The organism is Streptomyces sp. NPDC052114 (assembly GCF_040680155.1).
GTDB lineage: Bacteria > Actinomycetota > Actinomycetes > Streptomycetales > Streptomycetaceae > Streptomyces.
Window position 1 is genome coordinate 112,079 of the sequence record NZ_JBFAWC010000012.1, and the last position, 113,633, is coordinate 225,711.

At 71.9% G+C, this 113,633-nt stretch carries 104 protein-coding genes and 7 tRNA genes (2 of these 111 running past the window's edge); 85 read left to right on the top strand and 26 right to left on the bottom strand.

Translation table 11 applies throughout. The annotated features are described in order from the left end of the window. From AB0L89_RS26250 to AB0L89_RS26290, 9 genes are all read left to right on the top strand, one after another. Positions 1 to 120: the 3' portion of an ATP-binding cassette domain-containing protein gene (locus AB0L89_RS26250; RefSeq protein ID WP_365145514.1), read on the top strand. 963 nt of this gene lie to the left of the window's left edge; 120 of the gene's 1,083 nt are visible here — the last part of the coding sequence; its start codon lies off the left edge, out of view; it ends in the stop codon at positions 118 to 120. After that, positions 117 to 863 (top strand): methionine ABC transporter permease, encoded by a 747-nt coding sequence (locus tag AB0L89_RS26255; RefSeq protein ID WP_365145517.1) that lies wholly within the window; start codon positions 117 to 119, stop codon positions 861 to 863. Before AB0L89_RS26250 ends, AB0L89_RS26255 begins: the two co-directional genes overlap by 4 nt. 83 nt (positions 864 to 946) lie before the next feature. Continuing rightward, positions 947 to 1,786, top strand: coding sequence for a MetQ/NlpA family ABC transporter substrate-binding protein (locus AB0L89_RS26260; RefSeq protein ID WP_365145520.1), 840 nt, complete (start codon positions 947 to 949; stop codon positions 1,784 to 1,786). A 2-nt stretch (positions 1,787 to 1,788) separates the two neighbouring features. Next, positions 1,789 to 2,619 carry a MetQ/NlpA family ABC transporter substrate-binding protein gene (locus AB0L89_RS26265; protein WP_365145523.1) on the top strand — a complete coding sequence of 277 codons (831 nt, stop codon included), beginning with the start codon at positions 1,789 to 1,791 and terminating at the stop codon, positions 2,617 to 2,619. Between the two features lie 164 nt (positions 2,620 to 2,783). Then, positions 2,784 to 3,446, top strand: a complete 663-nt coding sequence (locus tag AB0L89_RS26270) for a GNAT family N-acetyltransferase (protein WP_365145526.1) — start codon at positions 2,784 to 2,786, stop codon at positions 3,444 to 3,446. A gap of 176 nt (positions 3,447 to 3,622) precedes the next feature. Continuing rightward, positions 3,623 to 4,837, top strand: coding sequence for a precorrin-6y C5,15-methyltransferase (decarboxylating) subunit CbiE (gene cbiE, locus AB0L89_RS26275; protein ID WP_365145529.1), 1,215 nt, complete (start codon positions 3,623 to 3,625; stop codon positions 4,835 to 4,837). Positions 4,838 to 5,194: 357 nt separating this feature from the next. After that, positions 5,195 to 9,187, top strand: coding sequence for a nicotinate-nucleotide--dimethylbenzimidazole phosphoribosyltransferase (gene cobT / locus AB0L89_RS26280; protein WP_365145532.1), 3,993 nt, complete (start codon positions 5,195 to 5,197; stop codon positions 9,185 to 9,187). A gap of 293 nt (positions 9,188 to 9,480) precedes the next feature. Beyond that, positions 9,481 to 10,713: a uroporphyrinogen-III C-methyltransferase gene (gene cobA, locus AB0L89_RS26285; RefSeq protein ID WP_365145912.1), complete on the top strand. Its 1,233-nt coding sequence runs from the start codon at positions 9,481 to 9,483 to the stop codon at positions 10,711 to 10,713. 94 nt (positions 10,714 to 10,807) lie between these two features. Continuing rightward, the gene (locus tag AB0L89_RS26290; protein WP_365145535.1) at positions 10,808 to 11,626 is read left to right on the top strand and encodes an RNA methyltransferase; all 819 of its coding nucleotides are present in this window, start codon (positions 10,808 to 10,810) and stop codon (positions 11,624 to 11,626) included. A gap of 42 nt (positions 11,627 to 11,668) precedes the next feature. Here the strand turns inward: AB0L89_RS26290 and AB0L89_RS26295 are convergent, their stop codons facing one another. Beyond that, complete coding sequence (locus tag AB0L89_RS26295) at positions 11,669 to 12,997, bottom strand: serine/threonine-protein kinase (protein WP_365145915.1); 1,329 nt, start codon at positions 12,995 to 12,997, stop codon at positions 11,669 to 11,671. Positions 12,998 to 13,193: 196 nt separating this feature from the next. On the opposite strand from AB0L89_RS26295, the gene AB0L89_RS26300 reads away from it, so the two are divergent. From AB0L89_RS26300 to AB0L89_RS26315, 4 genes are all read left to right on the top strand, one after another. Beyond that, a complete protein-coding gene (locus AB0L89_RS26300) occupies positions 13,194 to 13,460 on the top strand; it encodes a hypothetical protein (protein WP_365145538.1) in 267 nt (88 codons plus the stop codon). Positions 13,461 to 13,662: 202 nt separating this feature from the next. Further along, positions 13,663 to 13,866, top strand: coding sequence for a hypothetical protein (locus AB0L89_RS26305; protein ID WP_365145541.1), 204 nt, complete (start codon positions 13,663 to 13,665; stop codon positions 13,864 to 13,866). A gap of 172 nt (positions 13,867 to 14,038) precedes the next feature. Continuing rightward, positions 14,039 to 14,995 carry an aminoglycoside phosphotransferase family protein gene (locus AB0L89_RS26310; protein ID WP_365145544.1) on the top strand — a complete coding sequence of 319 codons (957 nt, stop codon included), beginning with the start codon at positions 14,039 to 14,041 and terminating at the stop codon, positions 14,993 to 14,995. Positions 14,996 to 15,064: 69 nt separating this feature from the next. Next, a complete protein-coding gene (locus AB0L89_RS26315; protein WP_365145547.1) occupies positions 15,065 to 15,379 on the top strand; it encodes a zf-TFIIB domain-containing protein in 315 nt (104 codons plus the stop codon). 81 nt (positions 15,380 to 15,460) lie between these two features. Here the strand turns inward: AB0L89_RS26315 and AB0L89_RS26320 are convergent. The 5 genes from AB0L89_RS26320 to AB0L89_RS26340 all read right to left on the bottom strand — a co-directional run bounded on the left by AB0L89_RS26320 (position 15,461) and on the right by AB0L89_RS26340 (position 15,925). Then, positions 15,461 to 15,535, bottom strand: a tRNA-Val gene (locus AB0L89_RS26320). A gap of 22 nt (positions 15,536 to 15,557) precedes the next feature. After that, a tRNA-Val gene (locus tag AB0L89_RS26325) sits at positions 15,558 to 15,629 on the bottom strand. A gap of 36 nt (positions 15,630 to 15,665) precedes the next feature. After that, positions 15,666 to 15,737, bottom strand: a tRNA-Val gene (locus tag AB0L89_RS26330). A gap of 1 nt (position 15,738) precedes the next feature. Further along, positions 15,739 to 15,812, bottom strand: a tRNA-Cys gene (locus AB0L89_RS26335). A 40-nt stretch (positions 15,813 to 15,852) separates the two neighbouring features. Continuing rightward, positions 15,853 to 15,925 (bottom strand) — tRNA-Gly (locus AB0L89_RS26340). A 144-nt stretch (positions 15,926 to 16,069) separates the two neighbouring features. Here AB0L89_RS26340 and AB0L89_RS26345 point away from each other — a divergent pair. The 3 genes from AB0L89_RS26345 to AB0L89_RS26355 are packed head-to-tail and all read left to right on the top strand — an operon-like array spanning position 16,070 to position 18,833. After that, positions 16,070 to 17,137, top strand: a complete 1,068-nt coding sequence (locus tag AB0L89_RS26345) for a chorismate-binding protein (RefSeq protein ID WP_365145550.1) — start codon at positions 16,070 to 16,072, stop codon at positions 17,135 to 17,137. After that, the gene (locus AB0L89_RS26350; protein WP_365145553.1) at positions 17,134 to 17,955 is read left to right on the top strand and encodes an aminodeoxychorismate lyase; all 822 of its coding nucleotides are present in this window, start codon (positions 17,134 to 17,136) and stop codon (positions 17,953 to 17,955) included. Before AB0L89_RS26345 ends, AB0L89_RS26350 begins: the two co-directional genes overlap by 4 nt. A 53-nt stretch (positions 17,956 to 18,008) precedes the next feature. After that, complete coding sequence (locus AB0L89_RS26355) at positions 18,009 to 18,833, top strand: GNAT family N-acetyltransferase (RefSeq protein ID WP_365145556.1); 825 nt, start codon at positions 18,009 to 18,011, stop codon at positions 18,831 to 18,833. A gap of 23 nt (positions 18,834 to 18,856) precedes the next feature. On the opposite strand, the gene AB0L89_RS26360 is transcribed toward AB0L89_RS26355, so the two are convergent. Continuing rightward, the gene (locus tag AB0L89_RS26360) at positions 18,857 to 19,384 is read right to left on the bottom strand and encodes a DsbA family protein (protein WP_365145559.1); all 528 of its coding nucleotides are present in this window, start codon (positions 19,382 to 19,384) and stop codon (positions 18,857 to 18,859) included. A gap of 185 nt (positions 19,385 to 19,569) precedes the next feature. Here AB0L89_RS26360 and AB0L89_RS26365 point away from each other — a divergent pair, with 185 nt between their 5' ends. Next, positions 19,570 to 20,013: a hypothetical protein gene (locus AB0L89_RS26365; RefSeq protein ID WP_365145562.1), complete on the top strand. Its 444-nt coding sequence runs from the start codon at positions 19,570 to 19,572 to the stop codon at positions 20,011 to 20,013. A gap of 25 nt (positions 20,014 to 20,038) precedes the next feature. On the opposite strand, the gene AB0L89_RS26370 is transcribed toward AB0L89_RS26365, so the two are convergent. Further along, positions 20,039 to 21,586: a DUF4874 domain-containing protein gene (locus AB0L89_RS26370; protein WP_365145565.1), complete on the bottom strand. Its 1,548-nt coding sequence runs from the start codon at positions 21,584 to 21,586 to the stop codon at positions 20,039 to 20,041. 182 nt (positions 21,587 to 21,768) lie between these two features. Between AB0L89_RS26370 and AB0L89_RS26375 the strand changes: the two genes are divergently transcribed. Beyond that, positions 21,769 to 22,023 carry a hypothetical protein gene (locus tag AB0L89_RS26375; RefSeq protein ID WP_365145931.1) on the top strand — a complete coding sequence of 85 codons (255 nt, stop codon included), beginning with the start codon at positions 21,769 to 21,771 and terminating at the stop codon, positions 22,021 to 22,023. A gap of 36 nt (positions 22,024 to 22,059) precedes the next feature. Here the strand turns inward: AB0L89_RS26375 and AB0L89_RS26380 are convergent, their stop codons facing one another. Together AB0L89_RS26380 and AB0L89_RS26385 are read right to left on the bottom strand one after the other, a co-directional pair. Next, positions 22,060 to 22,617 carry a CGNR zinc finger domain-containing protein gene (locus tag AB0L89_RS26380; protein WP_365145568.1) on the bottom strand — a complete coding sequence of 186 codons (558 nt, stop codon included), beginning with the start codon at positions 22,615 to 22,617 and terminating at the stop codon, positions 22,060 to 22,062. 215 nt (positions 22,618 to 22,832) lie between these two features. Beyond that, a complete protein-coding gene (locus tag AB0L89_RS26385) occupies positions 22,833 to 23,246 on the bottom strand; it encodes an SsgA family sporulation/cell division regulator (RefSeq protein ID WP_003959770.1) in 414 nt (137 codons plus the stop codon). 191 nt (positions 23,247 to 23,437) lie between these two features. On the opposite strand from AB0L89_RS26385, the gene AB0L89_RS26390 reads away from it, so the two are divergent. Both AB0L89_RS26390 and AB0L89_RS26395 read left to right on the top strand, forming a co-directional pair. Further along, on the top strand, positions 23,438 to 23,872 hold the full coding sequence (locus AB0L89_RS26390; RefSeq protein WP_365145571.1) for a TIGR02611 family protein: 435 nt from the start codon (positions 23,438 to 23,440) through the stop codon (positions 23,870 to 23,872). Between the two features lie 65 nt (positions 23,873 to 23,937). Next, positions 23,938 to 24,009: transfer RNA gene (locus tag AB0L89_RS26395), tRNA-Val, on the top strand. A 104-nt stretch (positions 24,010 to 24,113) separates the two neighbouring features. On the opposite strand, the gene AB0L89_RS26400 is transcribed toward AB0L89_RS26395, so the two are convergent. Continuing rightward, entirely contained in the window at positions 24,114 to 26,504 is a 2,391-nt protein-coding gene (locus AB0L89_RS26400; protein WP_365145574.1) for a hypothetical protein, read from the bottom strand. Between the two features lie 122 nt (positions 26,505 to 26,626). On the opposite strand from AB0L89_RS26400, the gene AB0L89_RS26405 reads away from it, so the two are divergent. Next, a complete protein-coding gene (locus AB0L89_RS26405) occupies positions 26,627 to 27,073 on the top strand; it encodes an SRPBCC family protein (RefSeq protein ID WP_365145577.1) in 447 nt (148 codons plus the stop codon). Positions 27,074 to 27,112: 39 nt separating this feature from the next. Next, positions 27,113 to 27,184, top strand: a tRNA-Val gene (locus tag AB0L89_RS26410). A gap of 144 nt (positions 27,185 to 27,328) precedes the next feature. On the opposite strand, the gene AB0L89_RS26415 is transcribed toward AB0L89_RS26410, so the two are convergent. Next, on the bottom strand, positions 27,329 to 28,054 hold the full coding sequence (locus AB0L89_RS26415) for a 3'-5' exonuclease (RefSeq protein WP_365145580.1): 726 nt from the start codon (positions 28,052 to 28,054) through the stop codon (positions 27,329 to 27,331). Positions 28,055 to 28,221: 167 nt separating this feature from the next. Here AB0L89_RS26415 and AB0L89_RS26420 point away from each other — a divergent pair, with 167 nt between their 5' ends. The 3 genes from AB0L89_RS26420 to thrS all read left to right on the top strand — a co-directional run bounded on the left by AB0L89_RS26420 (position 28,222) and on the right by thrS (position 32,135). Continuing rightward, a complete protein-coding gene (locus AB0L89_RS26420; RefSeq protein ID WP_365145583.1) occupies positions 28,222 to 28,788 on the top strand; it encodes a DUF4365 domain-containing protein in 567 nt (188 codons plus the stop codon). Beyond that, positions 28,785 to 30,008: a hypothetical protein gene (locus AB0L89_RS26425; RefSeq protein ID WP_365145918.1), complete on the top strand. Its 1,224-nt coding sequence runs from the start codon at positions 28,785 to 28,787 to the stop codon at positions 30,006 to 30,008. The genes AB0L89_RS26420 and AB0L89_RS26425 overlap by 4 nt, the downstream gene beginning before the upstream one ends. Before the next feature lie 147 nt (positions 30,009 to 30,155). After that, complete coding sequence (gene thrS, locus AB0L89_RS26430) at positions 30,156 to 32,135, top strand: threonine--tRNA ligase (RefSeq protein WP_365145586.1); 1,980 nt, start codon at positions 30,156 to 30,158, stop codon at positions 32,133 to 32,135. Between the two features lie 16 nt (positions 32,136 to 32,151). On the opposite strand, the gene AB0L89_RS26435 is transcribed toward thrS, so the two are convergent. Further along, positions 32,152 to 32,862 carry a potassium channel family protein gene (locus tag AB0L89_RS26435; RefSeq protein ID WP_365145589.1) on the bottom strand — a complete coding sequence of 237 codons (711 nt, stop codon included), beginning with the start codon at positions 32,860 to 32,862 and terminating at the stop codon, positions 32,152 to 32,154. A 67-nt stretch (positions 32,863 to 32,929) separates the two neighbouring features. Between AB0L89_RS26435 and AB0L89_RS26440 the strand changes: the two genes are divergently transcribed. Further along, the gene (locus AB0L89_RS26440) at positions 32,930 to 33,496 is read left to right on the top strand and encodes an HIT domain-containing protein (protein WP_365145592.1); all 567 of its coding nucleotides are present in this window, start codon (positions 32,930 to 32,932) and stop codon (positions 33,494 to 33,496) included. Between the two features lie 82 nt (positions 33,497 to 33,578). Here the strand turns inward: AB0L89_RS26440 and AB0L89_RS26445 are convergent, their stop codons facing one another. Then, positions 33,579 to 35,246, bottom strand: coding sequence for a hypothetical protein (locus tag AB0L89_RS26445; RefSeq protein ID WP_365145595.1), 1,668 nt, complete (start codon positions 35,244 to 35,246; stop codon positions 33,579 to 33,581). A 182-nt stretch (positions 35,247 to 35,428) separates the two neighbouring features. After that, a complete protein-coding gene (locus tag AB0L89_RS26450; RefSeq protein WP_365145598.1) occupies positions 35,429 to 37,627 on the bottom strand; it encodes an elongation factor G-like protein EF-G2 in 2,199 nt (732 codons plus the stop codon). A gap of 258 nt (positions 37,628 to 37,885) precedes the next feature. Here AB0L89_RS26450 and pgsA point away from each other — a divergent pair, with 258 nt between their 5' ends. The 18 genes from pgsA to AB0L89_RS26540 all read left to right on the top strand — a co-directional run bounded on the left by pgsA (position 37,886) and on the right by AB0L89_RS26540 (position 56,500). Then, positions 37,886 to 38,554, top strand: coding sequence for a phosphatidylinositol phosphate synthase (gene pgsA, locus AB0L89_RS26455; protein WP_365145601.1), 669 nt, complete (start codon positions 37,886 to 37,888; stop codon positions 38,552 to 38,554). Continuing rightward, positions 38,551 to 39,504 carry a phosphatidylinositol mannoside acyltransferase gene (locus tag AB0L89_RS26460; protein WP_365145604.1) on the top strand — a complete coding sequence of 318 codons (954 nt, stop codon included), beginning with the start codon at positions 38,551 to 38,553 and terminating at the stop codon, positions 39,502 to 39,504. The genes pgsA and AB0L89_RS26460 overlap by 4 nt, the downstream gene beginning before the upstream one ends. Next, positions 39,501 to 40,661: a glycosyltransferase family 4 protein gene (locus tag AB0L89_RS26465; protein WP_365145607.1), complete on the top strand. Its 1,161-nt coding sequence runs from the start codon at positions 39,501 to 39,503 to the stop codon at positions 40,659 to 40,661. Before AB0L89_RS26460 ends, AB0L89_RS26465 begins: the two co-directional genes overlap by 4 nt. 65 nt (positions 40,662 to 40,726) lie before the next feature. Further along, a complete protein-coding gene (locus AB0L89_RS26470) occupies positions 40,727 to 41,272 on the top strand; it encodes a hypothetical protein (RefSeq protein ID WP_365145610.1) in 546 nt (181 codons plus the stop codon). 323 nt (positions 41,273 to 41,595) lie between these two features. Further along, on the top strand, positions 41,596 to 42,510 hold the full coding sequence (pdxS, locus tag AB0L89_RS26475; RefSeq protein ID WP_365145613.1) for a pyridoxal 5'-phosphate synthase lyase subunit PdxS: 915 nt from the start codon (positions 41,596 to 41,598) through the stop codon (positions 42,508 to 42,510). Further along, positions 42,510 to 43,115, top strand: coding sequence for a pyridoxal 5'-phosphate synthase glutaminase subunit PdxT (gene pdxT / locus AB0L89_RS26480; protein ID WP_365145616.1), 606 nt, complete (start codon positions 42,510 to 42,512; stop codon positions 43,113 to 43,115). Before pdxS ends, pdxT begins: the two co-directional genes overlap by 1 nt. Positions 43,116 to 43,195: 80 nt before the next feature. Further along, the gene (locus AB0L89_RS26485; RefSeq protein ID WP_365145619.1) at positions 43,196 to 43,948 is read left to right on the top strand and encodes a YebC/PmpR family DNA-binding transcriptional regulator; all 753 of its coding nucleotides are present in this window, start codon (positions 43,196 to 43,198) and stop codon (positions 43,946 to 43,948) included. A 130-nt stretch (positions 43,949 to 44,078) separates the two neighbouring features. Next, positions 44,079 to 44,699 (top strand): crossover junction endodeoxyribonuclease RuvC, encoded by a 621-nt coding sequence (gene ruvC / locus AB0L89_RS26490; protein WP_365145622.1) that lies wholly within the window; start codon positions 44,079 to 44,081, stop codon positions 44,697 to 44,699. Continuing rightward, a complete protein-coding gene (ruvA, locus tag AB0L89_RS26495) occupies positions 44,696 to 45,307 on the top strand; it encodes a Holliday junction branch migration protein RuvA (protein ID WP_365145625.1) in 612 nt (203 codons plus the stop codon). Before ruvC ends, ruvA begins: the two co-directional genes overlap by 4 nt. Positions 45,308 to 45,363: 56 nt before the next feature. After that, entirely contained in the window at positions 45,364 to 46,446 is a 1,083-nt protein-coding gene (gene ruvB, locus AB0L89_RS26500; protein WP_365145628.1) for a Holliday junction branch migration DNA helicase RuvB, read from the top strand. 230 nt (positions 46,447 to 46,676) lie between these two features. Beyond that, positions 46,677 to 47,135 (top strand): preprotein translocase subunit YajC, encoded by a 459-nt coding sequence (gene yajC / locus AB0L89_RS26505; protein WP_365145631.1) that lies wholly within the window; start codon positions 46,677 to 46,679, stop codon positions 47,133 to 47,135. 165 nt (positions 47,136 to 47,300) lie between these two features. Next, a complete protein-coding gene (gene secD / locus AB0L89_RS26510; protein ID WP_365145634.1) occupies positions 47,301 to 49,064 on the top strand; it encodes a protein translocase subunit SecD in 1,764 nt (587 codons plus the stop codon). 1 nt (position 49,065) lies between these two features. Continuing rightward, positions 49,066 to 50,190, top strand: coding sequence for a protein translocase subunit SecF (gene secF / locus AB0L89_RS26515; RefSeq protein ID WP_365145637.1), 1,125 nt, complete (start codon positions 49,066 to 49,068; stop codon positions 50,188 to 50,190). Beyond that, positions 50,187 to 50,735: an adenine phosphoribosyltransferase gene (locus AB0L89_RS26520; protein ID WP_365145640.1), complete on the top strand. Its 549-nt coding sequence runs from the start codon at positions 50,187 to 50,189 to the stop codon at positions 50,733 to 50,735. The genes secF and AB0L89_RS26520 overlap by 4 nt, the downstream gene beginning before the upstream one ends. A 313-nt stretch (positions 50,736 to 51,048) precedes the next feature. After that, positions 51,049 to 53,589, top strand: a complete 2,541-nt coding sequence (locus AB0L89_RS26525) for a RelA/SpoT family protein (RefSeq protein WP_365145643.1) — start codon at positions 51,049 to 51,051, stop codon at positions 53,587 to 53,589. A 38-nt stretch (positions 53,590 to 53,627) separates the two neighbouring features. Next, entirely contained in the window at positions 53,628 to 54,968 is a 1,341-nt protein-coding gene (locus AB0L89_RS26530; protein ID WP_365145646.1) for a serine/threonine-protein kinase, read from the top strand. Continuing rightward, positions 54,961 to 55,377, top strand: a complete 417-nt coding sequence (locus AB0L89_RS26535; protein WP_365145648.1) for a hypothetical protein — start codon at positions 54,961 to 54,963, stop codon at positions 55,375 to 55,377. The genes AB0L89_RS26530 and AB0L89_RS26535 overlap by 8 nt, the downstream gene beginning before the upstream one ends. After that, positions 55,361 to 56,500, top strand: a complete 1,140-nt coding sequence (locus AB0L89_RS26540) for a caspase family protein (RefSeq protein WP_365145651.1) — start codon at positions 55,361 to 55,363, stop codon at positions 56,498 to 56,500. Before AB0L89_RS26535 ends, AB0L89_RS26540 begins: the two co-directional genes overlap by 17 nt. A 68-nt stretch (positions 56,501 to 56,568) precedes the next feature. On the opposite strand, the gene AB0L89_RS26545 is transcribed toward AB0L89_RS26540, so the two are convergent. Together AB0L89_RS26545 and AB0L89_RS26550 are read right to left on the bottom strand one after the other, a co-directional pair. Then, the gene (locus tag AB0L89_RS26545; protein WP_365145654.1) at positions 56,569 to 57,801 is read right to left on the bottom strand and encodes a DUF349 domain-containing protein; all 1,233 of its coding nucleotides are present in this window, start codon (positions 57,799 to 57,801) and stop codon (positions 56,569 to 56,571) included. A 134-nt stretch (positions 57,802 to 57,935) separates the two neighbouring features. Beyond that, positions 57,936 to 58,760: a peptidylprolyl isomerase gene (locus AB0L89_RS26550; protein ID WP_365145657.1), complete on the bottom strand. Its 825-nt coding sequence runs from the start codon at positions 58,758 to 58,760 to the stop codon at positions 57,936 to 57,938. Positions 58,761 to 58,935: 175 nt separating this feature from the next. Between AB0L89_RS26550 and AB0L89_RS26555 the strand changes: the two genes are divergently transcribed. From AB0L89_RS26555 to rpsD, 6 genes are all read left to right on the top strand, one after another. Continuing rightward, the gene (locus AB0L89_RS26555) at positions 58,936 to 59,649 is read left to right on the top strand and encodes an MBL fold metallo-hydrolase (protein ID WP_365145660.1); all 714 of its coding nucleotides are present in this window, start codon (positions 58,936 to 58,938) and stop codon (positions 59,647 to 59,649) included. Between the two features lie 13 nt (positions 59,650 to 59,662). Then, positions 59,663 to 60,925 carry a histidine--tRNA ligase gene (gene hisS, locus AB0L89_RS26560; RefSeq protein ID WP_365145663.1) on the top strand — a complete coding sequence of 421 codons (1,263 nt, stop codon included), beginning with the start codon at positions 59,663 to 59,665 and terminating at the stop codon, positions 60,923 to 60,925. A 293-nt stretch (positions 60,926 to 61,218) separates the two neighbouring features. Continuing rightward, a complete protein-coding gene (locus tag AB0L89_RS26565) occupies positions 61,219 to 61,848 on the top strand; it encodes a vitamin K epoxide reductase family protein (protein WP_365145666.1) in 630 nt (209 codons plus the stop codon). An 83-nt stretch (positions 61,849 to 61,931) separates the two neighbouring features. Continuing rightward, the gene (locus AB0L89_RS26570) at positions 61,932 to 63,293 is read left to right on the top strand and encodes a replication-associated recombination protein A (RefSeq protein WP_365145669.1); all 1,362 of its coding nucleotides are present in this window, start codon (positions 61,932 to 61,934) and stop codon (positions 63,291 to 63,293) included. 41 nt (positions 63,294 to 63,334) lie between these two features. Next, on the top strand, positions 63,335 to 64,120 hold the full coding sequence (locus AB0L89_RS26575; RefSeq protein WP_365145672.1) for an HNH endonuclease family protein: 786 nt from the start codon (positions 63,335 to 63,337) through the stop codon (positions 64,118 to 64,120). Between the two features lie 376 nt (positions 64,121 to 64,496). Further along, on the top strand, positions 64,497 to 65,111 hold the full coding sequence (rpsD, locus tag AB0L89_RS26580) for a 30S ribosomal protein S4 (protein WP_055698916.1): 615 nt from the start codon (positions 64,497 to 64,499) through the stop codon (positions 65,109 to 65,111). Here rpsD and AB0L89_RS26585 read toward each other — a convergent pair. Further along, positions 65,099 to 67,231 (bottom strand): AAA family ATPase, encoded by a 2,133-nt coding sequence (locus AB0L89_RS26585; protein WP_365145676.1) that lies wholly within the window; start codon positions 67,229 to 67,231, stop codon positions 65,099 to 65,101. The genes rpsD and AB0L89_RS26585 overlap by 13 nt on opposite strands. 172 nt (positions 67,232 to 67,403) lie before the next feature. Between AB0L89_RS26585 and AB0L89_RS26590 the strand changes: the two genes are divergently transcribed. The 14 genes from AB0L89_RS26590 to nusB all read left to right on the top strand — a co-directional run bounded on the left by AB0L89_RS26590 (position 67,404) and on the right by nusB (position 80,997). Beyond that, positions 67,404 to 67,850, top strand: a complete 447-nt coding sequence (locus AB0L89_RS26590) for a DUF948 domain-containing protein (RefSeq protein WP_365145679.1) — start codon at positions 67,404 to 67,406, stop codon at positions 67,848 to 67,850. A 7-nt stretch (positions 67,851 to 67,857) separates the two neighbouring features. After that, on the top strand, positions 67,858 to 68,214 hold the full coding sequence (locus AB0L89_RS26595; RefSeq protein ID WP_365145682.1) for a DUF6167 family protein: 357 nt from the start codon (positions 67,858 to 67,860) through the stop codon (positions 68,212 to 68,214). Next, positions 68,214 to 70,883, top strand: a complete 2,670-nt coding sequence (alaS, locus tag AB0L89_RS26600) for an alanine--tRNA ligase (RefSeq protein ID WP_365145685.1) — start codon at positions 68,214 to 68,216, stop codon at positions 70,881 to 70,883. The genes AB0L89_RS26595 and alaS overlap by 1 nt, the downstream gene beginning before the upstream one ends. Positions 70,884 to 70,903: 20 nt before the next feature. Continuing rightward, a complete protein-coding gene (gene ruvX, locus AB0L89_RS26605; RefSeq protein WP_365145920.1) occupies positions 70,904 to 71,368 on the top strand; it encodes a Holliday junction resolvase RuvX in 465 nt (154 codons plus the stop codon). Positions 71,369 to 71,492: 124 nt separating this feature from the next. Continuing rightward, positions 71,493 to 73,325, top strand: coding sequence for an endolytic transglycosylase MltG (gene mltG, locus AB0L89_RS26610; RefSeq protein WP_365145688.1), 1,833 nt, complete (start codon positions 71,493 to 71,495; stop codon positions 73,323 to 73,325). After that, entirely contained in the window at positions 73,315 to 74,154 is an 840-nt protein-coding gene (locus tag AB0L89_RS26615) for a shikimate dehydrogenase (RefSeq protein WP_365145691.1), read from the top strand. The genes mltG and AB0L89_RS26615 overlap by 11 nt, the downstream gene beginning before the upstream one ends. A 166-nt stretch (positions 74,155 to 74,320) precedes the next feature. Further along, a complete protein-coding gene (aroC, locus tag AB0L89_RS26620) occupies positions 74,321 to 75,505 on the top strand; it encodes a chorismate synthase (RefSeq protein ID WP_365145694.1) in 1,185 nt (394 codons plus the stop codon). After that, on the top strand, positions 75,502 to 76,017 hold the full coding sequence (locus AB0L89_RS26625; protein WP_365145697.1) for a shikimate kinase: 516 nt from the start codon (positions 75,502 to 75,504) through the stop codon (positions 76,015 to 76,017). The genes aroC and AB0L89_RS26625 overlap by 4 nt, the downstream gene beginning before the upstream one ends. Next, positions 76,014 to 77,111 carry a 3-dehydroquinate synthase gene (gene aroB / locus AB0L89_RS26630; RefSeq protein WP_055698925.1) on the top strand — a complete coding sequence of 366 codons (1,098 nt, stop codon included), beginning with the start codon at positions 76,014 to 76,016 and terminating at the stop codon, positions 77,109 to 77,111. The genes AB0L89_RS26625 and aroB overlap by 4 nt, the downstream gene beginning before the upstream one ends. A 151-nt stretch (positions 77,112 to 77,262) precedes the next feature. Next, the gene (locus AB0L89_RS26635) at positions 77,263 to 78,156 is read left to right on the top strand and encodes a Pro-rich N-terminal domain-containing protein (protein WP_365145701.1); all 894 of its coding nucleotides are present in this window, start codon (positions 77,263 to 77,265) and stop codon (positions 78,154 to 78,156) included. Positions 78,157 to 78,289: 133 nt separating this feature from the next. Next, the gene (locus tag AB0L89_RS26640; RefSeq protein ID WP_365145704.1) at positions 78,290 to 78,745 is read left to right on the top strand and encodes an excalibur calcium-binding domain-containing protein; all 456 of its coding nucleotides are present in this window, start codon (positions 78,290 to 78,292) and stop codon (positions 78,743 to 78,745) included. Between the two features lie 80 nt (positions 78,746 to 78,825). Further along, positions 78,826 to 79,932, top strand: coding sequence for an aminopeptidase P family protein (locus AB0L89_RS26645; protein ID WP_365145707.1), 1,107 nt, complete (start codon positions 78,826 to 78,828; stop codon positions 79,930 to 79,932). A gap of 61 nt (positions 79,933 to 79,993) precedes the next feature. After that, positions 79,994 to 80,560, top strand: coding sequence for an elongation factor P (efp, locus tag AB0L89_RS26650; protein ID WP_365145710.1), 567 nt, complete (start codon positions 79,994 to 79,996; stop codon positions 80,558 to 80,560). A 2-nt stretch (positions 80,561 to 80,562) separates the two neighbouring features. Next, entirely contained in the window at positions 80,563 to 80,997 is a 435-nt protein-coding gene (gene nusB, locus AB0L89_RS26655; protein WP_223773532.1) for a transcription antitermination factor NusB, read from the top strand. A gap of 345 nt (positions 80,998 to 81,342) precedes the next feature. On the opposite strand, the gene bldD is transcribed toward nusB, so the two are convergent. Further along, complete coding sequence (gene bldD, locus AB0L89_RS26660) at positions 81,343 to 81,843, bottom strand: transcriptional regulator BldD (protein ID WP_055698930.1); 501 nt, start codon at positions 81,841 to 81,843, stop codon at positions 81,343 to 81,345. Between the two features lie 224 nt (positions 81,844 to 82,067). Here bldD and pyrR point away from each other — a divergent pair, with 224 nt between their 5' ends. The 14 genes from pyrR (at position 82,068) to AB0L89_RS26730 (ending at position 98,760) form a co-directional block, all read left to right on the top strand. Beyond that, complete coding sequence (gene pyrR / locus AB0L89_RS26665) at positions 82,068 to 82,631, top strand: bifunctional pyr operon transcriptional regulator/uracil phosphoribosyltransferase PyrR (protein WP_365145714.1); 564 nt, start codon at positions 82,068 to 82,070, stop codon at positions 82,629 to 82,631. An 85-nt stretch (positions 82,632 to 82,716) separates the two neighbouring features. Beyond that, positions 82,717 to 83,694, top strand: coding sequence for an aspartate carbamoyltransferase catalytic subunit (locus AB0L89_RS26670; RefSeq protein WP_365145717.1), 978 nt, complete (start codon positions 82,717 to 82,719; stop codon positions 83,692 to 83,694). Between the two features lie 4 nt (positions 83,695 to 83,698). Then, positions 83,699 to 84,985, top strand: coding sequence for a dihydroorotase (locus AB0L89_RS26675; RefSeq protein WP_365145720.1), 1,287 nt, complete (start codon positions 83,699 to 83,701; stop codon positions 84,983 to 84,985). Next, on the top strand, positions 84,982 to 85,554 hold the full coding sequence (locus tag AB0L89_RS26680) for a hypothetical protein (protein ID WP_365145723.1): 573 nt from the start codon (positions 84,982 to 84,984) through the stop codon (positions 85,552 to 85,554). The genes AB0L89_RS26675 and AB0L89_RS26680 overlap by 4 nt, the downstream gene beginning before the upstream one ends. Continuing rightward, positions 85,551 to 86,693, top strand: a complete 1,143-nt coding sequence (carA, locus tag AB0L89_RS26685) for a glutamine-hydrolyzing carbamoyl-phosphate synthase small subunit (RefSeq protein ID WP_365145726.1) — start codon at positions 85,551 to 85,553, stop codon at positions 86,691 to 86,693. Before AB0L89_RS26680 ends, carA begins: the two co-directional genes overlap by 4 nt. Then, the gene (gene carB, locus AB0L89_RS26690) at positions 86,686 to 89,994 is read left to right on the top strand and encodes a carbamoyl-phosphate synthase large subunit (RefSeq protein WP_365145729.1); all 3,309 of its coding nucleotides are present in this window, start codon (positions 86,686 to 86,688) and stop codon (positions 89,992 to 89,994) included. Before carA ends, carB begins: the two co-directional genes overlap by 8 nt. Positions 89,995 to 90,102: 108 nt before the next feature. Further along, positions 90,103 to 91,209: a quinone-dependent dihydroorotate dehydrogenase gene (locus AB0L89_RS26695; RefSeq protein ID WP_365145732.1), complete on the top strand. Its 1,107-nt coding sequence runs from the start codon at positions 90,103 to 90,105 to the stop codon at positions 91,207 to 91,209. After that, positions 91,206 to 92,051, top strand: coding sequence for an orotidine-5'-phosphate decarboxylase (gene pyrF / locus AB0L89_RS26700; RefSeq protein ID WP_365145735.1), 846 nt, complete (start codon positions 91,206 to 91,208; stop codon positions 92,049 to 92,051). Before AB0L89_RS26695 ends, pyrF begins: the two co-directional genes overlap by 4 nt. 256 nt (positions 92,052 to 92,307) lie before the next feature. Further along, positions 92,308 to 92,634 carry an integration host factor gene (locus tag AB0L89_RS26705; protein WP_055698939.1) on the top strand — a complete coding sequence of 109 codons (327 nt, stop codon included), beginning with the start codon at positions 92,308 to 92,310 and terminating at the stop codon, positions 92,632 to 92,634. A 38-nt stretch (positions 92,635 to 92,672) separates the two neighbouring features. After that, positions 92,673 to 93,230 (top strand): guanylate kinase, encoded by a 558-nt coding sequence (gene gmk, locus AB0L89_RS26710; RefSeq protein ID WP_362327990.1) that lies wholly within the window; start codon positions 92,673 to 92,675, stop codon positions 93,228 to 93,230. A 51-nt stretch (positions 93,231 to 93,281) separates the two neighbouring features. Next, entirely contained in the window at positions 93,282 to 93,554 is a 273-nt protein-coding gene (gene rpoZ / locus AB0L89_RS26715; RefSeq protein ID WP_005319902.1) for a DNA-directed RNA polymerase subunit omega, read from the top strand. Positions 93,555 to 93,662: 108 nt separating this feature from the next. After that, complete coding sequence (gene coaBC, locus AB0L89_RS26720) at positions 93,663 to 94,868, top strand: bifunctional phosphopantothenoylcysteine decarboxylase/phosphopantothenate--cysteine ligase CoaBC (RefSeq protein ID WP_365145740.1); 1,206 nt, start codon at positions 93,663 to 93,665, stop codon at positions 94,866 to 94,868. Between the two features lie 430 nt (positions 94,869 to 95,298). Next, positions 95,299 to 96,507 carry a methionine adenosyltransferase gene (metK, locus tag AB0L89_RS26725; protein ID WP_365145743.1) on the top strand — a complete coding sequence of 403 codons (1,209 nt, stop codon included), beginning with the start codon at positions 95,299 to 95,301 and terminating at the stop codon, positions 96,505 to 96,507. Between the two features lie 108 nt (positions 96,508 to 96,615). Further along, on the top strand, positions 96,616 to 98,760 hold the full coding sequence (locus AB0L89_RS26730) for a primosomal protein N' (RefSeq protein WP_365145746.1): 2,145 nt from the start codon (positions 96,616 to 96,618) through the stop codon (positions 98,758 to 98,760). Positions 98,761 to 98,821: 61 nt separating this feature from the next. Here AB0L89_RS26730 and AB0L89_RS26735 read toward each other — a convergent pair whose 3' ends face one another. After that, positions 98,822 to 99,376: a hypothetical protein gene (locus AB0L89_RS26735; RefSeq protein ID WP_365145749.1), complete on the bottom strand. Its 555-nt coding sequence runs from the start codon at positions 99,374 to 99,376 to the stop codon at positions 98,822 to 98,824. 270 nt (positions 99,377 to 99,646) lie between these two features. Between AB0L89_RS26735 and fmt the strand changes: the two genes are divergently transcribed. Together fmt and AB0L89_RS26745 are read left to right on the top strand one after the other, a co-directional pair. Continuing rightward, a complete protein-coding gene (gene fmt / locus AB0L89_RS26740) occupies positions 99,647 to 100,591 on the top strand; it encodes a methionyl-tRNA formyltransferase (RefSeq protein ID WP_365145752.1) in 945 nt (314 codons plus the stop codon). Positions 100,592 to 100,652: 61 nt separating this feature from the next. Beyond that, positions 100,653 to 102,113: a transcription antitermination factor NusB gene (locus AB0L89_RS26745; protein ID WP_365145755.1), complete on the top strand. Its 1,461-nt coding sequence runs from the start codon at positions 100,653 to 100,655 to the stop codon at positions 102,111 to 102,113. 25 nt (positions 102,114 to 102,138) lie between these two features. On the opposite strand, the gene AB0L89_RS26750 is transcribed toward AB0L89_RS26745, so the two are convergent. Beyond that, positions 102,139 to 104,313, bottom strand: a complete 2,175-nt coding sequence (locus AB0L89_RS26750; protein ID WP_365145758.1) for an MMPL family transporter — start codon at positions 104,311 to 104,313, stop codon at positions 102,139 to 102,141. Positions 104,314 to 104,447: 134 nt separating this feature from the next. On the opposite strand from AB0L89_RS26750, the gene rpe reads away from it, so the two are divergent. From rpe to AB0L89_RS26770, 4 genes are all read left to right on the top strand, one after another. Beyond that, positions 104,448 to 105,134, top strand: a complete 687-nt coding sequence (rpe, locus tag AB0L89_RS26755; RefSeq protein WP_365145761.1) for a ribulose-phosphate 3-epimerase — start codon at positions 104,448 to 104,450, stop codon at positions 105,132 to 105,134. A gap of 78 nt (positions 105,135 to 105,212) precedes the next feature. Next, positions 105,213 to 106,265 (top strand): sugar-binding domain-containing protein, encoded by a 1,053-nt coding sequence (locus AB0L89_RS26760; protein ID WP_365145764.1) that lies wholly within the window; start codon positions 105,213 to 105,215, stop codon positions 106,263 to 106,265. A 111-nt stretch (positions 106,266 to 106,376) separates the two neighbouring features. Continuing rightward, complete coding sequence (locus AB0L89_RS26765; RefSeq protein ID WP_365145767.1) at positions 106,377 to 106,796, top strand: ribonuclease domain-containing protein; 420 nt, start codon at positions 106,377 to 106,379, stop codon at positions 106,794 to 106,796. Beyond that, positions 106,796 to 107,197 (top strand): barstar family protein, encoded by a 402-nt coding sequence (locus tag AB0L89_RS26770; protein ID WP_365145770.1) that lies wholly within the window; start codon positions 106,796 to 106,798, stop codon positions 107,195 to 107,197. Before AB0L89_RS26765 ends, AB0L89_RS26770 begins: the two co-directional genes overlap by 1 nt. A 31-nt stretch (positions 107,198 to 107,228) precedes the next feature. Here the strand turns inward: AB0L89_RS26770 and AB0L89_RS26775 are convergent, their stop codons facing one another. The 5 genes from AB0L89_RS26775 to AB0L89_RS26795 all read right to left on the bottom strand — a co-directional run bounded on the left by AB0L89_RS26775 (position 107,229) and on the right by AB0L89_RS26795 (position 112,697). Continuing rightward, positions 107,229 to 107,975, bottom strand: a complete 747-nt coding sequence (locus AB0L89_RS26775; RefSeq protein WP_365145773.1) for an alpha/beta fold hydrolase — start codon at positions 107,973 to 107,975, stop codon at positions 107,229 to 107,231. Positions 107,976 to 108,062: 87 nt separating this feature from the next. Continuing rightward, positions 108,063 to 109,316, bottom strand: coding sequence for a glycosyltransferase (locus AB0L89_RS26780; RefSeq protein WP_365145776.1), 1,254 nt, complete (start codon positions 109,314 to 109,316; stop codon positions 108,063 to 108,065). A gap of 113 nt (positions 109,317 to 109,429) precedes the next feature. Further along, positions 109,430 to 110,170: an NAD-dependent epimerase/dehydratase family protein gene (locus AB0L89_RS26785; RefSeq protein ID WP_365145779.1), complete on the bottom strand. Its 741-nt coding sequence runs from the start codon at positions 110,168 to 110,170 to the stop codon at positions 109,430 to 109,432. After that, positions 110,170 to 111,195: a Gfo/Idh/MocA family oxidoreductase gene (locus AB0L89_RS26790; protein ID WP_365145782.1), complete on the bottom strand. Its 1,026-nt coding sequence runs from the start codon at positions 111,193 to 111,195 to the stop codon at positions 110,170 to 110,172. The genes AB0L89_RS26785 and AB0L89_RS26790 overlap by 1 nt, the downstream gene beginning before the upstream one ends. Positions 111,196 to 111,197: 2 nt before the next feature. Next, entirely contained in the window at positions 111,198 to 112,697 is a 1,500-nt protein-coding gene (locus AB0L89_RS26795; protein WP_365145785.1) for an NDP-hexose 2,3-dehydratase family protein, read from the bottom strand. A gap of 531 nt (positions 112,698 to 113,228) precedes the next feature. On the opposite strand from AB0L89_RS26795, the gene AB0L89_RS26800 reads away from it, so the two are divergent. Further along, positions 113,229 to 113,633, top strand: partial view of a type I polyketide synthase gene (locus tag AB0L89_RS26800; RefSeq protein ID WP_365145788.1) — the 5' end (the start) only. It continues 10,575 nt past the right edge of the window; only the first 405 of its 10,980 coding nucleotides appear in the window; the start codon lies at positions 113,229 to 113,231; its stop codon lies off the right edge, out of view.

The window sequence follows — 113,633 nt, forward strand, 5'->3', positions numbered from 1 at the left end:
CTGCGCGAGCAGGGCCTGCAGGTCGACATCGCGGGTCAGGACGCCCCTGCCGCGCCGAAGGACGCCACGCTGCTGGCCGAGGACGACGCCACGCTGCTGGTGAAGGAAGGTGCCAAGTGACCTGGTCGGAGATGCAGCCCCTGCTGGAGCAGGCGTGTTGGGACACCCTCTACATGGTCGGCTGGTCGACGCTCATAGCCGTCGCCGCCGGTCTGCCGCTCGGCATCCTGCTCGTGCTCACCGAGCGCGGCGGGCTCCTGCAGAACGCCTTCCTCAACAAGGTGATCGGGCAGGTCGTGAACATCGCGCGCTCGATGCCCTTCATCATCCTGATGGTCGCCCTGATGGGCTTCACGCGCTGGGTCACCGGCACCACGATCGGCCGCGAGGCCGCCCTCGTGCCGCTCGCGGTCGGCGCCATCCCCTTCTTCGCGCGCCTGGTGGAGACCTCGATCCGCGAGGTCGACCACGGGCTCGTCGAGGCCGTGCAGTCGATGGGCGGCTCCACCTGGACCGTCGTGCGCAAGGTCCTCGTCCCGGAGTCGCTGCCCTCGCTGATCTCCGGCGCCACCACCACGATCGTCGCCCTCATCGGCTACTCCGCGATGGCGGGCACGGTCGGCGGCGGCGGCCTCGGCGACCTCGCGCTGCGCTACGGCTACCAGCGCTTCGAGACCCAGCTGATGTGGATCACCGTGGCGATCCTCGCCGTGGTCATCTCGATCATCCAGTTCGCGGGCGACTACGCGGCCCGCCGGCTGCACAAGCGCGGCGGCGGCACCGGCCCGCTGCTGCTGTTCCGCCCGCTGCGCGGCGTGCTGCCCGGCACCGTCGCCGCCGAGACGACCACCAAGACCGGCTGACCGGGGCCCGCCCCGGGCCCCACCCGCAGACTTCCCCGCGCACCTGAGCGGGGCTGCACCACCCATGGAGAAAGGCACTTTTCGTGCGTAACACCGCCAAGATCACCACCGCTGTCCTCGCCACCGGCGCCCTCACCCTCGGGCTCGCCGCCTGCGGTTCCGACAAGGACTCCGCGGGCGACAAGGACGGCAAGCTCGTCGTCGCCGCCACCCCGACGCCCCAGGGCCAGATCCTGGAGTACGTCCAGAAGAACCTGGCCAAGAAGGCCGGCCTCGACCTCGAGGTCAAGGAGTTCACCGACTACGTCACGCCGAACACGGCCGTTCAGCAGGGCGAGGTCTTCGCGAACTACTTCCAGCACAAGCCGTACCTCGACGACTTCAACAAGAAGAACGGCACGGACATCGTGCCCGTCCCCGGGGCCACGGTTCACCTGGAGCCGCTGGGCATCTACTCCAAGAAGATCAAGAAGCTCACGGACCTCAAGGACGGCGCCACGGTCGCCATCCCGAACGACACCACCAACGAGGCCCGCGCGCTCAAGCTCCTCGCGGACAACGGCGTCATCGAGCTCAAGAAGGGCGTCGGCTACGAGGCCACCCCGAAGGACATCGCCAAGAACCCCAAGAACATCACGTTCAAGGAGCTCGAGGCCCCGACGGTGCCCCGCAGCCTGGCCGACGTCGACGCCGCGGTGATCAACGGCAACTACGCCCTGGAGGCCAAGCCCGCGCTCAGCCCCGCCAAGGACGCCCTCGTCGCCGAGCCCGCCAAGGGCAACCCCTACGGCAACTTCCTCGCCGTGAAGAAGGGCGACGAGAACGACCCGCGCGTGAAGAAGCTCGCCAAGCTCCTCACCTCGCCCGAGGTCAAGAAGTTCATCGACGACAAGTACGACGGCGCCGTCGTCGCGGCGTTCTGATCATGCGTACGTCCGCTCTGGGCGCCGCCGCGGGGACCCTGGCCCTCGCGCTCGGCCTCACCGCGTGCGGCGCGGGCTCCGACGGCGGCTCGGCGGGCTCCGGCGACAAGCTCGTCGTCGGGGCCACCCCGACCCCGGCCGGCGAAGTCCTCGCCTACGTCCAGAAGAACCTCGCGAAGAAGGCGGGCCTGGACCTCCAGGTCACGGAGTTCACGGACTACGTCACTCCGAACACCGCGCTCCAGGAGGGCTCTCTCGACGCCAACCTGTACCAGCACACCCCGTACCTGAAGGACTTCAACGAGTCCAAGAAGACGGACCTGGTGCCGGTCACCGAGGTGTACCTGCCCCCGATGGGCGTGTACGCGAAGAAGACCAAGGACGTCGCCCGGCTTCCCGAGGGCGCGACCGTGGCCGTTCCGAACGACACGACCAACGAGGGCCGGGCGCTCCAACTGCTCGCCTCCAAGGGCGTCATCGGGCTCAAGAAGGGCGTCGGCGGCACCGCCACGCCCGAGGACATCACGTCCAACCCGAAGAAGCTCACCATCAAGCCGCTCGACCCGGCGCAGCTGCCGCGCTCGCTCGACGACCTCGACGCGGCGGTCATCAACAACAACTTCGCGCTCGACGCCGGGCTCAGCCCCAAGAAGGACGCCATCCTCCTGGAGTCCGCGAAGGGCAATCCCTACAACAACGTCCTCGCCGCCAAGAAGGGCGACGAGGACGACCCGCGGATCAAGAAGCTGGCGAAACTGCTGACTTCGCCCGAGGTGAAGAAGTTCATCGAGGACAAGTACGACGGATCCGTACTGCCCGTCGAGGCGGGCTGAACGGCCTCCCGCGCGCGGGACGCATACAAGACATCGACGGGGTCCGCTCCTGGCACGGGAGCGGACCCCGTGGTGCGTGTGCGGGCGGACATGTTGCATGCTGGTCACTTCAGAAGGCCCGAAGGTCAAGGTCCTTCAGGTCTATGAAGGTTATGGAGCGGCGCATGAACAGAGCCTCCTCGGGGTCCTCGGAGTTTCCCGACATCTCCATCAGCACGGAGCGGTTGGTGCTGCGCCCCCTCGAAGAGGCGGACGTCCCCGCGTACGCGGAGATGATGAACGACGAGCTCGTCACGGCCTGGACCTCCGTGCCCCAGCCCTACACCGAGGCCGACGCCCACGCGTGGATCACCCGCCTCGCGCCCGCCGAGCGCTCCGAGGGCCGCGGCATCGTCCTCGCCGTCACCGAGTTCCTCACCCAGCGCCTTGTCGGCATCATCCAACTCCGGGGCACCGACTGGCGGGTGCGCGCCACCGAACTCAACTACGTCGTCGCGCCCTGGGCCCGCGGCGAGGGCTACGCCTCCGAGGCCGCGCTCGCCACCGCCCAATGGCTCTTCAACGACCAGCAGTTCGAGCGCATCGAACTGCGCACCGCCGCCGACAACACCGCCGCCCAGCAGGTCGCCCAGAAGATCGGCTGCATCAGCGAGGGCGTCCTGCGCGGCGCCTGGATAGCGCGGACGAGGAACGGCGGCGACCCCTTCGGCGGCTGGCTTGAGCTGCGCACCGACCTGATCGTGTGGAGCCTGCTCCCCGAGGACCTCGAAGGCGTCTCCGAGACCCTCGCCGACAGCGGGTTCTCGGCCTACTCCGACTGGAACTGACCGCCTTCTCCGACGGGCACCGAGCCCTTCGACCCTGGCGCCCGCGGGCACATGCGCCCCTCGGGCGCTCCCGGGTCCCAGCAGGTACGCTCGCCCCTGGCCGCGTGCGCGGTTGCCCCCTTCCGCAGCTCCCGCCCCGCACGGACGACCCGCGAGAACCCAGGAGACAGACGACGATGGCCGACCGGGTCACGGTGATCGGCTGGGACGGTACGCCGCTGACCGCAGCGGCGCGCTCCGCGCTCAGCGCCGCGACGCTGGTGGCGGGCGCCGCCCACCACCTGGCGCTGGACGAGCTCCCCGCCCGCGCCGAGCGGATCCGCCTCGGCAGCGTGAGCCTGGCCGCCCGCCGCATCGCCGCCCACCGCGGCACCGCCGTCGTCCTCGCCGACGGCGACCCCGGCTTCTTCGGCGTCGTACGTACCCTGCGCGCCCCGGAGTACGGCCTGGAGGTCGAAGTGGTGCCCGCCGTCTCCTCCGTCGCCCAGGCCTTCGCCCGCGCGGGCATGCCCTGGGACGACGCCGAGGTCGTGGTCGCCCACCGCCGCACCCTGCGCCGCGCCGTGAACGTCTGCCGCGCCCACACCAAGGTCGCCGTCCTCACCTCGCCCGGCGCGGGCCCCGCCGAACTGGGCCTCCTGCTCCAGGGCGTCCACCGCACCTTCGTCATCTGCGAGGAACTCGGCACCGACCGCGAGCAGGTCTCCGTGGTCACCTCCGACAAGGCCGCCGACCACAGCTGGCGCGACCCGAACGTCGTCATCGTCATCGGCGGCACCGCGCCCGCCGCCGACACCGGCTGGATCGCCGGCCGGGAACCGGCCGCCGCGACGCGCGGCTGGGCGCTGCCCGCCGCCGAGTACGGCGGGGACATCTGGCTCGGCGAGGGGGAGACCGACCGGCTGCGGGCCGCCCAACTCGCCCGCCTCGGGCCGCGCGTGGGCGACCTCGTCTGGGACATCGGCTGCGGCAGCGGCGCCTTCACCGCGGAGGCCGCGCGCTTCGGTGCCGCCGTGATCGCCGTCGACCGCGACGCCGACGCCCTCGGCCGCACCACGGCCGCCGTGCGCCGCTTCGGCGTCCAGGCCCAGACCGTGCACGGCGTCGCCCCGCACATCCTCGAAGACCTTCCCGAGCCCGATGTCGTACGCGTCGGGGGCGGGGGAGCCGCCGTGGTCTCCGCGGTCGCCGACCGCCGTCCCGAGCGCATCGTGACGCACGCCGCGACACGCGACGCGGCCGAACTCATCGGCCGGGACCTGACCGAGCACGGCTACACCGTCGAGTGCGCGCTGCTCCAGTCCGTGGAGCTCGACACACGTGCCTGGCGCGAGGAAAAGCGGACGGTTGTGTTCCTGCTCTCGGGGCGGTTGCCGGACCGCTCCCCGTGACCCTGTGGGCGCACGGTGCGGGGTAGGCTGGCCGATCGTTGTACTGCACCCGGGTGCCCAGCAGTTCGTTGGTCAATGTCCGGAAAGCTCGCCCGTTTTGAGGGGTGTGTGTGGTACGGCAGGACCGGAGGACGCGCAACGTGGCGCAGTCCACAGCGGGCCGTGGCCGATCAAGCTGCCGCGGCGGCGGGCCGACCGGGACAATGCCTGTTGTCCGGTCTGCGGTTCGTGCCGCGTGGCGCCCACGCTCGTTGAGGATGACGGGCGGTTGGTGCGCCGCTCCGGGCAATGGGGCCACCCCGGCCGAAGGCTGAGGGGCGGTCGAAGAAGCACTAACCGATGGGCGAGGGGTTACGCATGACCGACACCGGCCAGGTCCCGGGCGAGGGACTGCCGGAGGGCGCAGGCAACGGTGTACCTACCGGGCCCGTGCAGGGCGTGGGGGCGCAGCAGCCGGGCGTTCCCGCACCGGGTGCGTACACCTTCGTGGACCCGGCCGACCCCTCCGAGAACACCGCCGACGAGGACGACCTGCTGCTGATGCCGGGCGCCCAGGGGGCGTGGAGCGAGACGCAGGGGGCGCTGGGGCTCCCGGGCCAGCTGCCGGGGCACGCCCAGGCGCCCGGCCATGGGCCGTTTCCGGCCCAGGGCCAGGGTCCCGCGGCCGGTCAGGGGCAGGCCGCGCCTGTCGCGCAGGCCACCCAGTCCGCCCACCAGCCGGGTCCGCACGAGACCTCCGGCCGGGACAGCGGCTCGGTCGACCTGACCGGCGTCCGGATGCCCGGCGCCGCGCCCGCGCCGGCGCCGTCCCACCCGTCTTCCCCCCGCCGCCCGCTGCACCGCGGTCCCTCGGGCCCCGTCGTGCCGGACGGCGCGGCCAGCCCCGTGCGTTCGCTCGCCGACCGGGGGCCCGCCGGGGCGACGCCCCCGCAGCAGCACCCCGCACCGGCGCGGCACGCGGGACCGCCCACCGGGCCCGAGTACCTCGACATCCCGCGCGACGAGGCGGGCCTGCCGGGGCCGCAGCTCGGTGAGATCCCGCAGGGGGCCGCGCCCTGGTCCCCGCAGGCACCCCAGGGACAGATGCCGCAGCCGCCCCAGGCACCGATGCCTCAGGGCCCGATGCCTCAGGGGCACGGTGGCCAGGAGGCCTATCCCGCATCAGCAGAAACGGTCGTCCCAGGAGACGCGGGGGCCGCAGGCGTCGCTGGCGGCCCTGCCGCCACGGACGCACCGGACGCTCCGGGTGCCCCGGACGTCACACAGGCCCCGCAGTTCACCGACGTACCTCAGGCCGCTGACGCACCGCAGACTCCTGATGCCGCCTTCCCCGGGCAGCCCGTCGAGCTGCCCGCCCAGGCCCAGGCCCAGTACGCCGCGCAGCAGGGCGGCGAGCAGTACGGCGAGCAGTACGGCGCCGGGCAGGTCCCGTCGGCGGAGCAGCAGTTCGCTCCCGCGGAGCAGCAGTTCGCGACGGGGGAGCAGCCGGCGTTCGCCCAGGCTGTGCCCGCCGCCGTGGGCCAGTCCCCGTTCGCCGTCGCCCCCGCGCAGCCGTGGGACGGCGCGCAGGTCCCGCACGCCGATGCCGGTCAGGCGGCCTTCGCCCCGGACGCCTTCCAGGGCGCGCCCGAGGGTCCCGTCGGTGTCGCGCACATGCCCGAACCGCAGACCCCGCAGGACGCCGCCCCCGCGGACGCGTCGTACCCCGGCGAGCCCGACGGCGGCCAAGGCGGCCAGCCCATCGGCCAGTTCGTGCCGGTCGAGGGCACCGTTCCGACCACGCCCCACCTGGCGCCGACGCCCCCGCGCCCGCTGGTCGTCCCGCCGGAGGTCCTGGCCGCCGAGGCCCAGGCCCAGGAGGCAGCCGCCCCGGACGCCCAGGCAGCGGTCGCTCCGGACGCCGAGCAGCTCGCGACCGCCGAGCCCCTGCCCGCCGACGCGCAGGCCGAGCCCGTCGATCCGGCAGGCGCCGCCCCCGTGCCCGTACCGCAGCCGGAGGCACCCGAGGCCGCGGTGCCCGGGGCCGTGACGCCCGAGGCCGCGCCCGCCGAGGGCCCGGTGGCCGTCGCCGAGGACCCGCACGCCGCGCCGCAGGGCGCCGCCGTGCCCGCCCCGCGCGACGCCGCCGAGCAGGCCCCCGCGCCGGACGCGTCCGTCCAGGAGGACGGCGCGGCAGAGGCGGCCGAGGCGACGGCCGACCCCGCGGAGGCCGGCCGGCCCGCCGTGTCTCCCGACACCCCGCAGACCCCGCAGGCGATGCCTGCGTCCTCGGTGGCCGACCGGGCCGAGTTCCCGGCCGCCCCCGAGACGGCCGACCCGGCCGAAGAGTTGGACGAGGCCGACGACGTCATCTCGTTCGAACCGATCGACGCGAACGAAGTGACCGAAGTGGCCGAAGCACCCGAGATGGCCGAAGCGCCTGAAGCACCCGAGACGACCGGGGCTCCCGAAGCCCTCGCCGCCGCACCGGAGGCCCCCGTGCCGACCGGAGCCCCCGAGGCGCAGGACGGCGCCGAGGTCCCCGAGCTCCTCGACGCCGAAGCGGCCGAGGTGGCCGAGGCGACGGACGCCGAGTACGCCGACGAATCCGCGTACCCCGAGCCCGTGCCGTCCCCCGGCACCGCCGCCCCGGGCTACGCCGACGCCGAGCGCGAGGCCGTGCTGCGCGTCATGCGCGAGCGCCGCGACATCCGCAACGGCTTCCGCAACGACGCCATCCCGCACGAGGTGCTGCTCCGCGTCCTGGAGGCCGCGCACACCGCCCCGTCGGTCGGCCACTCCCAGCCGTGGGACTTCGTCGTCATCAAGTCCGCCGAGACCCGCCGGACCATGCACGAACTGGCCATGCGCCAGCGCGACGCGTACGCCAAGTCCCTCCCCAAGGGCCGTGCGAAGCAGTTCAAGGAACTGAAGATCGAGGCCATCCTCGACACCCCGGTGAACATCGTCGTCACCGCCGACCCCACCCGCGGCGGCCGCCACACCCTCGGCCGGCACACCCAGCCGCAGATGGCCCCCTACTCCTCGGCGCTCGCCGTCGAGAACCTCTGGCTCGCCGCCCGCGCCGAAGGCCTCGGCGTCGGCTGGGTCAGCTTCTTCGACGAGCGCGAGATGGTCCGCGCCCTCGGCCTGCCCGAGCACCTCGAAGTCGTCGCCTACCTCTGCGTGGGCTACGTCGACGAGTTCCCGGACGAGCCCGAGCTGATGCAGGCCGGCTGGTCCAAGCGCCGCCCGCTGTCCTGGGTCGTCCACGAGGAGACGTACGGCCGGCGCGCCCTGCCCGGAGAGGACCCGCACGACCTGCTCGCCGAGACCGTGGCCAACATCCGCCCGCTGGACGCCAAGGCGCTCGGCGAGGCGTGGGAACGCCAGAAGCGCATGACCAAGCCGCCGGGCGCGCTCGGCATGCTGGAGATCATCTCCGCCCAGCTCTCGGGCCTGTCCCGGATGTGCCCGCCGCCGATCCCGGAGCCCGCGGCCGTCGCGATCTTCGCGGGCGACCACGGCGTGCACGCCCAGGGCGTCACCGCCTGGCCCCAGGAGGTGACCGCGCAGATGGTCGCCAACTTCCTCGGCGGCGGCGCGGTCTGCAACGCCTTCGCCAACCAGGTGGGCGCCGAGGTCTGCGTCATCGACGTCGGCGTGGCGAGCGAGCTGCCCGCGACCCCCGGCCTGCTGCCCCGCAAGGTCCGCGCGGGCACGGCCGACATGACGACCGGCCCCGCCCTGACCCGCGAAGAGGTCAAGGCGGCCGTCGAGGTCGGCATCGAGACGGCCCGCGACCTGGTGGCGGCGGGCAACAAGGCGCTGCTCACCGGCGAGATGGGCATCGCGAACACGACCGCGTCCGCGGCCCTGATCTCCGTCTACACCGACACCGACCCCGCCGAGGTCACCGGCCGCGGCACGGGCATCAACGACGAGATGCACACCCGCAAGATCGAGGTCGTGCGCCGCGCCCTGGACCTGCACAAGCCCGACCCGGCGGACCCGATCGGCGTCCTCGCGGCGATCGGCGGCCTGGAGCACGCGGCGATGGTGGGCCTCCTCCTCGGCGGCGCCTCCCTGCGCACCCCGGTGATCCTGGACGGCGTGAGCGCCGGCGCCGCCGCGCTGGTCGCCCGTGCCATCGCCCCCGAGGTCCTCGCGGCCTGCATCGCGGGCCACCGCAGCGCGGAGCCGGGCCACGTGGCGGCCCTGAACAAGCTGGGCCTGCGTCCCCTGGTCGACCTGGACCTCCGTCTCGGCGAGGGCACCGGCGCCCTGCTGGCCCTCCCGGTGGTCCAGAGCGCGGCCCGCGCGATGCACGAGGTGGCCACGTTCGACTCAGCAGGCGTCACCGAGAAGTAGGGGGGAGCGCCTGCCCGCGGACCTGGGCAGACGTTCCACAGGCGGTGCCCACCCTCTGCCGTCCCCGTTTGTGGGCAGGCGTTCCGCGCGGCGGAACGGGTGGGCACCAACGCCCACGGCCCGCACACGAAAGCGGGCCTGGGGCGAAGCCCCAGTTTTCGGGAAGGGGCGGGCTTGGGGAAGAGAACCCCACCCCGCCCCAGCCATACTGAACCCGCACGTCACCCCACCCGCCGCCCCACCGTCGCAGCGGCAGCCGCAACGCCCCGCACGAGGAGCCCCCAGCCATGGCCATGGCCGAAAACCCCGCCTACCCCGTAGGCCTCCGCCTCACCGGCCGCCGCGTCGTCGTCCTCGGCGGCGGCCAGGTGGCCCAGCGTCGCCTGCCCGCCCTCATCAAGGCGGGCGCGGACATCCTCCTCGTGTCCCCCTCGGCGACGCCTTCCGTGGAGGCGATGGCCGACGCGGGTGAGATCACCTGGACCAGGCGCCGCTACGAGAGCGGCGATCTGCACCACGCCTGGTACGCCCTGATCGCCACCAGCGACCACGAGGCGAACGTGCGGGCGTCGGCCGAGGCCGAGGAGCACCGCGTCTGGTGCGTCCGCTCCGACGACGCCGAGGCGGCCACCGCCTGGACCCCCGCCACCGGCCGCTCCGAGGGCGTCACGGTCGCCGTCCTCTCCTCCGACCTGCACGACCGCGACCCCCGCCGCACCGCCGCCATCCGCGACGCGGTCGTCGAGGGCCTGCGCGACGGCAGCCTGGTCGCCCCCCACCTGCGCACCCGTACGGCCGGTGTCGCCCTGGTCGGCGGCGGTCCCGGCGACCCGGACCTCATCACGGTCCGCGGCCGCCGCCTGCTCGCCGCCGCGGACGTCGTCATCGCCGACCGCCTCGGCCCCCGCGACCTCCTCGACGAGCTGCCTCCGCACGTCGAGGTCATCGACGCGGCGAAGATCCCGTACGGCCGCTTCATGGCCCAGGAGGCGATCAACAACGCCCTGATCGAGCACGCCAAGCAGGGCAAGGCCGTCGTGCGCCTCAAGGGCGGCGACCCCTACGTCTACGGCCGCGGCATGGAGGAGCTCCAGGCGCTCGCCGAGGCGGGCATCACCTGCACCGTCGTGCCGGGCATCTCCAGCTCGATCTCGGTCCCCTCGGCCGCCGGGATCCCCGTCACCCATCGCGGCGTCGCCCACGAGTTCACGGTGGTCAGCGGCCACGTGGCCCCGGACGACGAGCGCTCCCTGGTCGACTGGCAGTCGCTCGCCAAGCTGCGCGGCACCCTCGTGATCCTCATGGGCGTCGACAAGATCGGCAAGATCGCCGAGGCCCTGATCGCCCACGGCAAGGCGGCCGACACCCCGCTCGCCCTGATCCAGGAGGGCACGACGGCCGCCCAGCGCCGCGTGGACGCGACGCTCGGCACGGTCGCCGAAGCGGTCCGCACCCACGAGGTGAAGCCCCCGGCGGTCATCGTCATCGGCGAGGTCGTCAAGGTCGGCCCCCCGGCCCACGCCTGACCGCACCGGCCCCGGACCACCCGCACGTAACCAGCGGTAACGGAACCCGTTCCCAGCCGTTGGCACCACACCCAGGACAAGGCAGTATCACCCTGTGGCTGATCTCATCACCGTCGACGACCCCGACGACCCCCGCCTGCGCGACTACACGGGCCTGACCGACGTCGAACTGCGCCGCAAGCGCGAACCGGCCGAGGGCCTGTTCATCGCGGAGGGCGAGAAGGTCATCAGACGGGCCAAGGACGCCGGTTACGAGATGCGCTCGATGCTGCTCTCGGCCAAGTGGGTCGACGTCATGCGCGACGTCATCGACGAACTCCCGGCTCCCGTGTACGCGGTGAGCCCGGAGCTCGCCGAGCGGGTCACCGGCTACCACGTGCACCGCGGCGCCCTCGCCTCCATGCAGCGCAAGCCGCTGCCGACCGCCGACGAACTCCTCGCGACCACCCGCCGTGTGGTCGTCATGGAGGCGGTCAACGACCACACGAACATCGGTGCGATCTTCCGCTCCGCGGCCGCGCTCGGCATGGACGCGGTGCTGCTCTCCCCGGACTGCGCCGACCCGCTCTACCGCCGCTCGGTGAAGGTCTCGATGGGCGCGGTCTTCTCCGTTCCGTACGCCCGTCTGGAGTCCTGGCCCAAGGGTCTTGAGGGGGTGCGCGAGTCGGGCTTCAACCTGCTCGCCCTCACCCCCGACGAGAAGGCCACCTCCCTCGACGAGGCGGCCCCGCACCGCATGGACCGCGTCGCGCTGATGCTCGGCGCGGAGGGTGACGGCCTCTCCACCCAGGCGCTGGTCGCCGCCGACGAATGGGTCCGCATCCCGATGGCCCACGGCGTGGACTCGCTCAACGTGGGAGCGGCCGCGGCGGTCGCGTTCTACGCCGTGGCGACGGGCCGCCCGCAGTCCTGACCCGGCCGGGCGCGGGAAACCGCGCCCGACCCGCGGGAGCGCCTAGTCGTTCCGCTCCATCGTCGACTCGAAGTGCTCGGACATCACCTGTCCGTCCAGCGGCTGGTACGCCGCCCGGTCCCTCGGGTCCGGTCCACCGCCGCCGTCCATGCCCCGCGCGGGCCCCTGGCACCCCTGAGCTGCCGCGATCCCCAGGGCCACCAGCAGCGTCACGACCACGAACACGAAGAGCCGCTGCCGCAGCAGCCGTGGATTGGCGGGCCCGCGCCGTCCCGTACCGGTGGTGCGGGGGCCCTGCCGCCCGGTGCCGCTGCGCGGGGCGGGCCTGCTGCCGGAGCGCGTGGAGTTGCGGGACGGCGCGGGCCGGGAGCCGGACCGCGGACCGTTCGGCCGCGACGCGCCCGGCCGTGAGCCGCTGGGCCGCGGCGTGGGCGTGGGCCCCGGGCGCCGCTGGGTGCGCTGGTCGGCGTAGCTCTCGGCGAGCCGTCCCGTCGGCCGGTCGTGGTCCTGGCGCGGCGCGGGCGGGCGCACGTCACCGAGCCCCTGCGCCTCGCGGGCGGCGATCTCCTTGAGGCGCAGCGACAGCTGGAGCGTGCTGGGCCGCTCCTCCGGGTCCTTGGCGAGACAGGCCCTGATCAGCGGCGCGAGCGCGTCGGGCACGCCGTGCAGCTGGGCCTCCTCGTGGACCACGCGGTAGAGCATGACCTCGGAGCTGCCGTGCCCGAAGGGCGAGTCCGCCATGCCCGCGTACGCGAGCGTGGCACCCAGCGCGAAGACGTCGGTGGCGGGCGTGACCGCCGCGCCGCGCACCTGCTCGGGCGCGAGGAAGCCGGGCGAGCCGACGGCCGTGCCGACGTGCGTCAGGGTGGAGGCGCCGGTGGCCCAGGCGATGCCGAAGTCGATGATCCGCGGCCCCTTCGGGGACAGCAGGATGTTGGACGGCTTGAGGTCGCGGTGGACGACACCGGCCTCGTGCACGGCCACGAGCCCCTCGGCGAGCGCCGAGCCGACCACGGCCACCTCCGCGGCGGACAGCGGTCCCTCGGCGGCGACCTTGTCGTGCAGGGAGGGCCCGGGGACGTACTGCGTGGCGAACCACGGCCGGTCCGCGTCGAGATCGGCGGCCACGAGCCGGGCCGTGCAGCCGCCGCGGATGCGCCGGGCCGCCGACACCTCGCGGGCGAACCGCGAGCGGAACTCCTGGTCTTCCGCGAGGTCGGGCCGGATCACCTTCAGGGCGACGCGCTGCCCCCGCCGGTCCGACCCCAGATAGACGACCCCCATGCCGCCGGCGCCCAGGCGCCTGTGCAACCTGAACGAGCCGACGACACGCGGGTCCTCGCGCCGGAGCCGCATCATCGCCATGTCCATCCCCGCTACCCGGTCCGTCTGACGAGCCACAGCTTACGTTTCCACGGCCGGGCACGTGCAGAGGCCGCGCCCTCGCGGGCCGATCGATTGTCAGTGCCAGGTGGGAAACTTGAAGAGTGGTCAGGGCACGGGGGACGGGGGGCCGTTGACGCCCACCCGATCCCCAACCATCCATCGCTGAAGGGGGATTGATCCCGTGAAGGGTGATCGCGTGGAGATAGTCGTGGACGCCGGTGACACGACGCGTACGTACGAAGTGGTGGCGAGCCGGGCGGGCCGCCGGGTGGAGACGGCGGTCCGCAGGGGAGTGGTGGAAGTGAGCGAAGTCACCCGCAGCGGCTCCGTGGTGCGCACGGCCCGGTTCATGGCCACCCGCGTGCTGGCCCTGGTCGAGCAGCCGGTCCCCAGAGAGGACAGTTCCGAGGCCCCGGCGCGTCCCCTCCGGGAAGACCCCGAGTCCTAGGACCTCGTCTCCACCCACGGGAGTACACCGGCGCCGAGTGGTCATCCTCCGGGAGGCCAGGCAATCGGTACGAGGGCATGACGCCCGGCACCCTCCGCGCGCCTAGATTTGAGGTCAAGCGGCGGGTGCAGCACTCGTCCCCCGAGGTCAGACACCCGCCGCTGCCAGATCAACAGCACATCGAATCGTCAGGAGAGGAACCATGGCGGACACGGCACCGCGGACCATGTTCCGTACGCAGGGGCGCAGGTTCTCCGCGCTCGGCGTCCGCCCGTCCGGCACGCGCCATCCCTTGGTGGCGACGGCCATGGTCCTTCCCCTGGCAGCCCTGCTCGTGGTCGTCTTCGGCGGCTGGGACGCAGTGGTCACACAAGCGTCGTCCGTGGGCGTGATGCTGGGGCGCTGAGCGGCGCCCCAGGCCCGGAAGAGCGGTCCGGGCGGGGACATCCGGCCATGAAACCCCGTGGGGACGGGGGTGCGGCGGACGGCACAGATGCCCGCGCAGCTGGGGAGCTGCGCGGGCATTGCCGTGTCCGTACGCGGATCCGTGCCCCCACGACAGTGCGTACGCTCACCCCGTGCCCCCCGCTCTCCTCCCCGCCCTGACCGCAGAGGCCCGCGCCGCCGCCCACCCGTCGCCCGGCGCGACCTGCGCGTGCGCGGGCGGTGACGTGGTGCTCGCGGAGCGGGCGGACGCCACCGTCGTCCGGCACGGCGGCGTCGTCGTCAAGGCGCACGCTCCCGACACCGACCCCGACGAGCTCGCGGCACGCCTCGACGTCGCCGCGGGACTCCCCGCCGTCCTCCTGGCGCCCCTGCGCCCCGCCCCCGCGGACCTCCACGGCCGCCTCGTCACCCGCTGGCGCCACGGCACCCCCGTGGACCGCGACGACCCGGACGCCGCCCCCTGGGAGGCCGCGGCCTGCCTCCTCGCCCGGCTGCACGCCGTGCCCCCGGCCGCCCTGACCCCCGCGCTCCCGCCCATGCGCGGCCCCCGCAAGGCGGCCCGCGCCGTCGAGCGGCTGCGCGCGGCCGGACCGCACCCCGCCGCGCCCCCGGTCCTGCGGGCCTGGGCGGACCTGCCGCCCTGGGCGCGTGCCGAGGCCCCCGCGCCGGGCCCCCGCCGCCTGTGCCACGGCGACCTGCACCTCGGCCAGCTCGTGCGGGCCCCCGAGGGGAACTGGCTCCTCATCGACGTCGACGACCTCGGCACGGGCCCCGCCGCCTGGGACCTGGCCCGCCCCGCCGCCTGGTACGCCTGCGGTCTGCTCGCCCCCGGGGAGTGGACCCGCTTCCTGGACGCCTACCGGGCGGCCGGGGGCCCGGCCCTCCCGGCGGACGGCGCCGATCCCTGGCCCGCCCTGGACGTCCCCGCCCGCGCCCTCACCGTGCAGACCGCCGCCCTCGCGGTCACCAAGGCGGTCGCGGCCGGTCGACCCCTGGACGAGATCGAGCAGGCGCTGATCGATGCCTGCGACCGGATGACCGGAGTGCCCGCACCACCGCCCGAGTTGGCCCCCAGGTCGACGAAGTAGGGTGCGACGCACCGAAGCCGGGCAGAGATCCGGCGAAGCAGTCACCACCGGCGAGGAGTTGAGCCGTCCATGCAGTGCCCCAAGTGTCACGCACCGATGCACACGTACAACCGCAACGGCGTCCAGATCGAGCAGTGCAACGGCTGCCGCGGGATATTCCTGGACTACGGCGAGCTGGAGTCGCTGACCCGTCTGGAGGCCCAGTGGGGCGCCCAGCAGGCTCCGCCGCCGCCCGCTCCGCCGGCGGCTCCCCAGGGATACCCCCCGGCCCAGGCTCCCGCGTGGGGCGTCCCGCCCGGCGGTCACGGAGGCCATGGCGGCCACGGTGGTCACTACGGCCACCACCGTCACAAGAGCTTCGGGCACATGCTCTTCTCGTCCTGAACCATCGCGCCCCGAGGGACTCCGGTCCCGAGGGGACGACGAAGCCCCCGGTCCGTCGAAACGGCCCGGGGGCTTCGTGGGTGGTGCGCGATACTGGGATTGAACCAGTGACCTCTTCCGTGTCAGGGAAGCGCTCTCCCGCTGAGCTAATCGCGCAGGTCAACCTGCGTGTACTGCGTGCGCGATACTGGGATTGAACCAGTGACCTCTTCCGTGTCAGGGAAGCGCTCTCCCGCTGAGCTAATCGCGCGGGGTTCGGTCCGAGGACCAGGATCCGAAGATCCAGTGGACGATACTGGGATTGAACCAGTGACCTCTTCCGTGTCAGGGAAGCGCTCTCCCGCTGAGCTAATCGTCCTTGGAGGTGGAGACGGGATTTGAACCCGTGTAGACGGCTTTGCAGGCCGTTGCCTCGCCTCTCGGCCACTCCACCAGGAGTGTAGGGGTTCGGGAAGATCCCCCACTTTCCTGCGAGCGGACGACCAGGTTCGAACTGGCGACCTCAACCTTGGCAAGGTTGCGCTCTACCAACTGAGCTACGTCCGCTTGTCTTTCCGTTTCGCTTCCGCGTCCCGGCGACGTGTTGAACTCTAGCGGATTCCTGGGCCAGTACAAAAACGCGTTTGCGCAGCGTGCTGCGCTGTCACTGGTCAGGGGCGCCGCCGGGACGCCGGTCATAGACTCACAGCCGTGCACAGCCCCCCTCTGACGTCCTCTTCCGCGCTCCCTCCCCTGGCGCGCTTCGGCTCTCGCGTGGCCTCCGGTCTGCGGGACGTGACCAGCGATCCCGCGGCCCTGGACTCCACCGGCTTCTGGGCGGTGTCCGCGGACTTCGAGGGGGGTCTGGTCTGCGCCCGCTTCGACGACGTGCGCGAGGAGGCCGTGCCCGCCCCCGTCCCGGGCGGGTGGCACGGCCCCGCCGCCGGTGACTGGACGTCGTCCCTGGACCGCGCCGCGTACACGGACGGCGTGCGACGCGTACGTGAATACATCGCGGCCGGCGAGGTCTATCAGGCGAACCTCTGCCGCGTGCTCTCCGCGCCCGTGCCCGCCGACGCCGACGTGGACGCCCTCACCTCGCTCCTCGCGCGCGGGAACCCCGCTCCCTACGCCGGAACGATCCGTCTGCCCGGGCACGGCGTGGAGATAGCCACCGCGTCCCCCGAGCTCTATCTGCGCCGCGCGGGACGCACCGTGGAGTCCGGCCCCATCAAGGGCACCGGCCGGACCGAGGCGGACCTCCTGGAGAAGGACTACGCCGAGAACGTCATGATCGTGGACCTCGTCCGCAACGACCTCGGGCAGGTCTGCGCCACCGGCTCGGTGACCGTCCCCGACCTGTGCGTCGTCGAGAAGCACCCCGGGCTCGTCCACCTCGTCTCCACCGTGGGCGGGGAGCTGCGCCCCGGCGCGGGCTGGTCCGAGCTGTTCGGCGCGACCTTCCCGCCCGGCTCCGTCACCGGCGCCCCCAAGTCCAGCGCGCTGCGGATCATCGACGAGCTGGAGCCGGCGCCGCGCGGCCCCTACTGCGGCGGCATCGGCTGGGTCGACGCCGACCGGGGCACCGGCGAGCTCGCCGTCGGCATCCGCACCTTCTGGATCGACCGTGCCGCCGGCGTGCTCCGCTTCGGCACCGGAGCGGGCATCACCTGGGGCTCGGACCCCGAGGGGGAGTGGCGGGAGACCGAGCTGAAGGCCGCGCGACTGCTGGCGGTAGCGTCGGGGACGTACGAAGCGAGTGGAGGAACCCCAACGTGAAGATCTGGCTCAATGGCGGGCTGCAGGACCTCGACGACGCCCGGGTCTCGGTCCTCGACCACGGTCTGACGGTCGGCGACGGCATCTTCGAGACGGTGAAGACGGTCGAGGGCGCGCCCTTCGCCCTGACCCGCCACCTGGCCCGGCTGGCCCGGTCGGCGCGGGGCCTCGGGCTGCCCGAGCCGGACCTCGACGAGGTGCGCCGCGCCTGCGCCGCCGTCCTCGCCGCCAATCCGCTGCCGCTGGGCCGACTGCGGATCACCTACACCGGAGGGCTCTCGCCGCTCGGCTCGGACCGCGGCGACCAGGGCACCACGCTCGTCGTCGCCCTCGGCGAGGCCGCCCCGCGCCCGGATTCCACCGCGGTGATCACCGTGCCGTGGACCCGCAACGAACGCGGCGCGCTGACCGGCCTGAAGACCACCTCGTACGCGGAGAACGTCGTGGCCCTGGCCCGCGCCCACGAACAGGGCGCTTCGGAGGCCCTGTTCGCGAACACGGTCGGACAGCTCTGCGAGGGCACGGGCTCCAATGTCTTCGTCGTCCTGGACGGCGAGATCCACACCCCGCCGGTCGCCTCCGGCTGTCTCACCGGCATCACGCGCGAGCTGACCGTCCAGTGGACGGGCGCCCGCGAGAGCGACCTGCCGATGGACGTCCTGGACCGCGCCGACGAGGTCTTCCTGACGTCGACGCTGCGCGACGTCCAGGCCGTGCACCGCGTGGACGGGCGCCAACTGCCCGCCGCCCCCGGTCCGGTGACCGCCAAGGCGATGCGGCTCTTCGCCGAGCGTGCCGCCGGCGACCTGGATCCGTAAGTCCCGCGAAACCCTGGTGACGGGCCGGGGTCAGCGCGGGTAGAACACCTGTGATGACCACGACCCTGCGGCCGACCGGGCCGCTCCAGCAAGGCGCCGACGGCGCGAAGTCGCGCACGTACGACGTCTGTGTGAACAGCAGGCCCGTGGGCTCCATAGCCCTCGCCACCCACGACGTCTTCGGGCCCGAGGTCTGCCGGGTGACGGACCTGCGCATCGCGGAGCCGGACCGGGGGCGCGGCCGGGGGACCGTGGCCGCGCTGGCCGCCGAGGAGGTGGCGCGCGGCTGGGGCTGCGCGCGCATCGAGGCGACCGTCCCGGCCGACGCGACGGCGGCCCTGCGGCTCGCCACGGCCCTCGGCTACGTCGAGCGCAACCGCACGATGGCCAAGCCGCTGTCCGACGAGGTGCCCGCGCTGCCCGACGGCGTCGCGTGGCGGCCGATGACCGAGGACGAGTACGTGTCCTGGCTGGCGGAGAAGGTCGAGGCCTACACGCTCGACTGGGTCGAGCGCGGTGTCCCCGAGGCCGAGGCGCGCGCGAAGTCCGAGTCGGATCACGCGCGCTTGCTGCCGCAGGGCCTCGCGACGCCCGACACCTGGCTGAGCGTCCTCACGTCCGGGGGCACGCGGGTGGGCACCCTGTGGGTCGCCCTGCAAGGCGAGAGCGGCTTCGTCTACCGGGTCGAGGTGAGCGAGGAGCACCGCGGGCACGGCCACGGCCGCTCCCTGATGGGCCTCGCCGAGGAACTCACCCGGGCGGCAGGCCGCCACCGCATCGGCCTCAACGTCTTCGCGGGCAACGTCCCGGCCCATCGCCTGTACGAGTCCCTCGGCTACGAACCCGACGCGTACTACCTCTACAAGCCGCTGCTCTAGCGGCCAGGGAGCCTCCGGCCGGGTCAGGAGGCGTCGGCCGCGAGCAGCCGGTCGGTGATCTCCTCGACGCGCTCGCGCAGGCCCTCCTGGCTCTTGCCGCCGTCCAGACGCTCGCCGCCGACGACGTACGTGGGCGTGCCGGTGACGCCGAGCGCCTTGCCCTCGGCCTGGTCGGCGTCGACGATCAGGATGTGCCGTCCGTCGATGAGGGCGGTGTCGAACTCCTCGGCGTCCAGGCCCAGTTCGCGGGCCGTGTCCACCAGGACGGCCTCGCCCCGGGCGGACAGCTCCTCGACCTTGCCGAGCACCGCCTCGACGTAGGGCCACCCCTCGCCCTGCGCGAAGGCCTCCTCGGCGGCCTGGGCGGCGGCGAAGGAGTGCTTGTGCTTCTCGAGGGGGAAGTGCCGCAGGCGCAGTTCGACGCGGTCGCCGTAGCGGGCGCGCAGGGCGCGCACGTCGTCCAGGGCGGTGTGGCAGTCGGGGCACTGCAGCTCGCACCAGACGTCGAGGACGACGGGGCGGGCGGGGCGATCGGCGGGGGAATCGTTCATGGGCACAGTGTTCCAGCCGGTGGACACGCCTCCCAACCGGGACCTGGGGAGGAGGCGGACCCCGAGATGACCCGGAAATGTGCCCGAGGTCCGCACCGGGCGTGGCTCCACGGCACCCACCCGGTGCAGGATGGAAGGGACGACAGTGTCTTTTTCCTACGTACGCTGCATGCCTGGAGGACCGGATGATTGCCGAGACCGTCTGTTCCGCCGTATCCGCGGCCGGGCTGGGCATCGCCGCGATCACGGCCTATCGCAAGCGCTTCCTCGCCGCGGCCCGCCTCGCCGCGTACTCCCTGGTGCCGGTGGGCCTGGTGCTGACGGGAGTCGTGGGCTGGGCGGCCGACACCGCCTTCAGCCTCAAGGCGTGGGTCGGCTTCGGCCTGCTCGGCGCGGCCTGGCTCATGTTCCTGGGCACCCGCGCGGTGGAGCGCCGCACGGGCGGCACCCGCAAGGAGCGCAGGGCCGCGAAGGCCGCCCAGCGCGAGGCGGTGGCCCCCACGGCGTCGGCGCCCTCCCTCGGGCAGGGCTCCCGGCCGGCCGCCGCCCGGCCCGCGGCGCAGCCGAAGGCCGCGCCCGCGGAGGACTTCAGCGACATCGAGGCCATCCTGAAGAAGCACGGCATCTGACGCTCCGCGCCCGCCCCCGGCCGGGTCAGCGGCCCGGCCCCACCTCGGCCAGGACGTTCACGCCGTCCACCCAGGGCACCGAGGCGTTCGCGCACCGCACGGCGCGCCCCCGGCCGGGGAAGGCCGGATCGGGCAGCGCGAGCCCGATGCGGTGCGGGCCGCGCGCGCCCGCCGGCAGGTCCAGTGCGGCGCGCACGGTCGAGACCGCGGGTGCCGCATGGTCGTCGCCGGTCTCCGCGCGCCCCTGGGGCCGCCAGTCGCGCCAGTCCGCCCCCGTGTCGGCCGCGGCCACCGTCCGCCCGGCCGCGTCCAGCAGCACCAGGCGCACGGGCCGCGGATGCTTGGGCGCCGCGAAGCCGCGGTTGACCACGTCGACCTCCACGGGGAGCCGCCCGCCCCGCCGCGCCGCTGCCGGGTCGTAGCGCACCTCCCGCACCTCCACCCGGTAGCCGAGGTGATCGCGCAGGTACTCGAACTGGGTACGTTCCACCGAACGCCCCGCGCGGTCCCTGAAGTACCCGTCGGACACCGGAAGGCGTGCCTCCGTGGCCTGCCGCTCGGTGAGCCGCGCCGCCTTCCAGCCGGGGACGGTGACGGTGGCGTTGTGCACGAGCGAGAGGCTGTCGAAGCGGAGCGTCTGGAGCCGGCGCGCGGCGGCGATCCCGGGGATGACGGTGCTCCACGCGTACGGGTCGGAGCTCTGCCCCTTGTCCCAGGGCATCTCGCCGTCCATCATCCGCGTCGGCGACACGTCGAGGTAGGCCGGCCAGCCGGGGTTGCCGGGCACGTAGTAGTCCCACAGCCCCTCGCCCAGCGTCACGTAGTCGTTGTGGAACCCGACGCGGTCCAGGATCGCCCTGTTGGTGATCATGTCCCGCTTCTCCGCGTACCGGACCTGGGTGTGCAGCCCCGGCGGCAGTGCCTCGACGAGCGTCGTCATGATGGCGGTGACGGCGTCGGGGTACGTCTCGTGCGCGTAGTGGCTGCCGTGCCACTCGCCCCAGGTGCCGAGGAACCCGGCCTGCCAGACCGCCACGACATCGCTGTTGCGTGCCACGATCGGCGCCAACTGGCCGATGTGGCGCTGGATGTCCTGGACCGTGTAGCGACGGTTCTCCCGCACCCCGTCGTCGTACACGAAGCGCAGGACCGCCGCGTACCCCTTGCTCCGCAGGCCGCGGAAGACGCTCTCGATGTTGTCGAGCGCGCGCTGCGGGATCGTCGAGGTGGCGAAGTCCCAGAGGTAGAAGTAGAGCTGGGTGAGATTCGCGCCGCCGCCGTACTCGCGCTCCAGGAGGTCGAGGGTGCGCGCCGCGTCGGGGGAGTGGTCCTGTTCGTTCGGCCAAGGGCTCGTCAGGTCGACGGCGTTGTACGACATCTCGTAGCGGAAGCCGCGGCGCGGATTGGGCAGCGGGGCGCGGCCGTCCGGATCGTCCGGCCGGATGCCGCGGTGCGGGACCCGGCGCCACGCGCGCGCCCGCCCGGTGGCGGCCGACGCGGCGCCGGGCGACACCGTCGCCAGCGCCGCCGTGCCGAGCGCGGTCGTCAACAGCCGTCTGCGTGCCACCGACATGAGGGCTCCCTCGTTCGAGTGCGGGCGGTGCCGCAGAGTCTCGCGAGGGGCGCGGCCCCCGAGCCATGGACGGAACGTGCCGGACGCTGGACTTTTGCCGTTCACGGAATCCGGCGAACTCCCGTCCGATCCGGGCGTGTTGGTCAACGGAGGTCTCGTACCTGCGTCATCATCACCGCGAGATGCTTGACACCACCACACCGGGCGATGCCGCCCCGCCGGACGAGGGACGGCAGACGGCACCGGCCCATGAGCGACGACCTGCCGACGTGCGGCCCCCCGCCGCCGCCGAGGAAGAGGAGCGACCCGCCGCCTTCGACGACACGGAGAGGCAGGGCTGTCTCTTCGCTCTCTCCCAGCCGCCCCTGATGATCTTCCTGACGGTGATCGGCACGCTGATCCTGCTGGCCTCGCTGCACGACCTGCTGCTGCTCTAGTGCTCCGGTGCGCAGGCGCGCCGTCGCGGGGCCGCGCTAGCCCGCGGCTTCCTTGCGGCGGGCGCGGTAGGCGGCGACGTGCAGGCGGTTGCCGCAGGTGCGGCTGTCGCAGTAGCGCCGTGAGCGGTTGCGCGAGAGGTCGACGAAGGCGCGCCGGCAGTCCGGTGCCTCGCAGCGCCGCAGCCGGTCCTGCTCCCCGGCGACCACGAAGAAGGCCAGCGCCATCCCGCAGTCGGCCGCCAGGTGGTCCGCGATGGACGCCCCCGGCGCGAAGTAGTGGATGTGCCAGTCGTAGCCGTCGTGGTCGGTGAGCCGGGGCGTGGTGCCCGCCGCCGCGACGAGTTCGTTGATGATCACGGAGGCGGTCTGCGGCTCGGGGTGCGCGAAGACCTCCCCGAAGCGTCCGCGGACCCGGCGCACATCGGCGAGATCGCCCTCGGTGAGCTCTCCGACGTCACTGACTTCGTGGCTTCGTACGAAATCGGCGAGTGCCGCCAGATCCGCGAGCCCGTCGGTGCCGTCCTCCTCCGGCGCGGTGTTCACCAGATCGACCACGGCGTCGAGGGAACACCGGGTGTCGTGGGTGATCAGCACGATTAGCTCCCTGGCCTGGGGGTCGGGTCGGTGCCCGCCGATGCTGGCCGATGCTAGCGGCTTCCCCTCACGACGCACCGGCGCCGTCGCCGCGGGAAGCCCGCGGCGACGGCGCCGGTGTCTGCTCTGTTCGCCTTGTGTCGCTGTGTCGTCACTGCCTGTGCCGTCGCCCCGAGTCGGACGGCGTGAGTGGCTCTCGACGCGCCTCGTGGCCGTCAGCTCTCGGCCAAGATGTGTGAGAGCTCCGTGTCGAGATCGAAGTGACGGTGTTCCGTGCCGGGTGGCACGGCTGCGTCCGTCCGCTTCAGGAAGGATTCCAGGGCCCGCGCCGGGGCCTCGAGCAGGGCCTCGCCCTCCGGGGAGCTCAGGGCGATGCAGACGACGCCCTGACCGTGGCTGCGGGACGGCCAGACTCGGACGTCGCCGGTGCCGGTGGGCCGGTGGAGGCCCTCGGCGAGGAGGTCGCGGGCGAAGACCCACTCGACGGTCTCCTCGGCTCCGGTGTGGAAGGTGGCGTGCACGGCATAGGGATCGGCCGTGTCATACCGCAGTCCTGCGGGTACAGGCAGTGAGGACTCGCTCGACACAACGAGGCGCAGGTGCAGCTCGCAGCTGACCGTGGTGTTCATAAGCGCCAGGGCCTTTCGCTCAGTGTGCGCTCGGGGATTCGCACGTCGGCGAAATCGACATGCCACCTACGGTGCCGTTGTAAACCCCTCTGAGGGTTTTGCGTGTCTTTAGGTAGCTCGTATGGCGGGTTGTCTCATCCGTGCATGCGCCCATTCCGGTGACGGGTTTCCGTCCGGTAGGGTTTGGCCGCATGAATACGGGGAGTAACGAGCCGGCGGGGGTCGCGGAACCGACCGCCGGAGCCGCCGCCGAGCCGCCGCTCGGCTCTCGGGCGCCGGAGTTCGTCCAGTCGCGGAAGATGCTGCACCTCAGCTGGCAGGTGGGCGTCTTCGTCGTGGGTCTCGCGGTCGTCGTCGCGGGCATCATCATGCTGCCCCTGCCGGGGCCCGGCTGGCTGGTGATCTTCGGGGGAATGGCGATCTGGGCGACCGAGTTCGTCTGGGCCCAGCTGGTGCTGCGCTGGACGAAACGCAAGGTCACCGAGGCCGCGCAGCGGGCGCTCGACCCCAAGGTGCGGCGCAGGAACATCATTCTGACGACCATCGGCCTCGTGATCGTCGCGGTGCTGGTCGCCATCTACGTGTGGAAGTTCGGCATCACGATGCCGTGGAAGATCAAGGAGTGACCCGCGGGTGACTCCGGGGCGGTCGGGAGCACCCTCTGACATGGGGTAATGTTCTCTCTGCGCCCGGGCGATTAGCTCAGTGGGAGAGCGCTTCGTTCACACCGAAGAGGTCACTGGTTCGAACCCAGTATCGCCCACCCCGGATTGCGGCCCGGAGGCTTTAGAGCCTCCGGGCCGTTCTCGTATTTCCGTTCCTTTCAAAGGAATTGACGGTTCCACATGTTTCGGCGGTCCGCGTCAATCAGTGCATTCGGCTGAACGCATTCCGGAACTTGCGTGCGTCGCGCAGGCGTTGTTCGTACGTGGCGCCGACGGCCAGGAGCAGCAGGCCCGCGAGCGCGGGCGGCACCCAGCGGGGCAGCGCGTCGGCGACCTGCACGATGTAGGGGGCCAGTTCGTGCAGCGCGTCCAGGGTCAGGACCGTGCCGCCCAGGACGAGTGGGGCGCTCAGCCGGAGGTGGGCGCCCGCGAGGGTCAGGGCGAGGGCCGCGGTGCCGAGCAGCAGGGGGCGCTGCCAGTGCGCGTCGCTCCAGGCGGCCGCGAGGCTCGGCAGCAGCGTGGCCGCGAGCCCCGGGCCGTAGGCCGTCCAGGACGAGACCTCGGCGTCGCGGCGGCGCCGCAGCAGACCGATGAGGAGCGCGGGGACGGTGACCGGCAGGGTGTACGCCTCCGGGACCGTGACCTCCCAGGACGCCAGGCGGACCCAGCTCGCCAGGACGAACAGCACGGCGGCCGCGTAGCCGACGGAACGGCGGTCCGCGCGCAGGGCGGTGCCCGACGCGATGAGCCCGGCGAGGGCCAGGGCGAGCGCGAGCGTGGGCGCGTGGCCCGCCGTGAGGGCGACGGCGAGGACTCCGGACGCGGCCGCCGTGATCTCGACGGGCGGCGTCAGGGGGTGCCGGCCCAGCCGGGCGGCGGCCAGTGCGGCGAGGCTCGGGACCGTGAGCACGAGCAGACCGATGTGCTCCGGGCGCAGGCCCCACGCGGCGCCCGCGGCACAGATCAGCGCGGTGGCGTGGGCGACGGACGCGCAGGCCGCCAGGACGGCGGCGGCTCGTGCGGGCCCGGTGCGCCGTGCCGTGTACGCGCAGGACACCAGGAAGAGGGCCGTCAGCGCGCCGAGCGTGGTGAGGGTGGCCGTCGCGGTGGCCAGGGACAGGAACGCGACGCTCACCGAGGTCGCCGACGCCAGGACCGACGCCGTGAGCACCTGGGCGGCGGACGCGGCGCGTGCCGCGCGGGCGAGCAGGGCCGCGGTCAGCAGGATGGGGGCCGCGAGCGCGACGGCGTAGGGGAGTTGGAGCGCGGACGGCAGGGCGAGGGCCGCCGACCAGGCGAGCACCGGGGCGCCGTGGCGGGCCAGGTCCTGACCCGCGGCGCCCAGCCGGTCGCGCGCCACGAGCAGCACGGCGGCGACGGCCGCGAGGACCAGGGGAGCCAGGAGCGGATGAGCCAGGGGCAGGTCGAGCAGCAGGGCGTCCCCGGCGTCCGAGGGCGTGCCCGACCAGGCGCGAGTGGCCCAGCCGAGCGGTCCGCACAGGGCGAGGGCGGCGACGGGCAGTGCCCACAGCACCGCGAGGCCCTGCACCGCGGCCGACGCCCCGGCGACCCCGCGCCGCACGCACCGGGGCAGCCCCGTCCGTATGACCGCCAACAGCGCGATCCCGCACGCCAGATGCGCCGGCACCGTCCACACGGCGGGCAGCGCGGTCCGCAGCATCCCGCCGGACGCGGCCACCACGAGCAGGCCCGCGGCGCCCGCCGCACCGGTGGAGACCTCGGCGTTCTTCGACCACCACGCGGCGCCCAGCGCGATCAGGGCGGCGCACAGCAGCAGCGCGCCCGCGCGCGCCGCACCGGCCGGGTCCGTGGCCTGCGCCGACAGCCAGCCGGCGCTCGCCGCGCCCCACAGACCGAGGGCACCGGCACCGGCCCCGGCGACGACCCGCACGGACCGGACGCCCGCCCACAGCGCGAGCGCGGTGTCGAAGGCCGCCGTCACCAGCAGCGCGGCCGTCATGACGTGATCGCCCGCCTGCGCGGCGCCCGCCCAGAGGACCAGGGGGAGTTGCGCCGTCGCCACGGCCGTCGGCAGCGGCAGACGCAGCTCCCGCAGCAGCAGGCCGTAGCCCGCCCACAGCGTCGCGAGGGCCGCCGAAGCCGCCGCCGCGTACCCGAGCGCGTCCGTGCCGGACAGGGCGAGGTGGCGCAGCGCGTACGTGTCGAGGACGGTCAGCGCGAGGCCGAGGCCCGCCACCGCCTCCGCCGTCGAACGCAGCGAACGCCGCAGCAGGAACGCGGGAGCGCCGAGCGCCGCCAGCGTCACCGCGCCGAGGACGGCACTGCGGCCGCCGATGCCCAAGTGCCCCCAGCTCACCACCGTGAAGGCGATCGCCGCGATGGTCAGGAGCACGCCTCCCAGTGAGAGCAGCACGTTCTGCGCGCTCGGGGGAGTGTTCCCGGCGGCGGGCGGCCCGGCCGGACGAGGGGGCGGCCCGGCCGGGCCCGCCGCGCGCAGGACACCGAGCAGCCAGGCCCGGCGTTGCAGCAACTGCGTCCTGCGCGCCTCCAGTTGGCGCAGCTCCCAGTCGAGGAGCCGCAGCTCCTCGGCCGGTGGCGGAAGGTTCGTCATGTCCCGAGAGTGTGCTCCGCGCCACGTCGCCCGGCATCGGCGCGCGTACTCAGGACGTACTCAGATCCGGGCACGTACTCAGAAGCGGCGCCGCGGCCCGCGGGGCCCGGCAGACTCGGGCCATGGACTGGTGCCGCTACCGCTTCCGCAGCGTCTGGGACCTGCCCGGCGCGCCCGCCGACGTCTACGCCGTCCTGGAGCGGGTCGAGGACTATCCGCTGTGGTGGCCGCAGGTGCGCGAGGTGACGCCGGTCGACGACCGAAGCGGCGTCGCGCGCTTCCGGTCCTTCCTGCCGTACGAGCTGGTCGTCACGGCGCGGGAGCGGCGCCGCGACCCCGCGGCGGGGGTCCTGGAGGTCGCCATGACCGGGGACCTGGACGGCTGGGCGCGCTGGACCCTCGCGCCGGGACCCGTCGGGACGAGGGCCCGCTACGACCAGGAGGTCGAGGTGCGCAGACCCCTGATGCGGCGGCTCGCGGTCCCCGGGCGGCCGGTCTTCCGGCTCAACCACGCCCTGATGATGAGGGCGGGGCGGCGGGGCCTGACCGCTCACCTGGAAGCGGTTTGAAGGAAGGGCGCCGGGACCTGTATTGTTCAGTGCGTTCCCGGGCGATTAGCTCAGTGGGAGAGCGCTTCGTTCACACCGAAGAGGTCACTGGTTCGAACCCAGTATCGCCCACCCGGAGAATGCCGGTCCGTCAGCAGACGGACCGGTTTTTTCTTGCCCGCTCCGACCCGGTCCGGCCCGCCCTGCCGCGGTCCGGCCCGCTGCGGCCCGCTGCGGCTCGCGCCACCCTGCACCCGGTGCGCGCGCCGTCGACGCTCAGGCGGCCGCCGGGAGTTCGGGCCGCAGCGGCCACGCCGGGTCGACCTCCTCGGGCGAACCGCTGCGCGCGAACCACGCCTGCAGCCCGCGTGCCTGCGCCGCGTGCCAGACGGCCTGCAGCGTGTGCAGCTCGGCCGGCGAAAGACGCTCCAGACGCGAGGCGAAACGGCGCCCCACCGCACGGACGACGTCGAGGGCGGCCTGCGCGTCCGCCGCCGCGTCATGGGCGTCCGACAGCTCCACCTCGTAGTGCGCGCACAGATCGGTCAGTGTGCGCCGGCCCTTGCGGTAGCGGTCCAGGTGCTTGTCCAGGACCCGCGGATCGATCACGCACAGCGGCGAGCCCTCCATGTACCGGCCCAGCGACGAGGCACGGTGCCTGCGCAACTCCCGGTCCAGGATGGTCAGATCGAACGGCGCGTTCATCACCACGATCGGCCGGCCCGCCGCGCCCTGCTCGGCCAGATCGCGCGCTATCTCCTCCATCACCGGCGCCGGCCACCGGCCGTTGCGCTGCAGATGCTCCTCCGTCAGTCCGTGCACCGCGGTGGCCGCCTCGGGCACCGGGATGCCCGGATTCACCAGCCACCGGGTGATGCGCGGCCGGGTGCCCGCGCCCTGCTGGACGACGACGGCGGCCGAGACAATCCGGTCGGTCTCGACGTCGACGCCCGTGGTCTCCGTGTCGAATGCGGCCAAGGGGCCCTCGTACCAGCACGTCATAGGACGCAACTCCTCGTTCAGTTCCGGCAGATGACGTTCGGTCCCCTGCCCACGCTGGTGATACCCGGGCCGTTTGCGCTGTACGCGGCCCGGAGACAACAGAGGTACGGGGCCTTGACATCGACGGCCCCAGCGGGGAACTACCGGGTTCGGAAGGCACGTTGGACATGGCGCTCGCGCAGCCCGAACAGGGTGGGCTGCTGCCCGAGCGGATCGCACCGCCGCGCGGCACACTCGCCACCACCGCCTGTATGGAGACGCTTCAGGTGGGTTATCTGCACGCCGTCGCCGCGGCCGCGGGGTGCTCGCTCTCGCAGCCCTTCCCGGACAACGGCATCGACTGGCACGTCAGCCACAGCGCCCCCGGGCACACGGTCGACGACGAGGTCACCATCAAGGTCCAGCTCAAGTGCACGTACCAGATACCGCCGAACCCCCGCGGGCCGACGTTCTCCTTCACCCTCGACAACGCCCACCTGGTGAAGCTCGCCCGCACCCCGGTCTCGGTCCACAAGATCCTGGTCGTGATGCTCGTGCCCCGCTCCCAGGACGACTGGCTGCGCGCCGGACACGACCGGCTCGACCTGCGGCACTGCTGCTACTGGACCAACCTCGCCGGGCACCCGGTGACCGGCAGCCGGCGCACCACCGTGCGCGTCCCGACCTCGCGGATCTTCGACGACCGTGCGCTCTGCGAGATCATGACGCGCGTCGGGACGGGAGGGAGACCCTGATGCACCGCCCCTTCGACATCGACGGACCCGTACCCGCCGGCCGCCCGCACCCCGCCCCCGCCGGGTGGCCGCAGCCGCCCGAACCCGACCTCGTCGACCCCGCCGTGCTCGCCGCGCTGCTCGCCCGGCACGGCTGGCAGCGCCGCGGGGGAGCCCCCGGCCGCTACGCCCGGTGGACGCCACCGGGCCCCGGTGGCGCGGGCACCAGCCTCCTCGTCCCCGAGAGCCGCGCCTTCCCCGACTGCGAGGACCTGATCGGCGAGGCCCTCGTGGCCCTGTCCCGCAGCGCCTCGCCCGCCGCCCGCGACGTGCTCGTCGGGCTCGCCGTGCCCAGCGACGAGATCCGCTGGTGGCGCGATGTGCCGGTCGGTCCCGCGGGCTCCGCGCCTTGGCCGGTGGAGGAGCAACTGCGCTCCGCCGCACGGCAGATGCTGCTCGCCGGGGCGCTCGCCGCGCGCGGCCGTGCCGGGTACTACGGCGCGCGCCACCGTGGTCCCGCCGCCGCGTCCCTGGAGAACGTCCTGGTCGGGACCGCGCCCGGCGGGCGCGCACTGACCGCCTTCGTGCCCGTCCCGACCGGCCGGTCGCTCGCGGTCCGGCTGCACCAGGCGCTGTACGCGGCCCGGGAGGCCGTCGACTACCAGCGGGCCACCGGCGGCATGGACGCCTTCGACGGCGCCGTCGAGGCGGGGGTGAGCCACGAGCTGACCGAGGCGATCGTGGCGCTGGTGCGCGGCACGGAGGGGGCCCGCGTCGCGGTCGAGTGGGCGCCCGGCGCCGGGGTGCCCGAGGGGTGCGCGGCCGCCGCCGAGCCCGTGGAGTTCTCGCCCGGCGACCTGCCCGCGCTGCGCGAGGCGGGCGTCCGCTACCTGCGCGACGAGCCGTCGGTGCCGGTGCGGATCACCGGGGCCGTGGTGCGGATGCGGCGGGCCTCGCCGCGCGGGGACGGCACGGTGCGGATCCGGGTGCTCGCGGGCGCGGACGTCCCGCACGTGCGGATGACGCTGGACGAGGAGTCGTACCGCATCGCGGGCCACGCCCATCTGGTCGGGCTGCCGATCCGGGTGCACGGACGCCTGGAGAGCCGGGGCGGGTTCCGTAGACTCACCGGGGCGGGCGGGGTGGTGTCGGTGCAGGTGGACGAGGCCGAGCGGGACCGGCTCATGAAGTCGCTCCAGGAGAACCTCGACTTCTTCGAGGAGGCGTGCAGCACGGACTGAGCGCGGGCGGTGGGGGCGCCGGTCCGGAGGGTGGCCTTCCGGGGGCCGGGGGACAACCGTTTCGCGGCGGGCCCCCAGGGCTCGGTACGATCCCTAGTGCGTGCGTGAAAGGAAAGCGCCGCAGCCCCCTTCAGCAAGGAGAGACCGGTGTCAGACGTCCGTGTGATCATCCAACGCGATTCCGAGCGGGAAGAGCGCGTGGTGACGACGGGCACTACGGCCGCCGAGCTCTTCCCCGGTGAGCGCACCGTCGTCGCCGCCCGCGTGGCCGGCGAGCTGAAGGACCTCGCGTACACCGTGGCCGAGGGCGACGAGATCGAGCCCGTCGAGGTCTCCTCCGAGGACGGCCTGAACATCCTGCGCCACTCGACCGCGCACGTCATGGCGCAGGCCGTGCAGGAGCTCTTCCCCGAGGCCAAGCTGGGCATCGGCCCGCCCATCAAGGACGGCTTCTACTACGACTTCGACGTCAAGGAGCCGTTCACCCCCGAGGACCTCAAGCGCATCGAGAAGAAGATGCAGGAGATCCAGAAGAGGGGGCAGAAGTTCTCGCGCCGCGTCACCACCGACGACGACGCCCGCGTCGAGCTCGCCGACGAGCCCTACAAGCTGGAGCTCATCGGCCTCAAGGGCAACGCGGCGCAGGCCGCCGACGGCGCCGACGCCGAGGTGGGCGGCGGCGAGCTGACCATCTACGACAACCTCGACGCCAAGACCGGCGAGCTGTGCTGGAAGGACCTCTGCCGCGGTCCCCACCTGCCCACCACCCGCGTCATCCCCGCGTTCAAGCTGATGCGCTCGGCCGCCGCCTACTGGCGCGGCAGCGAGAAGAACCCCCAGCTGCAGCGCATCTACGGCACCGCCTGGCCCTCGAAGGACGAGCTGAAGGGCTACCTCGACTTCCTCGCCGAGGCCGAGAAGCGCGACCACCGCAAGCTGGGCGCCGAGCTCGACCTGTTCTCCTTCCCGGAGGAGCTGGGCCCGGGCCTCGCGGTCTTCCACCCCAAGGGCGGGGTGATCCGCAAGGTCATGGAGGACTACTCGCGGCGCCGCCACGAGACCTCCGGCTACGAGTTCGTGAACACCCCGCACCTCTCGAAGGAACACCTCTTCGAGACCTCGGGCCACCTGCCGCACTACGCCGACGGCATGTTCCCGCCCATCCAGTTCGACGAGCAGAACTACCGCCTCAAGGCGATGAACTGCCCGATGCACAACCTGATCTTCAAGTCGCGCGGGCGTTCCTACCGCGAGCTGCCGCTGCGCCTCTTCGAGTTCGGCACCGTGTACCGGTACGAGAAGTCGGGCGTCGTGCACGGCCTGACCCGCTCGCGGGGCTTCACGCAGGACGACTCGCACATCTACTGCACCAAGGAGCAGATGGCCGAGGAGCTCGACAACCTCCTCACCTTCGTGCTCGACCTGCTGCGCGACTACGGCCTGACCGAGTTCGAGCTGGAGCTGTCCACCCGCGACGACTCCGACAAGTTCATCGGCTCGGACGAGGACTGGGCGGAGGCCACCGAGGCCCTGCGCCTTGCCGCCGAGAAGCAGAACCTGCCGCTCGTGCCCGACCCGGGCGGCGCCGCGTACTACGGCCCGAAGATCTCCGTCCAGGTGAAGGACGCGATCGGCCGGTCCTGGCAGATGTCGACCCTCCAGGTCGACTTCAACCAGCCCAAGCGGTTCGGCCTGGAGTACACGGCCGCGGACGGCTCGCGCCAGCAGCCCGTCATGCTGCACCGCGCCCTGTTCGGCTCGATCGAGCGGTTCTTCGGTGTGCTCCTGGAGCACTACGCGGGCGCGTTCCCGGCGTGGCTGGCCCCGGTGCAGGCCGTCGGCATCCCGATCGGCGACGCGCACGTGCCGTACCTGGAGGAGTTCGCCGAGAAGGCCCGCGCCCAGGGGCTGCGCGTCGAGGTCGACTCGTCCTCGGACCGCATGCAGAAGAAGATCCGCAACCAGCAGAAGGCCAAGGTGCCCTTCATGGTCATCGCGGGCGACGAGGACATGAACGCCGGTTCGGTGTCCTTCCGCTACCGCGACGGCTCGCAGGAGAACGGCATCCCCGTCGACGAGGCCATCGCGAAGATCGCCAAGGTCGTCGAGGAGCGTGCGCAGGTCTGACCGGATGCCCGGCCGGTCACTCCGGCCCGGCGCCGTCGTCGTGGCGTGACGAGGCCCCCGGGGTGTTCCCCGGGGGCCTCGTGCCGTCCTCGCCCCCCTCGCGCGCGAAGACCTGGAGGAGCCACGAGGAGAACGACCCGGTGATCGCGCCGAGCAGTGCGAGACCGCAGCCCATCAGGCCGACGGCGACGAGCCGCCCGAGCGGGGTCACCGGGGTGACGTCCCCGTAGCCGACCGTGGCCAGGGTGGCGCAGGTCCACCACACCGAGTCCCCGAAGGTGTCGATCGTCGCGCCGGGTGCCCCGCGCTCCTGGTCGTACACGGCCAGGGCCCCGGCGAAGCCGATGAGCAGCGCGGCCAGGCCCGCGTACGCCATCACGCGCGCGTACAGGGCGAGCCGCGGACGGGCGCGCCGCCGCTGGACCGCCTCGTAGGCGTGCACGATCCGCAGCGGCCGCAGCAGCGGCAGCACGAGAACGACCGTATCCAGCCAGTGCGTACGGACGAAGCGGAACCGCTGCCCGCTCAGCCGCCACCGCACCCCGTAGTCCACGGCGAACACCGCCCACGCCCCGAGCGTCACCACCACGCACGCCGCACGCCAGGCCGGGGGAAGCCCGGTGGCGAGGACCCGCACCGCGTACGCCGCCAGGAACAGCAGCGATGCCGCCGCCAGCGGAACTTCCGCGCGGCTCTCCCAGCGTGCCTGCCGGCTGTCGTCGATCATCGGCCAAGCTTCACCGCGGACCCCCGGGGATCCGCCCCGCCGACACGCTCCGAACGGGCGAAGTCATATGCTTCGCCTCATGACGAGTGAGCCGGAGCAGCAGATCGGAGTGGGGACGCAGGACGCGTTCCAGCGCCTGTGGACGCCCCACCGGATGGCGTACATCCAGGGCGAGAACAAGCCCACGGGACCGGGGGCCGACGACGGCTGCCCCTTCTGCTCCATCCCGGCCAAGTCCGACGAGGACGGGCTCGTGATCGCGCGCGGCGAGCAGGTGTACGCGGTGCTGAACCTCTACCCGTACAACGGCGGGCACTTGATGGTCGTGCCCTACCGTCACGTCGCGGACTACACCGACCTGACCGACGCGGAGACCGTCGAGCTGGCCGCGCTGACCAAGCAGGCGATGACGGCGCTGCGCGCCGCGTCCGGGGCGCACGGCTTCAACATCGGCATGAACCAGGGGACCGTGGCGGGCGCCGGCATCGCCGCGCACCTGCACCAGCACATCGTCCCGCGCTGGGGCGGCGACACCAACTTCATGCCGGTGGTGGGGCACACGAAGGTGCTGCCGCAGCTGCTCGCCGACACCCGCAAGATGCTCGCGGACGCCTGGCCCGCGCCGACCGCCTAGCGGAGCGGTCCGCCCGGCCCGGCCCGCCGGGCGAGCCGCGCGGACCGGCGCACGACCCCGGGACCGCGCGGTCCCGGGGGCCTCACGCGTCGTAGACATCCGCCTTCTTCGGCATCGGGTCCTGGATGGCTCCGCTGAGGAAGCTGGAGCGGGCACCGAACTTGTCCGTGTTCACGCCGTTTTCCTCCAGGACCTTGATCGCCGCCGAGTGCACCACGCGCAGCACCGGAGTGGCGGCGCGCAGCGCGTCGTCGGCCATGAAGCGGTGCCGCCACGGCTTGTCCGCCCACGCGTGCCGCAGGCCGAAGGGCTCGGGCAGGACCAGCTTGCCGCCGAGGTAGTCCAGCAGCGGCGGGTACCAGGTGAAGGGGGCGCGGACCGCGAGGCGCACGACCTCGTCGGCGTCGACCAGCGGGAGATTGCGCGAGGTGGTCTCCCAGAACTTGATCGGCTTGGCGACCGTCTTCGTCTTCGGCGACGGCTTGCTGGTGAACAGCGAGTGCACGGGGCCCAGGGCGTGGCCGGTGACCTCGATGCGCAGCGTCTCGTGCAGCACAGTCACCGTGATCAGCATCGTGATGACCAACTGGCCGTCCCAGAGCGTGAACTGCACGCCCAGGTAGTGGCGGTTGCCGCTGCCGAACTGCTGCTCGTTGCAGATGCGCTGTATCTCGTGGCCGCGGATCTGGAAGGCCTCGACGTCCGTGCCGGAGGGGCGGGACACCGCCTTCGCGTTCTCCCCGATGGGGGAGACGATCCAGTGCTTTATGTCCGGGGTGGGGAAGCCGCCGGTGTGCAGGGGGCCGCGCTCCAGCATGCGGAGCTGGTCGTGCACCGCCCGGATGACGTCCCAGCTGCGGAAGGGGTTGATCTCCTTGCCCGCCTCGGCGGGGATCAGCTCCTCGGCCAGCTGCCAGCTGCCCCAGCGGGTGCCCATGCCCAATATGCCCTTGGGGCCCGCGTAGAAGACGGAGTTGCTCTGCTGCTCCGCGGAGAGCCGGGCCAGGCCCTGGCGCAGCCGCTCGGCGGCCGTCTCGCCCGGACTGCCGGGCACCGCCTCGGGGATCTTCGCGCCGATGCCGCCGCCCGCGAGCAGGCCGGACCAGCGCTCGCGCATGTCCCTCGCGGTGCGCTCGGCGATCTGCTTGGCCCAGTACCAGCCGACCACGGGCAGGACGATCGCCGCGCGCAGGTACCAGGCCCAGAAACCGCCGAACGGCAGCTTGATCAGGAACAGCACGGCCAGCACGCCCACGGCGACCAGCACGGCCGTGGCCAGCGCGCCCGCGCGCTTGTTGTCGCTCTTGGCGACCTGGCGCCTGATGGTGAAGACGGCCAGCCACACGATCAGCCCCGGCAGGAAGAGCAGACCGCACAGCACCATCACGGCGGTCAGCCAGCTGTCGCGCTCCTTGCGGATGCGGTTCGCCGCCAGACAGTGCTCGACGACCGCCTGCGGCTCGATGCCGAAGGACTGGATGAGCGGGCTGCGCCCGCCGCCGAGCATCCGCACCTGCACGGTCCGCGCGAACGCCTCGCCGAGGTTCGGCTTGAACAGCGACCAGAGGCCGTCCTTCACCTCGGACTTGTGCCATTCGTTGTTGGCCTTGAGGAGGCCGTCGACATCGCCGTCGCGATACGCGGCCGAGGCCAGGGCGTGCGTCGCCGCGGTCTGTCCCGCGGCACCCGAGAGCGGAACCTGGGCCCCGGGCCTGAAGTCGAATACATCGTCCGCCACTGCCGCCCCCATCGCCGCGACGCCTTCGCTGCTGCGGCTCTTCCCGACTTCCCTGCCCGGCACACCTGTTGCCGGACGGCACATCCGTTGATCAGGTCATCAGCGTATCCGGGCGCACCGCCATCCGGCAGGGGACCTCGGAATGCCGCCCGCCCGCCGCGCGGCGGGCGGGCGGCCCGCACCGGACGGTCCAACTAGGCCGTGTCCTGCGCCTGTTCACGGATCTTCTCGGAGAGTTGCGGCGGCATCGGCTCGTGGCGCGCGTAGGAACGGCTGAAACGCGCGGTGCCCTGCGAGAGGGACCGCAGATCCACCGCGTACCGGCCGATCTCTATCTCGGGGACCTCGGCCCGCACGAGCGTGCGTCCGCCGGGTGCCTGCTCGGTGCCGACCACCCGGCCGCGCCGGCCGGACAGATCGCTGAGGACCGCCCCGACATGGTCGTCACCGACCAACACCTGTACCTCGGCGACCGGTTCGAGCAGATGGATCCTCGCCCCGGCCGCCGCCTCGCGCAGCGCGAGCGCGCCCGCCGTCTGGAACGCGGCGTCGGAGGAGTCCACCGAGTGCGCCTTGCCGTCCAGGAGCGTGACGCGTACGTCGATGAGCGCGTACCCGGCGGCGACCCCCTTCGTCGCCTGCGCGCGCACGCCCTTCTCCACGGACGGGATGAACTGCCGCGGCACCGCGCCGCCCACGACCTTGTCGACGAACTCGATGCCGCTGCCGCCGGGCAGCGGCTCGACCTCGATCTCGCAGATCGCGTACTGGCCGTGCCCGCCCGACTGCTTCACATGGCGGCCCCGGCCCGCGGCCCTGCCCGCGAACGTCTCCCGCAGGGAGACCTTGTGCGCCACCACGTCGACCTGCACGCCGTACCGGCTGCGCAGCCGCTCCAGCGCGACGTCGGCGTGCGCCTCGCCCAGGCACCACAGGACCACCTGATGGGTGTCCTGGTTCTGTTCCAGCCGCATCGTCGGGTCCTCGGCGACCAGCCGCGAGAGCCCCTGCGAGAGCTTGTCCTCGTCGGCCTTGCTGTGCGCCTGGATGGCCAGGGGCAGCAGTGGGTCGGGCATGTCCCAGGGCGCCATCAGGAGCGGGTCGTCCTTGCCGGAGAGGGTGTCGCCGGTCTCGGCGCGGCTCAGCTTGGCCACGCACGCCAGATCGCCCGCGACGCACCGGGTGAGCGTGCGCTGCTGCTTGCCGAAGGGGGACGAGAGCGCGCCGACGCGCTCGTCGACGTCGTGGTCCTCGTGGCCCCGGTCGGCCAGACCGTGCCCGGAGACGTGGACGGTCTCGTCGGGGCGCAGGGTGCCGGAGAAGACCCGTACCAGCGAGATCCGGCCCACGTACGGGTCGGACGCCGTCTTGACCACCTCGGCGGCCAGCGGGCCCTCCGGGTCGCAGGACAGCGCGGGCCGCGCGGCGCCGCCCGGCGTGGTCACGGCGGGGGCGGGGTGCTCCAGCGGAGTCGGGAAACCGCCCGTGATCAGCTCCAGGAGCTCGACCGTGCCGATGCCCTGGCGGGCCCCCTCCGCGGCGGGCGCGGCGGCGAGCACGGGATGGAAGATGCCGCGCGCCACGGCGCGCTCCAGGTCCTCCACGAGCGTCTTGAAGTCGATGTCCTCGCCGCCGAGATAGCGGTCCATGAGGGACTCGTCCTCGCTCTCGGCGATGATCCCCTCGATCAGCTGGTTGCGCGCCCGCTCGATCAGCGGCAGCTGGTCGGGGCCCGGCTCGGACTCCTTGCGCTCACCGGAGGCGTAGTCGAATATCCGCTGCGAGAGCAGCCCGATCAGGCCGGTCACCGGGGCGTGTCCGTCGGGCCCCTGTTCGCCGTGGAGCGGCAGGTAGAGCGGGAGCACGGCGTCGGGGTCGTCGGCGCCGAACGCCTGCGCGCAGGTGCGGGTCATCTCGGTGAAGTCGGCGCGGGCCGACTCCAGGTGCGTGACCACGATGGCGCGCGGCATGCCGACCGCCGCGCACTCCTCCCACACCATGCGGGTCGCGCCGTCCACGCCGTCCGCCGCCGAGACGACGAAAAGGGCCGCGTCCGCGGCGCGCAGACCGGCCCTGAGCTCCCCGACGAAATCGGCATAGCCGGGGGTGTCGAGTAGATTGATCTTGAAGCCGCCCCATTCGACGGGGACCAGGGACAGCTGCACCGAGCGCTGCTGCCGGTGCTCGATGTCGTCGTAGTCGGAGACGGCCGTGCCGTCCTCCACCCGGCCGGCGCGGTTCACCGCTCCCGCGGTCAGCGCGAGGGCCTCCACCAGGGTCGTCTTGCCCGATCCGCTGTGGCCGACCAGCACCACATTCCGTACGGACGCGGGGTGGTCGGCCGATGTCGCCCTGCCGGCGGCTCCGGGGTGTGCGTTCGCCTTGTCGCCCATGCCTTGGCCTCCCGGTTACGTGCACGGTGAGGAGGCTCAGCCCCCTCGGGGATGCTGGCTGCTCGCGGACACGCGGGGCCGGGTGCGGGGCGGCTCCGGCGGCGCCCGTGGTGGTTCCGAGCTTTCCACTCGGGTCACTCTGCGTCCATACGTCGTACGCGAACGTGAGGGCGCGAGCCGGTGCGTCAAGGGCGTGACTACGATGGGCCAGCCGGTGGCCAACGGGGCCGCGCGGCGCACCGACCCCTCGGGAAGGCCATGCTGAACAAGTACGCGCGTGCATTCTTCACGCGTGTCCTCACACCGTTCGCCGCGTTTCTCATCCGCCGCGGGGTCAGCCCCGACGCGGTCACCTTCATCGGCACGGCCGGTGTGGTGGCGGGAGCGCTGGTCTTCTTTCCCCGGGGCGAGTTCTTCTGGGGCACGATCGTCATCACGCTGTTCGTCTTCTCGGACCTCGTCGACGGCAACATGGCCCGTCAGCTGGGCCGCTCCAGCCGCTGGGGCGCCTTCCTGGACTCCACGCTCGACCGGGTGGCGGACGGCGCGATCTTCGGCGGTTTCGCCCTCTGGTACGCCGGCTCCGGCGACGACAACATCCTGTGCGCCGTCTCCATCTTCTGCCTGGCCAGCGGCCAGGTGGTCTCGTACACCAAGGCGCGCGGCGAGGCGATCGGCCTGCCCGTCGCGGTCAACGGCCTGGTGGAGCGCGCCGAGCGGCTGGTGATCTCGCTGGTCGCCGCCGGACTCGCCGGGCTCCACGCGTTCGGCGTACCGGGCATCGACATCCTGCTGCCCGTCGCCCTGTGGATCGTCGCGGTCGGCAGCCTGGTCACCCTCGTCCAGCGGGTCGTGACGGTGCGCCGCGAGTCCGCGGAGGCGGACGCCGCGGCCGCCGGGGCGCCGGAGAGCGAGACGGCGAAGTGAAGGACCGACTCACCGACGCGCTGTACGGGCTCGGCTGGAGCACCGTCAAGAAGCTCCCCGAGCCGGTCGCCGAGCGGCTCGGCAGGACCATCGCCGACACCGCCTGGAAGAAGCGCGGCAAGGGCGTGCTGCGCCTGGAGTCCAACCTCGCGCGCGTGGTGCCCGACGCGAGCCCGCAGCGGCTCGCCGAGCTCTCCCGGGCGGGCATGCGCTCCTACCTGCGCTACTGGATGGAGTCCTTCCGGCTGCCGTCCTGGAGCAGGGAACGGGTCAGGGACGGCTTCGACGTCAAGGACGTCCACCACCTCACCGACGGGCTCGCCGCCGGAAAGGGCGTGATCCTCGCCCTGCCGCACCTGGGCAACTGGGACCTCGCGGGCGCCTGGGTCACCACCAAGCTGGAGACCCCGTTCACCACGGTGGCCGAGCGCCTCAAGCCCGAATCGCTGTACGACCGCTTCGTCGCCTACCGCGAGAGCCTCGGCATGGAGGTCCTGCCGCACACCGGCGGTTCCGCCTTCGGCACGCTGGCGCGGCGCCTGCGCGCGGGCGGCCTCGTCTGTCTCGTCGCGGACCGCGACCTGTCCGCCTCCGGGGTCGAGGTCAAGTTCTTCGGGGACACCGCGCGGATGCCCGCGGGGCCCGCGATCCTCGCCCAGCAGACCGGCGCGTTGCTGCTCCCCGTGACCCTCTGGTACGACGACTCTCCCGTCATGAAGGGCCGCGTCCACCCGCCTGTCGACGTCCCCGAGACAGGTACCAGGGCGGAGAAGACGTCTGTCATGACGCAGGCGCTGGCCGACGCCTTCGCCACCGGTATCGCCGACCACCCGGAGGACTGGCACATGCTGCAGCGTCTGTGGCTCGCCGACCTGGAGCCCCGCTCCGAGGACCCGCCCGCCGAGCCCGCCGCTCCCGAGGGCCGTCCGGCCGCCGAGGGGCAGTCGTGAGGATCGGCATCGTCTGCCCGTACTCGTGGGACGTGCCGGGCGGCGTCCAGTTCCACATCCGCGATCTGGCGGAGCACCTCATCCGCCTGGGGCACGAGGTCTCCGTCCTCGCCCCGGCCGACGACGAGACCCCCCTGCCGCCGTACGTCGTGTCGGCGGGACGCGCCGTTCCCGTGCCGTACAACGGCTCCGTGGCCCGGCTCAACTTCGGGTTCCTCTCGGCCGCGCGGGTGCGCCGCTGGCTGCACGACGGCACCTTCGACGTCATCCACATCCACGAACCGGCCTCGCCCTCGCTGGGCCTGCTCAGCTGCTGGGCCGCGCAGGGCCCGATCGTGGCGACGTTCCACACGTCCAACCCGCGCTCCCGGGCGATGATCGCCGCGTATCCGATCCTCCAGCCCGCCCTGGAGAAGATCAGCGCGCGCATCGCCGTCAGCGAGTACGCGCGCCGCACCCTCGTCGAGCACCTCGGCGGCGACGCGGTCGTCATCCCGAACGGCGTCGACGTCGACTTCTTCGCCAAGGCCGAGCCCCGGCCCGAGTGGCAGGGCGAGACGATCGGCTTCATCGGGCGCATCGACGAGCCCCGCAAGGGCCTCCCGGTGCTCATGAAGGCGCTGCCGCGGATCTTCGCCGAGCGGCCCAACGCCCGGCTGCTGGTCGCGGGCCGCGGCGACGAGGAGGAGGCGGTCGCCTCGCTCCCCGCCGCACTGCGCTCCCGCGTGGAGTTCCTCGGCATGGTCAGCGACGAGGACAAGGCACGGCTGCTGCGCAGCGTCGATCTGTACGTCGCGCCGAACACCGGCGGCGAGAGCTTCGGCATCATCCTCGTCGAGGCGATGTCCGCGGGCGCGCCCGTGCTCGCCAGCGATCTGGACGCCTTCGCCCAAGTGCTCGACCAGGGGGCGGCGGGCGACCTGTTCGGCAACGAGGACGCCGAGTCGCTCGCCAAGGCGGCGGTGCGCCTGCTGGCCGACCCCGAGCGCCGCGAGGGCCTGCGCGAGCGCGGCAGCCTGCACGTGCGGCGCTTCGACTGGGCGACGGTCGGCGCGGACATCCTCGCGGTGTACGAGACGGTCACGGACGGCGCGGCCTCGGTCGCGGCCGACGAACGGAGCGGGCTGCGGGCGCGGTTCGGGCTCGCCAGGGACTGACGCCCTGACCGCTCCCGGCGCCCGGCGGTGATCGGGGCCCCGCGAGGGGACTAGCCTGTGGGCCCGTGACCTCCACTTTGATCTGGATCGCGGTGGCCCTCTTCGCGATCGGCCTCTACCTGAGCTGGACCGCCGGACGCCTCGACCGGCTCCACGCCCGCATCGACGCCGCCCGCGCCGCCCTCGACGCGCAGTTGCTGCGCCGCGCCTCGGTCGCCCAGGAGCTGGCCACCTCAGGAGTGCTCGACCCCGCCGCCTCGATCGTGCTCTACGAAGCGGCGCACGCGGCCCGGCAGGCGGAGGAGGAACAGCGCGAGGTCGCCGAGAGCGAGCTCAGCCAGGCACTGCGGGCCATCTTCGGCGAGGCCCAGCAGGTCGAGGCGGTCCGGGAGGCCCCGGGCGGCGACGAGGCGGCGAGCGAGCTGGCCGCGGCCGTGCGCCGGGTGCCGATGGCCCGGCGCTTCCACAACGACGCCGTGCGCGCCGCCCGCGCGCTGCGCCGCCACCGCAAGGTCCGCTGGTTCCGGCTCGCCGGACACGCGCCCTTCCCGATGGCCTTCGAGATGGACGACGAACCGCCGGTGGCGCTGGCGGACCGGGCTACGGCCTAGGGGTCGGGGGAGGGGCCGGGCGGGGGTGTCCGGCCTACGGGCCGTGCGGGGGGCTGTTCGGCGGACGGCGGGCGGCCTGCCGCGCGGAGGGACCGTCCGGTGTTCGGCCGCCCGCAATGCGGCCCTCGATCCGCCTGGAATACGGCCCTCCACCTGCCCGGAGCCCCGTCGTCGGCCCGCCCCGTCGGCAGCCGGCACCGCGCTGACCTGGGACGCCCCGGAAAAATGAGCCACCGGTCGTCCATTGGCCCTTGCTGTGGCCTGGTCGCCGGGAGTTTCCTCGGAGTTGCCGACAACGTCTTTCACCGAGTGAGGTCACCTCCGTGTCCAGCACCCCCTCCAGCAGCAACCCGACGCCCGAGACCGGCACCGCGCGCGTGAAGCGCGGCATGGCCGAGCAGCTCAAGGGCGGCGTGATCATGGACGTCGTCAACGCCGAGCAGGCGAAGATAGCCGAGGACGCCGGCGCCGTCGCCGTCATGGCGCTGGAGCGCGTGCCCGCCGACATCCGCAAGGACGGCGGCGTGGCCCGGATGTCCGACCCGAACATGATCGAGGAGATCATCGGGGCCGTCTCGATCCCGGTCATGGCCAAGTCCCGCATCGGTCACTTCGTCGAGGCCCAGGTCCTGCAGTCGCTCGGCGTCGACTACATCGACGAGTCCGAGGTCCTCACCCCGGCCGACGAGGTCAACCACAGCGACAAGTTCGCCTTCACGACCCCCTTCGTCTGTGGCGCCACCAACCTGGGCGAGGCCCTGCGCCGCATCGCCGAGGGCGCGGCCATGATCCGTTCCAAGGGCGAGGCCGGCACCGGCAACGTCGTCGAGGCCGTCCGCCACCTGCGCCAGATCAAGAACGAGATCGCCAAGCTGCGCGGCTTCGACAACAACGAGCTGTACGCCGCCGCCAAGGAGCTGCGCGCCCCCTACGAGCTGGTCAAGGAGACCGCCGAGCTCGGCAAGCTGCCGGTGGTCCTCTTCTCCGCGGGCGGCGTCGCCACCCCCGCCGACGCCGCGCTCATGCGCCAGCTCGGCGCCGAGGGCGTCTTCGTCGGCTCCGGCATCTTCAAGTCCGGCGACCCGGCCAAGCGCGCCGCCGCCATCGTGAAGGCCACCACCTTCTACGACGACCCGAAGATCATCGCGGACGCCTCCCGCAACCTCGGCGAGGCCATGGTCGGCATCAACTGCGACACCCTGCCCGAGACCGAGCGCTACGCGAACCGGGGCTGGTGATGACCACTCCCGTCGTGGGCGTCCTCGCCCTCCAGGGGGACGTACGGGAGCACCTCATCGCCCTGGCCGCGGCGGACGCCGTGGCCAGGCCGGTGCGGCGCCCCGAGGAACTCGCCGAGGTGGACGGCCTGGTCATCCCCGGCGGCGAGTCCACCACCATCTCCAAGCTGGCCGCCCTCTTCGGCCTCCTGGAGCCCCTGCGCACCCGCGTGCGCGAGGGTCTGCCGGTCTACGGCACCTGCGCGGGCATGATCATGCTCGCCGACAAGATCCTCGACCCGCGCTCGGGCCAGGAGACGGTGGGCGGCATCGACATGATCGTGCGGCGCAACGCCTTCGGGCGACAGAACGAGTCCTTCGAGGCGGCCGTCGGCGTCAAGGGCGTGGCGGGCGACCCCGTGGAGGGCGTCTTCATCCGGGCACCCTGGGTGGAGTCGATCGGCGCCGAGGTCGACGTGCTCGCCGAGCACGAGGGCCACATCGTCGCCGTACGCCAGGGCAACGCGCTCGCCACGTCGTTCCACCCGGAACTGACGGGCGACCACCGCATCCACGCGCTGTTCGTGGACATGGTGCGGGGGAACGGGCGCGCGGGATCCTTGTAGGATCTCGTGGGATCCCCCCGGGGCCTTAAGGTCTGGGAGAGTTCGTACTGGTTGTTGGGTAACGCGAAGGAGACAGGCAGATGTCCGGCCACTCTAAATGGGCTACGACGAAGCACAAGAAGGCCGTGATCGACGCCAAGCGCGGCAAGCTCTTCGCGAAGATGATCAAGAACATCGAGGTCGCGGCCCGCACGGGCGGCGCCGACGTGTCCGGCAACCCGACGCTCTTCGACGCCATCCAGAAGGCGAAGAAGAGCTCGGTCCCGAACAAGAACATCGACTCGGCGGTCAAGCGCGGTGCCGGTCTCGAGGCGGGCGGCGCCGACTACGAGACGATCATGTACGAGGGCTACGGACCGAACGGTGTCGCGGTGCTCATCGAGTGCCTCACCGACAACCGCAACCGTGCCGCCTCCGACGTCCGCGTCGCCATGACGCGCAACGGCGGCTCGATGGCCGACCCGGGCTCCGTGTCGTACCTGTTCAACCGCAAGGGCGTCGTGATCGTCCCCAAGGGCGAGCTGGGCGAGGACGACGTCCTCGGCGCGGTCCTGGACGCCGGTGCCGAAGAGGTCAACGACCTCGGCGAGACCTTCGAGGTGCTCAGCGAGGCCACCGACCTGGTCGCGGTCCGCTCCGCGCTCCAGGAGGCCGGCATCGACTACGACTCGGCCGAGGCCAACTTCGTCCCGACCATGCAGGTCGAGCTGGACGAAGAGGGCGCCCGCAAGATCTTCAAGCTGATCGACGCGCTGGAGGACAGCGACGACGTGCAGAACGTCTTCGCCAACTTCGACGTCTCCGACGAGGTCATGGCCAAGGTCGACGCGTAGGCGCACGGCCGGGCCGAGCAGACCCGCGCCCCTCGGGGCACGCACGGGCCGACGGGACACACCCCCGTCGGCCCGTCGCGTTGTCAGAGGGACCCGATAGCCTGCACAGACAGGCGATTGGAGGGGCCACGTGCGCGTGTTGGGGGTCGACCCGGGACTCACCCGGTGCGGTGTCGGTGTCGTCGAGGGTGTCGCGGGGCGGCCGTTGACGATGCACGGCGTCGGCGTCGTGCGCACCCCGCCCGACGCGGAGCTCGGCCACCGTCTGGTCGCCATCGAGCAGGGCATCGAGCAGTGGCTCGACGAGCACGACCCCGAAGTCCTCGCGGTCGAGCGCGTGTTCAGCCAGCACAACGTGCGCACGGTGATGGGCACCGCCCAGGCCAGCGCCGTCGCCATGCTCTGCGCCTCGCGCCGGGGCATCCCCGTCGCCCTGCACACGCCCAGCGAGGTCAAGGCCGCCGTCACCGGCGCGGGCCGCGCCGACAAGGCCCAGGTCGGCGCGATGGTCACCCGCATCCTGCGGCTCGACGCGCCGCCCAAGCCCGCCGACGCGGCGGACGCCCTGGCCCTCGCCATCTGCCACATCTGGCGCGCCCCCGCGCAGAACCGCCTCCAGCAGGCCGTCGCCCAGAACCGCCTCCAGCAGGCCGTGGCGCGGCACGCCGCGAAGACCGCGGCCCGCCCGGCAGCCCACAGAGCCCAGGCAGCCCAGACAGCACCGACAGCCCAGAAAGGCCGTACCCCATGATCGCCTTCGTCAGCGGCCCCGTCGCCGCCCTCGCCCCCGATCTCGCGGTGGTCGAGGTGGGCGGTGTCGGCATGGCCGTCCAGTGCACGCCCAACACCCTCTCCACGCTCCGCGTCGGCCAGCAGGCCAAGCTCGCCACCTCCCTGGTCGTACGGGAGGACTCCCTGACCCTGTACGGCTTCGCGGACGACGACGAGCGCCAGACCTTCGAGCTGCTGCAGACCGCGAGCGGCGTCGGCCCGCGCCTGGCCCAGGCCATGCTCGCCGTGCACAGCCCCGACGCCCTGCGCCGCGCGGTCTCCACCGGCGACGAGAAGGCGCTCACCGCCGTGCCCGGCATCGGCAAGAAGGGCGCCCAGAAGCTCCTCCTGGAGTACAAGGACCGCCTCGGCGAGCCCCTCGGCACCGGAGGCCCCGCCATCGGCACCGCCGTCACCGCCGGCTGGCGCGACCAGCTGCACGCCGCGCTCATCGGCCTCGGGTACGCCACGCGCGAGGCCGACGAGGCCGTCGCCGCCGTCACCCCGCAGGCCGAGGCCGCCGAGGGCACGCCGCAGGTGGGCCAGCTCCTCAAGGCCGCGCTCCAGACCCTGAACCGCACCCGCTGACCCTCCCCGCCACCTCCGCTGCCCACCCCCGCACCGATCACCGCGAGGCACACCTCATGAACTGGGACGACACCACCGACGACGCGACCGCCGCACCCGGCGCGGCCGAGCGGCTCGTCGGTGCGTCCGCCGACGGCGAGGACCAGGCGGTCGAGGCCGCCCTGCGCCCCAAGGACCTGGACGAGTTCATCGGCCAGGAGAAGGTCCGCGAGCAGCTCGACCTCGTCCTGAAGGCGGCACGCGCGCGAGGGGCCACCGCCGACCACGTCCTGCTCTCCGGCGCCCCCGGCCTCGGCAAGACCACCCTCTCGATGATCATCGCCGCCGAGATGGGCGCCCCGATCCGCATCACCAGCGGCCCGGCCATCCAGCACGCGGGCGACCTCGCCGCGATCCTCTCCTCCCTCCAGGAGGGCGAGGTCCTCTTCCTCGACGAGATCCACCGGATGTCGCGGCCCGCCGAGGAGATGCTCTACATGGCGATGGAGGACTTCCGCGTCGACGTCATCGTCGGCAAGGGCCCCGGCGCCACCGCCATCCCCCTCGAACTGCCGCCCTTCACCCTGGTCGGCGCCACCACGCGCGCGGGACTGCTGCCCCCGCCGCTGCGCGACCGCTTCGGCTTCACCGCGCACATGGAGTTCTACGAGCCCGCGGAGCTGGAGCGGGTCGTCCACCGCTCCGCGGCGCTGCTCGACGTGGGCATCGACCCGCAGGGCGCCGCCGAGATCGCCGGCCGCTCGCGCGGCACGCCCCGCATCGCCAACCGCCTGCTCCGCCGCGTCCGGGACTACGCCCAGGTCAAGGCCGACGGCGCGATCACCCGTGACATCGCGGGCGCGGCCCTCGCGGTCTACGAGGTGGACGAGCGCGGCCTCGACCGCCTCGACCGGGCCGTCCTGGAGGCCCTGCTCAAGCTCTTCGGCGGCGGTCCCGTCGGCCTGTCCACCCTCGCGGTCGCCGTGGGGGAGGAGCGCGAGACGGTCGAGGAGGTCGCCGAGCCCTTCCTCGTACGCGAGGGGCTGCTCGCCCGCACCCCGCGCGGCCGCGTCGCCACCCCGGCGGCCTGGGCGCACCTGGGGCTCGTGCCCCCGCAAGCCGGGGGCGGAAAGGGACAACAGGACCTGTTCGGGGCGTGACGCGGGCCCATCGGTGGCGCGGGGACGGCGTGATGTCGACGAGAGGGCGGTCGAACAGGTCGGGAACGGCGCGGAGAGTCGCACCGTCAGGAACTGCGGTGCCATGCTGAGCGTTGTTCGTTAGGCGCGGACTCGCTTAGACTCCGCCGATGCCGCCTTTGCGGGCGGCGTGCCCACCCCCATCCACCAGGCCGCTTACCTGCGCGGTCGTGCGAAGGAAACTCCGTCCCGTGAATATCGTGACCCTCCTCCCGTTCATCGTGCTCATCGGGGCCATGTTCCTGATGACCCGGTCTGCCAAGAAGAAGCAGCAGGCCGCCGCGCAGATGCGCAACGAGATGACGCCCGGCACCGGCATCCGCACGATCGGGGGCATGTACGCCACCGTCAAGGAGGTCCACGACGACGCGGTCCTTCTTGAGGTGGCCCCCGGTGTCCACGCGGTTTACGCGAAGAACGCGATCGGCGCCGTCCTCAGCGACGACGAGTACAACCGCATCGTGCACGGCACCGAGGACGACCTGAAGGAAGACACCCCCGTCGTTCCGGACGACGCCTCCTCCCTGACCGAGACCGACGAGCCCGCCGCCGCTTCCGACGACTCGCCCATCGACCTCGGCAAGAAGGACACGGCCGGGGCCGACGACGCGGAGCCGAAGAAGACCGACGGCGAGTCCGACGCGAAGTAGTCACGCCCGGGGCCCGTGGAGCGCGCCGCTCGCGCACCACGGGCGCCGGATCACGTGCATTTCGCGCCGAATCTCGACACCACTTCATGGCCGCCCGCCCGGGTCCACCCGCACCGCAACGGGGACGGACCGGACGCCGGGCGGTTGGACAGGGAGAACGAGAAGGTGGCAGCACCGAAGAAGGGCCGAAGGCAGGGCGCCCAGGCGAAGCCGGGGCGCGCACTGGCCTTCATCCTCATCGCCCTCGTGGCGCTGACCGGGGGAATGTTCCTCTCCGGGCACACCACGCCCCGCTTGGGCATCGACCTCGCCGGCGGCACGAGCATCACGCTCGAGGCGAAGAACGAACCGGGCCAGAAGAACGCGATCAACCCGACCAACATGAACACCGCGGTTGACATCATCAACAACCGCGTCAACGGTCTGGGTGTCTCCGAGGCCGAGGTCCAGACCCAGGGCGACCGCAACATCATCGTGAACATCCCCAAGGGGACGAACGAGAAGCAGGCGCGGGACCAGGTCGGCACGACCGCTCAGCTCTACTTCCGTCCGGTGATCACGCAGACCAGCGGCGCCCCCATGCCCGAGCCGTCCGCCAGCTCGTCCGGCAAGGACAAGGACAAGGACGACAAGGACAAGGCCGGCGACAAGGCCACGGACAAGGCGACCTCCCCTACCGCCACTCCGACCTCCCAGGGCCGTGCCGCCTCCGACGCGCTGAAGGCCGACCCCACGCCGTCCGCGTCGGACAAGGCCAAGGACGACAAGAAGAAGGACGACCCCTCGGCCACCCCGTCCGCCGACCCGGCCACCGCCAAGCTGCAGGAGCAGTTCGCCAAGCTCGACTGCACGGACAAGCAGGCGCGCGCCAAGGCCGGCAAGGGCATCAAGGCGTCCGAGCCCACCATCGCCTGTGGCAAGAGCCCCGACGGCAAGTCGTGGGACAAGTTCATCCTCGGCCCGGCCGAGATCAACGGCAAGGACGTCGACGACGCCCAGGCCGTGATCCAGCAGCAGACCGCCGCCTGGGTCGTCAACATGGAGTTCACGAAGGACGGCTCGAGCAAGTTCTCGAAGATCACGAGCAAGCTCTCGCAGCAGCAGCCTCCGCAGAACCAGTTCGCGATCGTCCTCGACGGTGAGGTGGCCTCGGCCCCCAGCGTCAACACGACCCTGAGCAAGAACGCCGAGATCTCCGGCAGCTTCACGCAGGAGTCGGCCAAGGACCTGGCGAACATCCTGTCCTATGGCGCCCTGCCGCTGACCTTCCACGAGCAGAGCGTCACCACGGTCAGCCCGGCCCTCGGTGGCGAGCAGCTGAAGGCGGGCCTCATCGCGGGCGCCATCGGCCTCGCGCTGGTCGTCATCTACCTGGTGGTCTACTACCGCGGCCTGTCGCTCATCGCCATCGCGAGCCTCCTGGTCTCCGCGGCGCTGACGTACGCGATCATGACGCTGCTCGGCCCGACCATCAAGTTCGCGCTGAACCTCCCTGCGGTGTGCGGTGCGATCGTCGCCATCGGCATCACGGCGGACTCGTTCATCGTGTTCTTCGAACGCGTACGGGACGAGGTCCGCGAGGGACGCACGCTGCGGCCCGCCGTCGAGCGGGGCTGGCCCCGTGCCCGGCGCACCATCCTGGTCTCCGACTTCGTGTCGTTCCTGGCCGCCGCCGTGCTCTTCGTGGTCACGGTCGGCAAGGTGCAGGGCTTCGCGTTCACGCTCGGCCTGACCACGCTCCTCGACGTCGTCGTGGTGTTCTTCTTCACCAAGCCGCTGATGACGATCCTGGCCCGCAAGAAGTTCTTCGCGAACGGCCACAAGTGGTCCGGTCTCGACCCGAAGCGACTGGGCGCCAAGCCTCCGTTGCGCAGGTCCCGCCGCGTCACCGCTCCCACCGCCGGCCCTGTCGACCCGAAGGAGGCGTGAGATGTCGAAGCTCGGCAATCTCGGCGCCAGGCTCTACCGCGGTGAGGTCGGCTACGACTTCGTCGGCAAGCGCAAGATCTGGTACGGCATCTCGATCCTGATCACCATCACGGCCATCGTCGGCCTGGCGGTGCGCGGCCTGAACATGGGCATCGAGTTCGAGGGCGGCGCCGTCTTCAACACGCCGAAGACCAGCGCCTCGGTCTCGAAGGCCGAGGAGGCCGCGGAGAAGGCGTCCGGCCACGACGCGATCGTCCAGAAGCTCGGTGACGACAAGCTCCGCATCCAGATCGCGGGCGTCGACATCAACAAGTCCGACCAGATCAAGAAGGACCTGGCCAAGGACCTGGACGTCAAGGCCGCGGACATCGACGCCGACCTGGTCGGTCCCAGCTGGGGCGAGCAGATCGCCAACAAGGCCTGGCAGGGCCTGGCGATCTTCATGGTCCTCGTGGTGATCTATCTGGCCATCGCCTTCGAATGGCGCATGGCGCTCGCGGCACTGATCGCGCTCATCCACGACATCACCATCACCGTGGGTGTGTACGCGCTCGTCGGCTTCGAGGTCACGCCCGGCACGGTGATCGGTCTGCTGACCATCCTCGGTTACTCGCTCTACGACACCGTGGTGGTCTTCGACAGCTTGAAGGAGCAGTCGAAGGACATCACCAAGCAGACCGCGTACACCTACAGCGAGCTCGCCAACCGCAGCATCAACGGCACCCTGGTGCGCTCCATCAACACCACGGTCGTCGCGCTGCTCCCGGTGGCGGGCCTGCTGTTCATCGGCGGCGGTGTCCTGGGCGCGGGCATGCTCAACGACATCTCGCTGTCGCTGTTCGTCGGCCTCGCGGCCGGTGCGTACTCCTCGATCTTCATCGCCACGCCGCTCGTCGCCGACTTCAAGGAGCGCGAGCCGCAGATGAAGGCCCTCAAGAAGCGGGTGCTCGCCAAGCGCGCGGCGGCCGCGGCGAAGGGCGAGTCGGCGGAGGGGCCCCGGACCGCGGCGGACGACGAGCCGGAGGACACCGTGACCGGTGACGCCGCTCCGGCCGTCGTCGGCCCCCGCTCGCAGCCCGCGTCGCGCAACCGCGGCAAGGGCCGTCCCTCGGGGAAGCGCCGATGACCGAGCTCGCCGGCGTCACGGACCTGCTGCTCAGCCGCATCCGCGACGTCCCGGACTACCCGAAGCCGGGCGTGATGTTCAAGGACATCACCCCGCTGCTCGCGGACCCGGTCGCCTTCAAGGCGCTCACGGAGACGCTGGCCGACCTCAGTGTGCGCCACGGCGCCACGAAGGTCGTCGGTCTGGAGGCCCGCGGATTCATCCTCGGCGCCCCCGTCGCGCTCCACGCCGGGCTCGGCTTCATCCCCGTACGCAAGGCGGGCAAGCTCCCCGGAGCGACGCTGCGCCAGGCCTACGACCTGGAGTACGGCAGCGCCGAGATCGAGGTGCACGCCGAGGACCTGGCCGCGGGCGACCGCGTCATGGTCATCGACGACGTCCTCGCCACCGGCGGCACCGCGGCGGCCTCGCTGGAGCTGATCCGGCGCTCGGGTGCCCAGGTGGCCGGTGTCGCGGTCCTCATGGAGCTCGGCTTCCTCGACGGCCGCAGCAAGCTGGAGCGGGCCCTCGACGGGGCGCCCCTGGAGGCGCTGATCACCGTCTGAGGCCCGTGCGCCGCTCGAAGCGGCGCGCAGGACGGCGCGAGGGGCGTCCCGGTGACCACCGGGACGCCCCTCGTCGTTTCGGCCGGTTCCCGCTCTGGACGCTCTCCGACGGGTGCGCCGGCAGGGGCGCGAGCGGCGTGGGGAGGCCGTCGGGGCGCGCGAGGCGGAGCCGGCGGGAATCGGGCGCACGCCCCTCGCGTTTCTCCAGTACAGAGGCGTCTCACCGGCCGAAGGCGAGCGATGGGCCCAGGATCGATACCATGGGCTCTTCGGGGCCTGACCGGGGGACCCCGATCGCGCACAGGGAGCGCTCTTGCCAGACGAGTCCCAGCCACTCACCGCCGCCAAGGCCGCCCAGCAGGGCAAGGAGCCCTCGGCGGGCTCCGCCGCGCCCGCGAAGAAGGCAGAGGGCCCGCAGGCCGGCACGTCCGCGCAGCGCGCCCAGGGAGAGGTCTCCCGGGGCGACAAACCGGCCGAGCGGCCCCGCCCGGTGCCGCCCGCCGACCACCATCCGACGGCCCCCGCGATCCGGCCCGCCACGGGCCAGCCCGCGCGGTCCGGCTCCTCCAACCGCGTACGGGCCCGTCTCGCCCGGCTCGGCGTGCAGCGCTCCAACCCGTACAACCCGGTCCTGGAGCCGCTCCTTCGCATAGTGCGGAGCAACGACCCCAAGATCGAGACGGCCACGCTCCGCCAGATCGAGCGCGCCTACCAGGTCGCCGAGCGCTGGCACCGCGGCCAGAAGCGCAAGAGCGGCGACCCGTACATCACGCACCCGCTCGCCGTGACGACCATCCTCGCCGAGCTGGGCATGGATCCGGCCACCCTGATGGCCGGCCTGCTCCACGACACGGTCGAGGACACCGAGTACGGCCTGGACACCCTCAAGCGCGACTTCGGCGACCAGGTCGCCCTGCTCGTCGACGGCGTCACCAAGCTGGACAAGGTGAAGTTCGGCGAGGCCGCGCAGGCCGAGACCGTCCGCAAGATGGTCGTCGCCATGGCCAAGGACCCCCGCGTCCTGGTCATCAAGCTCGCCGACCGCCTGCACAACATGCGCACGATGCGCTACCTCAAGCGCGAGAAGCAGGAGAAGAAGGCCCGCGAGACGCTGGAGATCTACGCTCCGCTGGCGCACCGCCTGGGCATGAACACCATCAAGTGGGAGCTGGAGGACCTCGCCTTCGCGATCCTCTACCCCAAGATGTACGACGAGATCGTGCGTCTGGTCGCCGAGCGCGCCCCCAAGCGCGACGAGTACCTCGCCATAGTGACCGACGAGGTCCAGGCCGACCTGCGCGCCGCCCGCATCAAGGCCACCGTCACCGGCCGCCCGAAGCACTACTACAGCGTCTACCAGAAGATGATCGTCCGCGGCCGTGACTTCGCGGAGATCTACGACCTGGTGGGCATCCGCGTCCTCGTCGACACGGTCCGCGACTGCTACGCGGCGCTCGGCACGGTGCACGCGCGATGGAATCCGGTCCCCGGCCGGTTCAAGGACTACATCGCGATGCCCAAGTTCAACATGTACCAGTCGCTGCACACGACGGTGATCGGCCCCAACGGCAAGCCCGTCGAGCTGCAGATCCGCACGTTCGACATGCACCGCCGCGCCGAGTACGGCATCGCCGCGCACTGGAAGTACAAGCAGGAGGCCGTCGCCGGCGCCTCCAAGGTCCGCACCGACGTGCCCAAGAAGGGCGGCGGCAAGGACGACCACCTCAACGACATGGCGTGGCTGCGCCAGCTGCTCGACTGGCAGAAGGAGACCGAGGACCCCAGCGAGTTCCTCGAATCGCTGCGCTTCGACCTGTCGCGCAACGAGGTCTTCGTGTTCACGCCGAAGGGCGACGTCATAGCGCTCCCCGCGGGCGCCACCCCCGTCGACTTCTCGTACGCGGTGCACACCGAGGTCGGCCACCGCACCATAGGGGCGCGGGTCAACGGCCGGCTCGTACCGCTCGAATCGACCCTGGACAACGGCGACCTGGTCGAGGTCTTCACCTCGAAGGCCGCAGGCGCGGGACCGTCCCGCGACTGGCTCGGCTTCGTCAAGTCGCCGCGGGCGCGCAACAAGATCCGTGCCTGGTTCTCCAAGGAGCGCCGCGACGAGGCCATCGAGCAGGGCAAGGACGCCATCGCGCGCGCCATGCGCAAGCAGAACCTGCCGATCCAGCGCATCCTCACCGGCGACTCCCTGGTCACCCTCGCGCACGAGATGCGCTACCCCGACATCTCCTCGCTCTACGCGGCGATCGGCGAGGGCCACGTCACCGCGCAGTCCGTCGTGCAGAAGCTCGTCCAGGCGCTCGGCGGCGAGGAGGCCGCCAACGAGGACATCGCCGAGAGCGCCCCGCCCGCCCGCGGCCGCAGCAAGCGCCGTGCCAAGGCCGACCCGGGCGTCGTGGTCAAGGGCGTCGAGGACGTGTGGGTCAAGCTGGCCCGCTGCTGCACGCCCGTCCCCGGCGACCCCATCATCGGCTTCGTCACGCGCGGCAGCGGAGTATCGGTTCACCGCAACGACTGCGTGAACGTGGACTCGCTCTCGCGCGAGCCCGAGCGGATCCTGGAGGTCGAGTGGGCCCCCACCCAGTCCTCCGTCTTCCTGGTCGCCATCCAGGTCGAGGCGCTGGACCGCTCCCGTCTCCTGTCGGACGTCACGCGCATCCTCTCGGACCAGCACGTGAACATCCTGTCGGCGGCCGTGCAGACCTCCCGCGACCGCGTCGCCACCTCCCGCTTCACCTTCGAGATGGGTGACCCCAAGCACCTGGGACACGTGCTGAAGGCCGTCCGGGGCGTCGAGGGCGTCTATGACGTGTATCGCGTGACCTCGGCGCGCCGCCCGTGAACTAGCCTGACCCCAGGGCGAGTTCACGGGGGGACGGCATGGCGCGGGGCGAACTGGTCGACGGACGCTACCGCTTGGTGGGGCTGCTGGGCCGTGGCGGCATGGGCGAGGTCCACGAGGCCGAGGACACCCAGCTGGGCCGCCGGGTCGCGGTGAAGCTCCTGACCGCCGTCGGCGGCATGGAACCCGGCGGCGAGGAGGTCGACCGGTTCCGGCGCGAGGCCCGCGCGATGGCGCGGATCGAACACCCCGGGGTGGTCACGCTGTACGACAGCGGGCTGCACCGGGGCGTCGCCTATCTGGCGATGCAGATCCTCGACGGCCGCAACCTCGCCCACCTCGTGGGGGCCACCGGCCAGTTGCCGGTGCGGGCCGTCTGCTGGATCGCCCTCGGCATGGCCGAGGCGCTCTCCGCCGCGCACAAGGCCGGGGTGATGCACCGGGACATCAAGCCCTCGAACGTCAGCCTCACCCGCGACGGCCGGATCGTCCTCCACGACTTCGGCCTCGCCCGCCTCGCCGGCGAACGGGCCATCACGGCCACCGGAGTGGTGCTCGGCTCCCCGCAGTTCATGGCGCCCGAGGCCATGAAGGGCGGCCTCGCGGACGCGGCGGCCGACCTGTACGGGCTCGGGGCCTGCATGTACTTCATGCTCACGGGGGAGAGCCCGCTCGGCCCCGCCGTCGACGTCGGGGCCGTCGTCGAGCGGGCGCTCGGCCCCGGCATCCCGCCCCTCGCCGGTCGTACGCCCGGCGCTCCGCCCGAACTGATCGCCCTGGTCGACCGGTTGTGCGCACAGGACCCGGCCCGGCGGCCGCGCGGCGCGTCCGAGGCCGTGGAGGCGCTCGGGTCGCTGTGCGGCGGCGGCCAGGACGTCGTGGCCGAGCGGCTCGCCACGCTCCTGCGCGACCAGGCCGTACGGACGGCCCGTGGCGTACGGCTGCGGAAGGGGCCCGAGTACGCGTGGGACGAGGTCTCGGTGCCGCTCCCGCGCGGCGGCGACTCCCCGCGGCCGGCGCTGCTCGACACCTCGCAGGACCCCGGCTCCGCCCTCGCCCGCGGCGGCGGGCCCCCGACCCTCAGCGACAACACCCGGCGCATGGTGATCGGCAGCATGTCCCGGGAGACCGCCCTGTCCCGGCAGCGCGAGGCGGTCAACCTCGTCCAGCGCGGTGAACTCGAGGCCGCCGCACGGATGCTGGCCGCCGTCGTGCCGGTGTGTGTCGCCCGTCTCGGCCCCGAACATCCGACCACGCTGACGAGCCAGTACTGGCAAGCTGTATGCCTGGCCCGGCTGGACGCCGGACGCGAGGCCCTGGAGCTGCTCGCCCGGGTGAACACCTACGTCGACCGGCGCAAAGGAGCGCGAAGTGACTGACGTCTTTGTGGAGCTGACGGCGGCGGACGGGGACGCGGACACCGAGGACGCCCTGCGGTCCCTGCTGCACTGGCTGCACCGGGACGAGACACTCGACGGCGCCGTGCGCGGCGAGATCGCCGCCGCGGCAGCGCCGGCCGCCGGACACATGGGCACGAGCGGCTTCGACATCCTCCAACTCGCCCTCGGCACCGGCCTGTCCACCGCGTCGCTCGCCGTCTCCCTGCTCCAGTGGCAGCTCGCCCGCAGGCGCGCGCCGGCCCTCGTCCTCAGCAAGGGTGAGCTGCGCGTGGAGGTGACCCCGGAAGGCGCCCGCGACGCCGAGACGCTGCGCCGCGTCGTGGACCTCCTGGACCGGCGGACGGCCGTCACGGCCGGGGACGGGGACCGCGATGGCGGCGCTGCCTGATCCGACGCTGTCGCGGGCCGTGCTCATCGGCACGGCCTCCTACCGCCACCTGCCCCAGCTCTCCGCCGTCGAGACGAACCTGGTGGACCTGGCCGGCGAGCTGTGCGACGCGACCGTCTGGGGCCTGCCCGTGCAGCACTGCGCCGTCGTCGCGGACCCGTCGAGCCCCTCCGCCATGCTCGACCCCGTCCACCGGGCCGCCGACGAGGCCACGGACACCCTGCTCGTGTACTACGCCGGGCACGGCATGCGCGACGCCGACTCCGCCGACCTGTACCTGGCCCTCGGGGAGTCCCGGGAGAACATGGGCTACACCGCCGTCGCCTACCAGCACCTGCGCGCGGGCCTGCGGGCCTCCCGGGCCCGCCGCAAGATCGTCATCCTGGACTGCTGCTTCAGCGGCCGGGCCGCACGGGCCCTCGGCGGCGACGACGTGCTGGCCGCCCAGGCCGCCGTCGACGGCGCGTACGTCCTGACGGCCTCGCCGCGCGACCGGGTGGCCCTCGCCCCCGACGGCGAGCGCTACACCGCCTTCACCGGGGAACTCCTCGGCATCCTGCGCGAGGGCGTGCCCGACGCCCCCGAACTCATCGACCTGGAGACGCTGTACCGCGCCCTGGACGAGCGGCTGCGCGCCAAGAACCGCCCCCTGCCGCAGCGTTCCCAGGAGAACGGCGTCGGCCGGCTGCCCCTGGCCCGCAACCGCGCCCGCTCCGCGCCGAGCACCCCGGCCGGACCCGTCCTGCACGCCGACGTGCGCGCCGCGATGGTCGCCACCGGCCTCAACCTCGCCCGGCTGCTGCGCGCCGAGGGCACCGTCAAGGACGCGCTGCCGGTGCTGCGCCTGGCCCTGGAGGAACAGAGCGTCGAGGGATCCGGTGAACTCCTCGCCGTACAGCTGGAGCTCTCCGAACTGCTCGCCGAGACCGGGCAGAACAAGGAGGCCATCGAGATCCTGGAGTCCGCCTTCCAGCGCGTCCACGACCTGTACGGGCCCGAGGCCGTGCTCGTCTGCCGCCGCCTCGCCGAACTGCTCCAGGAGTCCGGCAACCACATCGAGGCGTGCGAGGTCCTCAAGCACGCCCTGGACATCGCCGAGCACGACCGCGCCGCCGCCCGGTAGCGGGCCGCCGAACGCACGGCGGCCCGGACCGCACGGATGCGGTCCGGGCCGTCAGGCGGGAGAGGGGCTCAGCCGCCGAACTCGTGCAGCCCCTTCAGCGCCTGGTCGAGCAGCGCCTGGCGGCCGTCCAGCTCCTTCTGGAGCTTGTCGGCCTTGGAGGTGTTGCCCGCGGCACGGGCGGTCTCGATCTGGCCCTGGAGCTTGTCCACGGCCGCCTGCAGCTGACCGGTGAGACCCTCGGCACGCGCGCGCGCCTCCGGGTTCGTCCGGCGCCACTCCGCCTCCTCGGACTCCTGAAGCGCCCGCTCCACGGCGTGCATCCGGCCCTCGACCTTCGGACGGGCGTCCCGCGGGACGTGACCGATGGCCTCCCAGCGCTCGTTGATGCCACGGAACGCGGCACGGGCGGCCTTCAGGTCCGTCACCGGGACGAGCTTCTCGGCCTCGGCCGCCAGCTCCTCCTTGAGCTTGAGGTTCTCGCCCTGCTCCGCGTCGCGCTCCGCGAACACCGCGCTGCGCGCCGCGAAGAAGACGTCCTGGGCGCCGCGGAAGCGGTTCCACAGGTCGTCCTCGTGCTCGCGCTGGGCGCGGCCCGCGGCCTTCCAGTCGGCCATCAGCTCGCGGTACCGCGCGGCCGTCGGGCCCCAGTCCGTCGAGTTGGACAGCGCCTCGGCCTCCGAGACCAGCTTCTCCTTGGCCTTGCGGGCCTCCTCGCGCTGGGCGTCCAGCGAGGCGAAGTGCGCCTTGCGGCGCTTGGAGAACGCCGAGCGGGCGTGCGAGAAGCGGTGCCACAGCTCGTCGTCCGACTTGCGGTCGAGCCGCGGCAGGCCCTTCCAGGTGTCCACCAGGGCCCGCAGCCGCTCGCCGGCCGCCCGCCACTGCTCGCTCTGGGCCAGCTCCTCGGCCTCGGTGACCAGGGCCTCCTTGGCGTGCCGCGCCTCGTCGGACTGCTTGGCCTTCTGGACCTTGCGCTCCTCGCGGCGCGCCTCGACGCTCTCCACGAGCTTGTCGAGCCGCTTGCCCAGGGCGTCCAGATCGCCGACGGCGTGCGCCTCGTCCACCTGCTGGCGCAGGTGGTCGATGGCCGTCGTGGCGTCCTTGGCCGACAGGTCGGTCGTCTTCACCCGGCGCTCGAGAAGTCCGATCTCGACGACCAGACCGTCGTACTTGCGCTCGAAGTAAGCGAGGGCCTCAGCGGGAGATCCTGCCTGCCACGAACCGACCACTCGCTCGCCGCCGTCGGCCGTACGCACGTACACGGTCCCCGTCTCGTCGACGCGGCCCCACGGGTCGCTGCTCACAGCGCCTCCTCCACATGATGCCTGCGCAGGGCCTCGGGGCCCCCGGCATCGTCCACAGTTTCGTCACCGCCAACATAGGCGACCGGCGGGGCGGCTGTCCGCATCCCGCGCGACCGAAGTTTGCCCGCCGGCGGTCAGGATTTCGTGACGGTCGCCTTGTCGATGACGACCGTCGCGTTCGGGGCGCCGTCGCCCTGCCCGCTGTTCTCCCCGGCGGCGGCGATCTTCTTGAGTACCTTCATGCCGGATTCGGAAATGGTCCCGAACGGTGTGTAGTCGGGAGGCAGCTGACTGTCCTGGTAGACGAGGAAGAACTGGCTGCCGCCGGTGTCACGGCCCGTCTTCTTCTGGGCGTTGTACTGGTTCGCCATCGCCACCGTGCCCGCCGGGTACACGTTCCCCTTCAGGCGCTTGTCCTTCAGGTTCTCGTCCGGGATCGAGTAGCCGGGGCTGCCCTCGCCGGTGCCCTTGGGGTCACCGCACTGCAGGACGTAGATGCCGCCGGTGGTCAGCCGGTGGCACGTGGTGTGGTCCAGGTAGCCCTTGTTCACCAGGAAGTCGAAGGAGTTGACCGTGTGCGGGGCCTTCGCCGCGTCCAGGTCGAGACCGATGTCGCCGCACGTCGTCTTCAGGTTCATCGTGTAGTCGGCGGACTTGTCGATGCTCAGCGCCGGTTCCTTCTTGAAGCTCAGCGGCTTCACCTTGCCGGGCGCCGCCTTCTCGCACGGGTCCTTCGGCGGAGTGCTGCTGGGCCGCGCGCTCGCGTCGTCCTTGGTGTCGTCCCCGTCGAAGGCCCCCGCCGCGTACGACACCGCGCCGCCCGCCACGACCACCGCGAGTGCGCCCGCGAGCACCGCGTTGCGCATCCGCGCGCGGCGCCGCGCGGCCTCGCGCCGCTGCTGCTGGCGCGCGATCTTCTCCCGGGCGAGCTGCTTGCGCCGCTGTTCCTGGCTGACCACCGGCTCTTCTCCCCTTCTCCCGCGTATGTCTCGGCTGTCCCGTCATACGCTCCGTAGTGCCCCGTACCGTATATGGGTTACCTGTGGATTCGGCAGCGCCGGTAGGCTCTGATCTGCCGCAATCTCCCGCAGGGGACTGCGACGACCGCCACCGGACGACGAACGAAGGACGATCGTGCTCATTGCCGGGTTCCCCGCCGGGGCCTGGGGGACCAACTGCTACCTGGTCGCCCCCGCCGCCGGCGAGGAGTGCGTGATCATCGACCCGGGCCACCAGGCCGCCCAGGGAGTCGAGGACGCACTCAAGAAGCATCGGCTCAAGCCCGTCGCGGTCATCCTCACCCACGGACACATCGACCATGTCGCCTCGGTCGTCCCGGTGTGCGGAGCCCACGACGTGCCCGCATGGATCCACCCCTCCGACCGGTACATGATGAGCGACCCCGAGAAGGCGCTCGGCCGCTCCATCGGCATGCCGCTCATGGGGGAGCTCACGGTGGGGGAGCCCGACGACATGCGCGAGCTGTCCGACGGCACCGACCTGAAGCTGGCGGGCCTCGACTTCTCCGTCGCGCACGCGCCGGGCCATACGAAGGGGTCGGTGACCTTCCGGATGCCCGAGACCCAGGAGATCCCCTCGGTCTTCTTCTCGGGCGATCTGCTCTTCGCCGGCTCCATCGGACGCACCGACCTGCCCGGCGGCAGCCACGCCGAGATCCTCCAGTCGCTGGCCCGTGTGTGCCTGCCGCTCGACGACTCGACCGTGGTGCTGTCCGGCCACGGCCCCCAGACATCCATCGGCCAGGAGCGCGCCACCAACCCGTATCTGCGGCAGGTGGCCGCCGGCCTGGGCGCGGACGAGACGTCCGCCCCGCGACGAGGAATGTGACGAGAGAAATTCCGTGAGCACCTTCAAGGCCCCCAAGGGCACCTACGACCTGCTTCCGCCCGACTCCGCGAAGTACCTGGCGGTGCGCGAGGCGATCGCCGCGCCGCTGCGCAACTCCGGGTACGGCTACATCGAGACGCCCGGTTTCGAGAACGTCGAGCTGTTCGCGCGCGGTGTCGGTGAGTCCACCGACATCGTGACCAAGGAGATGTACGCCTTCACGACCAAGGGCGGCGACGAGCTCGCGCTGCGTCCCGAGGGCACCGCGTCCGTGCTGCGTGCGGCGCTTGAGGGCAACCTCCACAAGGCCGGCAACCTGCCCGTCAAGCTCTGGTACTCGGGCTCCTACTACCGCTACGAGCGCCCGCAGAAGGGCCGGTACAGGCACTTCTCCCAGGTCGGTGCCGAGGCGATCGGTGCCGAGGACCCGGCGCTCGACGCCGAGCTGATCATCCTGGCCGACCAGGCGTACCGCGCCCTCGGCCTGCGGAACTTCCGCATCCTGCTCAACTCCCTCGGCGACAAGGAGTGCCGCCCCGTCTACCGCGCCGCGCTGCAGGACTTCCTGCGCGGGCTCGACCTGGACGAGGAGACGCGTCGACGCATCGACATCAACCCGCTGCGGGTCCTCGACGACAAGCGCGCGGACGTCCAGAAGCAGCTGGTGGGCGCCCCCTCGCTGCGCGACTACCTCTGCGACGCCTGCAAGGCGTACCACGAGCAGGTCCGCGAGCTGGTCACGGCGGCGGGCGTCGCCTTCGAGGACGACGAGAAGCTGGTCCGCGGGCTCGACTACTACACCCGCACCACCTTCGAGTTCGTGCACGACGGCCTCGGCTCGCAGTCCGCGGTGGGCGGCGGCGGCCGCTACGACGGCCTGTCCGAGATGATCGGCGGCCCCTCGCTGCCCTCGGTCGGCTGGGCGCTCGGCGTGGACCGCACGGTCCTCGCGCTGGAGGCGGAGGGCGTCGAGCTCGCGCTGCCCGCGGCCACCAGCGTCTTCGCCGTCCCGCTCGGCGAGGAGGCCCGTCGCGTCCTGTTCGCCAAGGTGACGGAGCTGCGCAAGGCCGGGATCGCGGCGGACTTCTCGTACGGCGGGAAGGGCCTGAAGGGCGCGATGAAGAACGCCAACCGCTCCGGCGCCCGCTTCACCGTCGTCGCCGGCGAGCGCGATCTCGCCGAGGGCGTCGTCCAGCTCAAGGACATGGAGTCCGGCGAGCAGGCGGCCGTCTCCGTGGACGAGATCGTGGCGGAGCTGACGGCGAAGCTGGGCTGACGCGTCGCGAGCGAACACCGGAGGGGCTGGTGAATCCAGCCCCTCCGGTGTTTGAGGAGCGGAGCCCCGGGTGGCGGGGCGGGGAAAGCGAGCCCCTCGCTCGCGCAGCCCCTCGACCGCGAGTTCGGATCCGTGTGCTGTCACGCCGTCGAACCTCGCGCCGGAGCGGGCGCGTCGGGACCACCGTGCGGATCCGCTTATGTCCATCGAACGGTGGGCACACAGGCGCGTGCGGCACAATGTGCGTGCCCGCTGGCCACCACAAGCGACGGAACGGCGTGATGAGCAAAACGATGTCAGCGAAGGACGACGCCTTGGACGAGCACGAGCGGGAGGACGCGCCCCGCGCCGTCGGCGGCAGTCGCGCGCTCGCCCTGCTCCTGGTGATCACGGGTGCGGCCGGTCTGCTCGCCGCCTGGGTGATCACCCTCGACAAGTTCGAGCTCCTGAAGGACCCGAACTTCCAGCCGGGGTGCAGCATCAACCCCATCGTCGCCTGCGGCAGCATCATGAAGAGCGAGCAGGCCGAGGCGTTCGGGTTCCCCAACCCGATGCTGGGCCTGGTCACCTACGGCATCGTGATCTGCGTCGGCATGAGCCTGCTCGCCGGCGCCCGCTTCCCGCGCTGGTACTGGCTCACCTTCAACGCGGGCACGCTCTTCGGCGTCGGATTCTGCACGTGGCTGATGATCCAGTCGCTCTACCACATCAACGCGCTCTGCCTGTGGTGCTGCCTGGCCTGGGTCGCCACGCTCCTGATGTTCTGGTACGTCACGTCCTTCAACATCCGCAAGGGCTTCCTGCCCGCGCCGAACTGGGCCAAGAGCTTCCTCGAGGACTTCACCTGGGCCCTTCCGGTCATGCACATCGGCGTCATCGCGATGCTGATCCTCACGCGGTGGGGCGCGGACCTCTGGGCCTGAGGGCCGGGACCCTCCGACGGGGTCCGAGGGTGCCGGTCCGCCTCCCGGCGGGATTGTCAGTGGGGTGACATAGGGTTCTGGACGTGGAGCCCGACCTGTTCACCGCCGCAGCCGAAGACCGCCAGGAGAAGGACCCGTCCAGCAGCCCCCTGGCCGTCCGGATGCGCCCGCGCACCCTCGACGAAGTCGTCGGCCAGCAGCATCTGCTGAAGCCGGGCTCGCCCCTGCGCCGCCTGGTCGGCGAGGGCGGCGGCGGCCCGGCGGGACCGTCCTCGGTGTTCCTGTGGGGCCCGCCCGGCATCGGCAAGACGACCCTCGCGTACGTCGTCTCGAAGGCCACGAACAAGCGCTTCGTCGAGCTCTCCGCGATCACCGCGGGCGTCAAGGAAGTGCGCGCGGTCATCGACGGCGCCCGCAGGGCCATGGGCGGTCACGGCAAGGAGACCGTCCTCTTCCTCGACGAGATCCACCGCTTCAGCAAGGCCCAGCAGGACTCCCTGCTCCCGGCGGTCGAGAACCGCTGGGTCACCCTGATCGCGGCGACCACAGAGAATCCGTACTTCTCGATCATCTCCCCGCTGCTCTCGCGCTCCCTGCTGCTCACCCTCGAACCGCTCACGGACGACGACCTGCGCGGCCTGCTGCGCCGGGCGCTCACCGACGAGCGGGGCCTCGGCGGAGCCGTCGAGCTGCCGGCGGAGGCCGAGGAGCATCTGCTGCGCATCGCGGGCGGGGACGCACGGCGCGCCCTGACGGCCTTGGAAGCGGGCGCGGGATCGGCCCTCGCCAAGAGCGAGAAGGAGATCACCCTCCAGACCCTGGAGGAGTCGGTCGACCGGGCCGCCGTGAAGTACGACAGGGACGGCGACCAGCACTACGACGTCGCGAGCGCCCTGATCAAGTCCATCCGCGGTTCGGACGTGGACGCGGCCCTGCACTATCTGGCCCGCATGATCGAGGCCGGCGAGGACCCCCGCTTCATCGCCCGCCGCCTGATGATCTCCGCGAGCGAGGACATCGGCCTCGCCGACCCGACGGCGCTGCCCACCGCGGTCGCCGCCGCCCAGGCCGTCGCCATGATCGGCTTCCCGGAGGCGGCGCTCACCCTCAGCCACGCCACGATCGCCCTCGCCCTGGCCCCGAAGTCGAACGCGGCGACGATCGCCATCCAGCAGGCCCAGGCCGACGTCCGGGCGGGCCTCGCGGGCCCCGTCCCGCCCCACCTGCGCGACGGCCACTACAAGGGCGCGGCCAAGCTCGGCCACGCCCAGGGGTATGTGTACCCCCACGACGTCCCGGGCGGCATCGCCACCCAGCAGTACGCACCGGACGCCATCGAGGGCAAGCGCTACTACCAGCCCACGAGGTACGGCGCCGAGGCGCGGTACGCGGACGTGGTCGAGCGGGTCCGCGCCCGGCTCAAGGGCGAGCAGCCCGAGAGCTAGCCGACGGGCGGGTTCCCCCGCGCCCGCCTACGCTCGGCGCCATGGGCAGAGCAGCCGGGCCGGTCGTCGGGGCGGTGCTTGTCCTTGCCGCCGTGGCCACGGCGTGCACACCGCCGCAGCTGGACCGCGCGGACTCCCGGTACGCGACGGCTCCGGCGGCACCGTCCGGCAGGACCCCGCCGCCCCCGAAGCCCGAGCCGACCCGGACGACACCCGCGCCGTCCTCGAAGGCGCCCCTCGCCGGTACCGGCTTCCCGCCCACCCCGGCGCAGGCCCGCGACCAGCTCGCCCGCCTCACCGTCGCCTGGGGCAAGAACTGGCAGACGTACCAGCGCTCCGCATTCGGCGAGGGCTGGTCCGACGCCGTCGACGCCCCCGGCGGGCGCAACGGCTGCGACACCCGCGACGACGTGCTGCGCCGCGACCTGAGGAACCTGCGCGAAGGCGACCGCAACCCCTGCGTCGTGCTCTCCGGCACCCTGCTCGACCCGTACACCGGCAAGGAACTGCCCTACTCCTACCGCCGCGCCTCCCAGATCCAGACCGACCACGTCGTCGCCCTCGGCGCCGCCTGGCGGGCCGGTGCCTGGGCCTGGACCCCCGAGCGGCGCCTGACCTACGCCAACGACCTGGACGTCCTGCTCGCCGCCGACAAGGCGACCAATTACGAGAAGAGCAGCCGGACCCCCGACCAGTGGAAGCCGCCGCGCAAGGAATACTGGTGCGAGTACGCGCGGCGCTGGACCGGCATCAAGGCCAAGTACGGCCTGACGGTCACCGCCCCCGAGAAGCTGGCCCTCCAGGACCTCCTCGCCACCTGCCGCTGAGGAGACCGGGACAGGGCCCGAGGCTGAGGCACCTCGCCGCACCCGGTACACTTGCCCGAAGTGCTGCGTCCCGCGTCCGGTCTCGTACCGGCACCACCAGAGCGGGACATCCAGCCGGAACCCCCGTCGCAAGACGAGGGGATCCAGGAGCGTCGCGCACCGTCGAAGGTGTCGCGGGCAGCCCACCACCACCCCGGAGCCCCGGGAATCGGTCGGTGGGCCACTCGCGTGCTGCACATAGTGCCCAGACCAGGGAGCGGCTGCCTCGCGGCCCAGGGCTTTCGAGCCCACGGACCACGAGGTTTCCCCGGCTGCGGATGCGACCTCCCCTAACCACTGGTGAAGCCGAATTCACTGAGAACAGAGAGGTTGGTTCATGCCGAACCAGTCCCGCCCCAAGGTCAAGAAGTCGCGTGCCCTCGGCATCGCGCTGACCCCGAAGGCCGTCAAGTACTTCGAGGCCCGTCCCTACCCGCCGGGCGAGCACGGCCGTGGGCGCAAGCAGAACTCGGACTACAAGGTCCGTCTGCTCGAGAAGCAGCGTCTGCGCGCGCAGTACGACGTGTCCGAGCGCCAGCTCGTCCGCGCCTACGAGCGTGCCGCCAAGACGCAGGGCAAGACCGGTGAGGCCCTGGTCATCGAGCTGGAGCGTCGTCTCGACGCCCTGGTTCTGCGTTCGGGCATCGCCCGTACGATCTACCAGGCCCGCCAGATGGTCGTGCACGGCCACATCGAGGTCAACGGCCAGAAGGTCGACAAGCCGTCCTTCCGCGTCAAGCCGGACGACGTCGTCATGGTCCGTGAGCGCAGCCGCGAGAAGCCGCTGTTCCAGGTCGCGCGCGAGGGTGGCTTCGCCCCCGACGGCGAGACCCCGCGCTACCTCCAGGTGAACCTGAAGGCCCTGGCCTTCCGCCTGGACCGCGACCCGAACCGCAAGGAGATCCCCGTGATCTGCGACGAGCAGCTCGTCGTCGAGTACTACGCCCGCTGACCCGGACGTAGCTCACCCTGCTTCAGCCCGTCGCCTCCCCGCCCTTCCTGGCGGGGCGGGCGGCGGGTTCGCTCGTTCACGGGCTCGGTGCGCAGCGCACGCGACACCGCCGCCTCCAGACCGAGCCGCGCCCCCTCCCGCACGCACTCCTCGTACCGCTCGTCGCCCAGCGCCTCGCGGGCCTGCTCCTCGCACAGCGCGTGCGGTCCGCCGAAGTTCCCCGAGCCGAACAGCGGCAGCCCCACCGAGGGCCAGATGCCCGACGCGGCACCCTGCAGCACCGCCGCCTCCGCCGCATCGCCCTCCGCCGCCGTGAACAGGGCGAGCAGCTCGATCGACAGGACCGTGCCGAGCAGGTCGTGGAAGCGGTGGTCGAGGTCGAGCGACTCACAGAGCAGCTCCCTGGCCGTGCCCGCCTCGCCGCGGGTCCAGGCCGCGAAGCCCAGGACGTACAGGGCGTACGCGAGGGCCCAGCGCTCGCCGTGGTCCTCGCAGACCCGGCGGACGTCCTCGCACAGCTCCACCGCGTCGGCCAGCTCCCCGCGGAAGGCCAGCGCCATGGCCAGCTCGACCTGTCCCATCAGGACGTTGCTGTTGAGCTCGCCGATCTCCCGGTAGCGCTCCAGCGCCGAGCGCAGCAGCGTTTCTGCTCGCGGGACGTCGTCCGTCACCAGCGCCAGACAGCCGATGCGGTGCTCCGCGTACGCGGCCGCGAGCGTGCTGCCCGTGCGCTCCGCCTCGTCACGGCACTCGTGCAGCGCGCCGAGCGCGGTGACCGTGTCGCCCTGGAGCACCGCCACGTACCCGAGCACCCACAGCGCCTTGAGCCGCGAGTCCTCGTGGCCGCCGTCCAGGTCGAGGGCCCGGTCCAGCCAGTGCCTGCCCTCCGCGAGCCGCCCGCAGCCGACCCAGTAGAACCACAGCGTCCCGGCGAGGTACTGGCCGAGGTGCGCCTCGTCCCGCTCGGTCAGACAGAACTCCAGGGCGGCGCGCAGATTGGGCAGTTCGGCATCGACCAGGGCCGCGACCTCCGGCTGGCGCGGCGAGAACCAGTCCAGCTCGCACCAGGTGGCGAGGCCCATGTACCAGTCGCGGTGCCTGCGCCGCATCCGCGCGCCCTCGCCCGCAGCCTCCAGCCAGTCGGCGCCGTACGCCCTGACCGTGTCGAGCATGCGGTAGCGGACCCCCGAGAGGTTCTCCTCGCGGATCACGACGGACTGCGCGAGCAGTTCGTCGAGGACGTCGAGCACGTCGTCGGCGTGCAGCCCGTCCCCGGTGCAGATGTACTCGACCGCCTCCAGGTCGAACTGCCCGGCGAACACCGAGAGCCGCGACCACAGGAGCCGCTCCCGAGGGGCGCACAGCTCATGGCTCCAGCCGATGGCCGTCCGCAGCGTCCGATGGCGGGGCGGCCCGTCGCGCCGGGAGCCGGTGAGCAGCCGGAACCGGTCGTCGAGCCGGGCCAGGAGCTGCGCGGGGGAGAGCGCCCGCAGCCGTCCCGCGGCCAGTTCCACGGCGAGCGGGATGCCGTCCAGGCGCCGGCACAGCTCCAGGACGTCCTCGCGGTTGCCGTCGTCCAGGGCGAAGCCGGGCAGTCCCGCCGCCGCCCGGTCGGTGAACAGCGCCGCCGCGTCCGGCGCGGGCATCGGCGCGAGCGGGAAGAGCCGCTCGCCCTCGGTCTCCAGCGGCCTGCGCCCCACGGCGAGGACCCGCAGGCCGGGGGAGTGGACGAGCAGCTCGCGCACCAGGCGGGCGCAGGCGTCGACGAGGTGCTCGAACCCGTCGACGACCAGCAGCAGTTCCCGCTCGGCGAGGTGCCCGAGCAGTACCTGGCGCGGCGGCCTGCTCGTGTGGTCCGTCAGCTCCAGGGCCTCGGCGAAGGCGTGCTCCAGCAGGTCCGGGTCGCGCAGCGGCGTGAGATCCACCAGCCGGACGCCGTCGCGCGGCGCGGCGCCGGCCGCCGCCCGTACGGCAAGACGCGACTTCCCGACCCCGCCCGCCCCGGTCACCGTGACGAGCCGGCCGTCCGCCAACGCCGAGCCCAGCGCGGCCAGTTCGTCGGCGCGTCCGACGAATGCGTTGAGTTCCAGCGGGAGGTTGCCGGGCTGAGGGGGTCGCATGGGGTACGGAGCGTACTCATCCGTATGCGGTACGTACAATCACTCGGGGCAACTCCTGTTGCGGCGAGGGGGAATGCGGTACGGACCGGCGGCCCCGGCGCGATAGGGTCGGGGGACGACTTTTCGATGTTCAGAGACGATGTCTCGACGATGTCTCAGGGAGCGGTGCCAAGTGTCCGGTGGAGAGGTTGCCGGGATCCTGGTGGCCGTCTTCTGGGCGATCCTGGTCTCCTTCCTCGCGGTGGCACTGGCGAGGCTGGCCCAGACGCTCAGGGCGACCACCAAGCTCGTCGCGGATGTGACCGAGCAGGCGGTCCCCCTCCTGGCGGACGCCTCGACCGCGGTGCGCTCCGCGCAGACGCAGATCGACCGCGTCGACGCCATCGCCTCCGACGTCCAGGAGGTCACGTCGAACGCGTCGGCGCTGTCCACGACGGTCGCCTCCACCTTCGGCGGCCCGCTCGTGAAGGTGGCCGCGTTCGGCTACGGCGTGCGCCGGGCCATCAGCCGCAAGGCCGGTCCCGAGGCGAAGGAAATGCCCGCCAAGCCGTCCCGGCGTACGGTGATCGTGGGCCGCGCCGTGCCGGCCGCGCGGCGGGGTAAGCGGAAGAAGGACTGACGCAGCGATGTTCCGCCGTACGTTCTGGTTCACCGCGGGCGCAGCCGCCGGTGTGTGGGCCACCACCAAGGTCAACCGCAAGCTCAAGCAGCTGACCCCCGAGAGTCTTGCCGCGCAGGCCGCGAACAAGGCGATCGAGACGGGGCACCGCCTCAAGGACTTCGCGCTCGACATCCGCGACGGCATGGCCGAGCGCGAGGCCGAACTGGGTGAGGCCCTGGGGCTGAACGACCACCCCGACGCCGAACTTCCCGCGCAGCGCCGCTTCGCCGTCATCGAGAACCACCACAGCAGCACGATCGACAAGAAGACGAAGTACATCGAGAACACGACGTACTCGTACAACCGGAATGAGGACCACTGATGGAGTCGGCTGAAATCCGCCGCCGCTGGCTGAGCTTCTTCGAGGAGCGCGGGCACACCGTCGTCCCTTCGGCGTCGCTCATCGCGGACGACCCGACTCTGCTCCTCGTCCCCGCGGGCATGGTGCCCTTCAAGCCCTACTTCCTGGGTGAGGTCAAGCCGCCCGCCCCGCGCGTCACCAGCGTGCAGAAGTGCGTGCGCACGCCCGACATCGAAGAGGTCGGCAAGACCACGCGCCACGGCACGTTCTTCCAGATGTGCGGCAACTTCTCCTTCGGCGACTACTTCAAGGAAGGCGCCATCAAGCTGGCCTGGGAGCTGCTCACCGGCTCCGTGGCCGACGGCGGCTTCGGCCTCGACCCGGAGAAGCTCTGGATCACCGTCTACCTCGACGACGACGAGGCCGAGCGGATCTGGCACGAGGTCGTCGGCGTGCCCAAGGAGCGCATCCAGCGCCTGGGCAAGAAGGACAACTTCTGGTCCATGGGCGTCCCCGGCCCCTGCGGCCCGTGCTCGGAGATCAACTACGACCGCGGCCCGGAGTTCGGCGAGGAGGGCGGCCCGGCCGTCAACGACGAGCGCTACGTGGAGATCTGGAACCTGGTCTTCATGCAGTACGAGCGCGGCGCCGGCGACGGCAAGGAGGACTTCCCGATCCTCGGCGACCTGCCGTCGAAGAACATCGACACGGGTCTGGGTCTCGAGCGTCTCGCCATGATCCTGCAGGGCGTGCAGAACATGTACGAGACCGACACCCTGCGCGTCGTCATGGACAAGGCCACCGAGCTGACCGGGGTGCGCTACGGCGCCGAGCACGGCTCGGACGTCTCCCTGCGCGTGGTCGCCGACCACATCCGTACGTCGACGATGCTCATCGGCGACGGCGTCACCCCCGGCAACGAGGGCCGTGGTTACGTCCTGCGCCGCATCATGCGCCGCGCCATCCGCAACATGCGCCTGCTCGGTGCCACGGGCCCGGTCGTCAAGGACCTCATCGGCGTCGTGATCGACACGATGGGCCTGCAGTACCCGGAGCTCATCGCCGAGAGCAAGCGCATCGAGACCGTCGCGCTCGCCGAGGAGGCCGCCTTCCTCAAGGCGCTCAAGGGCGGCACGAACATCCTCGACACCGCCGTCACCGAGACCAAGGCCGCCGGCGGCAAGGTCCTCTCCGGCGACAAGGCGTTCCTGCTCCACGACACCTGGGGCTTCCCGATCGACCTCACCCTGGAGATGGCCGCCGAGCAGGGCCTCTCCGTGGACGAGGACGGCTTCCGCCGCCTGATGAAGGAGCAGCGGGACCGCGCGAAGGCCGACGCCAAGGCCAAGAAGACCGGCCACGCCGACCTCCACGCCTACCGTGAGATCGCCGACGCCTCGGGCGCCACCGACTTCACCGGCTACTCCCTCACCGAGAACGAGGGCGTGATCGTCGGCCTGCTGGTCAACGGCGTCTCCTCGCCCGCCGCCACCGAGGGCGACGAGGTCGAGGTCGTCCTCGACCGCACCCCCTTCTACGCCGAGGGCGGCGGGCAGATCGGTGACACCGGCCGCATCCGCCTGGACAGCGGCGCCGTCATCGAGGTCCGCGACGTGCAGAAGCCGGTGCCCGGCGTGCACGTGCACAAGGGTGTCGTCCAGGTCGGCGAGGTCACCGTCGGTGCCCCCGTCTGGGCCTCGATCGACTCGCACCGCCGCCGGGCCATCGCCCGCGCCCACTCCGCCACGCACCTCACGCACCAGGCGCTGCGCGACGCGCTCGGCCCGACGGCCGCCCAGGCCGGTTCCGAGAACCAGCCCGGCCGCTTCCGCTTCGACTTCGGTTCGCCGAACGCCGTCCCCGGCTCGGTCATGACCGACGTCGAGCAGCGCATCAACGACGTGCTCTCGCGCGAGCTGGACGTCCAGGCCGAGGTCATGTCGATCGACGAGGCCAAGAAGTCCGGCGCCATCGCCGAGTTCGGCGAGAAGTACGGCGAGCGGGTGCGCGTCGTGACCATCGGCGACTTCTCCAAGGAGCTGTGCGGCGGCACGCACGTGCACAACACCGCCCAGCTCGGCCTGGTGAAGCTGCTCGGCGAGTCCTCCATCGGCTCCGGCGTGCGCCGCATCGAGGCCCTGGTCGGCGTCGACGCGTACAACTTCCTCGCCAAGGAGCACACGGTCGTCGCCCAGCTCCAGGAGCTGGTCAAGGGCCGTCCCGAGGAGCTGCCCGAGAAGATCTCCGGCATGCTCGCCAAGCTCAAGGACGCCGAGAAGGAGATCGAGAAGTTCCGCGCGGAGAAGGTCCTCCAGGCCGCCGCGGGTCTCGTCGAGGGCGCCAAGGACGTCCGCGGTGTCGCCCTGGTCACCGGTCAGGTGCCGGACGGCACGACCGCCGACGACCTGCGCAAGCTGGTCCTCGACGTGCGCGGCCGCATCCAGGGCGACCGCCCGGCCGTCGTCGCGCTGTTCACCACGGCCAACGGCCGCCCGCTCACCGTCATCGCCACCAACGAAGCCGCGCGCGAGCGCGGCCTCAAGGCCGGTGACCTGGTGCGCGCCGCGGCCAAGACCCTCGGCGGCGGTGGCGGCGGCAAGCCGGACGTCGCCCAGGGCGGCGGCCAGAACCCGGCCGCCATCGGCGACGCCATCGCCGCGGTCGAGCGCCTCGTCACCGAGACGGCCTGATGTCCGAGCCTGCCCAGGGCATGCGCAGGGGCCGGCGTCTGGCCATCGACGTCGGTGACGCCCGGATCGGGGTCGCCTCGTGCGACCCCGACGGGATCCTCGCCACGCCGGTCGAGACGGTGCCGGGGCGCGACGTCCCGGCCGCCCAGCGCCGGTTGAAGCAGCTCGCCGACGAGTACGAGCCGATCGAGATCGTCGTCGGACTCCCTCGCTCCCTCAACGGGGGCGAGGGCCCGGCGGCCGCCAAGATCCGTGCCTTCACCCAGGTGCTCGCCCGCATGGTCGCCCCCATTTCGGTGAGGCTGGTGGACGAGAGGATGACCACAGTGACGGCCAGTCAGGGCCTGCGCGCCTCCGGCGTGAAGTCCAAAAAGGGCAGGTCTGTCATCGATCAGGCCGCCGCGGTGATCATCCTCCAGCAGGCCCTGGAGTCCGAACGGGCGTCAGGTAAAGCTCCCGGCGAGGGCGTCGAAGTGGTCATCTGATCGCGATACGGTAACGTTCCGCGCGATGCGGCGGTGTTCGAACAGCTGCCGCACAGCATCAAGAGGCGGAACGGTTGCCCGACTGCTCGGACGGCGGCCCCGCCTCGCGGCATGTAGGGGATCGATGACTGAGTATGGCCGGGGCCCAGGCTCCGAACCGTGGCATCCGGAGGACCCGTTGTACGGGGACAGCGGATGGGGAGGACAGTCGCCCGCGGGCGGTCCGTCCACCTACGGCGGCCAGGGGCAGTACCACCCTCAGCAGCCGCACCAGCATCAGAACCAGCACCAGCCTCCGCACCAGGCGCAGTACGGCGGCGACTGGAGCACCGGGCAGCAGCAGGGCTACGGCCAGCAGTACGACACGGGTCAGCACCAGTACGACACCGGCCAACATCAGTACCACGCTGATCCCGCCCAGGCCTACAACGGCGGCCCGGGCCAGGGATACGGGAACGGCCCTGATCAGGGCTACGACGGCGGATCCGGGCAGGGCTACGACGGGGGTCCGGGGCAGGGCTACAACGGCGGCCCCGACTCCTACAACGCGAGCTGGGACACCGGTGGCCAGGGTCAGGTTCCCTATGGCGGCGACCCGATGGACCCGTACGGCGGCCAGCAGAACGGTTATGGCGCCGAGGCCGCCGACTACTACGCGACCCCCGATGCCTACGCGCCGCCGGAGCCGCCGGGCCGCCGCCGTTCCCCCGAGCCCGAGCCCGCCGCGGAACCCGACTGGGACCCGGGCCCCGACCAGGGCGAGCACGCCTTCTTCGCGGGCGGCGCGGACGACGACGCGTACGACGATGACGACGAGCCGGGCCGCCGGGGCGGCCGCGGGGACCGGCGCGGCGGGCGTGGCGGGAAGAAACCCAAGAAACGCCGCAGCGGCTGCGCCTGTCTGGTCGTCACGCTGGTCTTCGCGGGCGGCCTCGGCGGCGTCGGCTATTTCGGCTACCAGTTCTACCAGGACCGTTTCGGCACCGCCCCGGACTACGCGGGCGAGGGCACGGGCCAGGCGACGGTCGAGATTCCCAAGGATTCCAGCGGCTACGCGATCGGCCAGAAACTCAAGGACGCCGGAGTCGTCAAGAGCGTCGACGCCTTCGTCTCCGCGCAGGGCCAGAACCCGCAGGGCAAGACCATTCAGGCGGGCGTCTATGTCCTGAAGAAGGAGATGTCCGCCAAGAGTGCCGTCGCATTGATGCTCAACCCCAAGAGCCGCAGCAACCTCATCATTCCCGAGGGCAGGCGGAACGCGTGGGTCTACGAGCAGATCGACACGCGCCTGGAATTGGACAAGGGCACCACGGCGAAGGTCGCCAAGAAGGAATGGAAGTCGCTCGGACTTCCCTCCTGGGCGAACACGAACAAGGACATCAAGGACCCGCTGGAAGGATTCCTCTACCCGTCCAGCTATCCGGTTGCCAAGGGGCAGAAGCCGGAGGACGTCCTCAAGAGGATGATCGCCCAGGCGAACGAGAAGTACGACGAGTTCGGCCTGAAGTCGAAGGCCGACGAGCTGAATCTGAAGGACCCGTTGCAGGTCCTCACCGTGGCCAGCCTCGTGCAGGCCGAGGGCATGACGCACGACGACTTCAAGAAGATGGCGGCCGTCGTCTACAACCGCCTCAAGGCGACGAACACGGCGACCAACCAGAAACTCGAGTTCGACTCGGCGTACAACTACCTCAAGGGTCAGAGCAAGATCAAGATCCCGATCTCGGAGATCAGGAATGACCCCGATCCGTACAACACCTATTACCACAAGGGTCTGCCGCCCGGCCCGATCGGAAACCCGGGCGACGACGCGCTGAAGGCCACGCTGGAGCCGGACGGCGGCGGCTGGATCTACTTCGTCTCCGTCGACGGAAAGAAGACGGAGTTCACCAAGACGCTGGCCGACCACAACAAGCTGGTCGACAAACTGAATGAGCGGCAGAACAATGGCGAATGAGCATGGAAATGGCCGCCGGGCCGCCGTCCTCGGCTCTCCCATCGCCCACTCCCTCTCCCCGGTCCTGCACCGCGCCGCCTACGCGGAATTGGGCCTGAGCGACTGGACGTACGACCGTTTCGAGATCGACGAGGCGGCGCTGCCCGGATTCGTCGAGGGGCTCGGTTCCGATTGGGCCGGGCTCTCGCTGACCATGCCGTTGAAGCGGGCGATCATTCCGCTGCTCGACGAGGTCAGCGAGACGGCCGCCTCCGTCGAGGCCGTGAACACGGTGGTGTTCGGCGAGGACGGCCGGCGCCGGGGCGACAACACCGACATTCCCGGCATGGTCGCCGCGCTGCGCGAGCGCGGCATCGAACAGGTCGAGTCCGCGGCCATCCTCGGCGCGGGCGCCACCGCGTCCTCCGCGCTGGCCGCGCTCGCGCGGATCTGCACGGGCGAGGTCGTCGCGTACGTCCGCAGCGACGCCCGCGCCGCGGAAATGCGGCAGTGGGGCGAGCGCCTCGACGTCGAGGTCAGGACCGAGGCCTGGGACGACGCCAAGGAGGCGCTGAGCGCGCCCCTGGTGATCGCCACGACGCCCGCGGGCACCACGGATGCCCTGTCGTCCGCCGTGCCCGAGCGCCCCGCCACCCTCTTCGACGTGCTGTACGACCCGTGGCCCACCGCCCTCGCGGCCCGCTGGTCGGCGTACGGCGGGGCGGTCGTCAGCGGTCTCGACCTGCTCGTGCACCAGGCCGTGCTGCAGGTCGAGCAGATGACCGGCCGCGCTCCCGCGCCGCTCGACGCCATGCGCAAGGCGGGGGAACACGCGCTCGCCGCACGCTAGCTCCCCGGCCGCGCCGCACCGACAGGTGCGCGCGGCCGTCCGGCAGATGGACCGCAGGCCGGAGCGGCCCCCGGGTCGTGGGAGGATCGGGGGTGGCGGGCCAGGGCCGCGCACCCGGCCGCGCCGTCGAAGACAGCAGTTCGAGGCGCGAGCATGAGGAGCACCGTTGAGCAGGTTGCGTTGGCTGACCGCGGGGGAGTCGCACGGACCCGCACTTGTGGCGACGTTGGAGGGGCTTCCCGCCGGCGTGCCGATCACGACGGACATGGTGGCGGACCACCTGGCCCGGCGGCGGCTCGGTTATGGGCGCGGCGCACGGATGAAGTTCGAGCGTGACGAGGTCACGTTCCTGGGCGGTGTCCGGCACGGCCTGACCATGGGTTCGCCGGTGGCGATCATGGTCGGCAACACCGAGTGGCCCAAGTGGGAACAGGTCATGGCGGCCGACCCGGTCGACCCCGCCGAGCTCGCCGAGCTGGCGCGCAACGCGCCGCTGACCCGGCCCCGCCCCGGCCACGCCGACCTCGCCGGCATGCAGAAGTACGGCTTCGACGAGGCCCGGCCGATCCTGGAGCGCGCCTCCGCGCGCGAGACCGCCGCCCGCGTCGCGCTCGGCGCGGTCGCCCGCTCCTACCTCAAGGAGACGGCCGGGATCGAGATCGTCAGCCACGTCACCGAGCTGGCCGCGGCCAAGGCCCCCTACGGCGTCTACCCGACCCCCGCCGACGTCGAGAAGCTCGACGCCGACCCCGTGCGCTGCCTGGACGCCGACGCGTCGAAGGCGATGGTCGCGGAGATCGACCAGGCCCACAAGGACGGCGACACGCTCGGCGGCGTCGTCGAGGTGCTCGCCTACGACGTCCCGGTCGGCCTCGGCTCGCACGTGCATTGGGACCGCCGGCTCGACGCGCGCCTCGCCGCCGCGCTCATGGGCATCCAGGCCATCAAGGGCGTCGAGGTCGGCGACGGCTTCGAGCTGGCGCGGGTGCCGGGCTCCCAGGCGCACGACGAGATCGTCACCACCGACGACGGCATCAAGCGCACCTCCGGTCGCTCCGGCGGGACCGAGGGCGGTCTGACCACGGGCGAGCTGCTGCGCGTGCGCGCCGCGATGAAGCCCATCGCGACCGTGCCGCGCGCGCTCGCCACCATCGACGTCGCCACCGGCGAGGCCGCCAAGGCCCACCACCAGCGCTCCGACGTGTGCGCGGTTCCGGCCGCCGGCATCGTCGCCGAGGCGATGGTCGCGCTCGTCCTGGCCGACGCCGTCGCCGAGAAGTTCGGCGGCGACAGCGTGCCGGAGACCCGGCGCAACGTGCGGTCGTACCTCGACAACCTGCAGATCCGGTGACCGGCCCGCAGGTCGTTCTCGTCGGTCCGATGGGTGTCGGCAAGTCGACGGTCGGTGAGCTGCTGGCCGCGCGCCTCGGCACCGGGTTCCGGGACACCGACGCCGACATCGTCGCCGCGCAGGGCCGGGAGATCTCGGACATCTTCCTCGACGAGGGCGAGCCGTACTTCCGCGACCTGGAGCGGCAGGCCGTGCGCACCGCGCTCGCCGGGCACGACGGTGTCCTCGCGCTCGGCGGGGGCGCGGTCATGGACGAGTCGACGCGCGCGCTGCTGTCGGCGCACCCCGTCGTCTACCTCTCGATGGAGGTGGAGGAGGCCGTCAAGCGCACCGGGCTCGCCCAGGCGCGCCCGCTGCTCGCGGTCAACCCGCGCAAGCAGTGGCGCGAGCTGATGGACGCCCGCCGTCCGTTGTACGCGGAAGTCGCCCGCTCGGTCGTCGCCACCGACGGCCGTACCCCCGAAGAGGTCGCCCAGGCGGTCCTCGACGCACTGGAGTTGAAGGAAGCATGACGACGGAGCAGACCCCCACCCGCATCCACGTCGGCGGCACGGCCGGCTCGGATCCGTACGAGGTCCTGGTCGGTCGGCAGCTCCTCGGCGAGCTGCCCGGCCTCATCGGCGAGCAGGTCAAGCGGGTCGCCGTGATCCACCCCGAGGCGCTCGCCGAGACCGGCGAGGCGCTGCGCCAGGACCTCGCCGACCAGGGGTACGAGGCCGTCGCCATCCAGGTGCCGAACGCCGAGGAGGCCAAGACGGCCGAGGTCGCGGCGTACTGCTGGAAGGCCCTCGGGCAGTCCGGCTTCACGCGCAGCGACGTCATCGTCGGCGTCGGCGGCGGTGCCACCACCGACCTCGCCGGGTTCGTGGCGGCGACCTGGCTGCGCGGCGTGCGGTGGGTGGCCGTGCCGACCACCGTGCTCGGCATGGTGGACGCGGCGGTCGGCGGCAAGACCGGCATCAACACCGCCGAGGGCAAGAACCTCGTGGGGTCCTTCCACCCGCCGACGGGTGTGCTGTGCGACCTGGCGGCGCTGGACTCGCTCCCCGTGAACGACTACGTGTCCGGGCTCGCGGAGATCATCAAGGCCGGCTTCATCGCCGACCCGGTGATCCTGGAGCTCGTCGAGCAGGACCCGGAGGCGGCCCGTACGCCCGCCGGTCCGCACACCGCCGAGCTCATCGAGCGCTCCATCAGGGTCAAGGCGGAGGTCGTCTCGGGCGACCTCAAGGAGGCGGGCCTGCGGGAGATCCTGAACTACGGCCACACCCTCGCGCACGCCATCGAGAAGAACGAGCGCTACAAGTGGCGGCACGGCGCGGCGGTCTCCGTCGGCATGCACTTCGCGGCCGAACTCGGCCGTCTCGCGGGACGGCTCGACGACGCGACGGCCGACCGGCACCGCACGGTCCTGGAGTCGGTCGGGCTGCCGCTGCACTACCGCTACGACCAGTGGCCCAAGCTTCTGGAGACCATGAAGGTCGACAAGAAGTCCCGCGGTGACCTGCTGCGCTTCATCGTCCTGGACGGCCTCGGCAAGCCGACCGTCCTGGAGGGTCCCGACCCGGCGGTGCTGCTCGCCGCCTACGGAGAAGTGGGCCAGTAACCACGCGCGCGTGGCCGGGCGTTCCGGCCACGGGCACCTTGTGGCCTCCCCGGCCGTTCACACAACGGCGGCCGGGGACGGTACCGTTCGGTAACGGGCGGCTCGGGCGCCGCCCGACCAGCGTCAGTCGTACGAGACGGAGTGGCACCGGATGCAGCACGCAGTGGGATCTCCGCTGCCGCCGCCCCACCAGCCGGGGCACGGACCGGCCACCGGCTGGCCGCAGGCCGCACACCACCCGAGCGCCCCGGGACCGGGCGCCGTACCGCAGGGCGCGCCGCCGCCTCCCGCGCCGGGCTTCGTGGGCTCCGCGCCGCAGGCTCCGGGCCAGGCGCCGCCCGCCCCCGGGCAGACGCCCGCCACCCTTCAGCTCGGCCGCGGCCCCGTGCCGCCGAACCCGGACACCACGGGCCACGTCCAGTTGCCGCCGGGCGGCCCCGTCGCGATGCCGAGCCCGCCGCAGGGCACGGCACAGGCCGACACCGGCGCCACGACGCTCGCCGTGCTCCTGATCGGTCCCGCGGGCGCGGGCAAGACCAGCGTCGCCAAGTACTGGGCCGAGCACCGCCGGGTGCCGACGGCCCACATCAGCCTCGACGACGTGCGCGAGTGGGTGCGCTCGGGCTTCGCCGACCCGCAGTCGGGGTGGAACGACCACTCCGAGGCGCAGTATCGCCTGGCCCGCCGCACCTGCGGCTTCGCCGCGCGGAACTTCCTGGCCAACGGCATCTCCTGCATCCTCGACGACGCGGTCTTCCCCGACCGTCCCGTCGTCGGCCTCGGCGGCTGGAAGCGCCACGTGGGCCCCGGCCTGCTGCCGGTCGTCCTCCTCCCGGGCCTGGAGATCGTCCTGGAGCGCAACGCCGAGCGCAGCGGCAACCGGCGCCTCACGGACGAAGAAGTCGCCCGCATCCACGGCCGGATGGCGGGCTGGTACGGCTCGGGCCTGCCCATCATCGACAACTCCCAGCTGGACGTCCCCGCCACGGCCCAGATCCTGGACGACGTCCTCGCCCGAGCGATCGCGAGCCCGCCGAAGTGGTAGCGGTTCCCCATGGGTGGGACGGGAGCGGGCCGCGCCGTTCACGCGCCGGGGACCACAAGTGCCCCGAGGGGCTTCACGAGTTCTGAGTCCGGCACTACGGTCATGCCACCGACATGAGCTCCAGGGGCATGACATGAGCAATCCGTACGGCACACCACCAGCTGTCACCCGCCCTGCCCCGAAGTGGGCCCGCAAGAGGTACGTGCTTCCCGTCATGGCCTGCGCCCTGTTCCTGGGCGTCGGGCTGGGAGCCGCAGGGGGCGGTGGCCCGGCCGACGAAGCGAAGGCCACGGCGACCGTCACGGCGACAGCGACCGCCACCGCGACACGGACCGCCGAACCCGAACCGGCTGCCACGGTCACGGTGCGGGTGACGAAGACCGTCAAGTCGACCGTCACGGCCACGGCGCCCCCGGCGGACGAGGGTTCGGGCGACAGCGGATCGGACGGCTCCGGTGGTGGCGGATCCGTGTACTACGAGAACTGTTCCGAGGCCCGTGCCGCCGGCGCCGCTCCGGTGCACCGTGGCGACCCGGGGTACGGGAGGCACCTCGACCGCGACGGTGACGGGGTCGGCTGCGACACCTGACGCGGTAGCACTGACGTGCGTGACGCCCGGTCGGACGCGCTGATCGGGCCGGGTGGGGGCGGGGCTCTTAGGCTCGTGGCATGTCAGAGGTGTACGCGGTCCGCAGGGAGCGGGTGAGGGAGCGGTGTGCCGGTGGTGGGGGAGCGGCGGCGCTGGTCTCCCGGCCCGCCAACGTCCGCTATCTCGCGGGTGCGGCGCCCCACGGCGCCGTGCTCCTGGTCGGCGGGGACGAGGACGTCCTGCTGTGCGGGCGCCCGCCCGGTGAGCAGCCGGGGGACGGGCGGCCCGACGAGGCGCTGAGGGTGCAGCTGCTGCCCGTGCCCGGCGCCGACCCGGCCGTGGCGGGCGCGGGCCTCGCGGCCGCGCAGGGCGCCGACGCGCTGGCCGTCGAGGAGCACCATCTGACCGTGGCCCGGCACCGGGCGCTCGGTTCGGTCGCGCCCGGGCTGCGGCTGACGGACCTCGGCACGGCCGTCGAGCAGCTGCGGTTCGTCAAGGACGAGGAGGAGATCTCCTGCCTGCGGATCGGCGCCGAGATCGTCGACCAGGCCCTGGGCGAGCTGCTCGAATCGATCCTCGTGGGGCGCACCGAGCGGCATCTCGCCCTCGAACTGGAGCGACGCCTCGTCGACCACGGGGCGGACGGCCCAGCCTTCGCCACCTCGGTCGGCACCGGGCCCAACTCCGGCAAGGGCGGGCACCGTCCCTCGGACCGCCGGGTGGAGGAGGGCGACTTCCTCTCCGTCTGTCTGGGCGCGAGCTACCGCGGCTACCGCTGCGAGATCGGGCGTACGTTCGTCATCGGTACGACCCCCGCGGACTGGCAGATCGAGCTGTACGACCTCGTCTTCGCCGCCCAGCGGGCCGGCCGCGAGGCCCTCGTACCCGGTGCGGCCTGCCGCGACGTGGATCACGCGGCACGCCACGTACTCGACTCCGCGGGCTATGCGGATGGGCTCCCTCCGCTGACCGGACACGGCGTCGGCCTCGAAATCGACGAGGACCCGCAGTTGGCGCCCGCGGCCATGGGTAAACTGGACGCTTGCGTGCCGGTCACCGTCGAACCGGGGGTTCACCTCCCGGGCAGGGGCGGCGTCCGGATCGATGACACGCTCGTCGTGCGCCCCGAGGCGGACGGCGGACCCGAGCTACTCACCATTACGACCAAGGAGCTGCTCGCGCTGTAGCGGCATCCGCCGCGGCGCCTGCCCCCGCGTCGTCCACGTCAGTCCAGGAGATTCCGCAACCGTGGCTTCCACGAACGACCTCAAGAACGGCCTGGTGCTCAAGCTCGAAGGCGGCCAGCTCTGGTCCGTCGTCGAGTTCCAGCACGTCAAGCCCGGCAAGGGCCCGGCCTTCGTGCGCACCAAGCTCAAGAACGTGCTCTCCGGCAAGGTCGTCGACAAGACGTTCAACGCCGGCGTCAAGGTCGAAACGGCCACGATCGACAAGCGCGACATGCAGTTCTCCTACATGGACGGCGAGTACTTCGTCTTCATGGACATGGAGACGTATGACCAGCTCCACGTCGACAAGAAGGCCGTCGGCGACGCCGCCAACTTCCTGATCGAGGGCTTCACCGCCTCCGTCGCGCAGCACGAGGGCTCGGTCCTCTACGTCGAGCTGCCCGCCGCCGTCGAGCTCGTCATCCAGGAGACCGAGCCGGGCGTCCAGGGCGACCGCTCCACCGGTGGCACCAAGCCCGCCACGCTGGAGACCGGCCACCAGATCCAGGTCCCGCTCTTCATCACCACGGGCGAGAAGATCAAGGTCGACACCCGTGACAGCGGCTACCTCGGCCGGGTGAACAGCTAACCGTGGCTGCTCGTAACACGGCCCGCAAGCGTGCCTTCCAGATCCTCTTCGAGGCCGACCAGCGCGGCACCGACGTCCTGACGGTCCTCGCGGACTGGGTGCGCCACTCGCGGTCCGACACCCGGCAGCCGCCGGTGAGCGAGTACACGATGGAGCTCGTCGAGGGCTATGCCCAGCACGAGCGCCGCATCGACGAGCTCATCTCGCAGTACGCCGTCGGGTGGACCCTGGACCGCATGCCGGTGGTCGACCGGAACATCCTGCGGCTGGGTGCCTATGAGCTCGTCTGGGTGGACGGTACGCCGGACGCCGTGGTGCTCGACGAGGCGGTCCAGCTCGCCAAGGAGTTCTCCACGGACGAGTCGCCGTCGTTCGTCAACGGCCTGCTCGGGCGCTTCAAGGACCTGAAGCCGTCCCTGCGCCGGGACGAGGCGTAGGCCTTCCCGTACGACACCCGGAGGGCCCGCAGCGCATCGCTGCGGGCCCTCCGGGTTTTCTCGGCATTGGCCATGGATTCCCGACGGTCCCGGAGGCGAGGGGAAGCTCTGGGGAAGGCCCGGGGAAGGCTTGGGGAAGGCTCGGGGAAGCTCTGGGCAAGACCTGGGGAAGGCCGGGGGAAGGTCCTGGGAAGGTCCGAGGAAGACCTCGGGAAGTCCCCGTCTTTCGGGGAGAGCGCGCCGAGAGAAATGGGCGGGAAATAGCAGAAAGCCGCCGGGGTGGCCGCGGCCTTTCGGCTGCGGCCACCCCGGCGGCACGTTTCTGCTGACGTCTTGCGGGGGTGCTCAGACCTCTTCGTGGGCGACGGCGCGGCGCGCGTCCGCGTCCAGGACGCCCCAGCTGATCAGCTGCTCGGTGAGCACCGAGGGGGACTGGTCGTAGATGACGGCGAGGGTGCGCAGGTCGTCCTGGCGGATCGAGAGCACCTTGCCGTTGTAGTCACCGCGCTGCGACTGGATCGTGGCGGCATAGCGCTGAAGAGGGCCCGCCTTCTCGGCCGGCACGTGGGCCAGCCGCTCCAGGTCGAGGACGAGCTTCGGCGGCGGCTCGGCGGCGCCGCCGGGGGCCGTGCCAGGAAGGAGCTCCTGCACCGGGACGCCGTAGAAGTCCGCCAGCTCGGCGAGGCGCTGCACGGTCACGGCACGGTCGCCGCGCTCGTACGACCCCACGACGACCGCCTTCCAGCGTCCCTGGGACTTCTCCTCGACGCCGTGGAGGGAAAGGCCCTGCTGGGTACGGATCGCGCGGAGCTTGGCCCCGAGCTGCTTGGCGTATTCGCTGGACATATAGCTCCCCGGACGCTGCGACAATCATGCGGCTCCGCCGCGTGGCTGGTAACTCACTGTGAGGTTACGCAGCGTTACTTGCCTCCGTCAAGCCGAATGGTCCGTACCGCCCCTTCGGTGGAGGGTGATGACGTGCTCCGTCATCAGTGCTGGTAGTGTGGATGGCGCAATTTCGACGTCCTTTAAAGTCCGTCCCGTGAGGCGGAGAAGGAGGTCCGTTTCTCATGGACACGAATGACCCCGGTGTCGCGCGGCCCGTACTCGAAGGCCCGGACATCGCGCGGGTGTTGACCCGCATCGCCCACGAGATCGTCGAGCGCGCCAAGGGCGCCGACGACGTGGTCCTGCTCGGCATTCCCACCCGCGGCGTCTTCCTCGGCCGCCGGCTCGCCGAGAAGCTCGAAGAGATCACCGGTCGCAAGATCCCGGTCGGCTCCCTCGACATCACCATGTACCGCGACGACCTGCGCATGCACCCGCCGCGTGCGCTGGCCCGCACCGAGATTCCCGGTGACGGCATCGACGGCCGCCTGGTCGTCCTCGTCGACGACGTGCTCTTCTCCGGCCGCACCATCCGTGCCGCCCTCGACGCGCTGAACGACATCGGCAGGCCGCGCGCGGTCCAGCTCGCCGTGCTCGTCGACCGCGGCCACCGCGAACTGCCCATCCGCGCCGACTACGTCGGCAAGAACCTCCCCACGTCGCTGCGGGAGACGGTCAAGGTGCAGCTCGCCGAGGAGGACGGCCGCGACGCCGTGCTGCTCGGCGCCAAGCCCGACTCCGCATAGGACCGGCTTCCTCCTCACGGGCCCGGGGCACACCCCTGCGCGCCCGCGTGCCCGCAAGACCTCCATCACACCGGAGTACACCCAGATGATGCGACACCTCATCTCGGCCGCCGACCTCTCCCGCGACGACGCCGTCCTGATCCTCGACACGGCCGAGGAGATGGCGCGGGTCGCCGACCGGCCGATCAAGAAGCTGCCCGCGCTGCGCGGGCGCACCGTGGTCAACCTCTTCTTCGAGGACTCGACCCGCACCCGGATCTCCTTCGAGGCCGCCGAGAAGCGCCTCTCCGCCGACGTCATCAACTTCGCGGCCAAGGGGTCCTCGGTCTCCAAGGGCGAGTCCCTCAAGGACACCGCCCAGACCCTGGAGGCGATGGGCGTCGACGCCGTCGTCATCCGCCACGGTGCCTCCGGCGCGCCCTACCGCCTGGCGACCTCCGGCTGGATCGACGCCGCCGTGATCAACGCCGGCGACGGCACCCACCAGCACCCCACCCAGGCCCTGCTCGACGCCTTCACCATGCGGCGCCGCCTCGTCGGCCCCGACGAGGGCCTCGGCCAGGACCTGGCGGGCAAGCACATCACCCTGGTCGGCGACGTCCTGCACAGCCGCGTGGCCCGCTCCAACGTGGACCTGCTGCACACCCTCGGCGCCGAGGTCACCCTCGTCGCCCCGCCCACCCTGGTACCGGTCGGCGTCGAGAGCTGGCCCTGCGAGGTCTCGTACGACCTGGACCGGGTGCTGCCGAAGTCCGACGCCGTGATGATGCTGCGGGTGCAGCGCGAGCGCATGAACGCCGCGTTCTTCCCCACCGAGCGCGAGTACTCGCGGCGCTACGGCCTGGACGGCGAGCGCATGGCGAAGATGCCCGAGCACGCCATCGTGATGCACCCCGGCCCGATGGTCCGCGGCATGGAGATCACCGCCGAGGTCGCCGACTCCGACCGCTGCACGGTCGTCGAGCAGGTCGCCAACGGCGTCTCCATCCGCATGGCCGTCCTCTATCTGCTGCTGGGCGGCAACGAGCCCGCCACGACCCACCCCCGTACCGAGGAGAAGTAAGACGATGAGCAAGATCCTGATCCGTGGTGCGAAGGTGCTCGGCGGCGAGGCGCAGGACGTCCTGATCGACGGCGAGACCATCGAGGCCGTGGGCGCCGGGCTCTCCGCCGAGGGCGCAGAGGTCGTCGAGGCCGAGGGCAAGGTCCTCCTGCCGGGCCTGGTCGACCTGCACACCCACCTGCGCGAGCCGGGCCGCGAGGACTCCGAGACCGTCCTGACCGGCACGCGCGCCGCCGCCTCCGGCGGTTACACCGCCGTGTTCGCCATGGCCAACACCTTCCCCGTCGCCGACACCGCCGGCGTCGTCGAGCAGGTCTACCGCCTCGGCAAGGAGTCCGGCTACTGCGACGTGCAGCCCATCGGCGCCGTCACCGTGGGCCTGGAGGGCAAGAAGCTCGCCGAGCTGGGCGCCATGCACGAGTCCGCCGCCGGGGTCACCGTCTTCTCCGACGACGGCAAGTGCGTCGACGACGCCGTGATCATGCGCCGCGCCCTGGAGTACGTGAAGGCCTTCGGCGGCGTCGTCGCGCAGCACGCGCAGGAGCCGCGGCTCACCGAGGGCGCCCAGATGAACGAGGGCGTCGTCTCGGCGGAGCTCGGCCTCGGCGGCTGGCCCGCCGTCGCCGAGGAGTCGATCATCGCGCGAGACGTGCTCCTCGCCGAGCACGTCGGCTCGCGGGTGCACATCTGCCACCTGTCGACCGCCGGGTCCGTGGAGATCGTGCGCTGGGCCAAGTCCCGCGGCATCGACGTCACCGCCGAGGTCACCCCGCACCACCTGCTCCTCACCGACGAGATGGTGCGTACGTACAACCCGGTCTACAAGGTCAACCCGCCGCTGCGCACCGAGCGCGACGTCATGGCGCTGCGCGAGGCCCTCGCCGACGGCACGATCGACATCGTCGCCACCGACCACGCCCCGCACCCGCACGAGGACAAGGACTGCGAGTGGGCCGCGGCCGCCATGGGCATGGTCGGCCTGGAGACCGCGCTCTCGGTCGTCCAGCGGACGATGGTCGAGACGGGCCTGCTGACCTGGGAGGCCGTCGCCGACCGGATGTCGTTCAAGCCCGCGGCCATCGGCGGGGCCACCGGACATGGACGTCCCGTCTCGGCAGGTGAGCCCGCCAACCTGGTTCTCGTCGATGCCGATTACCGTGGAGCAGTGGACCCCGCGGGCTTCGCCTCGCGCAGCCGCAACACTCCCTACGAGGGCCGTGAGCTGCCGGGCCGCGTCACGCACACGTGGCTCCGGGGTCGGGCCACGCTCGTCGACGGGAAGCTCGCGTGACATCTCTTCTTCAACTGGCCGCCGAGAAGGAATCGGCGGACGTGACCGACTGGGCCGCACGGATCGGCTGGGTCGTCGGACTGCTCCTCTTCATCGCGCTCGTCTACTGGCTGATGCGCGAGGGCTGGAAGTGGCGCGGCACGCTCCAGGGCGACCTGCCGCCGCTCCCCGCCGCGCCGGATGACCCGGGCCCGGCGAAACTTGAGCTGAGCGGCCGCTACCACGGCTCCACGACGGCCGGGCAGTGGCTCGACCGCATCGTGGCGCACGGCCTCGGCACCCGCAGCCGTGTCGAGCTGACGCTCACCGACGCGGGCCTGGACGTCGTACGCCCCGGGGCCACCGACTTCTTCGTCCCGGCCGACCGGCTGCGCGAGGCCCGCCTCGACAAGGGCATCGCCGGCAAGGTCCTCGCGGAGGGCGGTCTGCTGATCGTCACCTGGGAGCACGGCGAGAAGCTGATCGACTCCGGATTCCGCTCGGACCACGCGGCCGAGCAGGCGGAGTGGGTCGAGGCAGTCAACAACATGATCAACACCACCAGCACGACGGAAGGCACCGCACGATGACGACCTCCACCAGGGGAGCCAGCAAGGCTCCCGCCGTACTCGTCCTGGAGGACGGCCGCATCTTCCGCGGCCGCGCCTACGGGGCCGTGGGGGAGACCTTCGGCGAAGCGGTGTTCTCCACCGGCATGACCGGCTACCAGGAGACCCTCACCGACCCCTCGTACGACCGCCAGATCGTGGTCGCCACCGCCCCGCAGATCGGCAACACGGGCTGGAACGACGAGGACGACGAGTCGAGCCGCATCTGGGTCTCCGGGTACGTGGTCCGCGACCCCGCCCGCATCCCCTCGAACTGGCGCGCAAAGCGCTCGCTCGACGACGAGCTCGTCGAGCAGGGCATCGTCGGCATCTCCGGCATCGACACCCGCGCCCTCACCCGCCACCTGCGCGAGCGCGGCTCCATGCGCTCCGGCATCTTCTCCGGCGACGCCCTCGCCAAGGACGCCGAGCTGGTCGCCCGCGTCCAGGCACAGCCCCAGATGAAGGGCGCGAGCCTGTACGAGGAGGTCGCCACCAAGGAGGCCTACGTCGTCCCGGCGATCGGCGAGAAGAAGTTCACCGTCGCCGCGATCGACCTCGGCATCAAGGGCATGACCCCGCACCGCATGGCCGAACGCGGCATCGAGGTGCACGTGCTGCCCGCCACCGCCACCGAGGAGGACGTGTACGCGGTCGCCCCCGACGGCGTGTTCTTCTCCAACGGCCCGGGCGACCCGGCCACCGCCGAGGGCCCGGTCGCGCTCATGACCGCCGTCCTCGCCCGCAGGACCCCGCTCTTCGGTATCTGCTTCGGCAACCAGATCCTCGGCCGCGCCCTGGGCTTCGGCACGTACAAGCTGAAGTACGGCCACCGCGGCATCAACCAGCCGGTGCAGGACCGCACCACCGGCAAGGTCGAGGTCACCGCGCACAACCACGGCTTCGCGGTGGACGCGCCCCTCGACAAGGTCAGCGAGACGCCCTTCGGCCGCGCCGAGGTCTCGCACGTCTGCCTCAACGACGACGTCGTCGAGGGCCTCCAGCTGCTCGACCAGCCGGCCTTCTCCGTGCAGTACCACCCGGAGGCCGCCGCGGGCCCGCACGACGCCGCCTACCTCTTCGACCGCTTCGTAACCCTGATGGAGGGCCAGCGTGCCTAAGCGCACCGATATCCAGTCCGTCCTGGTCATCGGGTCCGGCCCGATCGTCATCGGTCAGGCAGCCGAGTTCGACTACTCCGGCACCCAGGCGTGCCGCATCCTCAAGTCCGAGGGTCTGCGCGTCATCCTCGTCAACTCCAACCCGGCGACGATCATGACCGACCCGGAGATCGCCGACGCCACGTACGTCGAGCCGATCACCCCGGAGTTCGTCGAGAAGATCATCGCCAAGGAGCGCCCCGACGCGCTCCTGCCCACGCTGGGCGGCCAGACGGCCCTCAACACGGCGATCTCCATGCACGAGCAGGGCGTCCTGGAGAAGTACGGCGTCGAGCTCATCGGCGCCAACGTCGAGGCGATCAACAAGGGCGAGGACCGCGACCTCTTCAAGGGCGTCGTCGAGGAGGTCCGCAAGAAGATCGGCCACGGCGAGTCCGCCCGCTCCTACATCTGCCACTCCATGGACGACGTCCTCAAGGGCGTCGAGGAGCTCGGCGGCTACCCCGTCGTCGTCCGCCCCTCCTTCACCATGGGCGGCGCCGGCTCCGGCTTCGCGCACGACGAGGAGGAGCTGCGCCGCATCGCGGGCCAGGGTCTCACGCTCTCGCCGACCACCGAGGTGCTCCTTGAGGAGTCCATCCTCGGCTGGAAGGAGTACGAGCTGGAGCTGATGCGCGACAAGAACGACAACGTCGTGGTCGTCTGCTCCATCGAGAACTTCGACCCGATGGGCGTGCACACCGGCGACTCGATCACCGTCGCGCCCTCGATGACGCTGACCGACCGCGAGTACCAGATCCTGCGGGACGTCGGCATCGCGATCATCCGCGAGGTCGGCGTCGACACCGGCGGCTGCAACATCCAGTTCGCGGTGAACCCCGAGGACGGCCGGGTCATCGTCATCGAGATGAACCCGCGCGTCTCGCGGTCCTCCGCGCTCGCCTCCAAGGCCACGGGCTTCCCGATCGCGAAGATCGCCGCGAAGCTGGCCGTCGGCTACACGCTCGACGAGATCCCCAACGACATCACCGAGCAGACCCCGGCGTCCTTCGAGCCGACCCTCGACTACGTCGTCGTCAAGGCCCCGCGCTTCGCCTTCGAGAAGTTCCCGTCGGCGGACTCGACCCTGACGACCACCATGAAGTCGGTCGGCGAGGCCATGGCGATCGGCCGCAACTTCACCGAGGCGCTCCAGAAGGCGCTGCGCTCGCTGGAGAAGAAGGGCTCGCAGTTCACGTTCGTGGGCGAGCCCGGCGACAAGGCCGAGCTCCTGGAGGCCGCCGTCCGCCCGACCGACGGCCGCGTCAACACCGTCATGCAGGCCATCCGCGCCGGCGCCACCGCGGCCGAGGTCTTCGACGCCACGAAGATCGACCCGTGGTTCGTCGACCAGCTCTTCCTGATCAAGGAGGTCGCGGACGAGCTGGCCGCCGCCGAGCGCCTGGACGCCGACCTGCTCGCCGACGCCAAGCGCCACGGCTTCTCCGACGTCCAGATCGCCGAGATCCGCGGCCTGCGCGAGGACGTCGTCCGCGAGGTCCGGCACGCCCTCGGCGTCCGCCCGGTCTACAAGACGGTCGACACCTGCGCCGCCGAGTTCGCCGCGAAGACGCCGTACTTCTACTCCGCGTACGACGAGGAGAGCGAGGTCGCGCGCCGCGAGAAGCCCGCGGTGATCATCCTGGGCTCCGGCCCGAACCGCATCGGCCAGGGCATCGAGTTCGACTACTCCTGCGTCCACGCCTCCTTCGCGCTGAGCGACGCGGGCTACGAGACCGTGATGGTCAACTGCAACCCGGAGACGGTCTCCACGGACTACGACACCTCCGACCGCCTCTACTTCGAGCCGCTGACCCTCGAGGACGTCCTGGAGATCGTCCACGCGGAGACGCTGGCGGGCCCCGTCGCGGGCGTCGTCGTGCAGCTCGGCGGCCAGACCCCGCTGGGTCTCTCGCAGGCGCTCAAGGACAACGGCGTGCCGATCGTGGGCACCTCGCCCGAGGCCATCCACGCCGCCGAGGATCGCGGCGCGTTCGGCCGCGTGCTCGCGGAGGCCGGGCTTCCGGCGCCGAAGCACGGCACCGCGACGACGTTCACCGAGGCGAAGGCCATCGCCGACGAGATCGGCTACCCCGTGCTCGTGCGCCCGTCGTACGTGCTCGGCGGCCGCGGCATGGAGATCGTGTACGACGAGACCCGGCTCGCCGCGTACATCGAGGAGTCGACCGAGATCAGCCCCTCGCGGCCGGTCCTCGTCGACCGCTTCCTCGACGACGCCATCGAGATCGACGTCGACGCCCTCTACGACGGCGAGGAGCTCTACCTCGGCGGCGTCATGGAGCACATCGAGGAGGCCGGCATCCACTCCGGCGACTCGGCGTGCGCCCTGCCCCCGATCACCCTCGGCGGCTTCGACATAAAGCGCCTGCGCGCCTCCACGGAGGGCATCGCCAAGGGCGTCGGCGTCCGCGGCCTGATCAACATCCAGTTCGCGATGGCCGGGGACATCCTCTACGTCCTGGAGGCCAACCCGCGCGCCTCGCGCACCGTCCCCTTCACCTCGAAGGCGACCGCGGTGCCGCTGGCCAAGGCCGCCGCGCGCATCTCGCTCGGCGCGACCATCGCCGAGCTGCGCGCCGAGGGCATGCTCCCGGCGACCGGCGACGGCGGCACGCTGCCGATGGACGCCCCGATCTCGGTCAAGGAGGCCGTCATGCCGTGGTCGCGCTTCCGCGACATCCACGGCCGCGGCGTCGACACCGTGCTCGGCCCGGAGATGCGCTCCACCGGTGAAGTCATGGGCATCGACTCGGTGTTCGGGACGGCGTACGCCAAGTCGCAGGCGGGCGCGTACGGTCCGCTGCCGACCAAGGGCCGCGCCTTCATCTCCGTCGCCAACCGCGACAAGCGCTCGATGATCTTCCCGGCGCGCGAACTGGTCGCGCACGGCTTCGAGTTGTTCGCCACGTCCGGCACGGCCGAGGTGCTCAAGCGCAACGGCATCAACGCCACCGTGGTGCGCAAGCAGTCCGAGGGCGAGGGCCCGAACGGCGAGAAGACCATCGTCCAGCTCATCCACGACGGCGGCGTCGACCTCATCGTCAACACCCCCTACGGCACCGGCGGCCGCCTCGACGGCTACGAGATCCGTACGGCGGCCGTGGCGCGCTCCGTGCCGTGCCTGACGACCGTCCAGGCGCTCGCCGCGGCGGTCCAGGGCATCGACGCGCTGGGCCGGGGGGACGTCGGCGTCCGTTCGCTCCAGGAACACGCGGAACGCCTGACCGAGGCCCGCGACTAGCAGCCCACAAGGGGGACACCGAGCACACGGTGTCCCCCTTCTGGTGAGCACACCTGTCGCCCGGCGGGCACCCCCGCCGGGCGGCTGAGCACCCCGAGGACACCTCTCATGTACAAGCTCTTCTTCCGCCTCGTCTTCCGGCGCATGGACCCCGAGAAGGCCCACTACCTGGCCTTCCGCTGGATCCGCCTCGCGGCCCGCGTCCCCGTGCTGCGCACGTTCGTCGCGGCCGTCCTCGCGCCGCGCCACAAGGAACTGCGCACCGAGGCCTTCGGGCTGCGGATGCACGGGCCCTTCGGGCTCGCCGCGGGCTTCGACAAGAACGCCGTCGCGATCGACGGCATGTCGATGCTCGGCTTCGACCACATCGAGATCGGCACGGTCACCGGCGAGGCGCAGCCCGGCAACCCCAAGAAGCGGCTGTTCCGCCTGGTCCCCGACCGCGCGCTGATCAACCGCATGGGCTTCAACAACGAGGGCTCGGCGGCCGTCGCCGAGCGCCTGGCCGCGCGTACGCCCGTCTTCAGGACGATCGTCGGCGTGAACATCGGCAAGACGAAGGTCGTGCCCGAGGAGGAGGCCGCCGCCGACTACGTGAAGTCGACCGAGCGCCTGGCGCGCCACGCCGACTACCTCGTGGTCAACGTCTCCTCGCCGAACACCCCGGGCCTGCGCAACCTCCAGGCCACCGAGTCGCTGCGGCCCCTGCTGAGCGCCGTGCGCGAGGCCGCCGACCGCAGCGTCGAGGGCCGCCGCGTCCCGCTGCTCGTCAAGATCGCGCCCGACCTCGCGGACGAGGACGTCGACGCGGTCGCCGACCTCGCCGTCGAGCTCGGCCTGGACGGCATCATCGCCACGAACACCACCATCGCGCGCGAGGGACTCGGCCTGACGTCCGACCCCTCCCTCTACGGAGAGACCGGCGGGCTGTCCGGCGCGCCCCTGAAGGAGCGCTCCCTGGAGGTCCTGAGGCGCCTCTACGCGCGCGTGGGCGACCGGATCACGCTCGTGGGCGTCGGCGGCGTCGAGAACGCCGAGGACGCCTGGCAGCGCATCCTCGCGGGCGCCACCCTGGTCCAGGGCTACAGCGCCTTCATCTACGAGGGGCCCTTCTGGGGCCGCGCGATCCACAAGGGCCTCGCCGCGCGCCTGCGCACCAGCCCGTACGCCACTCTCGCCGACGCGGTCGGCGCCGACGTGAGGAAGTCCGCATGAGCCCCCTGGAGCCCTTCGGCGCGCGCCTGCGCCACGCGATGGACGAGCGCGGCCCCCTGTGCGTCGGCATCGACCCGCACGCCTCGCTGCTGTCCGCCTGGGGCCTGAACGACGACATCGCGGGCCTGGAGCGGTTCACGCGCACCGTCGTCGAGGCGCTGGCCGGCACGGTCGCCGTGTTCAAGCCGCAGAGCGCCTTCTTCGAGCGCTTCGGCTCGCGCGGCGTCGCGGTCCTGGAGAAGGCGGTCGAGGAGCTGCGCGTGGCCGGTGCCCTGGTCGTCATGGACGCCAAGCGCGGTGACATCGGCTCGACCATGGCCGCGTACGCCGAGACGTTCCTGCACAAGGACTCGCCGCTGTTCAGCGACGCGCTCACGGTCTCGCCCTACCTCGGGTACGGCTCCCTGAAGCCGGCCGTCGACCTCGCGCGCGAGAACGGCGCCGGGCTCTTCGTGCTCGCGCTGACCTCCAATCCCGAGGGCGCCGAGGTGCAGCACGCGGTGCGCGAGGACGGGCGCACGGTGGGTGCCACGGTCCTGGCCCACCTGGCCGCGGAGAACGCCGGGGCGGCGCCCCTGGGGTCCTTCGGCGCGGTCGTCGGCGCGACGCTGGGCGACCTGTCCTCGTACGACCTCGCGGTCAACGGTCCGCTGCTCGCTCCGGGGATCGGCGCGCAGGGAGCGACCCCGGCGGATCTGCCGGGCGTCTTCGGCGCGGCGGTCCGCAATGTGGTGCCGAGCGTCAGCCGGGGCGTGCTGCGCGCCGGACCCGACGTCGGGGGCCTGCGCGACGCCGCGGAGCGCTTCGCGGACGAGATCAGGACGGCCGTCGAAGCGGCCTGAGTGACGCGACGGGCCTCGCGCACACGTTCTCATGATGGGTCACCACGCCAAATCCGGTGCGAAATGCCCGATATGTACGTCTCGACAGAGGCTGACCAGGACTTTTCGTCTGTTCTCGCTGACTCCAGCGGCCATGGCCGCTAGTCTCCGACGAGAGCCAACGGGCAAGCGCGTTGCACGTTGCTCACCAGGTGTGGGGCGACTAGGTTCCTCACCGGTCCGTATCCGACAGTTCGACATCCGAGGTGACGTAGGCGTGGCTCTTCCGCCCCTTACCCCTGAACAGCGCGCAGCCGCGCTCGAAAAGGCCGCCGCGGCTCGCCGGGAGCGGGCCGAGGTGAAGAATCGACTCAAGCACTCCGGCGCCTCCCTTCACGAGGTCATCAAGCAGGGCCAGGAGAACGACGTCATCGGCAAGATGAAGGTCTCCGCCCTCCTCGAGTCCCTGCCGGGCGTGGGCAAGGTCCGCGCCAAGCAGATCATGGAGCGTCTCGGTATCTCCGAGAGCCGCCGGGTGCGCGGTCTCGGCTCCAATCAGATCGCGTCGCTTGAGCGCGAGTTCGGTGGCAGTGCCGCCGGCTGATGTTCTCAGGCACTCCTGAGAACCTGGATAATCGCTGCATGAGTGAACGTCCGCGGCTGACCGTGCTCTCCGGCCCCTCCGGGGTCGGCAAGAGCACGGTCGTCGCCCATATGCGCAAGGAACACCCCGAGGTCTGGCTCTCGGTCTCGGCCACCACACGCAAGCCGCGCCCCGGTGAGAAGCACGGTGTCCAGTACTTCTTCGTCTCCGACGAGGAGATGGACAAGCTGATCGCCAACGGCGAGCTCCTGGAGTGGGCCGAGTTCGCGGGCAACCGCTACGGCACACCCCGCCGCGCGGTGCTGGAGCGCCTGGAGGCCGGTGAGCCGGTCCTCCTGGAGATCGATCTGCAGGGCGCGCGCCTGGTGCGCGAGTCGATGCCCGAGGCGCAGCTGGTCTTCCTGGCTCCGCCGAGCTGGGAGGAGCTGGTCCGCCGGCTCACCGGCCGGGGCACCGAGGCGCCCGAGGTGATCGAGCGCAGGCTCGCCGCCGCCAAGGTGGAGCTCGCCGCGGAGGCCGAGTTCGACACGACCCTGGTCAATACCTCCGTCGAGGACGTGGCGCGTGAGCTGCTAGCCTTGATGAAGGTTCTTTGATCTTTACCCCTGTCTCGACCCTCTGGTCTTGACCCCATCGGAAGGCAGAGAGTGTCCTCTTCCATCACCGCGCCCGAGGGCATCATCAACCCGCCGATTGATGAGCTGCTCGAAGCAACCGACTCGAAGTACAGCCTGGTGATCTACGCCGCCAAGCGCGCCCGTCAGATCAACGCGTACTACTCGCAGCTCGGTGAGGGCCTGCTGGAGTACGTCGGCCCCCTGGTGGACACGCACGTCCACGAGAAGCCGCTGTCGATCGCGCTCCGCGAGATCAACGCGGGTCTGCTGACGTCCGAGGCCATCGAGGGCCCCGCCCAGTAAGCGCTTCGCGCCTTTCACCACAGGCCCGGCAGCACGGCTGCCGGGCCTGTGGTGTGTCATGGAGTAGTACGTCAGCAGTACGTATCCGAGTGCGGGGAGACAGAGGCAGTGGCCGAGAAGCCGAAGGTAGTCCTGGGGGTCAGCGGGGGCATCGCCGCCTACAAGGCGTGCGAGCTGCTGCGGAGGCTGACCGAGTCGGGCCATGACGTACGCGTCGTGCCCACCGAGTCGGCGCTGCACTTCGTCGGCGCCGCGACCTGGTCCGCGCTCTCCGGCAACCCCGTCTCCACCGAGGTCTGGTCCGACGTCCACGAGGTGCCGCACGTCCGGATCGGGCAGCACGCCGACCTCGTGATCGTCGCCCCCGCCACCGCCGACATGCTCGCCAAGGCGGCCCACGGCCTGGCCGACGACCTGCTCACCAACACGCTCCTGACGGCCCGCTGTCCGGTGATGTTCGCCCCGGCCATGCACACGGAGATGTGGGAGCACCCGGCCACCCAGGAGAACGTCGCCACGCTGCGCCGCCGCGGCGCCCTGGTCGTCGAACCCGCCGTCGGCCGCCTCACCGGCGTCGACACCGGCAAGGGCCGCTTCCCCGACCCCGTCGAACTCTTCGAGGTCGCGCGGCGCGTGCTGGCCCGCGGCGACCTGGCGCGGGACCTCGCGGGGCGCCATGTCGTCGTGAGCGCCGGCGGCACCCGCGAGCCCCTCGACCCCGTCCGTTTCCTGGGCAACCGCTCCTCGGGCAAGCAGGGCTACGCGCTGGCCCGCAGCGCGGCCGCGCGCGGCGCCCGCGTCACGCTCGTGGCGGCGAACGCGGCGCTGCCGGACCCCGCGGGCGTGGACGTCGTGCCGGTCGGCACCGCCGTGCAGCTGCGTGAGGCCGTCCTGAAGGCCGCGGCCGACGCCGACGCCGTCGTGATGGCGGCCGCCGTGGCGGACTTCCGCCCCGCGGCGTACGCGGCCGGGAAGATCAAGAAGAAGGACGGCGAGGAGCCGGCGCCGATCGCCCTGGTCCGCAACCCCGACATCCTCGCCGAGGTCGCGGGGGAGCGGGCGCGCCCCGGCCAGGTGGTCGTCGGCTTCGCCGCCGAGACGGACGACGTCCTCGCCAACGGCCGCGCCAAGCTCGCGCGCAAGGGCTGCGACCTGCTGGTCGTCAACGAGGTCGGGGAGCGCAAGACCTTCGGCTCCGAGGAGAACGAGGCGGTCGTGCTGGGTGCCGACGGCAGCGAGACGCCGGTGCCGTACGGGCCCAAGGAGGCCCTCGCGGACACGGTCTGGGACCTGGTCGCCGAGCGCCTGTCCTGAGCGCCTGTCCCGAGCGCGGCCTTCTGGGGCCGCGCTCCGGCCCTTACCATCGCGCGCCCTGTCTCACCATCCGGACAAGTGGCGCGACGGATGTGCGCCCCGGCCGTCCGCGGACTGCCCGTTTCGGCTCTTGGCCGAAATTGGCTGCTTTTCTACGCATCCCTTGACGGGGTCTCGATGGCCGGGGCTCAATGTCATTTTCGCCCCAGCGGGTGTCTCAAATCCGGGGAAAACGGACATGAGGCCCTCTGGTGGAGACTGATCGTCGTACCGCACAATGCAGTGCCGCAGGTCACAGGGCTCCCAAGTGGCGAGACATGTGGTCCGGCGGGCAAGAGTGACCGATAAACTGGTCTCGGACGACGCCGGGCGCAGCCCCCGGCAGTCCACCAATGATCAGCCAGCAGCCGCTGCAACCACAGGGAGCGATGTGTCCCGGCGCCTCTTTACCTCGGAGTCTGTGACCGAGGGTCACCCCGACAAGATCGCTGACCAGATCAGCGACACCATTCTCGATGCGCTTCTGCGTGAGGACCCGACGTCCCGGGTCGCCGTGGAGACGCTGATCACCACCGGCCTCGTCCACGTCGCCGGTGAGGTCACGACGAAGGCGTACGCGCCGATCGCGCAGCTCGTGCGCGAGAAGATCCTCGAGATCGGTTACGACTCCTCGAAGAAGGGCTTCGATGGCGCCTCCTGTGGCGTCTCGGTGTCCATCGGCTCGCAGTCCCCCGACATCGCGCAGGGCGTCGACACGGCGTACGAGAAGCGCGTCGAGGGCGACGAGGACGAGCTCGACAAGCAGGGCGCGGGCGACCAGGGCCTGATGTTCGGCTACGCCTGCGACGAGACCCCGGAGCTGATGCCGCTCCCGATCCACCTCGCGCACCGTCTGTCGCGCCGCCTGTCCGAGGTCCGCAAGAACGGGACCATCCCCTACCTGCGCCCCGACGGCAAGACCCAGGTCACCATCGAGTACGACGGCGACAAGGCCGTCCGCCTCGACACGGTCGTCGTCTCCTCGCAGCACGCGAGCGACATCGACCTGGACTCGCTCCTCGCGCCCGACATCCGCGAGTTCGTGGTCGAGCCCGAGCTGAAGGCCCTCCTCGAGGACGGCATCAAGCTGGAGACCGAGGGGTACCGCCTGCTGGTCAACCCCACCGGCCGCTTCGAGATCGGCGGCCCGATGGGTGACGCCGGCCTCACCGGCCGCAAGATCATCATCGACACGTACGGCGGCATGGCCCGCCACGGCGGTGGCGCCTTCTCGGGCAAGGACCCGTCGAAGGTGGACCGCTCCGCGGCGTACGCGATGCGCTGGGTCGCCAAGAACGTCGTCGCGGCCGGCCTCGCCGCCCGCTGCGAGGTCCAGGTCGCGTACGCGATCGGCAAGGCCGAGCCGGTCGGCCTCTTCGTCGAGACCTTCGGCACGGCCACGATCGACACGGACAAGATCGAGACGGCCATCAGCGAGGTCTTCGACCTCCGCCCGGCCGCGATCATCCGCGACCTCGACCTGCTCCGCCCGATCTACTCGCAGACCGCCGCGTACGGCCACTTCGGCCGGGCGCTTGCCGACTTCACGTGGGAGAAGACGGACCGCGTGGAGGCGCTGCGGAAGGCCGCCGGTCTGTAACCGCGGCCGTTCAGGCTCCGACGAGGCCCGGTACCCCCTGGTGGGGTGCCGGGTCTCGTCGTCTCCGTGCCCGGGGCGGTGTCCGACCCGTCTGGTAGGAATGCTGCTGTGAGCAGGGAGAACGAAGGGTTCGAGGCGGAGGGGGCCGAGGAGCCGGAGCAGCTTGCGCTGATCCGGGAATCGGTGCGCAAGGCCAAAGTGCCGCGGGCCAAGCCGCGGACGTGGCGGGGGGCCGCGTTGGCCAAGGAGTTGCCTGTGGCCCGGGTGCTGGTGGACAAAGGGGTGCTGCATCTCGACCGGTACTTCGAGTACGCCGTGCCGGAGGAGCTGGACGAGGTCGCGCAGCCCGGGGTGCGGGTGCGGGTGCGGTTCGGGGCCGGGGCCCACAACGTGCGCGAGGGGCGACGCGAGGGCGGCGGGCTGCGGGACGGGTTCATCGTCGAGCGGGTCGCCGAGGCCGATTACCAGGGGCCCCTCGCCGCGCTCGCCCAGGTGCTGTCGCCCGAGCCGGTGCTCACCCCCGAGCTGCTGGGGCTGACCCGGGCCGTCGCCGACCGGTACGCGGGAAGCCTCGCCGATGTGCTGCAACTGGCGATTCCGCCCCGGCACGCGAAGGCCGAGGCCCGGGAGTTCCCACCGCCGCCCGAGCCGCCCGCGCCGCCCGACCCCGCGTCCTGGGGGCGGTACGAGCGCGGGCCCGAGTTCCTCGCCTCGCTGGCCTCGGGCGGTGCGCCGCGTGCCGTGTGGACGGCGTTGCCGGGGCCGGAGTGGGCCGACGAGATCGGCCGGGCCGTGCGGGCGACGCTGGCGTCCGGGCGGGGGGCGCTGGTCGTCGTGCCGACGGTGCGGCTCGCGGCGCGGGTCGACCAGGCGCTGCGCGATCTGCTGGGCCCCGGGCAGCACGCCCTGCTGACCTCCGACGCTGGGCAGCAGCGCCGCTATCAGGAGTGGCTCGCGGTGCGGCGCGGGGCCGTGCGGGCGGTGGTGGGCACGCGCGCCGCGATGTTCGCCCCCGTGCGCGACCTCGGTCTCGTCGTCGTCTGGGACGACGGCGACGCCCACCACAGTGACGACCACGCGCCCTTCCCGCACGTCAGGGAAGTGCTGGAGTTGCGGGCCTCCCGTGACAAGTGCGGTTTCCTGGCCGGGAGTTGGAGCTGCACCGTCGAGGCCGCCCAGCTCGTGCGCAGCGGGTGGGCCGCCGCGCTGGCCGCGCCCCGCGAGGAGGTGCGCAGGGCCGCTCCCCTCGTACGGACCGTCGGCGACCTCGACCTGGCCAGGGACGAGGCCGCGCGCGCCGCGCGGCTGCCGAGCCTCGCCTGGGACGTGGCGCGCACCGCGCTCCGCGACGGCCCGGTCCTCGTGCAGGTGCCGCGGCGCGGATACGTCCCGCGCCTCGCCTGTCAGCGCTGCCGCGAGCCCGCGCGGTGCCGGCAGTGCGCCGGGCCGCTTGAGGCGCGGGAGGGCACCGGGGCGCTCGCGTGCGGGTGGTGCGGGCGCGCGGAGGACCAGTGGCACTGCTCCTCCTGCGGCGGATTCCGGCTGCGGGCCCAGATCGTGGGGGCGCGGCGGACCGCCGAGGAGCTGGGGCGGGCGTTTCCCGCGGTGCCGGTGCGGACGTCGGGGCGTGAGCAGGTGCTCGACACGGTGCCGGGGGCGCCGGCCCTCGTGGTGAGTACGCCCGGGGCCGAGCCCGTCGCCGAGGGCGGTTACGCGGCGGCGCTGCTGCTCGACGGGTGGGCCATGCTCGGGCGGCCCGATCTGCGGGCCGGGGAGGACGCGCTGCGGCGGTGGGTCAGCGCCTCGGCCCTGGTGCGGCCGCAGGGGGCCGGGGGGCGGGTCGTGGTCGTCGCCGAGCCGACGCTGCGGCCCGTGCAGGCGCTGGTGCGGTGGGATCCCGTGGGGCACGCGGTGCGGGAGCTCGCGGAGCGGGCCGAGCTGGGGTTTCCGCCGGTGTCCCGGATGGCGGCGGTGTCCGGCACGCCGGAGGCGCTTTCCGGGTTCCTCGCCGGGGCCGAGTTGCCCCGGGACGCGGTGGTGCTGGGGCCGGTTCCCGTGCGGGAGGTCGGGCCCGGGGCCGCGGAGGGCGTGGAGCGGGTGCTGATCCGGGTGCCGCCCGGGAGCGGGGCGGCGTTGGCGTCCGCCCTGAAGACCGCGCAGGCCGCGCGGATGGCCCGGGGGGCCCGCGGGGCGGCCCGGGACGGTGCCGGTGACGCCGTGCGGATTCGGGTCGACCCGTTGGACATCGGGTGACGGTCACATGGGAAACGGCCCCCTCACCGATCGGTGAGGGGGCCGTTTCCGTAAGGGAGCGTCAGCCGTTGCGGGGGCCCGGGAAGGCGTTGGGGCGGGGGTCCTCGCGGAGGGTGGGGCTGCCTGCCGTGGGCTGGGTCGGCATCGTGCGGGCGGCGGGGACGGACGGCAGGGGAGCGCCGACCGGCACCGGGCGGGTGGCCGTGGAGGTCACCGTCTGCGTCGGCGTCTCCGTGGCGCGCTCCGCCTCGGCCGCCGCCTGTGTGGTGGCCCGCCGAGCGCCGTAACGGCGGTGGACCGCCTGCTTGGTGACGCCGAGGGCCGAGCCCACCGCGTCCCACGAGAACCCGAGCGAACGGTCGAAGTCCACCGCGGCGGTGACCAGTGTCTCGACGCTGTCCCGCAGTTCCTGCGCGAGGCGTACGGTCGGGGCGGGGGCCCGCCCGTACACGACGAAGCCCGCGGACGGGCTGGAGCGGCGCGGGCGGTAGACGTTGCCGAGCTGCGCGGTGAGGGTGCGCAGCGCGTCCACCTGCCGGCGGACCCGCTCGATGTCCCGAACCAGGAGGTGCAGGCTGGCCCGTGCCTGGGCGTCGTGGGTTGCGTGGTCGGCCATGAACAAGCCTCTCGAACCGGCGTTGAAAAGGATCGGGCCGCATCCGCGGCCCGTTGTGGTCAACTCTTTCTTGACCAACGCGCTAGTTCGTGTGGGGTCACGGTGCAGGGGCGTATGTGCATATGCACAGGGCGCACGGCGCTTCGTACGCCCCCGGGAGCGTCAACCCCGGGCCCCGGCGGGACCGTCCCGGGCGGGCTCTTCGGGCGGCCCATAGACTGGTGCGCTGCCGTCGCTCCACCCCAGACCAGAGATCCGAGGTACCCACCAGTGAAGCTCGTCTTCGCAGGCACTCCCGAGGTCGCCGTCCCCGCCCTGGACGCCCTGATCGCCTCCGACCGCCACGAGGTGGCCGCCGTCGTGACCCGGCCGGACGCGCCCGCGGGCCGGGGCCGCAGGCTCGTCGCGAGCCCGGTCGCGGAGCGCGCGGAGGAGGCGGGCATCGAGGTGCTCAAGCCGGCGAAGCCCCGCGACGAGGACTTCCTGGCCCGGCTCCGGGAGATCGGCCCCGACTGCTGCCCCGTCGTCGCCTACGGTGCGCTGCTGCCCAAGATCGCCCTCGACGTGCCGGCCCGCGGCTGGGTCAACCTGCACTTCTCGCTGCTGCCCGCCTGGCGCGGCGCGGCGCCGGTGCAGCACGCGGTGATGGCGGGCGACGAGATCACCGGCGCCTCGACCTTCCTGATCGAGCAGGGCCTCGACTCCGGTCCGGTGTACGGCACGGTGACGGAGGCCGTGCGGGCCACCGACACCAGCGGCGACCTGCTCACCCGGCTCGCCTTCGCGGGCGCGGGGCTGCTCGTGGCGACCATGGACGGCATCGAGGACGGCAGCCTGACGGCGGTGCCGCAGCCGAACGACGGCATCACCCTCGCCCCGAAGATCACCGTCGAGGACGCCGAGGTGGACTGGGCGGCGCCCGCGCTCCGCGTGGACCGCGTCGTACGCGGCTGCACCCCGGCCCCCGGCGCCTGGACCCTCTTCCGCGGCGAACGTCTGAAGATCATCCAGGCCGCGCTCGTGCAGGACCGCACCGACCTCGCCCCCGGCGAGCTGTCCGCCGCCAAGAACAACGTGTACGTCGGCTCCGGATCGCACGCCGTCGAGCTGCTCTGGGTCCAGCCGCAGGGCAAGAAGCCGATGCGCGGCGCGGACTGGGCGCGCGGGGTGCGGATCGCCCCCGGCGAGCGCGTGGGCGGCGGCGACGTACGCTGAGAAGCGGGTCCGTTCGTCCCCCTCGATTCAGTTTTCGGCCCATTTCAGCAGCGGAGCACCTTTGAACGACCAGCCGAACCGGCGTCCCCGCACCTCCTCCGGCAAGCCCGGCAGGCCGGGGAAGTCCGGCAAGCCCTACCGCCGTCCCCAGAAGGACCCCGTCCGGTTCCTCGCCTTCGAGGCGCTGCGGGCGGTGGACGAGCGCGACGCGTACGCGAACCTCGTCCTGCCCCCGCTGCTGCGCAAGGCCCGTGAGAAGGGCGACTTCGACGCGCGGGACGCGGCGCTCGCCACCGAGCTGGTCTACGGCACGCTGCGCCGCCAGGGCACGTACGACGCGATCGTGGCCGCCTGCATCGACCGGCCGCTGCGCGAGGTCGACCCGCCGGTCCTCGACGTCCTCAACATGGGCGTGCACCAGCTGCTCGGCACGCGCATCCCGACGCACGCCGCGGTCTCCGCCTCGGTGGAGCTGGCCCGCGTGGTGCTCGGCGACGGCCGGGCCAAGTTCGTCAACGCCGTGCTGCGCAAGGTCTCCCAGGACGACCTCGACGGCTGGGTGGAGCGCGTCGCCCCGCCCTACGACGAGGACCCCGAGGACCACCTCGCGGTCGTCCACTCCCACCCCCGCTGGGTCGTCTCGGCGCTGTGGGACTCGCTCGGCGGCGGCCGGGCCGGGATCGAGGACCTCCTGGAGGCCGACAACGAACGGCCCGAGGTGACGCTCGTGGCGCGGCCCGGCCGCTCCACCGCCGATGAACTCCTCGACTCCGTCGGCGAGGAGTCCGCGCTGCCGGGCCGCTGGTCGCCGTATGCCGTGCGGCTCAGCGAGGGCGGCGAGCCCGGCTCCATCGAGGCCGTGCGCGAGGGGCGCGCGGGCGTCCAGGACGAGGGCAGCCAGCTGGTCGCGCTCGCGCTGGCGAACGCGCCGCTCGACGGCCCCGACGAGAAGTGGCTCGACGGCTGCGCCGGTCCGGGCGGCAAGGCGGCCATGCTCGCCGGGCTCGCCGCCCAGCGCGGTGCCGTCCTGCTCGCCTCGGAGAAGCAGCCGCACCGCGCCGGACTCGTCGGGCAGGCGCTCGCCGGGAACCCCGGCCCCTACCAGGTCATCGCGGCCGACGGCACCCGGCCGCCGTGGCGGCCCGGCACCTTCGACCGGGTCCTGATGGACGTCCCCTGCACCGGGCTCGGCGCGCTGCGCCGCCGTCCCGAGGCCCGCTGGCGCCGCCGCCCGCAGGACCTGGACGGCTTCGCCCCGCTCCAGCGCGCGCTGCTGCGGACGGCGCTGGAGTCGGTGCGGGTCGGCGGCGTCGTCGGATACGCCACCTGCTCGCCGCACCTGGCCGAGACGCGGGCCGTCGTGGACGACGTGCTCAAGCAGACCGGCGGCGCCGAACTCATCGACGCGCGGCCGCTGTTGGAGGGGGTACCGGGACTGGGGGACGGGCCCGACGTACAGCTGTGGCCGCATCTGCACGGTACGGACGCGATGTATCTGGCGCTGATCCGGCGGACGGCCTGACCGTCCTGCCCGGTGTGAAGTGGGCCTAGGGGTCCGGAAGTCGGGCCTTGGGGGCCTCGGTGGCGGCGGTCCGCTCCGGGGTCCTCGGCGGTTCCGGGCGGCGCGCCAGCGGATGGGGCCACCACACCTTCGGCCCCACGTCCAGGAACAGCGACGTGACCAGGACGGACCGTACGACGAAGGTGTCGAGCAGGACGCCGAGGGCCACCGCGAAGCCGATCTCGGAGAACGCCACCAGCGGGAGCGTGCCGAGCGCGGCGAACGTGCCCGCGAGGACCAGGCCCGCCGAGGTGATCACCGCGCCGGTCGCGGCGAGGCCCGTCAGGACGCCCGCCCGGGTGCCCTGGCGGATCGCCTCCTCGCGGACGCGGGTCGACAGGAAGATGTTGTAGTCGATGCCGAGCGCCACGAGGAACACGAAGACGAAGAGCGGGAAGTCGGTCGTCTCGCCCGCGTAGTCGAAGAGGTGCCGGAAGGCGAGGGCGCTCACGCCGAGGGCCGCCGCGAAGGACAGGACCACCGTCGCGATCAGCAGCAGCGGGGCGACCACCGCGCGCAGCAGGACGCCCAGGATCAGCAGGACCACCGCCAGGACCAGCGGGATGACCAGCTTGTTGTCGTGGGCCGTGGCGCGGTCCATGTCGAGCAGGGCCGCCGTGCCGCCGCCGACCTTCGCGTCCGCGCCGGGGACGGCGTGCACGGCGTCGCGCACCCGGTCCACGGTCCGCTTGGCGGCCTCGCTGTCGGACGGGTCGCCGGGCGTCGCCTCCAGGAGCGACGTGCCCTCGTACTCCGCCGCGGTGCCCGGCGGACGGCCCACGCTGGTGGGCACCACGCCGGAGGTGGAGCGCACGACCCGGGCGACCCGGTCCTCCCGCGCCGTGTTCGTCACGATCACCAGCGGGTCGCCCGAGCCCGCCGGGAAGTGCTCGGCGAGCACCTCCTGACCGGTGATCGAGTCCGGCTCGTCGATGAACGCGTCGGCGTTGCTGAGCCCCGCCGCCCGCAGCTGGAACAGGCCGAGCGAGAACAGGGCGAGCGTCGCCGCCGTGACGCCCCAGATCAGCCGCGGACGGCGGGCCATGCGCCGGCCCGTGCGGGCCCACAGGCCGCGCTCGGTCGGTTCGGGGGAGCCCACGTGCGGGATCAGCGGCCAGAAGAACCACCGGCCGAAGATCACCAGGAGGGCGGGGAAGAGCGACAGCATCGCGAGGAGCCCGACCGCCACCCCGATCGCGGCGACCGGGCCGAGTCCGCTGGTGGAGTTCATCTCGGCGACCAGCAGCACCAGCATGCTCAGGATGACCGTCGCGCCGGAGGCGAGGACCGCGGGGCCCGCCCGGTGCAGGGCGAGCGCCATCGCCTCGTGGCGGTCCTCGTGACGGCGCAGTTCTTCGCGATAGCGAGCGACCAGGAGCAGCGCGTAGTCGGTCCCCGCGCCGAAGACGAGCACCGTGAGGATGCCCGCGCTCTGGCCGTTGACCGTGAGGTCCGCGTGCGTGGCGAGCAGATAGATGAGGGCCTGCGCCGTGAACAGCGCGGTGATCACCGCGATCAGCGGGGCGAGCAGCAGGGTGGGGCTGCGGTAGGTGAACAGCAGGATCACGACCACGATGCCCGCCGCGGCGAACAGCAGCGTCGAGTCGATGCCCTCGAACGCCTCGGCGGAGTCCGCGGCCGTGCCGCCGGGCCCGGTGATGTGCACGCTCAGGCCGTCGCCGCCGTGGCCCACCCGCTCCCGGATGGTGTCGACGGCGGGCGCGATGCGCTCCCACCCTTCCGCGTCCATGGTGATCGGGACGAAGACCTGGGCCGCCTCGGGCCGCACCTTCCTGTCGAACACCGGGCCGCGGGTCTCCGTGCCGCGGATGCCGTGCGCGCGCAGCTCCCTGGCCTGGCGGACGTCCCCGGCGATCTGGGCGCGGTCCGCCGCGGTGAGGCCGCCTTCGCGGGCGTACACGATCACCGCGGGGATCGCCTCGGGCCTGAACTCGGCCGAGATGTCGAGGACTTGGGTGGACTCGGCGGAGCCGGGCAGCCAGGACTCGGCGTCGTTCTCCTGGGCGTCGGTGAGCTTCTGGGCCAGGGGCGCCGCGACGACGAGCACCGCGAGCCAGAACAGCACCACCAGCCACTTGGTGCGCCGTCCGCACACCAGCCACGCGACCCCGTGCCGCTCCTGCCGTCGTGTGTCCGCCATGGCGTCCCCCCGCCTGCCGCGCGCGGTGCCGGTGGACCGTCCAGCATGGCACGGGGCGTGCGGGCGCGGGACCCGCTGTGCCCATGCCGTGGACTGGGGTCAGCAACGCGCGCCGGGCATGGCAGGCTTGGGGCATGGCCGTGCAGATCAACCCCAGCATCCTGTCCGCGGACTTCGCCCGCCTTGCCGAGGAGGCAAAGGCCGTCGAAGGCGCCGACTGGCTCCATGTCGATGTGATGGACAACCACTTCGTCCCGAACCTCACGCTCGGCGTGCCGATCGTAGAGTCGCTGGCCCGCGCGACGGACACGCCTCTCGACTGCCACCTGATGATCGAGGACCCCGATCGCTGGGCCCCGCAGTACGTCGAAGCGGGCGCCGGATCCGTCACCTTCCACGCGGAGGCCGCCGCCGCGCCCGTCCGGCTCGCGCGCGAGATCCGCGCGAAGGGGGCCCGCGCCTCCATGGCGCTGAAGCCCGCGACGCCCATCGAGCCGTACGAGGACCTGCTCCCCGAGCTCGACATGCTGCTGATCATGACGGTCGAGCCGGGCTTCGGCGGGCAGGCGTTCCTGGACATCATGCTGCCCAAGATCCGCCGCACGCGTGAGCTGATCGGCAAGCACGGCCTGGAGATGTGGCTGCAGGTCGACGGCGGTGTCTCGGCCGCCACGATCGAGCGCTGTGCCGAGGCGGGCGCCGATGTCTTCGTCGCGGGCTCGGCGGTCTACGGCGCCGAGGACCCCGCCCAGGCGGTACGTTCATTGCGCGCCCAAGCCGAGGCAAAGACGTCGTCAAGCGCATGGGCATGCGACCACTGAGCCACAGGAACGTGAACGCAGTCCCTCAGGGCTGATCAACTAGGCCGGATCTGCGAGGATGAACGGCGTACCCAGTTTGTGAACAGCAGTGAGGAGAGCGCCGTGTCGGCCATGTCGGCGGGTCGGTCAGCCATGCGGATGGGACCCGCGGAGCTGGTGCAGGCGGCGGCCATGGCCCGCCGCTTCTACCTCGAGGGAAAGTCCAAGATCCAGATCGCCGAGGAGTTCGGCGTCAGCCGCTTCAAGGTGGCCCGGGTCCTGGAGACCGCCCTCGAGCGAGATCTCGTGCGCATCGAGATCAGGGTCCCGGCAGAGCTGGACGCCGAGCGCTCGGACGCGCTGCGGGCCCGCTACGGCCTGCGGCACGCGGTCGTGGTGGAGTCACCGGCGCCCAGCGACGAGATCGACGAGTCGCCCGACCCCGAGAATTTGGGCGAGGTCGCGGCCGGCCTGCTCGGCGAGCTCGTCACCGAGGGCGATGTGCTCGGTCTCGCCTGGGGCCGTTCGACCATCCACATGGCGGCCGCGCTGGAACAGCTGCCGCCGTGCACGGTCGTGCAGCTGACGGGCGTGTACGACGCCGGGACCGCCGAGCGCGGCTCCGTCGAGGCCGTCCGCCGCGCCGCCCAGGTCTCCGGCGGCGAGGCCCACCCCATCTACGCGCCGATGCTGCTGCCCGACCCTGCCACGGCGGCGGCGCTGCGCCACCAGACCGGCATCGCCCGCGCCTTCGAGTACTTCGACAAGGTCACGGTCGCCTGCGTCTCCATCGGCTCCTGGGAGCCGGGCATCTCCACGGTCCACGACATGCTCAGCGACGAGGAGCGGGCGCACTACGCCTCCCTCGGCGTGGCCGCCGAGATGTCCGCGCACCTCTTCGACGCCGAGGGGCGCCGGGTCGGGCGGGATCTGGGGGAGCGGTGCATCACCGTCGAGGCGGACCGGCTGCGGCGGATCCCCGAGGTGGTCGCCATCGCGGGCGGGCAGCGCAAGGCCGCCGCGATCGACGCGGTGCTGCGGTCCGGTCTGGTCACCAGCCTGGTGACGGACACCGCCGCCGCGGACCAGCTCCTGGTGGCGGGGCCGCCCCCGCGGCCCGCGCTGAACCGCACGGACCCGGACGGCAGCTAGGCACCGCGAGGGGTGCGGACTCCGCCCACGGGCCCCGAGCGGCCCGGAGTGCGGTGCCCCGCGCCCCCACGGGCCCTGCCGTGCGGGGCCCGCTGTGGCAGCATCTGTCGCATGTTGTCCCGTTTCATTCCCCGTGCCCTCGGGGTGCTGCTGGTCTGTGTCGCGTTCCTGGTCTCGGGCTGTTCCTCCGGGGGCGGCGATACCGGCAGCGGGAGGGCCTCGTCCGCGGCCTCCGTGCCCGCCTGGGCCCACGGCATGGCGACCGTGCGGGCCGACCGGCTCCCTGCCGAGGCCCGCACGACGCTGCGCCGCATCGACGAGGGCGGCCCCTTCCCGTACGGGAAGGACGGCAGCGTCTTCAGCAACTTCGAGCGGGAGCTGCCGCAGCGCAAACGCGGCTACTACCACGAGTACACCGTCCGCACGCCGGGCGAGCGCGACCGCGGGGCCCGGCGGATCGTCACCGGGAACGGCGGCGAGTTCTACTACACCGATGACCACTACGCGTCCTTCAAGGCGGTGCTCAGGTAATGGCCGGCGGTACTGACACGACCCTCGATGCGCTCAGGCCCGTGCTCGACGCGGCGCGCGGCGCGGGGTGGACCATCTGGACGCTCCCGCTGGCCGGGGTGCGCGACAAGGCCGGACTGATGGAGCGCTGCGCCCGCGGCCTGGAGCTGCCCGACTGGTTCGGGCGCAACTGGGACGCCCTCGCTGACTGCCTCACCGATCTGTCGTGGGCGCCGCCCGCGCCCGGCCGGCTGCTCGTCGCCTCCGGCTGGCAGGAGTACGCGCGCACGGCGCCGCAGGAGTGGGAGACCGCGCAGGAGGTGTTCTCCGCGGCGGTGGACCACTGGCAGGACGCGGGGACGACGCTCGCGGTCGTCCTCGCGATCGGTTCAGCCCCCGCCGTGGAACACGACGGGGGCTGAAGGGGGACGCGGTGGTGCCGGGCGGGGCCGCTCAGGCGCTCAGCCGCGCGCTGATCTTCCCGAGCACATCGGCGGCGTGCACGTCGAGGTAGAAGTGCCCGCCGGGGTACGAGTGGAGCTCGAAGTCGCCGGTGGAGAAGTCGCGCCAGCCCTTCGCCTCCTCGACGGTGACCATCGGGTCGGCGTCGCCGGTGAGCACCACCAGCGGGCAGTTCAGCGGCTCACCGGGAGTGAGCTCGTACGTCTCCACGGCCCGGTAGTCGTTGCGGATCGCCGGCAGCAGCATCTCCACCACGTCCGGGTCGTCCAGCAGGCTCCCCGACGTGCCGCCCAGCTCCTTGACCTTGGCGATCAGGCCCGCGTCGTCGCGCCGGTGCACGCCCTCGTCGCGTGCGAGGGAGGGCGCCGCGCGGCCCGAGGCGAAGAACGACACCAGGCGGATGTCCTTCTGCTCCAGGCGGCGCGCCACCTCGAAGCCGACCAGCGACCCCATGCTGTGGCCGAAGAACGCCAGCGGCCGGTCGGCCCACTGCAGGAGCTCCTCCGCCAGCGCGTCGGCCAGTTCCTCCACGCTCGCAAGGAGCGGCTCCTTGCGCCGCTCCTGACGCCCCGGGTACTGCACGGCCAGCACGTCGGCCACCCCCGACAACTGCCGGGAGACCGGGAAGAAGTAGCTGGCGGCGCCGCCCGCGTGCGGGAAGCAGACCAGGCGTACGCCCGCGTCGGAGGGGTGGAAGCGGCGTATGGAAGGGGTGCTGGGTTCCGTCGTCTGTGTCATGGCTGTGGCTGCTCCTCGGTCCCGGATCTGGGGTGTGTGCCGACTCCCTCGTCACGCACGGGTTCATGCACGGCTTCGGGCGCGCTGTCAGGCACCGGCGTTCGCCCCGCCCGGTCCGCGCCACCGCTTCACCCAGTCCTCCAGGATGTCGACGGCGGTCTCCGTGCCCTGCTCGGCGCGCACGGCCTCACCGATGGTAGCCGCGCGCTTCGCCATGGCCTCGTCGCCGAGGGCCTTGCCGAGGGCCTCGTCGAGCAGCTCGGCGGTGAACTTCGAGAACGGGATGGGCTTGGGGGAGACGCCGAGCCGGTGCACCTGCGCGGCCCAGAACGGGCTGTCCGCGAAGGTCGGCACGACGACCTGCGGCGTGCCCGAACGCAGCGCCTCGCCCGTGGTGTTGCAGCCGCCGTGGTGGATGACGACCGACGAGCGGGGGAACAGCCAGGGGTAGTGCACGTCCTCGACGCGGAACACGTCGTCCGGCACCTCGTCGGGACCGCCGCCCACAAGCACCAGACGCTTTCCGTACGAGCGGACCACGCCGAGCACCTTGCGCAGCGTCTTGTCCGGCTGGTGCACCGGCCAGATGCTGCCGAACGACAGCGTCACCGGGGGCTCCCCTGCCTCCATGAAGTCGACGAGCGCGTCGGAGGGGCTCCACTCGCGGTCCCAGAACCAGTAGCCGGTGAACTTCGACAGCGCGGGCCAGTCGTCGGGCTCCGTGAACATCTCCCGGGTCACCGGGCACAGCAGCGGGACGTCGCGGCCCAGCTCGCCGTAGGGCGCGCCGAACGGCAGCGCAGGCATGCCCGCGTCCTTGCGGTAGCCGCGGATGGAGACCCAGTCGAGCAGGCCCGCCATCTTGTGCGTCACACGGTTGTAGAGCGGGCCCGACCTGCTCTGCGGCGCCATCATGGCCGGCCACTCCTTGGTGGGCGGCAGCGGCCACCAGGTCAGCGACGCCCAGGGCGCCTTGCCGTCGTCCTCGAACAGGATCCGGCTCAGCACGCTGTTGACCACCAGGTCGGCCCCCTCGCACACCTCCGCGATGCGGGAGGCCAGGAGGCGGATGTGCTCGGGCGTCTGGCGCGGCACCTTGCGGGCCGCGCGGAACAGCGAGGCGCCCTGCTGGAGTGCCTCGGCGAGGGCCGGGTGCGCGAGGAAGTCCCGCGGGCTGCCCGGGAGTTCGCCGAAGTCGAGACCGGCCTCGCGGACCAGCTTCTCGAAGTCCGCATGGGTGGCGAGGATCACGGAATGTCCGCGGGCCGTCAGGGTCCTGCCCAGCGCGATGAACGGCTGGACGTCCCCCCGTGAACCTGTGACAACGAGCGAGACCTTCATGCATCCTCCGTACGAAAGGGGCGGTGGAGAGGGAAGCCGCCCGTGCGCCGTGCCTCGGTGGCAGCCGTGCTCCCGTGGTGCGGGACGTGAACGGGCGTCGGGAGCGGGTGACTTCAGTAGTAGGGGACGTAGCGGTCGAGCAGCCGGTCGAGATAGTCGGCCTCGGTCACCGACCGCATGCCGGGCAGCAGTCCGCACAGCTTCTCGATCGACACCGGGGTCATCGCGACGGGTACGTCGACGATCTCGCGGCGCGCGAACAGGCCCAGGCGCTTCTCGATGCCGTCGACGACCGCCTCGACGGGCCGGGGCGTGCCCGAGGCGACGTTCACGATCTCCTTCTCGACGCCCTCGTCGAGCAGACCGTCGATGGCCCGGACCAGATCGGCGACGTCCACCATGTCGCGGTGGGCGCCCTGGTACAGCCGCACGGTGCCGTCGCGCACCTGCTGGACGAACGCGGGCAGCAGCTGGTGCGCGCGCTGCCAGCGGCCCATCGCGTGGCTCACCCGCAGCGTGAGCCAGGGCGCGCCGCACTCGGCGACGATGCCCTCCAGGCGCAGCTTCTGGCGGCCGTACGCCGAGACCGGGGACAGCGCGGCGTCCTCGGCCATGGGGGTGTCCCCGGTGCCGTAGAGCGCGTGGGACGAGGTGGACAGGAACACCACGAGGCGGCCCTCGGCACGGCACCGCCGGGTGATCTCGTCGACCAGGGCCGCCTCGCGGTCGAACTCCTCGTCGAGCGTGCTGGTGCTGGTGCTGGAGACCCCGGCGGCGATGACGGTGGCGTGCGGGTGGCGGTCGCCGACGGCGGCGAGGTTCCGGGCGATGAAGCCCCTGCCGACGATCTCCATCAGGGGGCCTCGGGGGCGGTGACGCGGACCGCCGACTTCTGGATGGTGTCGAGGAGTTCGGCGGTGCGCACGGTGGTGGCGGCCCAGCCCTCGTGGTCCGGGTCGGCGCCCGTCGCGGCGCTCTTGCGCACCGCGGCGGCGAACGCGGCGACCGAGCCGGCGAACTGGTGCTCGGCGGGCAGCGTGATCTCCTCGGTGTGGTTCTGCTCCTCGATGCGCAGCACGGGCGCCGCGGTCGCCGCCGGGGTGAAGGCGCGGTCCACGGACAGCCGGGCCTCGCTGCCCCACAGGGTGTAGCGCGAGCCGTAGGTGTGCACGAAGCCGAAGCTGAGGGTGGCGATCTCGCCACCGGCCGCCGCGAGCACGGCGCTGCCGGCCACGTCGACGCCGGACGCCGGGTCGTCGTGGAGCACGGCGCCGACGACGGTGAGGTCGTCGCCGAGGTAGTACTGCGCGAGACGCACCGGGTAGATGCCCGCGTCCAGGAGGACACCGCCGCCGAGTTCGGGGACGTAGCGCACGTCCTGCGGGGGCAGCGGCGGGAAGCAGAACGCCGCGTCGATGTGGCGCAGCCGGCCGAGGCGGCCCTCGGCCACCAGCTCGGCCACCCGCCGGTGCATGCCGTGGTGGACGAACGCGACGTTCTCGCGGAGCACCAGGCCACGCTCATGTGCCCGGGAGGCCAGGGCAGCGGTGTCCGAAGCGGCCGTGGTCAGCGGCTTCTCGGACAGGACGTGCTTGCCCGCGTCGAGCGCGGCGCGCACCCAGGTGGCGTGCAGCGCGTTGGGGACCGACACATAGACCGCGTCGATGTCGTCGCGCTCCAGGAGTCTGTCGTAGCCGTGCACGGCTAAGCAGTCGAAGTCGGCGGCGAACCGCTCCGCCTTCTCCCGGTCCCGGCTGGCGATCGCGGCGACGACGGTGTCCGGCACCTCGCGCAGCGCGGGCAGGGTGCGCCGCGCGGCGATCGAGGACGCGCCGAGCACACCGACCCGCAGCGGCTCCGGCGTCGTGGAGGTACTCACGTTCATTCCCCTCTGGTCTGGCGCAACAGGCTGTGCAGGCAGGCGAGCAGGCTCCTGGCCTGGATGTTCAGGTAGTTGCTGTGCTGTACGAGCCCGGACAGTTGATGGGCCGTCAGCCAGCGGAAGTCCTCGGGTGCCCGCAGCTCGCGCCCGGCGGGGACCTCGACGATCAGATAGCGGCTACGGGTGTGGAAGAACCGGCCGCCCTCCTCGGAGAGCACGCTGTCGAAGCGGATGGCGTCGGCGGGGGCGTGCAGCACCTCGTCGAGGAAGGGGGGTGCGGCCTCGGGCGGCAGCACGGTGTAGTTCTCGGGGGTGCACTGCACGGTGGGCGCGAGCTCGACCGCGTCCATGAAGCCGGCCTCGTGCTTGACCCGGGTCAGGGCGTGCAGCACCCCGTCGATCCGCTGCACCAGGAAGGCCACGACGCCCCGGCCGCGCGCCTCGATCATCGGCTGGGTCCAGCCGCCGATCTCGCGGCTGCCGGTGCGTACGTCCACGGCCATCACGTCGAAGAACAGGCCGGATTCATGGGAGAGCCGCTCCGCCGAGCGGTGCCAGCCGCCGATGGCGCCGAGGTCCACCAGCTCCGCGCGGCCGTCGAACTCGGCCCGTACGCCGCTGATCCAGTTGCGCACGGCGCCGAGGGGGTGCAGCGCGCCGTGGCCAGGATCCAACGACCGTGCCAGAGAAGAGCGGACGGTGTCGTCCTCGACCGGATAGGGTGATCGTGGATCACCGCCAGGGGACCCGAAGCCGGGTGACGCGGGGTCCGTCAACGGGAGGCAGGACATGACTGTGCGCGCGTCCATGTTCACGAGGTCGTCGACCGCGAGCAGCGCGTGCAGCTGTCCGACGGACAGCCAGTAGAAGCCGTCGAGGAGCTCCACGTCCTCCGTGGTCTCGACGACGATGTTCCGATTGCGTTTCCGGTAGAACCAAGAGCCCTGTTCCGACTGGAGCACATCGGCGAGCACGTGGTGCCGCGCGGCATTCCGGAAGTAGTCGAGATAGGGCACCGCACGGCCGCCGTGCACCCGGGTGTAGTTGCTCCGGGTCGCCTGAACGGTGGGTGAGAGCTGGACGCCGTTGTGGTTTCCGGGCTCCATCTTCGCCTGCATCAGGCAGTGCGGTATACCGTCGAATTCCTTGACCAGAATGCCCAGTACGCCGACTTCAGGCTGATGGATGACCGGTTGTTCCCACGAGGGCACCCCGCCTGGGGCGTCGTGCACGCGCAGGCCCTGTACCGAAAAGAATCGGCCACTGTCGTGGACCAGGTTTCCGCTTGACTCCGCGAATCGCCAACCCTGCAGTTCTGTAAACGGGATGTGACGAATCCTCGACCGCTCTGTGTCGCGGTATGCGGCGAACGATGTGTGGAAATCCCGCAGGCTTGTGACGGCGTGGTCCACATCACGCATGGAACGGGCGATTCCGGTAGCCGAGCGGATTCCCGGCCTGGTTAAGACGTTGGCGCTGCCCGGTGGGGCGTGCGTCATCAGTCGCTCCTTGTTCCCTGGCGCGGGTTCGCGTGGCGAGTGGTGGGGGAGGCGTCGCAATGGGGTCGACCGGCGTGGATACGCAGTTGAGAGGCCGTCAGTACCCCTATTCCCCGGTGGGGATGCGGATAGTCCGGGGGTTTCTGGTCCTCGGCTAGTCCTACGTCTCTCGGTGGCGGCTGTCAACTTGAATCCGTGGACCGTGACACGGTCATCATCTCGTGCTGCTCAGGGGGGCTTCCATGCATCCACTCGACACTTCTTTGGCATGTCAACGGCACTTCTTTGGCACGTCCTTGACGTCCTGGACCAGCGGGAACGCCTTGTGACCCCCGTCACATTGTCACTCTCGTTAGCGGTGTGGCAGAGTTGATGTACGCATTTGAACTGATCTGTTTTCTCGGCGAATTGAAAAAAACGCACAGTTTCTCCGGGAGTTACTTCCGGGTAGAAATTGCCTGTCGGCGTCATCGGCCGATGGATATGCGGGGCGACTTCGACGAATCCAAAAGATCCAGCGGGGGTTCAATCTTGTCCAGGGCTGCTCGGTCGGCGCAGCACGGTGATGGCAACCAGATCGCGGTGGTGGGGCTCTCCTGCCGACTGCCGCAGGCCGGTTCCGTCGCCCAGTTACGAGAGCTCCTCCTCGACGGAGTGGACGCGGTGGGTCCGGTTCCGGACGGGCGTTGGCCTCAACGCCCCGCCGACGACGCGCAGTTAACGTCCGAGCGCGCCGGATTCCTCGACCGCATCGATCAGTTCGACGCCGACTTCTTCGGCATCTCGCCGCGCGAAGCCGCGGCCATGGACCCCCAGCAGCGCCTCGCGCTCGAACTCGGCTGGGAACTCCTGGAGAACGGCGGCATCACCCCCGACCGTCTGACGGGACGGCGCGCCGGTGTCTTCGTCGGCGCGATGAGTGACGACTACGCCACC

Bases quoted from the DNA above. Each gene is read 5' to 3' on its own strand.
- AB0L89_RS26265 (WP_365145523.1), top strand. From the start codon at position 1,789: ATGCGTACGTCCGCTCTGGGCGCCGCCGCGGGGACCCTGGCCCTCGCG.
- AB0L89_RS26270 (WP_365145526.1), top strand. From the start codon at position 2,784: ATGAACAGAGCCTCCTCGGGGTCCTCGGAGTTTCCCGACATCTCCATC.
- cbiE (WP_365145529.1), top strand. From the start codon at position 3,623: ATGGCCGACCGGGTCACGGTGATCGGCTGGGACGGTACGCCGCTGACC.
- cobT (WP_365145532.1), top strand. From the start codon at position 5,195: ATGACCGACACCGGCCAGGTCCCGGGCGAGGGACTGCCGGAGGGCGCA.
- cobA (WP_365145912.1), top strand. From the start codon at position 9,481: ATGGCCGAAAACCCCGCCTACCCCGTAGGCCTCCGCCTCACCGGCCGC.
- AB0L89_RS26295 (WP_365145915.1), bottom strand. From the start codon at position 12,997: ATGGACATGGCGATGATGCGGCTCCGGCGCGAGGACCCGCGTGTCGTC.
- AB0L89_RS26305 (WP_365145541.1), top strand. From the start codon at position 13,663: ATGGCGGACACGGCACCGCGGACCATGTTCCGTACGCAGGGGCGCAGG.
- AB0L89_RS26315 (WP_365145547.1), top strand. From the start codon at position 15,065: ATGCAGTGCCCCAAGTGTCACGCACCGATGCACACGTACAACCGCAAC.
- AB0L89_RS26355 (WP_365145556.1), top strand. From the start codon at position 18,009: ATGACCACGACCCTGCGGCCGACCGGGCCGCTCCAGCAAGGCGCCGAC.
- AB0L89_RS26360 (WP_365145559.1), bottom strand. From the start codon at position 19,384: ATGAACGATTCCCCCGCCGATCGCCCCGCCCGCCCCGTCGTCCTCGAC.
- AB0L89_RS26365 (WP_365145562.1), top strand. From the start codon at position 19,570: ATGATTGCCGAGACCGTCTGTTCCGCCGTATCCGCGGCCGGGCTGGGC.
- AB0L89_RS26370 (WP_365145565.1), bottom strand. From the start codon at position 21,586: ATGTCGGTGGCACGCAGACGGCTGTTGACGACCGCGCTCGGCACGGCG.
- AB0L89_RS26375 (WP_365145931.1), top strand. From the start codon at position 21,769: ATGCTTGACACCACCACACCGGGCGATGCCGCCCCGCCGGACGAGGGA.
- AB0L89_RS26385 (WP_003959770.1), bottom strand. From the start codon at position 23,246: ATGAACACCACGGTCAGCTGCGAGCTGCACCTGCGCCTCGTTGTGTCG.
- AB0L89_RS26390 (WP_365145571.1), top strand. From the start codon at position 23,438: ATGAATACGGGGAGTAACGAGCCGGCGGGGGTCGCGGAACCGACCGCC.
- AB0L89_RS26400 (WP_365145574.1), bottom strand. From the start codon at position 26,504: ATGACGAACCTTCCGCCACCGGCCGAGGAGCTGCGGCTCCTCGACTGG.
- AB0L89_RS26405 (WP_365145577.1), top strand. From the start codon at position 26,627: ATGGACTGGTGCCGCTACCGCTTCCGCAGCGTCTGGGACCTGCCCGGC.
- AB0L89_RS26415 (WP_365145580.1), bottom strand. From the start codon at position 28,054: ATGACGTGCTGGTACGAGGGCCCCTTGGCCGCATTCGACACGGAGACC.
- AB0L89_RS26420 (WP_365145583.1), top strand. From the start codon at position 28,222: ATGGCGCTCGCGCAGCCCGAACAGGGTGGGCTGCTGCCCGAGCGGATC.
- AB0L89_RS26435 (WP_365145589.1), bottom strand. From the start codon at position 32,862: ATGATCGACGACAGCCGGCAGGCACGCTGGGAGAGCCGCGCGGAAGTT.
- AB0L89_RS26440 (WP_365145592.1), top strand. From the start codon at position 32,930: ATGCTTCGCCTCATGACGAGTGAGCCGGAGCAGCAGATCGGAGTGGGG.
- AB0L89_RS26445 (WP_365145595.1), bottom strand. From the start codon at position 35,246: ATGGGGGCGGCAGTGGCGGACGATGTATTCGACTTCAGGCCCGGGGCC.
- AB0L89_RS26450 (WP_365145598.1), bottom strand. From the start codon at position 37,627: ATGGGCGACAAGGCGAACGCACACCCCGGAGCCGCCGGCAGGGCGACA.
- pgsA (WP_365145601.1), top strand. From the start codon at position 37,886: ATGCTGAACAAGTACGCGCGTGCATTCTTCACGCGTGTCCTCACACCG.
- pdxT (WP_365145616.1), top strand. From the start codon at position 42,510: ATGACCACTCCCGTCGTGGGCGTCCTCGCCCTCCAGGGGGACGTACGG.
- AB0L89_RS26485 (WP_365145619.1), top strand. From the start codon at position 43,196: ATGTCCGGCCACTCTAAATGGGCTACGACGAAGCACAAGAAGGCCGTG.
- ruvA (WP_365145625.1), top strand. From the start codon at position 44,696: ATGATCGCCTTCGTCAGCGGCCCCGTCGCCGCCCTCGCCCCCGATCTC.
- ruvB (WP_365145628.1), top strand. From the start codon at position 45,364: ATGAACTGGGACGACACCACCGACGACGCGACCGCCGCACCCGGCGCG.
- secF (WP_365145637.1), top strand. From the start codon at position 49,066: ATGTCGAAGCTCGGCAATCTCGGCGCCAGGCTCTACCGCGGTGAGGTC.
- AB0L89_RS26520 (WP_365145640.1), top strand. From the start codon at position 50,187: ATGACCGAGCTCGCCGGCGTCACGGACCTGCTGCTCAGCCGCATCCGC.
- AB0L89_RS26530 (WP_365145646.1), top strand. From the start codon at position 53,628: ATGGCGCGGGGCGAACTGGTCGACGGACGCTACCGCTTGGTGGGGCTG.
- AB0L89_RS26540 (WP_365145651.1), top strand. From the start codon at position 55,361: ATGGCGGCGCTGCCTGATCCGACGCTGTCGCGGGCCGTGCTCATCGGC.
- AB0L89_RS26565 (WP_365145666.1), top strand. From the start codon at position 61,219: ATGTCAGCGAAGGACGACGCCTTGGACGAGCACGAGCGGGAGGACGCG.
- AB0L89_RS26575 (WP_365145672.1), top strand. From the start codon at position 63,335: ATGGGCAGAGCAGCCGGGCCGGTCGTCGGGGCGGTGCTTGTCCTTGCC.
- rpsD (WP_055698916.1), top strand. From the start codon at position 64,497: ATGCCGAACCAGTCCCGCCCCAAGGTCAAGAAGTCGCGTGCCCTCGGC.
- AB0L89_RS26585 (WP_365145676.1), bottom strand. From the start codon at position 67,231: ATGCGACCCCCTCAGCCCGGCAACCTCCCGCTGGAACTCAACGCATTC.
- AB0L89_RS26595 (WP_365145682.1), top strand. From the start codon at position 67,858: ATGTTCCGCCGTACGTTCTGGTTCACCGCGGGCGCAGCCGCCGGTGTG.
- alaS (WP_365145685.1), top strand. From the start codon at position 68,214: ATGGAGTCGGCTGAAATCCGCCGCCGCTGGCTGAGCTTCTTCGAGGAG.
- ruvX (WP_365145920.1), top strand. From the start codon at position 70,904: ATGCGCAGGGGCCGGCGTCTGGCCATCGACGTCGGTGACGCCCGGATC.
- mltG (WP_365145688.1), top strand. From the start codon at position 71,493: ATGACTGAGTATGGCCGGGGCCCAGGCTCCGAACCGTGGCATCCGGAG.
- AB0L89_RS26615 (WP_365145691.1), top strand. From the start codon at position 73,315: ATGGCGAATGAGCATGGAAATGGCCGCCGGGCCGCCGTCCTCGGCTCT.
- aroB (WP_055698925.1), top strand. From the start codon at position 76,014: ATGACGACGGAGCAGACCCCCACCCGCATCCACGTCGGCGGCACGGCC.
- AB0L89_RS26635 (WP_365145701.1), top strand. From the start codon at position 77,263: ATGCAGCACGCAGTGGGATCTCCGCTGCCGCCGCCCCACCAGCCGGGG.
- AB0L89_RS26640 (WP_365145704.1), top strand. From the start codon at position 78,290: ATGAGCAATCCGTACGGCACACCACCAGCTGTCACCCGCCCTGCCCCG.
- AB0L89_RS26645 (WP_365145707.1), top strand. From the start codon at position 78,826: ATGTCAGAGGTGTACGCGGTCCGCAGGGAGCGGGTGAGGGAGCGGTGT.
- bldD (WP_055698930.1), bottom strand. From the start codon at position 81,843: ATGTCCAGCGAATACGCCAAGCAGCTCGGGGCCAAGCTCCGCGCGATC.
- pyrR (WP_365145714.1), top strand. From the start codon at position 82,068: ATGGACACGAATGACCCCGGTGTCGCGCGGCCCGTACTCGAAGGCCCG.
- AB0L89_RS26670 (WP_365145717.1), top strand. From the start codon at position 82,717: ATGATGCGACACCTCATCTCGGCCGCCGACCTCTCCCGCGACGACGCC.
- AB0L89_RS26675 (WP_365145720.1), top strand. From the start codon at position 83,699: ATGAGCAAGATCCTGATCCGTGGTGCGAAGGTGCTCGGCGGCGAGGCG.
- carA (WP_365145726.1), top strand. From the start codon at position 85,551: ATGACGACCTCCACCAGGGGAGCCAGCAAGGCTCCCGCCGTACTCGTC.
- AB0L89_RS26695 (WP_365145732.1), top strand. From the start codon at position 90,103: ATGTACAAGCTCTTCTTCCGCCTCGTCTTCCGGCGCATGGACCCCGAG.
- pyrF (WP_365145735.1), top strand. From the start codon at position 91,206: ATGAGCCCCCTGGAGCCCTTCGGCGCGCGCCTGCGCCACGCGATGGAC.
- gmk (WP_362327990.1), top strand. From the start codon at position 92,673: ATGAGTGAACGTCCGCGGCTGACCGTGCTCTCCGGCCCCTCCGGGGTC.
- AB0L89_RS26735 (WP_365145749.1), bottom strand. From the start codon at position 99,376: ATGGCCGACCACGCAACCCACGACGCCCAGGCACGGGCCAGCCTGCAC.
- AB0L89_RS26750 (WP_365145758.1), bottom strand. From the start codon at position 104,313: ATGGCGGACACACGACGGCAGGAGCGGCACGGGGTCGCGTGGCTGGTG.
- rpe (WP_365145761.1), top strand. From the start codon at position 104,448: ATGGCCGTGCAGATCAACCCCAGCATCCTGTCCGCGGACTTCGCCCGC.
- AB0L89_RS26765 (WP_365145767.1), top strand. From the start codon at position 106,377: ATGTTGTCCCGTTTCATTCCCCGTGCCCTCGGGGTGCTGCTGGTCTGT.
- AB0L89_RS26770 (WP_365145770.1), top strand. From the start codon at position 106,796: ATGGCCGGCGGTACTGACACGACCCTCGATGCGCTCAGGCCCGTGCTC.
- AB0L89_RS26775 (WP_365145773.1), bottom strand. From the start codon at position 107,975: ATGACACAGACGACGGAACCCAGCACCCCTTCCATACGCCGCTTCCAC.
- AB0L89_RS26780 (WP_365145776.1), bottom strand. From the start codon at position 109,316: ATGAAGGTCTCGCTCGTTGTCACAGGTTCACGGGGGGACGTCCAGCCG.
- AB0L89_RS26785 (WP_365145779.1), bottom strand. From the start codon at position 110,170: ATGGAGATCGTCGGCAGGGGCTTCATCGCCCGGAACCTCGCCGCCGTC.
- AB0L89_RS26795 (WP_365145785.1), bottom strand. From the start codon at position 112,697: ATGACGCACGCCCCACCGGGCAGCGCCAACGTCTTAACCAGGCCGGGA.